This is a genomic window from Pantoea sp. FN0302 (assembly GCF_050113775.1).
GTDB lineage: Bacteria > Pseudomonadota > Gammaproteobacteria > Enterobacterales > Enterobacteriaceae > Mixta > Mixta alhagi.
In genome coordinates this window covers 1,497,675-1,611,935 of the sequence record NZ_JBNJSM010000001.1, presented here as the reverse complement: position 1 = coordinate 1,611,935, position 114,261 = coordinate 1,497,675, and the positions used below count along the sequence as shown (strand labels likewise).

Here is a 114,261-nt window from a genome sequence, read left to right as displayed (position 1 = left end):
TACTGCTCCGGGGCCATCAGTACCGCTTCCTCAACGATCTGGTTCATCCGCCTTGCGGTGGCTTCCTCGTTATCGGTCGGCACATCTTTCACGTCAGGCAAGACGATCAGCTCATAACCTTTACCGTGCGGCAGACGACGCGGCAGGAAAGGGATCACGGCGGGTTTCGCGGTGCGGATCAGCATATAGCTGCCTTTAGTCGAGGCGGCATCCGGCACAGCGAAAAAGGGAACAAAGACGCTGCTTTTGGGGCCGTAATCATGATCGGGCGCATACCAGATGATCTCGCCCGCCTTCAGCGCACGGATCATGCCTTTGAGATCTTTACGATCGATCATGCTCTTGTTTGAGCGCATCCGGCCCCAGGTTTGCAGCCAGTCGATCAGCGGGTTGTCATTCGGCCGATAAACGCCGATGCCGGGGTTCAGCAAGCCGAACATGCGTGCGCCCAGCTCCAGGGAAAGAAAATGCATCCCGATCAGCAGAATACCTTTCTGCTCGCGCTTTGCCTGCTGAATATGCTCATCACCGATACCGGTAAACCATTTCCGCACCCGCCAGTCCGGCCAGAACCAGGCGATGCCGGTCTCCAGAAAACCCATGCCGACCGACTCAAAATTGCGCTTCAGCAGCGCATCGCGCTCGGCGGGCGGCATTTGAGGAAAGCAGAGCTCAATGTTACGTTGGGCGATCGCCGCGCGTCGTTTCATCACGCGCATCGAAAGACGACCTAAACCACAACCGAGATGGTAAAGCACCGGGTAGGGCAACAACACCACCAAATAAAGCAGGCCAATACCAAGCCAGAGGAACCAGTAACGCGGATGAAGCAGATCGCGTGAAAATTGAGGCAACTGAGTCATGTTCTTCCAGTTATTCGTTGCGGCGGGTAAAAAACGCCGCAGTGTCCAATTTGAAGGGTGTATTGTGCCACTTTTTTACTTATTGCTGAAACCAGGATGTCCGGCAGCGCATTCACTGCGCTGCCGGAAAGCATTTAAAGATTAAACAACCCTTTCACTTCGTGCGGCTCGCAGCGCCAGTATTGAGGCGGCGCCTGCACTTTTTCGCCCAGTTCGGCGGCGGCGTGCCACGGCCAGCGTGGATCGTAAAGCATGGCGCGGGCCAGGGCGACAGCATCGGCTTCACCGTTGACCAGCACCGCTTCCGCCTGCTGCGGTTCGGTAATCAATCCTACGGCAATCACCGGCATGGTGGTCAGGGCTGCTTTAATTCCTGCGGCGAAAGGCACCTGATAGTTCGGGCCAACGCTGATCTGCTGCTGGGGCGACAGACCGCCGCTGGAAACATGAATATAGTCACAGCCGGCAGCTTCCAGCGCCTTGCTCAGCGCAATGGATTGCGCTTCATCCCAGCCGCCTTCTACCCAGTCAGAGGCGGAAATACGCACACCAACCGCCTTATCACGCGGGAAGACACGGCGCACCTCATCAAAAATTTCCAGCACCAGGCGCATGCGATTTTCCAGTGAACCGCCATATTCATCGTCACGCTGGTTGGATAAAGGTGAAAGGAACTGATGCAGCAGATAACCATGCGCGGCATGGATTTCTACCAGCTCAAAGCCCAGCCGATCGGCGCGAATGGCACTGTCGATAAAGGCCTGTTTGATCTCGTCGATGCGGGCTTTTGTCAGCGCCAGTGGGGTGCCGTCTTTTTCGCTGTAGGGCAGTGCTGAAGGGGCGGAGGTTTGCCAGCCGCCCTGCTGCGGCGTTAAAAAGCCGCCGCCGCGCCAGGGAACGTCGCAGGAGGCTTTGCGCCCGGCGTGGCCCAGCTGGATCCCCAGCGGCATGGTTGCATAGCGTTTTACATCATTGATGGTTTCCGCCAACGCCTGCTCCGTTTCATCATTCCAGAGGCCGAGATCCTGCGGCGTAATGCGCCCGGCGGGTTCAATGGCGGTGGCTTCGATAATCAGCAGTCCGGCGCCGGAGAGGGATAAATGTCCCAGATGAATGCGATGCCAGGGTGTCGCTTTGCCCTGTTCTGCCGAATACTGACACATCGGCGCAATGATAATACGATTGCTGAGCGATAATTTGCCCAACTGCAGCGGCGTAAAAAGCTGACTCATGTTTTTCTCCATCTGTTATCACCTGAGTGATAGTAAGGTCGCTAATGGTATAACACGGCTTATCTCAATTGGCAGAGCGGTTAATTGTCAGTATGTGCGGTAAGGAGGGATCGTCAAATGTGGAAAAAATGCTGCAAAGCTTTGCTTCACTGTTAAATCAGGTATGATGTCGCCCGCAAAAAAGAGCTCACTACCGGGAAAGAACACCATGCCAGTGTTACATAACCTTGTTTCAAACAAAGAGCTGAAAGCGCGCATGCTGGCCGAAACCGAGCCGCGCACTACAGTCTCTTTTTATAAATATTTTCATATCGCCGATCCCAAAGCGTTTCGTGATGCGCTTTATCTTGCGCTGACCGAGCTGAAAGTTTTTGGACGTATCTACGTGGCCCATGAAGGGATCAACGCGCAGGTCAGCGTGCCGGCCAGCCTCTATGCGCGCATGCAGCAAACGCTATACGGCTTTGATCCGGCGCTGAATAATCTGCGCATGAATATCGCGCTGGATGATGACGGCAAATCGTTCTGGGTGCTGCGGCTGAAGGTGCGCGATCGCATCGTCGCTGACGGCATTGAGGATGAAAGTTTCGATGCCAGTCAGGTGGGTGCGTATCTGAAAGCGGATGAAGTCAACGCTATGCTGGATGATCCCGATGCGGTGTTTGTCGATATGCGCAACCACTATGAATATGAAGTGGGGCATTTTGACAAGGCGCTGGAAATTCCTGCCGATACTTTCCGCGATCAGCTGCCGATGGCGGTAGAGATGCTGCAGGATAAGAAAGACAAAAAGATTGTTATGTACTGCACCGGCGGGATCCGCTGTGAAAAAGCCAGCGCCTGGATGCTGCATAACGGTTTCGAACAGGTTTATCACGTTGAAGGCGGCATTATTGAATATGCGCGCCGTGCGCGCGAGCAGGGCCTGCCGGTGCGTTTCAAAGGCAAAAACTTTGTCTTTGACGAACGCATGGGCGAACGCATTTCAGATGATGTGATTGCTCATTGCCATCAGTGCGGCGCGCCGTGCGATACGCACGTTAACTGCGTGAACGATGGTTGCCATCTGCTGTTTATTCAGTGCCCATCCTGCGCCGAGAAGTTTCAGCATTGCTGCAGCCCGATGTGCATGGAAGAAGCGGCCTTGCCGCCAGAAGAGCAGCGCGCTCGTCGCGCCGGACGTGAAACCAGCAACAAGATCTTTAATAAATCGCGCGGCCTGTTAACTGCCACGCTGACGATCCCGGCACCGACCGATAACAAATAACCGCTGCCTGGAAGAAGGGAAAACACTCTCGATCAGGGAAATTGCAAAAAAATGCTCGGGGGAGATCGTAAAGGTTTAATATGCGCCCGCGCCATCCCAGGCCGCGGGACGCTTACTCTTCTGCCGAGACACCCCCGCGCCTTGAGTTTAGCGTTAGCCTGTTAGAGTCTGTATGGCCTACTTCTGGCGCACGCCTTCCACGGAGATGATCAGCTCAACCTCCTGCGAGGCCGGACCAAGGTCTTTAGTGATATTAAAATCCTTCAGTGCCAGTTTGCCTTCCGCCTCAAAGCCAGCCCGGTAGCCGCCCCAGGGATCGTCGCCCTGGCCCAGCAGTTTCGCTTCCAGCGTAATCGGTTTGGTTACGCCGTTCAGCGTCAGATTGCCGGTAATATCCAGTTCGTCGCCATCCTTTTTCACGCCGGTAGAAACAAAGGTTGCCTGCGGGAATTTGCTGACGTTGAGAAAATCGGCGCTGCGCAGATGCTTATCGCGTTCAGCATGGTTGGTATCAACGCTGCTGGTATTAATCGTTACGTTTACTTTATCAGCCGCAGGGTTTTTCTCATCAAAGGTAAAGCCGCCGTCAAAATCCTTAAAGGTGCCGTACAGCCAGCTGTAGCCTAAGTGCTTAATGCGGAACTGAATAAAGGCGTGCTGCCCCTCTTTATCAATTTTATATTCCGCCGCGGTGGCAGCCTGAGCACCCAGCAGCAGCGTAGCTGCGGTCAGCGCGCAAAGCGTTTTTTTCAACATATTATTTCTCCGTTTTAACAGATGAAGTGATGCGGTAGCCCAGCATGCGTTTCAGGGTAATATCGCGATCGATAAAGTGATGCTTTAATGCAGCCAGTCCGTGCAGCAGTGATATAACCACTACCAGCCAGGCCAGCCACAGGTGAATATCGCCCGCCAGATCGGCCTGCGCGCCGTAGCCGCTAAAGGTAGCCGGAACAGGCAACACGCCGAAGACGTCGATGGGTTTGCCTTCTGCAGTTGATATCAGATAGCCGCTGATAAAAATGGCAAACAGCAATAAATAGAGCAACAGGTGGACCGCTACGGCGGAATAGCGCACCAGCGGAGAGTAGCTGGCGAGCGGAGCAGGGGGCGGAGAAACAAAGCGCCAGATCACCCGTAAAATCATGACGGCAAACAGCACCATGCCGATGCTTTTATGCAGTTCCGGCGCCTTATGATACCAGGTGTCGTAGTAGCCCAGCGAAACCATCCACAAACCCAGCGCGAACATGCCGTACACGGCCAGTGCCACCAGCCAGTGGAGCAATAAGCTAAAATGACCATATCCGTCGCCGCTATTTTTCCATGCCATTGCCATATCTCTGCTCAATGTTTTGACATGAGACTGTACAAGCTGAGACAGAAAATCAACAAAAAAGCGCTGACTACTCTGCCTTTTTAATTTTTTTCAAATTAATTGATTGTTTAAAGGTGGTTATTATCAGTTTTATCGCCTGAAAAGGCGGTGGCCTTAGCAAAATGATTTTTTCAGCGAGAGATTGGGGAAGCATTCTGGCACTAAAACAAGCATAACGTTAGCAAAATAATGTGTAAGCCAGCCTGTCGGTCAGCCAGGTAATAGCCATGAAAAAAGGCGTCTGTTAAGAATAATAATTTCAATAAATTTGAATCAAATATCGACTTTTGTTGGTATTTAGTCAGTTTTTGTCAATGCGGCGACTGCGTTTAGCAGGTGCCTGTGCGCAGCATGGAGATAAAAATTAACTTTTTTATAATATCTGGTCGGTAACCCGGTTTTGCCGTTTTTATACGGCGCTGAGCTGAAAATCCCTTCTGTTTTTATGGTCATATCCATTCTGTTTTTATGGTCATAAAAACTATTATCTGGCGAAAGGATGAGATCCCGTACCAACTTAAGCACTACTGGTAGTCTAATATTTCATCAAATTTGCATTTTGCCTTTACAATCGATAAAGTAAATCTGTGTCAATAAACGTGATGCAGCTCTCATTCTTTTGAGTGTATTCATGCTGCGTTATAGCTTTCCTTACCATCAGCCGCTGCTGGCTATGAAAGCTATGGTGCTGCCTACCGTCATCGCGTAATCCGTGAGGAAACGATATGAACGTCGCTACAGGCTCATCTAAAAAACATTTCTGGCAGAAAAAAAGCCAACAAGAACTTACCGTCGATGATATTACCATTGTCGATAATGCCATGCTGAAACGCGCTGTGGGCGCAGCCGCGCTCGGCAACGCCATGGAGTGGTTTGACTTTGGCGTATACAGCTATCTGGCTGTTACCATTGGTAAAGTGTTCTTCCCCGGCGGCAGTCCGGCCGCACAGCTGATTGCCACCTTTGGCGCTTTCGCCGCCGCTTTTCTGGTGCGTCCCATTGGCGGGCTCTTTTTCGGCCCGCTGGGCGATCGTATTGGTCGGCAAAAAGTCCTGGCCATCACCATGATCATGATGGCAATCGGAACCTTTTGTATTGGACTGATCCCCGGCTATAACAGCATCGGTATTGCTGCACCGTTACTGCTGCTGCTGGCGCGACTGGTGCAAGGTTTTTCCACCGGCGGTGAATATGGCGGCGCGGCGACCTTTATTGCTGAATACTCAACCGACAAACGTCGCGGCTTTATGGGAAGCTGGCTGGAATTCGGCACGCTGGGCGGGTATCTGTTGGGCGCGGGGCTGGTCACCGCGCTGACGGCGCTGCTCTCTGCCGATCAGCTACTTATCTGGGGCTGGCGTATTCCTTTCTTCATTGCTGCACCGCTGGGACTGTTTGGCCTTTATATTCGTCTGAAGCTGGAAGAGACACCGGCGTTTCAGAAGCATGTGGAAAAACAGGAAGCGCTGGAACACAGCAAACCACGGCTAACCCTGTGGCAAATGCTGCGTAAATATCGGGCACAGATGCTGAAATGTATTGGTCTGGTACTGCTGTTTAATGTCTCCAACTATATGCTGACCTCTTATATGCCCAGCTATCTCACCGGCGTGCTGGGTCTGAGCGAGCTAAGCGGCCTGATGCTGGTGCTGGTGGTAATGTTTGTTATGATGCCGCTCACGCTGTTCTGGGGGCACTGGAACGATCGCCTGGGACGTCGTCCGGTGATTGCGCTGGGCGCGGTGGGGCTGCTGGTATTCTCCATTCCCTGCCTGATGCTGGTGGCGACCGGCAACCTGGTATTTGTTTTCATTGGCCTGATGATCCTTGGCGTGCTGCATAGCTGCTTTAGCGGCACCATGCCTTCGGCGCTGCCAGCGCTGTTTGCCACCGATGTGCGCTATAGTGCGCTGGCTATCGGTTTTAATATTTCCGTATCGCTGTTTGGCGGCACCACGCCGCTGATGACCGCCTGGCTGGTGGATAAATTCCAGAATCTGCTGATGCCAGCTTATTACCTGATGGGAGCGGGGGTTATCGGCTTGATTACCGTATTCTTTATGCGCGAAACGGCGCGTAAGCCGCTGCATGGTTCAGCGCCGGCGGTGGGTTCAGAAGCGGAAGCGGTAAAACTGGTGAAAAAACTCAAGCTGCGTCGCCAAAAAGAGAACAGGGCGATGCAATAATTAGCGGCAAAGCCGAACGGAGAATATTAAACAATCAAAGCGATAATAATTATCGCAGAAATAATAAGGCACAATTTCATTGTGCCTTTACTGTTTTATTTAAAACGGGACAAAGAAAACGGCGATAAATCAAATTCACATGATTTATTGCTGGCAAAGGCGCTGGCTATTTCACCTAATACGCTGGCGAATTTAAAACCGTGGCCGCTGAGCCCGGTTATTATCATGCGATTATTATCTTCCGGCAGCGTATCGATAATAAAATCCTCGTCGGGAGAATTATCATAAGCGCAGGCGGCACCGTGCAAACAAACCCCTACGCCTGGCAGGAAGCGGCGGAGGAAATTAAAAACCTCGTTGCCATCGCTGGCATAAGCGCCAAAAGGTTTGCGATCCTGTGCGCTCTGCATTGGCTGACCACCATCATGTCGGCCTATTTTTAGCTCGTTATTATCTGCGGGAAAGCCGTAATACTGGCTGCCATCGGCCATTTCCACGGTGAAGCCGGGAAACTTATTATTTTCGCTGTAGCGCCCGTCGGCCTGATACCAGGCAAACACTTTGCGTACTGGCGTAACCGGTACATCAGGACAGAACTGCTTAACGGCGGTGCCGACGCTGAGTAACAGTTTGCGGCCATAGTAGTCGCCGTCAGCCGTGGTCACGCGCTGCAGCTCATCTTCGCGGGCGAGGGCGGATACCGCACAGTTAAACAGCTGAGCGCAGCCCGCTTCGCGCGCCAGGCGAATCCAGCTGCGAATCGCCACCTCTGATTTCAGATAGCCGGAGCGCGGTTCAAAAACGCCCGTGTAGCCTTCCGGTATCGCAATATCTGGCCAGCGTTGGCGTATCTGCTCTGGCGATAATACTTCAATCTCCAGCTGAAACTGGCGCGCGCTTTCTATCACGTTGTTAATAAACGGCGAGCCGGCAGGAGAAAGGTTAATGATGCCGCTGCGGTGCATAATCCGTTCACCGCTCTGCTGCTCCAGCTCATCCCACAATTGCTGAGCGCGCAAAACCAGTGGAACATAGCGAGCGCCCTCGCCATAGGCGTGACGAATCAGACGCGTCGCGCCGTGGTGGCTGCCTTCCTGATGGGGCGGGTGCGCGCTGTCAATCATCAGCACCTTGAGCCCGGCACGCGTCGCGTACCAGCCTGCAGCGGCCCCGACGGAACCACTGCCAATAACGATAAGATCATAAACCATTAGCCAACTTCTCCTGATGCTGCGAAGGCTTAGCAGCATAGCAAAAGCTTGCAGATAATAAAAAGGCACCCCGCAGGGTGCCTGGTTAACCAACGTTACTGGTTAATGCTTTTTGTAGTCTCGGGCAAGGATTTCGCTGGCTTCTATTTTAGCGATACCTGCTTCCAGAATGGAGATAAACTGTCTGGCAACGTCCGTAGTCAGCCAGTAAGTCGGCCCTACGTCGGCTTCATCAGGCTGTTGCTCATTAGATGAAAGCGAATGCAGACGAATCATCATCGCATCATACGAGTCCACGGTACTGATATCCCATCCAACGAGGGGATGTGTCTGAATAATCTCTTTATTACTGTCCATTATAACCCCCTTATTACTCGTAGAACGAAGTGATTATTTGAGGTTTCAATGCGGCTTTTTTTCACAGAGCAGAGTGATTATAACAGTGTTACAGATTTAAGCGGCACGAAAAATGCTCGAATAGCGTAATTAATCTACGGCGAATAATATTTGAACAGAATTCTGATTATTCTTAGCAGGAAAAGAACTCCTGCATAATGCAGGAGTTTATAAAAATCAAAGAGTGGTGTCGGGTTGAATTTTAACCGGGGCGTGACGTTTTTCCAGCTCAGCCGCAAGACGAGCAAAATGCTGCTGCATTCCCTCATCATGATTTTGGTTTTGCGCTTCCAGCCGCAGGCTATGAATCAATAACTGATTAGATTTATCGTCCAGACAAAAGGCAAGATAGGAAAATGCGTTTTCCAACACGGTAAGACGACGCTGCTGTTCACCAATTAACGCCAGCAGTTCACCAAAGGTCATCGCCTCTTCAGGTTTATCAGCGGTCATGGTTAACACCTCCTGTAAGTCATGACGGACGCCAGAATATGTCATCGGCTTACAACAGTCTATAACCGCGTTGGAAGGGCGGCGAGGTGGTAAAGATAAAAAAAAGCCGGATGGCGATATCCGGCAAACAACGGCACAAAAAGAAAGTTAGTCAGTGATAAACCAGTCGTCGGCGCTCTCCCAGGTTTCCTGCAGGATCTCGGTCACACGATCTTTGGCATCTTTACCACTGCCCATCACGGTCAGGTTATTGGCGCTGGCGTAGCGCACCGAAATATGGTTGGTCATTTCCGGAAATTCTTTATCGATTCGTTTTGACAGTTCCTGCGTCAGCGCATCGATAGCGCCGGCAGGGAGCTGAGTGGTTTTCGCTATGGTTACTTCAACACGCATATCTGCCTCCGCTGTGAGTACTGGCTATTTATACAGTCAACACGGTAGCAAAGCAACGAAAAGCGAGCAGGACGTCGATGAAAAAATGCAGGGAATCACAGAAGCGGCTGATGGCGAAACATCAGCCGCAGGGGATCATCAGGCAATGCGCCAGTTCAGGGTTTCACCGGCGAGGAAAGGCACCAGCGTATCGCCCGCCGCCGCAATGCTTTCGTCGACAGTCCAGGGTTCACGCACCAGGCGAATCGTTCCTTCATTCAGCGGCAGACCGTAAAAGTTCGGGCCGTTTTCCGAACAGAAGGCTTCAAAATGCTGTAGCGCATCCATCTCTTCAAAAACCGTAGCGTAAGCGGGCAGCGCGGTCGGCGCATTAAACACCCCGGCGCAGCCACAGCTGGCCTCTTTGCGATGACGTAAATGCGGTGCGGTATCGGTGCCGAGGAAGAAGCGACGATTACCGCTGGCGATGACCTTGCGCAGCGCCTCCTGATGGACATTGCGCTTCAGGATCGGCAGGCAATAGAGATGCGGGCGCACGCCGCCCACCAGCATATGGTTACGGTTAAACATCAAATGCTGTGGCGTGATTGTCGCAGCCAGCAGGTCATTGCCCGCCTCGACATACTGTGCGGCTTCTTTGGTGGTGATATGTTCAAACACCACTTTCAGTTCAGGGTAGCGCTGACGCAGCGGCTCCATAACCGTTTCGATAAAGCGCGCCTCGCGATCGAAAATATCGATATGCGCATCGGTCACTTCGCCATGAATAAGCAGCGGCATGCCGATGCGTTGCATACGCTCCAGCACCGTGGCGATAGCGTCAATACTGGTTACGCCATGACTGGAGTTGGTGGTGGCGTGAGCGGGATAAAGCTTGGCTGCGGTAAATACGCCAGCCTTAAAGCCTTTTTCCACCTCATCAGGCTGAAGCGAATCGGTAAGGTAGCAGGTCATTAACGGCTGGAAAGCATGTCCTTCCGGCAACGCGGCCAGAATACGTGCGCGATAGGCGCTTGCCGCCTCCACGCTGGTGACGGGCGGCACCAGATTAGGCATCACAATGGCACGGCCGCACACGGCGCTGGTAAAAGGCAATACGGCGCGCAGCATCTCATCGTCACGCAGATGGATATGCCAGTCGTCAGGGCGGCGAATGATCAGTTGCTGAGGTTGTGCAGTCATGAATTAGGCTCCGGCGGTGGGAAATCAAGGCAGTTTTTAGCCGGGTATCAAGCATAAGGATAAAGGCAACCGATTGCACTTGCTTTATGTCGGCCGCGCGAAAAAAGTCTGGAGAAACAGGAGAAGTGGTGCAAATAGCGCCAGCGCGTCCGCTGTCTTGCGGCAGGAATGCAGCCCATCACGCCCGGATAGCCTGGAATTGCAAAGCGATTAAAGGTAAATAGCCCGCGCCGCAAAAAACAGCGCGGGCGGCCGTGGTCAGTCGATAAAAGGGATCACCAGCTCACCCGGTTTTACCTCAATTCCTTTCGCCAGTTTTTTTGCCATCGCTTCCGCTTTGCTGCGATTTTCGCTCAGAAGATAAGCCGGTTCGCGATCGAAATAGCTTTTCAGCGACTGGTTAAGATAGGGGGTGAGGGTATGCAGGATCGGCTGCATTTTTTCCGGCTGCACGTTGGCCTCCACGATCTCCAGATCCTTCAGAAAAATCGCGCCTTTCTGTTTATCAAAGAATGGCTGAGCCTTCATCTTCAGCTGCATATCCGCCTGCTGCGGCCCCAGCAGCGAAGTGATATTCACTTTCGCATTGCCGGAAAGCGTCACCTTACCGGCTTCCTCGCGGCCAATCTGGCTGCTGAGGTTATTCAGCACGATATGGGCGTTAACCAGTCCGGACACGCCAATGTCTTTCTGATAATTATTATGTTTCTGCAGAGCCTGATTGATCTCCTGCTCGGAAATTGTGTACTGGGTAAGCTGATTACAGGCGGTCAACAGACCGGCCAGCACAAGGGCGCAGAGCGCCAAAAACGCCTTGTTCATGACAATCCTCGAAAGTAATGCGGAGAAAGTCTCCTTTTCAGGAGGCTAAGCTTGCCGCAATCACCCTCGTGAGTCACCAGGAAAACAGGAAAAGAAAGGTAAAACGCGGGAAGAAGGGCAGCAGGCGGCGAAACGCCGCCCTTAAAAAATTAACCCGCAACCGAACTCAACAAATTGACCTGCGTCTGCTTGGCCATATTATCGCGATACTCCGCAACCCGGCTGGGCCAGTTAATACCCGCTATTAGCGTCAGCGAACGCAGCAGAGGAAACAGATTAATATCATCCAGGCTCAGTTCGCCGTTAACGGCGTTCGGCTTCACGATCAGCTTATCGAGATCGCGCATATCGTTAGAGATCTTCTTGATCAGCCCGTTTGCATGCTGTTTTAATTCAGCAAAGTCGCCAATATTGGCTTCCTTTTTATTTTTGAAATAGCTGCGTGCCTGCGGCGTGGCGAACTCGGCAAACGCGCCTTCAGCAACGCGCGGCAGTAGCAGCTTATTCACATAGCTGCCCACGTTGCGCAGCCAGTCGTTAATAGCGGGATTGGTTTTACCGGTCAGTAGCGGTTCGCCATCCAGCTGATCGACATAGCGCACAATATCAAGGCTCTCCGGCATGCAGCTGCCATCCTCTTTTTGCAGAATCGGCGCCATTTTCTGACCAATCAAACGGGTTGGTGTCTCCTCATCATCGTTAAGCATTATCACCAGTTCTACCGGCAGATTTTTCAGACCAAAAATCATGCGTGCTTTAACGCAAAACGGACAATGATCGTAAATATAGAGTTTCACCGCATCTCTCCTTACTCATATTGCCAACAGCAGGCTGCCGTCAGCAATTATTTGAATATGCTTAAAAAGTATGGAAGAGATCCCCGGGAAGGGCAAACCGCAGCGGCATGTTAGCCGCCACGCAATATGGCGGGCGCTGCGGCGCGCGGCTGAAATTGCCACCACAGCGCCAGCAGGGTAATTGCGCCGGTGCAGCCCAGCATCAGCCACGGCAGCTCCGGTAAATCCAGCTCGCGTCCGGTATCAAACATCCAGCCGCCGCCGGTATAACCCAGCGCGCCGCCCAGCGCCAGACCCAGGCGACTAAAGCCAAGATAGCTGCCGCGCGCCCGTGAACTGGCCAGCTCCGCGCTCAGGGTTTCACGCGCCGGCTCGGCAATAATTGCCCCGATATAGAACAGGCAGATCAAAATAAACAGCTGCTGTAAGGAATCGGTCAGGCCAATCGGCAGCAGGCTCAGCGTCATCAGCAACAGGCCTGCCATTAAACGGTGCTCCAGACGAAAGCGCTTTTCGCTCCAGCGGGCAATCGGATAAAGCAGCGACAGCGACAGCGCAGCCTCAATGGCATACATCCATTTGACCGCACTGGCGGTTCCGGCAATCTGGTTTACCATAATCGGCAGCATCAGCATGACCTGAACCGCCAGAATGTAATAGCCGGTTAAGGTCAGCACATAGGTGCAAAAACGGCGATCTTTCAGCACCCGTCCCAGCCCTTCGCGCAGCGGGGTAGGCACGGTAGAAATACGCCAGGCTGGCAGCAGCAGCGCGTTAAACAGCGCGGCCAGTACAAAAACCAGCGCGCCCACCCAGCAAACCAGGCGGAAATCCCACGCCAGCAGCCAGCTGCCAATCAGCGCGCCCAGCACTGCGCCAGCGCTGTCCTGCATCATCAACAGCGAAAAGAAACGGCCACGCGCCTCGGGACGAATCAGCTTCACCACCAGCGCGGTACGCGGCGGATCGAACAGCGTGCCGCCAATGCCGGAAAGCAGACAGGAAAACCACAATACCCACGGCTCGTGTGCCACCGCCATTGCAGCAAAACCAGCCGCACGCAGCAACATGCCGCTGATAATCATCGGCTTGGCACCGAAGCGATCGGCAATCGCGCCGCCAAATACGCCCAGTCCCTGCTGCACCAGCTGGCGCAAACCCAGCGCGATCCCGACGATCATCGCCGCCCAGCCCAGCTGATCAACGAAGCGGATTGAGATCAACGGGAATACCACAAAGAATCCCAGCACCACCAGCATGTTATCTACCAACAGAAAAACCCGACCAAGACGTCGGGCGCGCGCAACTCCAGCCATGCTGTTTCCTTAGCGATGCTAAATATAATTACTTTTTAGGGATATTATTTTGCGCGTTAACTGTTTAATTTAACAGCGAGTGCAGAATGATATTTTTTTATCGATCTTTGGCAAAATGTGCTGTAATTTCAGCGGAGTAATGATGCCTGCCGCGGCATTATCGCCACGCAGTTTTACCGGCGCTAATCGGGGCCGGGCAGCGGCGTCGCTGTTGATAATCGGGCTGCGTTGATTTTTAGCGCGACAGGCATCAATAAATTTTGTTTATCAGCCATGGCTTTCAGGAGAAGAGATGTTTGGCTACCGTTCCGCCGCACCGAAAGTGCGTCTGACCACCGCTCGGTTGGTGGTCCGCCTTGTTCATGAACGCGATGCATGGCGACTGGCTGATTATTACACGGAAAACCGTGCTTTCCTTAAACCCTGGGAGCCGGTCCGTGATGAGAGCCACTGCTATCCTTCTGGCTGGCAGGCGCGTCTTGGGTTGATTACCGATATGCATAAGCAGGGCAGCGCCTTCTATTTTATCGTGATGGATCCTGAAGAGAAGGAAGTGCGCGGCGTGGCTAACTTTAGCAACGTGTTGCGCGGCTCGTTTCACGCCTGCTATCTCGGTTATTCGCTTGGTGAAAAATGGCAGGGACAGGGCATGATGTTCGAAGCGCTGCAGACGGCGATTCGCTATATGCAGCGACAGCAGCGGATGCATCGTATTATGGCGAACTACATGCCGCACAACCAGCGCAGCGGCAACCTGCTGGCGCGGCTCGGGTTTGAGAAAGAAGGCTATGCGAAAGATTACCTGCTTATTAATGGCCGCTGGCAAGATCATGTGCTGACCGCGCTCACCAGTCAGGAGTGGACGCCGGAGCGGCGTGGCTAAGCGTCGATTTTTCACTTTATGCACCGCCAGAGACCGCGGCGCGGGAGTCTGTGATGACAGTAAAGATTGGAGTGGTGGGATTAGGCGGTATTGCGCAAAAAGCCTGGCTGCCGGTGCTGGCGCATGCCGACAGCTGGACGCTGATGGGTGGTTTTTCGCCTAACCAACAGAAAGCGCAGCTAATTTGCGACAGCTGGCGGATGCGCTGCTATTCACAGCTTGACGCGCTGGCCGCCGACTGTGATGCGGTATTTGTTCACAGCAGCACCGCCAGTCATTATCAGGTGGTGCGAACGCTGCTGGAGCAGGGCGTGGATGTTTGCGTGGATAAACCGCTGGCGGAAACCCTGAGCGAGGCTGAGGCGCTGGTGGAGCTGGCGCATAAACGCGGGCGCAAGCTGATGGTGGGCTTTAACCGACGTTTTGCCCCGCGCTATCAGCAGCTTAAAGCGGCCTTACAGCAGCCCGCCTCCATCCGCATGGAGAAACATCGCAGCGACAGCGTCGGGCCGCACGATCTGCGTTTTACGCTGCTGGATGATTATCTACACGTGGTGGATACCGCACTGTGGCTGGTGGAAGGGAAAGTCACCTTGCGTCACGGCTATATTCAGACCACCGAGGCGGGAGAGATGCTCTACGGCGAGCATCATTTTAGCGTGGGCAATGCGCAGATCACCACCAGTATGCACCGGCGTGCCGGGACGCAGCGCGAATCGGTCTCGGCAATTGCTGATGGCGGCGTCTGGCAGCTGGATGAGATGCGCGAATGGCGATATGAGCACAATGGTCAAACGCTAACAGAAGCGGTTCCCGCCTGGCAAACCACTCAGGTTCAACGCGGTTTCGATGGCGCGGCCCGCCACTTTATTGCCTGCGTGCAAAATCAGACAATGCCGGAAACCAGCGGCGAGCAGGCGCTGAAAGCCCAGCGTATCGTGGAAAAAATCTGGCGTGACCTTGAGCGGGAATAACCTGCAGTAACAATCCTTTGTGGTTATTTCGCTGCGTATCGGTAGACTAACCGCCGGATCGACCGCTGTCGGTCCGCTATTGTCTGTTAACCGGATTGAATATTCAGGATGCGCAGTTAACCATGAATTTGTTGAAATCCCTGGCAGCGGTCAGCTCAATGACGCTGTTTTCCCGCGTGCTGGGCTTTGCCCGTGATGCGATCGTGGCAAGAGTATTCGGCGCCGGGATGGCTACCGATGCCTTTTTCGTCGCCTTTAAACTTCCCAACTTGCTGCGCCGTATTTTTGCTGAAGGCGCGTTTTCTCAGGCTTTTGTGCCGATCCTGGCGGAATATAAAAGCAAGCAGGGGGAAGAGGCGACGCGTGTTTTCGTCGCATATATCTCAGGCCTGTTAACGCTGGCGCTGGCGTTAATCACCTTTCTGGGCATGCTTGCCGCCCCCTGGGTGATTATGATCACCGCGCCAGGCTTTGCCGATACTGCCGATAAGTTTGCGCTGACCAGTAGCCTGCTGCGCATCACTTTTCCCTATATTTTCCTGATTTCGCTCGCTTCGCTGGTGGGGGCGATTCTGAATACCTGGAACCGTTTTTCGGTACCGGCCTTTGCGCCCACGCTGTTAAATATCAGTATGATCGGCTTCGCGCTGTTTGGCGCGCCCCATTTTAACCCGCCGGTGCTGGCGCTGGCCTGGGCGGTGGTGGTCGGCGGCGTGCTTCAGCTTGGCTATCAGCTGCCGCACCTGAAGAAAATTGGCATGCTGGTACTGCCACGTCTGAACTTCAAAGATGCGGGCGTCTGGCGCGTGCTGCGCCAAATGGGCCCGGCTATTCTCGGGGTTTCCGTTAGCCAGATCTCGCTGATTATCAATACAATTTTTGCCTCCTTTCTGGTCTCTGGCTCTGTCTCCTGGATGTACTATGCCGACCGTCTGATGGAGTTTCCTTCTGGCGTACTGGGCGTGGCGTTAGGCACGATTTTACTGCCGTCGCTGTCGCGCAGCTTCGCCAGCGGCAATCAGGCGGAATATTCGCGTCTGATGGACTGGGGGCTGCGTCTCTGTTTTCTGCTGGCACTGCCGAGCGCGGTAGCGCTGGGGATCCTTTCCGGCCCGCTCACCGTGGCGCTGTTTCAGTATGGGAAGTTTTCCGCTTTTGACGCCGCCATGACGCAGCGGGCGCTGATCGCCTATTCGGTCGGACTGATGGGGCTGATCGTGGTTAAGGTGCTGGCGCCCGGTTTTTACTCCCGTCAGGACATTAAGACGCCTGTCAAAATCGCTATCGTGACGCTGATTATGACGCAGCTGATGAACCTGGCCTTTATCGGGCCGCTGAAACATGCCGGGCTGGCGCTCTCGATTGGGCTGGGAGCCTGTCTGAACGGTGCGCTGCTTTACTGGCAACTGCGTAAGCAGCAAATTTTTCAGCCGCAGCCGGGCTGGACAGGATTTTTACTGCGTCTGATTCTGGCGGTAGTGGTGATGGCGGGTGTGCTGACTGGCATGATGATGGTGATGCCTGCCTGGGATATGGGCGGTATGTCGTATCGGCTAGCCCGTCTGGCAGCGATCTGCGCTGTGGGCGGCGGCGCTTATTTTGTGGTGCTGGGCCTGTTAGGATTCCGACCGAAAGACTTCGCACGCCGCTCGGTAGCCTGATAACAGACAGACGAAACCCGCCGGCAGCAAATCCGGTGGGTTAAGTAGGGTGGTCTTAAACCCGCCGGCAGCAAATCCGGCGGGTTAAGTGCGGTGGTCTTAAACCCGCCGCGAGTTAAAGCCGCCTGACGTCGCCTGACCATCCGGACCGTAAAAGGCCTGAGTCTGATGCGGTTTTAGCAGTGCCAACGCCTTATCGTTATAGTCCATCTGCTTATTTAACAGCATCCCATTATGGGTATTGTTGTCGCGTAGCTGACGGGTGCGCTGCTCAATCGCCTGCCAGCGACGAGCCAGCTCCGGCTGAGCGCGATAGGGCGCCTGAATACGGTACTGCTTTTCTGATTCCCGCCGGATACCGTCAAGATAGTTCAGCGTGGTCAGCAGTGAACTTTTATCCTCGGTAATACGCTGTAGCAGGCTGCTGTTAATGAGGCCGGCAGAGAGCTGCTCGTTTTCTTCCTTCATTATTGTGCTCAGCGAACCAAGCACTTCCTGCATTTTATCCAGCGCGGTAATCAGGCTATTCATAGCGGTTATTTATCCTGTAAATAAGATTTCGCTTCCTGAATCAGGGCATCGGCGATTTTGCCGGTATCCATTTTCAGTTCGCCATTGCGAATGGCGGTTTTCAGTTGCTCAACGCGGGCAGTATTAATATCTTTTCCGTCCGAGGTCATCAGCTGAGACTGTGCGCCGCTCAGGCTAACCTGCGCTGCGCTGGCTGGCGTTGCCGGGCTGGAGGTCTGACGAGCCTTTGCAGCGCCGCTGTTATCATTGGTTTCACGTGGCTGAACAGTGCTGACAGGCTGCGTAGCTTTAGTTTTGTCGATGCTCATAATCTGGCTCCAGTAGGTTCAGGCGTTAGGGCAGCCTGAGAGGCAAAGAGTACAATGTATGTTGATCCCACTATCGGCAACTCAACACTCATCTTTAGCAGTTTATAGAGATATAAGAATATTCCCATCCGCACTCACGTTGCCACTCACTATTTGCCCATTTCCCATGCGCACCCGAACCCGTTGCATCGCCGTGGCGTTATTCAGCGCACGTCCTTCGCTACTAATGTTAAAACCGTCGCCCTGAGCGATAACGATCACCGGCTGGCCGGCCTTCACACGCCAGGCCTGGCGCACCATTGAGAGCGTTAACGGCTGACCCGGTGAAATATCGCGGACGCTTATGGCTTCTGTTATTTGTTGAGGATCCAGCACCGCCCGTGCGGGCAGGGTATCAAGCCGGCCCTGCTTGATCCTGAAATCATCGGGCGTTAACGCGGTGCCGCGTGGGATTTGGCGACTGGCGACCACATAGTCGCCGGTTACCTGTACATCTACCTGCAGAAAACGCCGCTCCCGGTCACAGGTCGCCGCCACGCTCATGTTTCCCCACAAGCGGCTGTTGCCCGGCAGGCTAAGCTGCGGCGCGGCGCATGTGGGCCATTGCTGTTGCGGAGTGCGTACCACTACATTCATTCCGGCGGCATGCAGCGGATCGCGCGTTTTAAAGAACTGGTTAAGCTGAGCGCTAAGATCGTCTGCCCGTACCGGCATTACCAGTAAGGTCAGCATCGCACCCAGCCACCACGTCACTATCCGCATCATGTTTATCCCCGTCCTGACTCATGGGGCTGATTCTACCCGTGCGCGCAACTTTTCAAGGCAAAAAATAGCGATGCTTTTTAGCGCTATTCCAGCGATAGCTTTTGCAGCGCCCGATTATGCTGACAACTCAAAATTTCACTTCCGGAGGAAAGCATGCTCGACAAACTGGATGCAGCTCTGCAATTCGGCACCGAAGCGCTCAATCTGCGGGCTCAGCGTCAGGAAATCCTGGCATCCAACATCGCTAACGCTGATACGCCAGGCTACCAGGCCCGCGATATCGATTTTGCCAGCGAGCTTAACCGCGCGCTGGAGAAAGGGCGGGCGCAGGGCTCTGGCCTGTCGCTGGCGGTGACGTCGGCACGCCACATTCCTGCGCAAACCGCGACGCCGCCATCAATGGACCTGCTGTATCGCATTCCCGATCAGCCGTCGATGGATGGCAACACGGTCGATATGGACCGTGAGCGTACGCAGTTTGCAGATAACAGCCTGAAATACCAAACCGACCTCACGCTTATCAGTAGCCAGATTAAAGGCATGATGAACGTGCTGCAGGGACAATAACCGATGGCACTGCTTAATATTTTTGATATCGCCGGTTCGGCGATGGCTGCACAGTCACAGCGTTTAAACGTGGCCGCCAGTAACCTGGCTAACGCCGACAGCGTTACCGGTCCTGACGGTCAGCCTTATGTCGCTAAACAGGTGGTATTCCAGGTGGATGCCGCTCCGGGACAGGCTACCGGCGGCGTGCGCGTTGCGCAGGTCGTGGAAGATCAAAGTCCGGCGAAGCTGGTATTCGATCCGGGCAATCCGCTGGCGGACGCCAAGGGCTACGTCAAGATGCCTAATGTCGACGTGGTCAGCGAGACGGTAAACAGCATGGCGGCGTCGCGCAGCTATCAGGCGAACGTTGAAGTGCTGAACACCGTCAAGTCAATGATGATGAAAACCCTGACCATTGGTCAATAACGGAGAATAACCATGGGCTTAGCCGTTGGCGTAAATGAAAGGATCGATCCCAGTGTATTGACCAGTACCACTGGCGCATCGGGCAGCAGCAGCGCAACCGATCTACAGAGTAACTTTTTGACATTGCTGGTGGCGCAGTTAAAAAACCAGGATCCCACCAATCCAATGGAAAACAACGAACTGACCACGCAGCTGGCGCAGATCAATACCGTGAGCGGTATTGAGAAACTGAACACCACGCTGGGTTCGATTTCTGGTCAGCTCAACAGCAACCAGTCAGTACAGGCTTCTACCCTGATCGGCCATGGCGTTATGGTGCCGGGCAGCCAGATCCTGACCGGGAAAGGCGAGACCACGCCGTTTGGCGTAGAACTGACGCGTGCGTCAACCTCCACGACCGCCACCATTACCGACGGCAGCGGCAAAGTGATGCGTACGATCGATCTTGGCGGCCTGACCGCTGGCGTTCATACCTTTGCGTGGAATGGCACCTTAACGGATGGCACCACTGCACCGGATGGCAAATATAACGTCACCATTGCCGCCAGCAACGGGACGGAGCAACTGGTGGCGCAGCCACTGAATTACGCCTTAGTGAACGGTGTGACCACCGATTCCAGCGGGGCAATACTCGACCTCGGGACGATGGGCACTTCCACGCTCGATAAAATTCGTCAGATTCTCTGATTCGACACTCATTTATTCAGGAGTAACACATGGGCTTTTCACAAGCGGTCAGCGGTTTAAACGCGGCCTCCAGTAACCTCGACGTTATCGGCAACAACATTTCCAACTCTGCGACTGCGGGCTTTAAATCCAGCACCGTCTCTTTTGCCGACATGTATGCCGGTTCCAAAGTGGGCATGGGTGTAAAAGTTGCGGGCGTGATTCAGGACTTTAACGACGGCACTACCACCACCACCAGCCGTGGTCTTGATGTGGCTATCAGCCAGCAGGGCTTTTTCCGCATGGCGAATGACAGCGGCGCAATTTACTACAGCCGTAACGGCCAGTTCACGCTGGATGAGAACCGCAACATCGTCAACATGCAGGGCATGAAGCTGACCGGCTATCCGGTAGCGGGCACCCCGCCGACCGTGCAGACCGGCGCTAACCCGGTAGCGCTCAGCGTACCGACCACGCAGATGACCGCACGCGCAACCACCACGGGTTCGCTGGTTGCAAACCTGAATTCATCTGACGGCACTAAAGTTGATGCGAATTTCGATAGCACCGACGCTACCAGCTACAACGCCAAGTCTTCAATGACCACCTTTGATTCACTGGGTAACACGCACATCATCGATCTGTACTTCGTGAAAACGGCGGATAACAGCTGGAGCGTACACCCGATCGACTCCAGCAGCGGCACCACTACTGCGCCGTTTACTATGAGCTTTAACGCCAACGGCGTGTTGACCTCAGCTACCGACCAGACCATCTCTATGGGCGCCCTGAACGGCTCTAACGCACAGACCTTTGCGCTGGACCTTACCGGTAGCATGCAGCAGAACACCGGCGCTAATACCTTCGGTAACCCGACGCAGGATGGTTACAAGCCGGGCGACCTGGTGAGCTACCAGATTAATGGAGACGGCACGGTAGTAGGTAACTACTCCAACGAAAAAACGCAGGTACTGGGACAGATCGTTCTGGCGAACTTCGCTAACGCCGAAGGCCTGAAATCTGAAGGCAACAACGTCTGGTCCTCCACAGCCTCTTCTGGTCAGCCGCTGGTAGGCCTGGCAGGCACCGGTAACCTCGGTACCCTGACTGCAGGCGCACTGGAGTCTTCTAACGTCGATCTGAGTAAAGAGCTGGTAAACATGATTGTGGCGCAGCGTAACTATCAGTCGAACGCGCAGACCATCAAAACACAGGATCAGATCCTTAACACGCTGGTTAACCTGCGTTAATACGGCTGACGGGAGAGCGCTATGGATCACGCTATTTATACCGCCATGGGCGCGGCAAGCCAGACGCTCAATATGCAGGCGGTTACGGCCAGCAACCTGGCCAACGCCTCAACGCCGGGCTTTCGTGCCCAGCTTCATGCGCTGCGCGCGGTGCCGGTAGAAGGCTTAACGCTGCCGACGCGTACGCTGGTTACCGCCTCGACGCCAGGCTCCGATATGACGCCGGGTACGCTCAATTATACGCAGCGCTCGCTTGACGTTGCGGTACAGCAAAATGGCTGGCTGGCGGTACAAACGGCAGATGGCACTGAAGCTTATACCCGCAACGGCAATATGCAGATTAGCCCCACCGGCGAGTTGACCATTCAGGGTCGCCCGGTGATGGGTGACGGCGGCCCGATAGCGGTGCCGCAGGCGGCAGAAATCACGATTGCGGCTGACGGTACCATTACCGCGTTGAATCCGGGCGATGAGCCCAACGCGACGGTACAGCTGGGGCGTTTAAAGCTGGTGAAGGCGACGGGGCAGGAAGTGATACGTGGTGATGACGGACTGTTTCGTCTGAATGCGACGGCACAGGCCCAGCGCGGCGCGGTACTGCAAAACGACCCGACGGTGCAGGTGATGCCCGGGGTGCTGGAAGGCAGTAACGTAAACCCGGTCGAAACCATGGTTGACATGATTGCCAACGCCCGCCGCTTCGAGATGCAGATGAAAGTCATCTCCAGCGTCGATGAAAACGAACAACGCGCCAACCAGCTGCTCAATATGACCAGCTAAGGCAAGAGGAAAACAGCATGATCAGTTCCTTATGGATCGCCAAAACCGGTCTTGACGCCCAGCAAACCAATATGGACGTCATTTCCAACAACCTGGCAAACGTCAGCACCAACGGCTTTAAACGTTCACGTGCGGTATTTGAAGATTTGATGTATCAGACCATGCGTCAGCCGGGCGCTCAGTCTTCTGAGCAAACCACGCTGCCGTCTGGCCTGCAGATCGGTACCGGTGTACGTCCGGTTTCCACCGAACGTCTGCACACCCAGGGCAACCTGTCTAAAACCGACAACTCGAAAGATGTGGCGATTAACGGACAGGGCTTTTTCCAGGTGCAGATGCCGGATGGCACCGCAGCGTATACCCGTGACGGCTCGTTCCAGGTCGATCAGAACGGCCAGCTGGTAACCAATGCGGGTTTCCCGGTACAGCCCGGCATCACCATTCCCGCTAACTCCCTGAGCATCACTATCGGGCGTGACGGCGTGGTGAGCGTGACCCAGCAGGGTCAGGCGCAGCCGGTACAGGTGGGGCAGCTGACGCTGAGCACCTTTATGAATGATACCGGCCTCGAAAGCATGGGTGAAAACCTCTACAAGGAAACTCAGGCTTCCGGCGCACCTACCGACAGCACGCCTGGCCTGAACGGCGCCGGCCTGCTGTATCAGGGTTATGTTGAAACCTCTAACGTCAACGTGGCGGAAGAGCTGGTCAGCATGATCCAGACGCAACGCGCTTATGAAATCAACAGTAAAGCTATTACTACCTCCGATCAGATGTTGCAGAAACTGACGCAGGTATAAGGGCAGTAAGCGCGCTTAGTCGCGGACTGGCGGAGTTTCGGCTCCGCCAAATTAAATAATGCAATGAAAGGTATATACGTCGTGGCGAAGCAATTCACTTTAAAGCCTGGACATTGGGTTATCGCAGCGATGCTGATGACTCTTAACGGTTGCGCCCTTGTTCCCCGTACACCGCTGGTCACCGGCCCGACAACGGCTCAGCCGATGCCCGCTTCGCCGCCCGTGGTTAACGGCTCTATTTTCCAGGGGGTGATGCCGATGAACTACGGCTATCAGCCTCTGTTTGAGGATCGTCGTCCGCGCAATATCGGCGACACCCTGACTATCGTATTGCAGGAAAACGTCAGCGCCAGCAAAAGCTCTTCAGCTAACGCCAGCCGCGACGGCAGCGCCAGCCTTGGCCTCACCGCTGTGCCGCGCGCCCTTGAAGGCCTGCTGGGCGGCGATAAAACCACAATGAGCGGCGCAGGGAAAAATGATTTTGCCGGGAAAGGAGGTGCTTCGGCCAATAACACCTTTACCGGTACGATTACCGTTACCGTGAATCAGGTACTGCCCAACGGCAACCTGAATGTGGTCGGTGAGAAACAGATTGAGATTAACCAGGGCACCGAATTTATTCGCTTCTCTGGCGTGGTCAACCCGCGCACCATCAGCGGCAACAATAGCGTGGTCTCCACGCAGGTGGCAGATGCCCGTATCGAATATGTCGGTAACGGTTATATCAATGAAGCGCAGAACATGGGTTGGCTGCAGCGCTTCTTCCTGAACATCTCACCGATGTAAGAGGCTTTTATGTCACAGTTACGCATTATTCATATGGCGCTCTCTCTGCTGCTGCTGAGCATCAGCACGCTGGCAAGCGCCGATCGCATCCGCGATCTCACCACGATCCAGGGCGTTCGTGACAACCAGCTGATCGGCTATGGTCTGGTGGTTGGGCTGGATGGCACCGGTGACCAGACGGCGCAAACGCCGTTTACTACCCAGTCGCTGAACAACATGCTGTCACAGCTGGGCATTACCGTACCCGCCGGCACCAATATGCAGCTGAAAAACGTGGCGGCGGTCATGGTGACTGCCAACCTGCCAGCCTTTGGTCGTCAGGGACAGCAGATCGACGTGGTGGTTTCCTCGCTGGGTAACGCCAAAAGCCTGCGCGGCGGCACGCTGATTATGACGCCGCTGAAAGGCGTCGATAACCAGGTTTACGCGCTGGCGCAGGGGAATATCCTGGTTGGCGGTGCAGGCGCAGCGGCGGGCGGTGCCAGCGTTCAGGTTAACCAACTCAACGGCGGACGTATTACCGGCGGCGCGACCATTGAACGCGAAATGCAGAGCAACTTCGGGACGCAGGGCACCATCAATCTGCAGCTGAACGAAGAAGATTTCAGCATGGCGCAGCGCATCAGCGATGCCATTAACGGACGCGGCTACGGCTCGGCACAGGCGCTGGATGCCCGTACCGTTCAGGTACGCATGCCAATGAACAACAGTTCCCAGGTGCGTCTGCTGGCGGATATTCAGAATATCGATGTTTCCGTACCGATTCAGGATGCAAAAGTGATCATCAACTCGCGCACCGGTTCGGTGGTGATGAACCGCGAAGTGACGCTCAGCTCGTGTGCGGTAGCGCAGGGCAACCTGTCGGTAACGATCAATCAGCAGCAAAACGTTAACCAGCCGGATACGCCGCTGGCCGGCGGTCAAACCGTGGTCACGCCGCAAACCCAGATCGATATGCGTCAGGAAGGCGGCGCGCTGCAGCGTGTTAACGCCAGCGCCAACCTGAATAGCGTGGTGCGTGCGCTGAACGCGCTTGGTGCAACGCCGATGGACCTGATGTCGATCCTTCAGTCAATGCAGAGCGCCGGCTGTCTGCGCGCCAAACTGGAAATTATCTGATGAATGATACGCAATCTGTAATGAGCGCGGCTTATGACAGCCAGGCGCTTAATAGTCTGAAACGTCAGGCAGGCAACGATCCGCAAGGACAGGCGTTGCAGGTGGCGAAGCAGGTAGAGGGCATGTTTGTACAGATGATGCTGAAGAGCATGCGACAGGCGCTGCCGCAGGACGGTCTGCTCAGCACCGAACAGACACGCATGTTCACCTCTATGTACGACCAGCAGATTGCGCAGGAGATGGGGAATAAAGGGCTGGGGCTGGCAGACGTTATCGTAAAACAGATGATGCCAGCCCAGGCACCGGACGAGCGTGCGGGCACCGTACCGATGCCGCTCGATCGTTCAGTGGTTATTAATACGTTGCTGCCGCGCCAGATGGAGCAGATGCAGACGCAGATGGCGCAAATGGTGCAGCGCGCCATGCCAAAACTGCCGCAGCCCACGGCTGTCGCGCCGCTGAGCGGCGACAGCAGCGACTTTATTGCCAAACTCACGCAGCCGGCGCAGCTTGCCAGCCAGCAGACCGGCATTCCCCATCAGCTGATCCTTGCCCAGGCGGCGCTGGAATCGGGCTGGGGGAAACGCCAGATCCTGACCGAAGATGGCAAGCCGAGCTACAACCTGTTCGGCATTAAGGCCACCGGCAGCTGGCAAGGCAAGACCACGGAAATCACCACCACCGAATATGAAAACGGCGTGGCGAAAAAAGTGAAGGCGGCGTTCCGCGTCTATGACTCCTATATCGATGCATTAGCGGACTACGCCAATCTGCTGAGTAAGAATTCGCGCTATGCCAAAGTCACGACGGCAAAGACGGCGGAAGAGGGCGCGCATGCGCTGCAGGCTGCGGGCTACGCGACCGATCCGAAATATGCCAAAAAACTGGTCGGTATGATTCAGCAGTTCAAAGACCTGGGTGAAAAAGTCGCTAAAGCGTACGGCAATGAGCTAGGCGATCTGTTCTGATTTTTTACTCAAGTTTCACTTAAGCACGCCGATAACCAAAACAGGCCAGAAAGCGTCCCGTTACGCTTGCGGCACCCGATTCGTTGAATGCCGCCCGGTGCGTACCGGCGCAAAAAGGAACCGACATGTCCAGCTTAATTAACTCCGCAATGAGCGGGCTGAGCGCGGCGCAGGCTGCGCTGAATACCACCAGCAGCAACATCAGCAATTATAATGTGGCGGGTTATTCACGTCAGACGGCGGTACTGAACTCGCTGCCCAGTACCCTGAACGGCGGCAACTATTACGGTAATGGCGTAACAATCAGCAGCGTTCACCGCGAATATGATGAGTTTATTACCGGGCAGCTGCGCAGCGCCTCGGCGCAAAACAGCGGTATAACTACCCAGTACAATCAGATCTCTAACATCGATGACTTGCTCTCTTCATCATCGAACAGCCTCTCTACCACGCTCTCGGATTTTTTTACCAACGTTCAGAACGTGGTGAGCAACGCGAATGACCCTTCAGCGCGTCAGACCCTGCTGGGCAAGGCGGAAGGTCTGGTTAACCAGTTTAAGGTTACCGATCAATATCTGCGGAATATGGATGCCAGCATTAACACCAGCATCTCCTCTTCCGTGGAGCAGATTAACAGCTATGCCAGCCAGATTGCTGGCCTGAATACCCAGATTGGCAAACTGCAGGCGGCAGGTGCCGGTGCCGATCCTAACACTTTGTTGGATCAGCGTGACGCGCTGGTCAATAAACTGAACGACCTGGTAGGCGTAAGCGTCTCGAAACAGGATGGCAGCTATATCGTTTCTATGTCTAACGGCCTGGCGCTGGTTAACGGCGCGGATACGCGTCAGCTGGTGGCCATGACCGCCAGCAACGATCCGACCCGCACCACCATTGGCTATGTGGATAAAACCGCCGGCAACGTCGAGATCCCTGAAAGCCTGGTAAGCACTGGCTCATTAGGCGGTCTGCTGAAGTTCCGTACCGAAGATCTCGATTCGGCGCGCAATAAACTGAATCAGCTGGCGCTGAACTTCGCCGATAACTTTAACACGCAGCATAAAGCGGGCTTCGACAGTGAAGGCAACGCCGGTACTGATTTCTTTGCAATCGGCGGCCCGACCGTGGTCGGCAACAGCAAAAACGCTTCCGGCGTCACGCTGACCGCCAGCTGGAGCGACACCAGCAAAGCGCAGGCAACAGATTATAAAGTGAGCTGGGACGGCAGCAACTGGAACGTTAAGCGTCTCTCTGACAATACCAGCGTCAGCGCGTCACTGGACGCTAACGGCCAGCTTAATTTCGACGGTTTGCAGGTTACGCCGTCCGGCACGCCTGCTGCCAATGACAACTTTATCGTCAAGCCGGTCAGCAATGCGATTGTGAATATGGATGTCGTAGTCACCAATGAGGCACAGGTTGCCGCCGCAGGCGCTGCGGGTGGTAAAAGCGATAACCGTAATGCGCAGAAGCTGCTGGACCTGCAGAGCAAAAACCTGGTCAACGGCAACGCCACGCTGGCTCAGGGCTATGCCAGCCTGGTGAGTGATATTGGTAACAAAACCAATACGCTGAAAACCACCAGCGAGACGCAGACCAACGTGGTGAATCAGCTCACCAGCCGTCAGCAGTCGGTATCAGGCGTTAACCTTGATGAAGAGTACGTGAACCTGCAGCGCTATCAGCAATATTACATGGCGAATGCGCAGGTTCTGCAGACAGCATCAGCAATTTTCGATGCCTTAATCAGCATCCGTGGCTAATTGAATTGATGAAGGAATAACCACCATGCGACTCAGTACCAGCATGATGTATGACCAGCAGACTCGTGGCGTAACCAATGCCCAGTCAAGCTGGCTGAAAGCGGGCGAGCAGCTCTCTACCGGCAAGCGGGTCATTAACCCGTCGGACGATCCGCTGGCCGCCGCGCAAGCGGTCGTGCTTTCCCAGGCGCAGGCCGAGAACAAGCAGTACAAGCTGGCGCGTGATTTCGCGACGCAAAGCGTGTCGCTGGAAACCAGCGTGCTGGATGACGCCACTGCGGCGGTGCAGAGCGCCCAGTCACTGGTGATCTTAGCGGGCAACGGTGCGCTTTCTGACGATGATCGTGAATCTTATGCTACCCAGCTGGAGGGCGTACGCGCTCAGTTGCTCAATCTGGCGAACAGCACCGACGGCAATGGGCGCTATATTTTTGCTGGCTATAACAGCGGCAGCGCGCCCTTTACTGAAGATGCCAGTGGCAGCATTGTTTACAACGGCGGCACCGATGCGATCACGCAGAAAGTGGATGCCAGCCGTACCATGACCACCAGTCATACCGGTGCGCAGGTGTTTATGTCCATCACCAGCAATGCGGTAAAAGAGCCGGACGGTTCACAAGGCGAAAGCAATATTTTCGCCACGCTGGATACCGCTATCAACGCCCTGAAACAGCCGATTCAGAATACGGATGATGCAACACGAGCAGTAGCTAAAGAGGCGTTGGATAAGACCATGCGCGGCCTGGGCAACTCGTTGAACAACATTCTAAAAGTACAGTCTGAGCTGGGTACACAGTTGAGCGAGCTGGAAAAACTGGATAGCCTGGGCGACGATCGCAGCACGCTGCAGGAAGTAAGAATGAGCGCACTGGTAAACGTGGATTATACCAGCGCAATTTCAAAATATACCATGCAGCAGCAGGCGCTACAGGCTTCTTATAAGACCTTCAGCGATATGTCACAGATGTCTCTGTTTCAGATGAATAGATAAAACTTTAGTTTTGGGCGTGCTTAAACCGGGCGCGTTCGTTTTTACCCGTCACCGATGGCTTATCGTCGCTGACGGGTTTTTTTTGCTCTGAAAACGGTGAGCCTGATTTAACAATAATGGGCGGAATGCAGTGAAGCGGGGCGAAGCAGGGCAGCCAGCTGCGGATAACCAGACGGTAGCAGTTAGGTCGGCAGCAGCAGCAGGCAGTCTGACGGTAGCCTTGGATAAACAGGTAGCAGCAGCGGATAGCTAACGGTAGTGGAACCAGAGGCCAGCAGCGGGCTGACGCCCGGCATGGAACAGGATTGCGTCTGCCTAAGCCATAAAAAACCCCGGCCTGAGCCGGGGTTGAGAGAGGCTTATTTAGCGCAATCAGGGCTTGGTGGCCGGAGCCGTTGCCTGATGTGTCGCGCTGTGGCCACCGGCTGCGCCTTTGCCTTCAAACTGGAAGGGCGGACGTACCCAGTCACTATGACGCGGCGCTTCTGGCTGCCATGCCGGAGCCGGTGCTTTCGTCATCGGCGCGCTGGCATGGTATTTACCGGCCAGCAAGGACTGACTGGCTGCAGGCGCTTGATCACGAGCCGGAACCGGCGCATGCGGTTCGCGAACCGGTAATACCTCTTCCGGCTCGATTGCTGGCGCATTCAGCACCTGCTCGACCTGGGCCGCCGTATCAGCGCTAACGTCGCTGGCGCTGGCCTGCTGCTCATCCGTTACGGACGGCGTGGCTTCAACGTTCTGCTGCGCGCTTTCAACCGGCACCGATGCTGCCTGAGCGACTTCTGCTGCTGCGGTTTCCACCGGCGCAGCTTCTGGCTCAGCGGCTTCTGCTGACGCGTTAACCACGTCGTCTGCCGGCTGCGCCTGAGCGGCAACCTGAGCGGCACGTGCTTCAGCAGCGGCCGGAATCACAGAAGGCTCTTCATTTACCGGCACTTCAATAGCTGAAGTGTCATGCGTATCAACCGGTGTTATCGGCGCATCAAACTGCTGCGGCGCTTCATGTACTGCATCCTGCGCCGTTTGCTGTTCAGCTTCTGTCGGCTGAGCGGAAGAGGTCTCAACGGCGGCTTCGCTAGCGGCAACTGGCAAAGCAACGGCGGCAGCGGTTTCAACGCGGCTGTAGTCCGGCGTTTCATGCTGCACATCAGCTGCCTGAACGGTCTCCTGGCTGGCCTGCGCGACCGGATAGCGAACCCAAACTTTACCTGAAGCCATTTCCGGCGAGGCAGCAGCACAGGCGATAGGCATCGGAGACTGCGTTGGATAACGCTCATCGCGGTAACGGCGACGGCGCTGACCGCTGACGCGCAGATGACGCGGAGAGCGGCGTGAGCGGCGCGGCATATTGCCGTTATCGCGGTTCTCCTGCTCTTCCTGCTGATCTTCAGGCTGCGTCTGCGCTTCTGGTGCGGCGGCTTCGAACTGTGGCGTCTCTGCTGGAGCCGCTTTCACTTCATCAACGGCAGGCTGCGTTTCCGACACTGTTTCAGCGCTGACCACGCGCACTTTCTGCGCCAGCTGACGCGGCTTACGACGCGGCATGACCTGCACGCGCTCTTCCGCCGGGTTTTCTTCGCTCTCTTCAACGACGCTGGCTACCGGCTGCTGCTCTTGCTGAGCGGCGGCTTTGGCGGCTTCCTGCTGCTGACGACGCTCTTCCTGACGGCGACGCTGACGTTCGGCACGCTGCTCACGACGCTGCTGCTGCTGCTCTTCACGTTGCGCGCGTGCTTCGTCAGTCAGTGTGTTTTGCGTCTCTTCACGCACTTCAGCATTGGCCTGCTGGCGTTTGTTGTTACGACGCGGTTCTTCACGGGTTTCACGATTATCGCGCGCCTGCTGCGGGGCGTTTTCCCCGTTGCGGTCACGGTTACGATCGCGGCGGTTATTGTTGTTGTTGCGGCGGTTGTTGCCCTGACGGCGTTCACGCTGCTGGGTTGGTTCAGACTCATCATCAGCAGCTTTATCCTGCTGCGGCTGCTCGGCTGTGGCTGGCGCAGCCGGCTCAGAGGCAAACAGCTTTTTCAGGCCGCCAAACAGGCGTCCGATAATACCGGTCGACGCAGCAGGCTCCGCTGCGGCCTGCTGCGGCGCGGCGGGCTGAGCAGGTTTATTGCTTTCAACGGCGGTTTCCTGCGGGGCAGGCGGTGCATCAGGCATCACAAAGGCGGCCAGTGCAGGCTGCTCAGGACGACGACGTTCAGCCTGCTCATTTTCAGAGGGCAGCGCCATCTCAGCTTCATGCAGTTTCGGCAGGTGATAGCTGAGCGTTTGTGTCTCTTCACCGCTGCGTACGCGCAGTACCGAGTAGTGCGGCGTCTGCATCTGATCGTTCGGAACGATAATCGCACGCACGCCGCCCTGACGTTTTTCAATGGCGTTAACGGCGTCGCGTTTTTCGTTCAGCAGATAAGAGGCGATCGGCACCGGTACAATGGCGTGCACTTCTTTGGTGTTCTCTTTCAGCGCTTCTTCTTCAATCAGACGCAGAATAGAGAGCGACAGCGATTCGTTATCACGAACGGTGCCGGTTCCGCTACAGCGCGGGCAAACATGATGGCTCGATTCGCCCAGCGATGGGCTAAGACGCTGACGCGACATCTCCAGCAGGCCGAAGCGGGAGATATGACTGATCTGGATACGGGCGCGATCCTGACGAACGGACTCGCGCAGACGGTTTTCTACCGCACGCTGATGGCGCACCGGCGTCATATCGATAAAGTCGATAACGATCAGGCCGCCAAGGTCGCGCAGGCGCAGCTGACGCGCAATTTCGTCGGCAGCTTCAAGATTGGTGTTAAACGCTGTCTCTTCGATATCGCCGCCGCGCGTGGCGCGTGCTGAGTTGATATCGATCGCGGTCAGCGCTTCAGTGCTGTCGATCACAATCGAGCCGCCGGAAGGCAGACGCACTTCACGCTGGAAGGCCGATTCGATCTGGGATTCAATCTGGTAATGGCTGAACAGCGGAATCTCACCAGTATACAGTTTGATTTTGCTGCTGAAATCAGGACGACCAAGGGCGGCGATATGCTGACGCGCCAGATCGAGGACTTTCGGGTTATCAATCAGGATTTCGCCGATGTCAGGGCGCAGGTAGTCGCGGAAGGCGCGAACAATCACATTGCTTTCCTGATGGATCAGGAAGGGTGCCGGACGATTTTCCGCCGCTTTTTTGATCGCTTCCCAGTGCTTCAGACGGAAGCTCAGATCCCACTGCAGCGCTTCGGCTGATTTGCCCACGCCTGCGGTACGCACGATTAAGCCCATGCCGTCCGGCAGCTCAAGCGACGAAAGCGCTTCTTTCAGCTCGGTGCGGTCATCGCCTTCAATACGGCGTGAAATGCCGCCTGCGCGTGGGTTATTCGGCATCAGCACCAGATAGCTGCCTGCCAGGCTGATAAAGGTAGTCAGAGCCGCGCCTTTGTTGCCGCGCTCTTCTTTATCGATCTGAACAATGACTTCCTGACCTTCGCGCAATACGTCTTTGATATTGGGGCGGCCATGAGCGTTGTAACTGGCAGGGAAATATTCGCGGGAAATCTCTTTAAGCGGAAGGAAACCGTGTCGTTCAGCGCCGTAATCAACAAATGCTGCTTCCAGACTTGGCTCAATGCGGGTGATCTTGCCTTTATAGATATTCGCCTTTTTCTGTTCGTGTCCGGGGCTTTCAATATCCAGGTCGTACAGACGTTGTCCATCTACTAAGGCGACACGCAACTCCTCCTGTTGAGTTGCGTTTATTAACATTCTTTTCATCGTAACGTACTCGTTATTCTTACGTGAGTGACTAAGCTGCGGGCTAAGTAACACTGGACGAAGAATAACCGACGGCCCCGTGTCTTATCGCTTCATCGTCAACCTCACGGTTGTCGGTCGCTCAAGGGGCGCAAAAATCTCGGTAGCCTGTTTTTATAAGGAAAAACAGCGCTCGGATGAGGGAACCGCCACTGAATTTACCAGAGAGAGTCAATCCCGTCTTATCGTCCAGGCTGCAACCCGCAGCCCGCTAAATGCCTGATTTCACAATACGTCTTACGCCATTGCTGCGTGTATGTGCTATCCGGCAAAATTTCTTAATTCGCTATTTATGGTTTCCTGACGGTAGGCGCTCAGGAGACCGGGCCATTATTCCATTGCTAACCTTGTTATAGCAAGGTGACTTTTCATTACTGATAAACTTTCTTGCAGCATTACGCATTCATTTTGCAGGCTTTTTCACCAGCACTGTGGAAAAGTATGAAACAGACCGCAAAATTGGCGGTACGTTGTCAGTTAAGCACAGAAAAAGAAGTGGCGCTATTATCCGCCACTCATTAGAATCGCCGCCCATGAATATGAATACGCCATCGGTACAAATCGTCGCCATTTCCGCTGAAGAAGCGGGACAGCGCATCGACAATTTTTTGCGCACGCAGCTTAAAGGCGTGCCGAAAAGCATGATTTATCGCATTTTGCGTAAGGGCGAAGTGCGCGTGAATAAAAAACGCATTAAGCCTGAATATAAACTGCAGGCCGGGGATGAGGTTCGCATTCCGCCGGTACGCGTGGCAGAGCGCGAGGAAGCCGCTATTTCGCCGAAGCTTGAGCGCGTAGCCAGCCTGAAGGATGCGATTCTTTATGAAGATGAATACATTCTGATACTGAATAAACCATCCGGTACGGCGGTGCATGGCGGCAGCGGCTTAAGCTTCGGCGTGATCGAAGGGCTGCGCGCGCTGCGCCCGGAAGCTCGCTTCCTTGAACTTGTGCATCGTCTTGACCGCGATACTTCTGGCGTGCTGCTGGTGGCGAAAAGGCGCTCCGCGCTGCGTTCGCTGCATGAGCAGCTGCGTGAAAAAGGCATGCAGAAGGATTATCTGGCATTGGTGCGCGGGCAGTGGCCTTCGCATATAAAAACGGTGCAGGCGCCGCTGCTGAAAAATATTCTGCAGAGCGGTGAACGTATTGTCCGCGTGAGCAGCGAAGGGAAACCCTCTGAGACGCGCTTTAAGGTAGAGGAGCGCTATACGTTCGCTACGCTGGTGAAAGCCAGTCCGGTAACCGGCCGTACGCATCAGATTCGTGTTCATACCCTGCATGCCGGTCACCCCATCGCCTTTGACGATCGCTATGGCGAGCGGGAGTTTGATAAGCAGTTAAGCGCTACCGGCCTGCGTCGTCTGTTCCTGCATGCAGCGGCGCTCAGCTTTAATCATCCCCACAGCGGCGACAGAATGCGCATTGAAGCGCCGCTGGATGATGAACTGAAACAATGCCTGGCGGTGTTGCGTAAACCGTCGTAACGTCTTTATATAAGAAAACCTGATGCGGCGCGTCGCATCAGGCTATCGCATTCGCTGTTTAGCGCCCCGTGGTTAAAGGATTGATCCCCACCTCACGCAGCATATCGCACAGTGCGATCAGCGGCAGTCCCACCAGCGTATTAGGATCGCGTCCTTCCAGCCGATCGAATAATGTAATACCTAACCCTTCGCTTTTAAAACTGCCGGCACACTGTAACGGCTGCTCAATGGCCACATAAGCATGAATTTCTGCTTCGCTTAATGAGCGGAAACCGACATGGAATGTTTCATAAAGAGAGAGCAGGTGCTTCTTCTCAGCGCAATAAAGCGCCAGTCCGGTATAAAAGGTAATAACTTTTCCGCTGGCGGCGCGTAACTGCGCGCGTGCATTTTCTACCGTATGCGGCTTGCCGGTTATTTTGCCTTCCAGTACGCAAACCTGATCGGAGCCAATAATCCAGCCGTGCGGATAATGCGCCGCCAGCGCCTGGGCCTTGGCCTGCGCCAGCCGTTCTACCAGCTGCGGCGCCTTTTCATCCGGCAGCGGCGTCTCATCCACCTCCGGCGCAGCGGTAATAAAAGAGAGGCCGAGTTTATTTAACAGCGCCTGACGAAAGGGAGAGGTTGAAGCTAAAATCAGCTGTGTCATATTTTTTCAGTTAAAATATAGCGAATCGGATGCAGACATTTTAAACTGTCCGCCGCATTGGATGCGAATACCAAGTGAAAGATGCTGTTAAACAGCCTTTTTCTTTGACTCTCTGTCGTTACAAAGTTAATATGCGCGCCCTATGCAAAAGGTAAAATTACCCCTGACAATCGATCCGGTTCGCGCCGCTCAAAAACGCCTTGATTATGCGGGCGTCTATACGCCTCAACAGGTGGAGCGCGTAGCCGATACCGTTGTTAGTGTGGACAGTGATGTACAATGCGTTATGTCGTTTGCCGTTGATAACCAGCGTCTGGCTGTTCTGAAAGGAACCGCTGACGTTAGCGTCACGCTGAGCTGCCAGCGCTGCAACAAGCCATTTGCACATCAGGTTCACGTAACGTATTGCTTCAGTCCCGTCGCAGATGATGCGCAGGCTGATGCGTTGCCGGAAGCCTACGAGCCGATCGAAGTCAACGACTTCGGTGAGATCGATCTGCTGGCGGTGGTTGAAGATGAAATTATCCTCGCCCTGCCTGTAGTTCCGGTGCATGATTCTGAACACTGTGAAGTGTCCGACGCGGACATGGTCTTTGGCAAACTGCCTGAAGAGGCGGAGAAACCAAACCCATTCGCCGTATTAGCCAGTTTAAAGCGTAAGTAATAGGAGTAAGGTCCATGGCCGTACAACAGAATAAACCAACCCGTTCCAAACGTGGCATGCGTCGTTCTCACGATGCGCTGACCACTTCCACTCTGTCCGTAGATAAAGTTTCTGGCGAAACTCATCTGCGTCACCACATCACTGCGGATGGCTACTACCGCGGTCGCAAGGTCATCGTTAAGTAATACTTGCGGCAACGCAAGGCGATACTTTGACACGTTTGACCCTGGCCATCGATGCTATGGGCGGGGACTTCGGTCCCTGCGTGACAGTGCCTGCAGCTTTGCAGGCACTGGCCTTACATTCGCAATTACAGCTTCTTCTGATCGGCGATCCCGCCGCTATCACGCCATTACTTGCTAAAGCTGATTCCGCTGTACAACGGCGTCTGCAGGTTATCCCTGCCGAATCGGTTATCGCCAGTGATGCCAAACCTTCTCAGGCTATCCGCCACAGTCGCGGTAGCTCTATGCGCATCGCGCTTGAGTTGGTCAAAGAGGGAAAGGCGCAGGCTTGCATTAGCGCCGGGAATACCGGTGCCTTAATGGGGCTGGCAAAACTGTTATTAAAACCGCTGGACGGCATTGAGCGCCCGGCGTTAACTACCGTGTTGCCGAATCAGCCAGGCGGTAACACGGTAGTGCTGGATTTAGGCGCTAACGTTGAATCTGACAGTGCCATGCTGGTGCAGTTTGCCATTATGGGTGCGGTGATGGCGGAAGAAGTCTTAGCCATTGAAAAACCGCGTGTGGCATTGCTGAATATCGGCCAGGAAGAAACCAAAGGGCTGAATTCGATTCGTGAAGCGGCGGAGCAGCTCAGGGCATCGCCGCAAATTAATTATATCGGCTACCTTGAAGGCAACGATCTGCTGACAGGCAAAACTGATGTGCTGGTTTGCGACGGTTTCGTGGGCAATGTCACGCTGAAAACCCTGGAAGGCGTGGTAAGGATGTTTCTTTCGCTGTTGAAATCATCTGGCGAAGGCAAAAAACGGGCGTGGTGGATGAAACTGCTGGAGCGCTGGATTAAAAAACGGCTGGCTAAGCGTTTCGGTCATTTAAACCCCGACCAGTACAATGGCGCCTGTCTGTTAGGATTGCGAGGCTTGGTTATCAAGAGCCACGGTGCAGCAAATCAACGTGCTTTTGCCGCAGCAATTGAACAGGCAGAGCAGGCGGTGCGGCGGCAAGTCCCGGAGCGGATTGCCGCGCGCCTAAAGGCTGTATTAGCCAGGAGTGATTGAGCGGACATGTATACCAAAATTATCGGTACGGGCAGCTATCTGCCTGCTCAGGTGCGGACTAACGCCGATCTGGAAAAAATGGTGGATACGTCGGATGAGTGGATTGTCACTCGTACCGGCATTCGTGAGCGACGTATTGCCGCGCCTGATGAAACCGTTGCGACGATGGGGTTTCAGGCCGCTGAGCGCGCGCTGGAAATGGCTGGCGTTAGTAAAGACGATATCGGACTGATTATCGTTGCCACCACGTCAGGCAGCCATGCATTCCCCAGCTCAGCCTGTATGATCCAGAATATGCTGGAGATCAAAGACTGCGCGGCTTTCGATCTGGCCGCCGCCTGTGCCGGCTTTACCTATGGGCTGAGCGTTGCCGACCAATACATTAAAAACGGCGCGGTAAAACATGCGCTGGTGATTGGCGCGGATGTGCTGGCGCGCACGCTCGATCCCAACGATCGCGGCACCATTATTCTGTTTGGCGATGGCGCAGGCGCCGTCGTGCTTTCCGCCAGCGAAGAACCTGGCATTATTTCTACTCATCTGCATGCCGATGGCCGTTACGGTCAGTTGCTGACGCTGCCTTATCATAACCGTGCGCAGCAGGATCAACCGGCTTATCTCACCATGTCCGGTAATGAAGTGTTCAAAGTCGCGGTAACCGAACTGGCGCATATCGTTGATGAGACGCTGGCGGCCAATAACCTTGAACGCGCTGAAATCGACTGGCTGGTGCCGCATCAGGCTAACCTGCGGATTATTAATGCCACCGCGAAAAAGCTGGGTATGGGCATGGATAAAGTTGTCGTTACGCTTGACCGTCATGGCAATACTTCTGCTGCTTCCGTACCGGCTGCGCTGGATGAAGCGGTGCGCGATGGACGTATTAAGCCGGGCCAGTTGGTTCTGCTGGAGGCCTTTGGTGGTGGATTCACCTGGGGCTCGGCTCTGGTTCGTTTTTAATCGAAGGAACAAAAGATGACGCAATTTGCAATGGTTTTCCCAGGTCAGGGTTCGCAAACCGTTGGCATGCTGGCTGAGCTGGCAGCGGACAACCCGATTGTCGAAGCAACCTTTAAAGAGGCTTCCGACGCGTTGGGTTACGATCTTTGGCAACTGACGCAGCAGGGGCCAGCGGAAGAATTAAACAAAACCTGGCAAACGCAGCCTGCGCTGCTGGCTGCCTCGGTTGCGCTGTTTCGCCTGTGGCAGCAGAAGGGCGGTAAAACGCCTGCGATGATGGCTGGTCACAGTCTGGGCGAATATTCTGCGCTGGTATGCGCAGGTGTGCTGGATTTTGCCGAAGCGATCAAACTGGTTGAGCTGCGTGGGAAACTGATGCAGGAAGCGGTACCGGCCGGTACCGGCGCGATGCAGGCGATTATCGGCCTTGATGATGCCGCTATCCAGCAGGCCTGTGAAGAGGCTGCGCAGGGAGAAGTGGTATCGCCGGTAAACTTTAACTCGCCGGGCCAGGTTGTGATTGCTGGACACAAAGACGCGGTTGAACGTGCGGGCGCAGCCTGTAAAGCTGCTGGCGCGAAACGTGCGCTGCCGCTGCCGGTAAGTGTGCCGTCTCACTGTGCGCTGATGAAGCCTGCCGCAGATAAACTGGCGGTTGCGCTGGAAAATATGACTTTTAACGCGCCAGCCTTACCGGTAGTTAATAATGTTGATGTAAAATGCGAAACCTCGCCAGAAGCGATTCGCAGCGCGCTGGTACGTCAGCTCTACAGCCCGGTACGCTGGACGGAATGCGTAGAATTTATGGCGGCGCAGGGCGTGACCTCGCTGCTGGAAGTCGGTCCGGGTAAAGTCCTGACGGGCCTGACGAAACGTATTGTTGACACCCTGACAGCCTCGGCGGTAAATGATCCCGCCAGCCTGGCAGCGGCGCTTGAACAATAACAGAGGATAAAAATGAGCTTCGAAGGAAAAATTGCCCTGGTAACCGGTGCCAGTCGTGGTATTGGTCGCGCTATTGCGGAAACGCTGGTGGAACGCGGTGCGAAAGTGATCGGCACGGCAACCAGCCAGAGCGGCGCAGATGCGATCAGCGCTTACCTGGGAGAGAGCGGTAAAGGCTTTCTGCTGAACGTTACCGATCCCGCGTCAATTGAAAGCGTACTGGAAAATATCCGTGCCGAATTTGGCGAGGTGGATATTTTAGTCAATAATGCTGGCATTACGCGTGATAATCTCCTGATGCGCATGAAGGATGAAGAGTGGCAATCCATTGTGGATACCAATCTGACCTCCGTTTTCCGCTTATCTAAAGCGGTAATGCGTGCCATGATGAAAAAACGTGTGGGCCGTATCATTACCATCGGTTCCGTTGTTGGTACCATGGGTAATGCAGGCCAGGCAAACTACGCGGCAGCAAAAGCGGGTTTGATCGGCTTCAGCAAGTCACTGGCGCGCGAAGTTGCGTCACGTGGTATTACCGTTAACGTCGTGGCTCCTGGTTTCATTGAAACCGACATGACGCGTGCGTTGAGCGAAGATCAGCGCGCTGGCATCCTGGCCGAAGTTCCTGCAGGTCGTCTTGGCGACGCGCAGGAAATCGCCAATGCCGTTGCATTTTTAGCCTCTGACGAGGCAGCGTACATCACTGGTGAGACGCTGCATGTCAATGGCGGAATGTACATGGTCTGATAATTACGAAAATTATTTGCGTTAATTGCGGTAATAGCCGCAAAATAGCGTGAAATCGTGGTTGGACCAGCCGGGATTGAGTTGCATCTTTTCCAACTTTTTATACACTACGAAAACCATCGCGAAAGCGAGTTTTGATAGGAAATTTAATAGTATGAGCACTATCGAAGAACGCGTTAAGAAAATCATCTCCGAGCAGCTTGGCGTTAAGCAGGAAGAAGTCACCAACGAAAAATCTTTCGTTGAAGATCTTGGCGCTGATTCTCTTGATACCGTTGAGCTGGTAATGGCTCTGGAAGAAGAGTTTGATACTGAGATTCCGGACGAAGAAGCTGAGAAGATCACTACCGTTCAGGCTGCCATTGATTACATCAATAGCCATCAGGCCTAATGAACTACCATCAGGCGGTCACTCGACCGCCTGAGTTTTTATCCGTCCCACATAGTGTCAATCTTTCCCTCCCTGGAGGACGAACGTGTCTAAGCGTCGTGTAGTTGTGACCGGTCTTGGCATGTTGTCTCCTGTCGGCAATACCGTAGAGTCAACCTGGAGTGCTCTCCTTGCCGGGCAGAGTGGCATCAGCCTGATCGACCATTTCGATACTAGTGCCTACGCAACGCGTTTTGCTGGCTTAGTAAAGGATTTTAACTGTGAAGAGATCATCTCGCGCAAAGAACAGCGCAAGATGGATGCCTTCATTCAATATGGAATTGTCGCTGGCGTACAGGCCATGCAGGATTCCGGCCTGGTTGTTACCGAAGAAAACGCGACTCGCATCGGCGCTGCTATCGGTTCAGGCATTGGCGGGTTAGGGCTGATTGAGGAAAACCACGCGTCGCTGGTAAAAGGCGGCCCGCGTAAAATCAGTCCGTTCTTTGTGCCTTCTACCATCGTTAATATGGTGGCCGGTCACCTGACCATTATGTATGGTCTGCGTGGGCCAAGCATTTCCGTTGCGACCGCCTGTACAACAGGCGTGCATAACATCGGCCATGCGGCTCGTATGATTGCCTACGGCGACGCGGATGCGATGCTGGCTGGCGGTGCGGAAAAAGCCAGTACGCCTTTGGGCGTAGGCGGCTTTGGCGCGGCGCGCGCACTCTCCACGCGTAACGATAATCCGCAGGCGGCCAGCCGTCCGTGGGATAAAGATCGCGATGGTTTTGTGTTGGGTGATGGCGCAGGCATTATCATGCTGGAAGAGTATGAGCATGCTAAAAAGCGCGGCGCGAAAATCTATGCCGAGCTGGTTGGCTTTGGTATGAGCAGCGATGCTTACCATATGACTTCTCCGCCGGAAGATGGTGCTGGTGCTGCACTGGCGATGATCAATGCGCTGAAAGATGCGCAGCTGACGCCAGAGCAGGTTGGCTACGTTAACGCTCACGGAACCTCAACGCCGGCTGGCGATAAGGCCGAAGCGCAGGCGGTTAAGTCAGTGTTTGGCGCAGCGGCCTCCAGCGTGATGGTCAGCTCGACCAAGTCAATGACGGGTCACCTGCTGGGTGCAGCAGGCGCGGTAGAATCTATTTACTCGATTCTTGCGCTACGCGACCAGGCGATTCCACCGACCATTAACCTTGATAACCCGGATGAAGGCTGCGATCTCGATTTCGTTCCTCATACCGCACGTCAGGTTAAGGGGCTGGAATATGCGCTGTGTAACTCCTTCGGTTTCGGCGGTACCAACGGATCGCTGATCTTCCGTCGCGTTTAACGATATCATTGCTATTTAAGGCCCGCTTTGCGGGCCTTTTTTACATCTGGACTATTCTGAACGGCTCAGGGCTGTAACCTGAGCGTCATAGCGGTAAGCTTAAGTTGGCAGCTTCAGCAAACGAGTGAGCAAATGATTTGGATTAACGGCGAGCAGCAGCAGCAGATAGCGGTCAGCGATCGCGCCTTACACTACGGCGATGGCTGTTTTACCACCGCGCGTCTGCAACAGGGCAAAATAGCCTGGCTGGAGGCACATCTTCAGCGCCTGCAGGAAGCGGCTTCTGTACTAATGATCCGCGACGTTGACTGGCCTGGGTTAAAACAGGAGATGGAGATCGCTGCAGCCAGCTGGCAGCAGGACGACGGCGTTCTGAAGGTCATTCTGTCACGTGGCTCAGGCGGGCGAGGCTATAGCGGTACCGGATGCCATCAACCGGTACGTATCATTATGCTGTTTGCCGCGCCGGGACATTATGCCGCACTGAGTGAAAGCGGCGTTCGCCTGATGACCAGCCCGGTGCGCCTTGGCATTAACCCTCAGCTTGCCGGAATCAAACATCTTAACCGGCTGGAGCAGGTGCTGATCCGCACACAGCTTGAGCAGAGCGGTGCTGATGAGGCGCTGGTGCTTGACACTGAGGGCAAGCTGGTGGAATGCTGTGCGGCTAATTTATTCTGGCGCAAAAGAAATCAGCTCTATACGCCCGCTGTTAGCGGCGCAGGCGTTGACGGGATTATGCGTCGGCGCATCATTGCGCTGGCGCGGCAGCACGGTTATGTCTGTCAGGTGGTGCGGGAAGAGCCGCAGACGCTGGCGGATGCGGATGAGGTTTTTATCTCCAACGCTCTGATGCCGTTACTGCCAGTAAGGCAGATTGATAGCTGGCACTATCAATCCCGTACGCTTTATCAACGACTGCTGCCAGATTGTTAATATTGGATTAATCATGACCCGAGAAATAAAAATTTTGGCTGCTGTGGCGCTGCTGTTAGCTGCCGCTGCTGCTGTTTGTTACTGGCAGGTGCGTCAGTTTGCTGCGTCGCCATTAACCATTAGCCAGGAAAAAATATTCAAGCTGCCGGCCGGTACGGGCCGCCTTGCTCTTGAAGCGCAGCTGGAAAGCCAGCATATCATTACGCCGTCACCGTGGTTTGGTGTGCTGCTGAAGCTGGAGCCGGAACTGGCAAAATTCAAGGCGGGCACCTATCGCCTGGACGCTGGCATGAATGTGCGTCAGCTGCTGGCGCTGTTGGCCAGCGGCAAAGAGGCGCAGTTCCCGGTACGCTTTACCGAAGGCACACGTCTGCAGGATGTTCTGCAGGCGTTACGTAGCTCGCCCTGGATCAAACATACGTTGAAAGATGACCGGCCAGAAACGGTCGCAGCGGCGCTGGGGCTGAAAGAGGGTGAAAACCTGGAGGGCTGGCTCTGGCCGGATACCTGGCTCTATACCGCCAATACCAGCGACGTCGCGTTACTGAAACGCGCGCATCAGCGCATGAAAGAGGAAGTGGCGAAAATCTGGCAGAACCGTATGCCTGATTTGCCTTATAAAACGCCCAATGAGTTAGTGACCATGGCCTCTATCATTGAAAAAGAGACGGCGGTCAGCAATGAACGAACAAAGGTCGCCTCGGTATTTATTAACCGCCTGCGGGTGGGTATGCGTTTGCAAACCGATCCCACGGTGATTTACGGGATGGGCGAGAAGTATAATGGCACCCTGACGCGTAAAGATCTGGAGGCGCCGACGGCTTATAACACCTATACCATCAACGGCCTGCCGCCGGGACCCATCGCCTTGCCGGGTAAAGCCTCGCTTGAAGCCGCTGCCCATCCGGTAAAAAGCAATTATCTCTATTTTGTCGCCGACGGTAAGGGCGGGCATACCTTTACCACCAACCTGGCCAGCCATAATCGGGCCGTGCAGGCATGGCGCACGACCATGAAGGAAAAAAATGAACGCTAAGTTTATTGTGATTGAAGGGCTGGAGGGTGCCGGGAAAACCACCGCACGCGACTGCATTGTTGAACAGCTGCACGAGCAGGGCATTACCGATATCGTCTTTACCCGTGAGCCGGGCGGTACCCCGCTGGCAGAGCAGCTGCGCGATCTTATTAAGCAGGGGCTGGAAGGAGAAAAGATAACCGATAAAGCCGAACTGCTGATGCTGTATGCCGCCCGTGTACAGCTGGTGGAGACGGTAATCAAACCAGCGCTGGCGCGTGGTGCATGGGTGGTGGGCGATCGCCACGATCTCTCTTCACAGGCGTATCAGGGCGGCGGACGCGGTATCGACCAACAGTTGATGCAGACGCTGCGCGATGCGGTGCTGGGCGACTTTCGTCCTCACTTAACGCTCTACCTGGATGTTACGCCGGAAATCGGTTTACAGCGTGCACGCGCACGCGGCGAACTCGATCGTATTGAACAGGAGTCGCTGAATTTCTTTATGCGCACCCGTGAGCGTTATCAGGCCCTGGCAGCCTGCGATGATTCCATTAAAACCATTGATGCCAGCCAGTCGCTGGAACAAGTGACAACGTCACTTAAAGCTGTTCTGCAAGCCTGGCTGGCGGAGCAAAAATAATGAACTGGTATCCGTGGCTTAATCCTGTTTATCGTCAGCTTATAGCTCAGCATCAGGCTGGGCGGGCGCACCATGCTGTGCTGGTACAGGCATTGCCGGGTATGGGCGACGCTGCGCTAATCTGGGCAGTAAGCCGCTGGCTGTTATGCCAACGACGCGATGGACAAAAAAGCTGCGGTCACTGTCACGGTTGCCAGTTAATGATGGCGGGTACCCATCCTGACTGGCATCCACTGACGGCGGAAAAAGGGAAAAGCGCGTTGGGGATTGATGCAGTACGCGATGTGAACGAGACGCTGTATCACCATGCTCAGCAGGGCGGCGCAAAAGTAGTGTGGCTACCCGATGCCGGACAGCTCACTGAGGCAGCCGCTAACGCCCTGTTGAAAACGCTGGAAGAGCCGCCGCAGAACAGCTGGTTTTTTTTGAGCAGTGCAGAGCCGTCAAGGCTGTTGCCTACGCTACGCAGCCGTTGTCTGAAGCTGCATCTGGCACCGCCTGACGAGGCGCACAGCCTTGCGTGGTTACAAAAGCAAAATGCGGGTTCTCATGAAGCTATGCTAACTGCGCTCCGCCTCAGCAGCGGCGCACCTGCTGCCGCGCTGGCGCTGCTTGATAAGCAAAGCTGGGAACAGCGTCAGACGCTGTGCGCTACGCTGGCCAGCGCTCTGACAGGCGATGTGCTTACGCTGTTGCCGCAGCTCAATCATGATAATGTCGCCGAAAGAATTAGCTGGCTGGCTTCACTGCTGACAGATGCGCTGAAATGGCAACACAGCGGCGACCAGTTTATCGCCAATGTCGATCAACCCGCGCTGATTACTCAGCTGGCACAGCGTCTACCGGCCGCCGCGCTGGATAAAAGCCTGCGTCAATGGCTGCTGTGTCGGGAACGCCTGATGCATATTGTTGCGGTCAACCGGGAATTATTGCTAACCGAACAGTTATTAAACTGGGAAACCTTACTCAGACCAGCGGCGACATCGCTGGCTGATTAATCAAGAGAGTTGTTATGTTTTTAGTTGATTCACACTGCCATCTTGATGGTCTGAATTATGAGACATTGCATAAAGACGTGGATGATGTGCTGGTGAAAGCTGCCGCGCGCGATGTCAAATTTATGCTGGCGGTTGCTACCACGTTGCCAGGGTTCAAAGCCATGGCGCAACTGCTGGGTGACCGCCCGAATGTTGCCTGGTCCTGCGGCGTACATCCTTTGAATCAGCAAGAGGAATGGGATTTCGCTGAGCTGGCGCAGCTGGCTGACGATCCTCGCGTTATTGCCATGGGCGAAACCGGGCTGGATTACCACTATCAGCCGGAAACCAGGGCGCGTCAGCAGGCTTCTTTCCGTGAGCATATTCGCGTGGGCCGCCAACTGAACAAACCCGTTATCGTACATACACGCGATGCGCGGGAAGATACGCTGGCGATTCTGCGGGAAGAAGGGGCAGAGGAGTGTAGTGGCGTACTGCACTGCTTTACCGAGGATCGTGAAACCGCAGCTAAGCTACTGGATATGGGCTTTTACATCTCGTTTTCCGGCATCGTTACCTTTCGCAATGCAGAAGCGTTACGCGAAGCTGCACGCTATGTTCCGCTGGATCGCTTGCTGGTGGAGACCGATTCACCCTATCTTGCGCCCGTGCCGCATCGCGGAAAAGAGAACCAGCCTGCCTTTACCCGCGATGTAGCGGAGTATATGGCCGTGCTTAAAGGGGTTGATTTAGAAACGCTGGCTCAGGCCACTACGCAAAACTTTTCTGACCTGTTTCATGTTCCGCTTTCACGGTTGACCGATACGCCTGCATGACTTTTTTTAGAGCTCGTAATTAATCCGTTAAGATCGTAAAGTGCAGCGCCAAAAACGCTGCACAGACGATTTTTCCTGTACAAAAGTTGGCAAAACAATAAAAAATATCCTAAATGTTAGCCGCCTGATGGGCGAAACGTGACAGGTATCAAACAAAACTGAACAGATTTATTTTACTCTTCGTAATAAATCCAGAGAGCCTTAACAAGCTCCAAAGGCAGAAGATCCTCCCTCTTTTGCCACGCGTACCACGCGATTAAAAGCACTCATACTCAGGAGTTCCACAATATGTTTAAGAACGCATTTGCAAACCTGCAAAAGGTCGGTAAATCGCTCATGCTACCGGTGTCGGTTCTGCCGATCGCCGGTATTTTATTGGGTGTCGGTTCGGCAAACTTTTCCTGGTTGCCTGCCGTAGTTTCACATGTGATGGCGGAAGCGGGCGGCTCGGTGTTCGCTAACATGCCGTTGATCTTTGCTATTGGTGTGGCATTAGGCTTTACCAATAACGACGGCGTTTCGGCGCTGGCGGCTGTGGTTGCTTACGGCATCATGGTGAAAACCATGGCGGTTGTCGCACCGCTGGTGCTGCATTTACCGGCAGAAGAAATTGCCGCTAAACACCTGGCGGATACCGGGGTACTGGGCGGCATCATTGCCGGTTCTATCGCCGCCTACATGTTTAACCGCTTCTACCGCATCAAACTGCCTGAATATCTGGGCTTCTTTGCCGGTAAACGTTTCGTACCGATTATTTCTGGTATGGCGGCGATTATCCTGGGCGTTATCCTTTCCTTTATCTGGCCGCCAATTGGCAGCGCGATTCAGGAATTCTCCCAGTGGGCGGCCTATCAGAACCCGGTTGTGGCCTTTGGTCTGTACGGTTTGATTGAGCGTTCTCTGGTGCCGTTTGGCCTGCATCATATCTGGAACGTTCCTTTCCAGATGCAGATTGGTGAATTCACCAACGCCGCAGGACAGGTCTTCCATGGTGATATTCCTCGCTATATGGCAGGCGACCCGACTGCGGGCAAACTTTCTGGCGGCTTCCTGTTCAAAATGTATGGTCTGCCGGCAGCCGCTATCGCTATCTGGCACTCTGCAAAACCAGAGAACCGTGCGAAAGTGGGCGGTATCATGATCTCCGCAGCGCTGACCTCGTTCCTGACCGGTATCACCGAGCCGATCGAGTTCTCGTTCATGTTCGTGGCACCGATTCTCTATGCAATCCACGCTATTCTGGCAGGCCTGGCCTTCCCGATCTGTATCCTGCTTGGCATGCGTGACGGCACCAGCTTCTCGCACGGTCTGATCGACTTTATCGTGCTGAGCGGCAACAGCAGCAAAATCTGGCTGTTCCCGATTGTGGGTATCATCTACGGTCTGGTTTACTACACCATTTTCCGCGTGCTGATCGCCAGGTTGAACCTGAAAACGCCGGGCCGTGAAGAAACCACGACTGAGCAGTCAACCGGTACAGCCAACGAAATGGCGGCAAACCTGGTTACCGCGTTCGGTGGTAAAGAGAACATCACGAACCTGGATGCCTGTATTACCCGTCTGCGCGTGAGCGTGGCCGACGTATCCAAAGTGGACCAGGCTGGCCTGAAAAAACTGGGCGCTGCCGGTGTGGTAGTGGCAGGTTCTGGCGTACAGGCTATCTTCGGCACTAAGTCGGATAACCTGAAAACCGAGATGGATGACTATATTCGCAACAGTTAATCACTGATGCGCACAGCAAAGGCGAGCTTCGGCTCGCCTTTTTACGTTTAAGGACTATGGCGGGCTTTATCGCGGCCTGTCAGATCGAAGCTGCTGCATATCCGCCCGCTATCAGAAACAGGATGAAGAATTTTTAATATCCCAGCCCATGCGGCTTTCCGCACCTTTAATTCCAGCAGCGGTCTGCTCCCAGTACTGGAACTTCACCTTGTCTGCCTGAAACGCATACGCGGCCTCAGAGATATGATCTAAATTCGCATCGATGACAATCACGTTTTCCAGCGTCAGCCGGCAGGACTCAATCATGCCGTTGCCCGCTTTACAGAACGAAAGCTGGATTGCCTTTATGCGGTTGCCATTAGACGCAAACAGCAGCACCGCTGCGGTCGCTTTATCTATAGGGCAGTGAACCGTCAGATTTTTATAGCGCGATGCAGCTGGCCCGGCGACGTTGCCGTTTCTGTGAACGCCCCAGGAGTAACTTTTTACATCGATCCAGCCCTGATGAGCGGCATCCTGCGATTCACCGGTTAAGCCTGCTATTTTAAGAAATACGCTTTCCATATGATTCCTTATTTTCCTGAGTGCTACGTTGCGTCTGTGAATGTGTCTTCCATACAAAGGCTTTGTATGGGACAGGCAGTTGCAATGATTTTTAATTAAAATTCATTTTTACAATTTCGCCTTTGTCATTTATGCGGTGATAACCCGCATAGGTTGTAAAGAAAAGCCCGGTATTTTTACTGTAGTCAACGGTAAAAGTCTTATTCTTTTCGATGCATTTTTTTTGGGGTTTCATGTCGGTAAAGCACAGCCTTTCATCTTCATCGGGTTCCATGTAACCATCGCCGAATAACCAGAAGGTGATGCTGAAATTTTCGGTGAATGCGGGGGCTGGTATGCCGTAGCGGCTTTTGAGCATCTCTTTGTTTTCCTGCCACCAGGCTATTTTCCCGCTTACGGTCAAAGGGAAATGATCAACCAGTACGTCGCTAAATCCGCTGCTTCTGTTATGAACTGCTATGATTTTCACTGGACGAAGAGTGCGCCAGAGAAAAAAACATAATAATGTAATGATGATGTATATTGCCCATTGCACCTTTTTACCTGACACTTTCATTACGTATCCCATTGATATTTATTGTAGCGTCCATCTCGGTTATAAAAGGTCGAAAGCCGAAGCGGTTGTATCGCTGCAGTACAAACCAGATGCGAAAGAATCGGAAAAGATTAAATTTATCATTTAAAATATCGTTGGCGTCCAGACCAAAATGATCCTGTACTTTATAATTAACTTGAGCACGATAGTGGTTACTGTGGATATAAAGGGATTTAATAGTGATGTAGGTCGCCCAGGTGTCATGTACGGTAATTCCCAGACCGTTAATAGTATCCTGAATTCTGTCAAACTTAGGCAGCTTACCGGAAAGTATGGCTTCTTTTAACTTCTCTCTGTTTGACGTTGGGAAAAAACCTTTATCCCAGTCTATGTTTCGGTTAAGAATATTTTGTAATAGCATGCGCGTGCTGTTTTCCTCTGAAAAATCATTAATAATCTGCAATTTCAGTGCGCTATCCAGTGACAAACTGCTGAACGGCGCACCTTCACCCTGCTGCATATGGGTAATCATCTCTTCGATAAGATATTTGTAAGGGCCATAAATGGCAAAAGCCTGCGACAGATGGCGCATTTCATCAAAAAGAATAGCGGCGCACTCGGCAACGGAATGTTTTGCGCCTGCGCCCCGGGAGCCATAAAATCGCGAATGCGGCTGCCTGAGCGGGGTAATTTCCGTCAGGGTATATGGATCAATGCGGGTGGAAACATCATGCAGGTGAAAATCATTTTTTAACTGCGATTCGGTAAGATCGCCGTAGCGCATATCTTCGGCGCTATAGTCGTCCATTCTTTTTTGTGTTTCAAATATCCGGCAGGGAAAGCGTAAAGCAGTCACTGGCAACTCCTTGTATGATCTTTTTTCCATATGTCACTTTGTCAATACCAACCCACCGCGAAAACCGGATAAAAGCGGCTTCGGCTCGTTTTTTTATGGCTGTGATTAATGGCTGAGCCACCATTCACCATCAGAAACAAGATGAGGAGTTTTTAATATCCCAGCCCATGCGGCTTTCCGCACCTTTAATTCCAGCAGCGGTCTGCTCCCAGTACTGGAACTTCACCTTGTCTGCCTGAAATTCATACATGACCCGATTAATGTTTTCGAAATTAACCTCAGAGATAATAACATTTTCCAGGGTTACCCGGCACGATTCGATCATTCCGTCACCCGCTTTACAGAGCGAAAGCTGTACCTTTTTAATCAGGTTGCCGTTTGAGGCAAATAATAGTGCGCCTGAGGTAGCTTTATCGATATAACAGTGGGCTGCCAGATTACGATAGCAGGCTTTTCCTGGCCCTCTGCCTTCGTTTCTTCTTACTCCCCAGGAATAGCTCTTTACATCAATCCAGCCCTGATGAGCGGCATCCTTTGCCTCACCGCTAATACCGTCTATTTTTAAAAATATGCTTTCCATACATTTCCTTTGCTGTTATGCCCGGTTCACGCTCCTGGGCTCCATGAGGTATCTCGCCTTTGTTAGCGGCGGCTCTTGTTACACGGGGTCTGATACTTTCTGCAAGTGCGAACTTTTGCGCTTTACTGGAAAAAAAGAGAGTAATAAATTTCATTTAATGGGAAGGTCGCTTTACTATCTTTCCGCTATCGGTTAACTGGTAATAACCTTCGTTTGCCAGGAAATAGAGGCCGCTATTGCCGCCATCGCTAACCGTGAATGCTTTATCCTTTTCTATACAGTTTTTTTCTGTTTTCATCTCTCTGAAGCAGAGCCTGTCATACTTCCCTTCTTCCATATAGCCGTCGCCGAAGTACCAAAAAACGATGCTATAGCTGCCGTAAGAGGATATTTTTGGAATGCCGTAACGCTGCTTAAGAATATCTCTGTTTTCCAGCCACCAGCTTATCTTTCCCCGCGCGGTGACAGGGAAATTGTCTACCAGCACAGAGTTAAAACTTCCGTCATGATGAACCGCAATAATATTTACCGGGCGTAGGTTAAGCCAGAGTATATAACTCAAAATTACTGCTGTAATAGCTAATATTGGCCAAATGATTTTTTTGTTTTTTATCACTTTTTTACCTCTCCGTTGATTTCAATTGTAGCGTTAAGATGGGTTATAAAAGGTTTGAAACCAAAGCGATGATATCGCTGCAGCACAAACCAGATGCGGAAAAAGCGAAGCAGGTTAAACTTCGTTTTTAAGATATCGTGAGCATCAAGACCAAAATGGTCCTGTATTTTATAATTCACCGCAGCCTGGTAATAGCCACCATTAACATGAATAGATTCAACAGTGATATGTGTGGCCCAGGTATCATGTATGGTTATACCCATACCGTTAATATTGTCCTGAAACCGATCGAATTTTGGTAGTTTACTCATTAGAATGGCATTTTTTAAATCTTCTGCTTTTTCTGCGGGGTAATAGCCCTTATTCAGTGTTATATATTCGCTAAATGCTTTTTGCAATCGCAGACGTGTACTGTTTTCTGAAGACTCGTCATTAATTATATGCATCCTCAGCGCACTATCCAGATAGTGACTGCTGAACGGCGCACCTTCACCCTGCTGCATATGGGTAATCATCTCTTCGATAAGATATTTGTAAGGGCCATAAATGGCAAAAGCCTGCGACAGATGGCGCATTTCATCAAAAAGAATAGCGGCGCACTCGGCAACGGAATGTTTTTCGCCTGCGCCCCGGGAGCCATAAAATCGTGAATGCGGCTGCCTGAGCGGGGTAATTTCCGTCAGGGTGTACGGATCAATGCGGGTGGAAACATCATGCAGGTGAAAATCATTTTTTAACTGCGATTCGGTAAGATCGCCGTAGCGCATATCTTCGGCGCTATAGTCGTCCATTCTTTTTTGTGTTTCAAATATTCGGCAGGGAAACGGTAATGCAGACATAGTGATACCTTCCTTGTGTCACGCTCCTGAGTCACAAAATGATAATATGCCTCAACAGAAGCTGTGTAAATAATGAACAGCGTTACTGATAAGCGTAACGTTGGTTTTTTCAGGCGAGAGCAGGGCAGGCTGCGCTGGCTGTGAATGCGGCAGCGTTAGGCGGGAAAGGGAAAAGTAGCGAAGAGCGACCCCGTACGGGGCCGCTGGTTAATCAGGAATTTAAAGATAAACGCGCAGATATTCTGTCAGGCAGAGCAGGGCCATCGCCTGACCATAGGGCATAGAGGTCAACGGTATCTGGCGGTAATAATCGAGATCGCTGCCCATTGCGGTGCCGAAAGAGACCTGCGTCAGCTCGCCATCGCTGTTGATATGCTGCATCACGCCTTTTACCGCCTGTTCCGCCATTGGCAGATAGTCACGCGACAGATAACGCTTACGCACTGCCTTTAATATGCCGTAGGCGAAGCCAGCAGTGGCGGACGCTTCCAGATAGCTGTCACGATCGTCCAGCAGGGTATGCCACAGGCCGCTTTCATGCTGCCACTGGCGCAGCGCCGCCGCCTGGCTTTCCAGTACCTGCTGCAGGAAACGGCGCGTGGCGTGCTGTTCCGGCCATGCCATCAGTTCAATAAACTCCGGGATGACGATGGTGAGCCAGCTATTACCACGCGCCCAGCGCGCTTTGGCAAAATTGTGGCGGCCTTCAAAGGTCCAGCCGTGGAACCACAGGCCAGTTTCGCGATCCATCAGATATTGCACATGCAATAAAAATTGATAGCTTGCTTCCTCAACATATTCCGGGCGGTTGAGCAGCTTGCCGATCTTCGCCAGCGGCAACACACTCATCATCAGCGTATCGTCCCACAGCTGCTGATGATTCTCATTGTTATAAACAATATGCTGCAGGCCGCCCTGTTCCGTACGCGGCATTTCATACATCACCCATTCAGCCCAACGCTCCAGCACCGGCAGCAGCGCAGGATTGCGCGTCTCTTCATAGCGATAAGCGAGGGTTAACAGCGGGCAAACGGTATTGACGTTTTTGGTTGGCGTGCCTTCTGCCAGCCGCTCACGGAACCAGTCATCAATAATCGCCAGCGTTTTTGTGTCGCCCGTTTGCTGATAGTAGTGATACATACCATACAGCCCGATGCCGTGTGTCCATTCCCAGCCGGCCCAGCCTTTGGTATCGATCACCCGGCCATCGTCCAGACGCAACAGAAACTCGCCGCTCTGATCAGTGATTGCCACCAGGTTGTCGGTTAGCTTTTCAATCAGCGTTACCAGTTCGGGACGCGGCACCAGAAATTCAGGCTGACGCAGCAGAGCGCTATGCTTTACAGGAAATACCGTCATCATTCAGATCCTATCGTTTTAACGTATGTGGTTGCACCACGCCCACAGCCTGAGCAGGCCGTAGCGGCGGTGCCGGGGATTTATGGCGATTAAGAAAGCCTATGTTGTTGTTGCCCCAAAGGTTTTCATAAGGCATTCCGGCCAGCGTTTCCACCGTCGCACGCGCTGCAGGCGTCAGGCTCTCTGGCACCGGACGTCCTGCCTGGCGCATTTTTTGGGTCTCTTCTCGCAGTACTGAATGTGTCTGCAGATTCAGGCGAAAGCGCAGAGAGATAAAGAAGCCGATCGCCAGTACGCACAGCGTACCCACGCTCAGAATCAACAGAATGGTGTGCTGAACGTTATCGCTCTGATTAGCCTGACCGGAAACGAAGCCGGAAAGCTGTAAGACAATCCCCACCAGCATCACCGCGCCAGCCTGCGAAGCCTTACGTGTTAACGTCATGATGCCGGCGAAAATCCCTTCGCGACGCTGGCCGGTGATCACCTCGTCAACATCCGCGATGTAGGTGTAGATATTCCACGGCACATAGTTGATGCCACCGCGACCCAGGCCCGCCAGCGCAGAGATCAGCACCAGCAGCGTCATGTTATCGTTCATGCCGGTATACCAGAGCCCCGCATAAGAGAGGGCGCTCAGACCAAACAGCGTCACAACCAGACGATAGGAAGGGGCGGGTCCAAGGCGAATACAGAGCGGGATCATGCCCATCACAGCGATAAATTGCAGAATGGCCATCGTTCCCATCAGGTTGGAAGCGATCTGCGCGCTCTGCATCAGCACGAAAACCACATACCAGGTAAAGACTGCATTAAACACATCCTGTGCAATATAGCCGCCGAGGTACATGCCCAGATGCTGGCGGAAAATACGGATGCGAAGGGTAGAGGCCAGTTCGACATACAGAAGCTTCAGGCTTTGTGCCAGCGTCAGCTGCTGTTTTTCCGCCTCAGCGCGGCGTGACTCTTCAGAGAAATCTTCTGGTGCGCGTTCCCAGGTGAAAAACCACACCAGCGTCAGCACAATGGCGCAAATCACCGAAAATACCAGGCTGGCATAAAAGAAGGAGACGGCGTTATCTTTGCCGAAGTGATTGATCAGCACGCCCGGCAGGAAAGCGGCCAGAATAGCGGAAAGCTGCGCCAGTGCGATACGTGCGCCGGAAAACTTGGTTTTCTTTTTGAAATCGTCGGTCATTTCCGGAACCAGCGTTTCATAAGGCACCAGAATCATGGTGTAGACAATATCAAACAGCAGATAGGTCAGCAGGTAGTAGAGGTAACTCATATCGCCGACCCACATCAGGCTATAGCTGAATACGCAGGGAATGCCGAGCAGAATAAAGAATTTGCGGCGTCCAAAGCGCTTGCCGAGTCGGGTAGAGCCAAAGTTATCGGTAAGGAAGCCCATCAGCGGGCTGACCACTGCATCCAGCACGCGCGCCATAGCAAAGATAAAGGTTGCTTCAATCGGCGTCAGGCCACAGAAAGTGGTATAGAAATAGAGCAGCCACGCTGCTGTCAGGGCTGTAGTGCCGGCACCCAGGAAGTCGCCCGATCCATAAGCCAGGTAATGCCGTAAACCAATTTTACGCACTGGCATTGTTAATCTCCTCGTCATAACCATTAAAAAACGCACGGATTCCGACAGCTCAGACGGATTACCCCAGAAGGTAGAATGGCGGGAGAGGGCAAACCTTCGCGTTTTGGTTAAGAAAAGGCATTGAGTGGCAAAAAAACAAAGGAAAACCTGCCCTGCCTCTAATTTATAAAACGGTGTTTTATTTTTGTCAGGAGAAGCCTGTGAGAATGCGAAAGGCCGCACAAAAAATCGGCCCGCCTGTCAGGTCTGTACAAAAAAGTGGCACTACGGCAGGTGAAACAAAAGAAAAACAGCAGGAAGGTTGAAAGAAAACGAAATTCTCGCTCATACTCCATGCTTACGTCTCTGCTAAGGATATGCATCATGGCTGAAGAAACTATTTTCAGTAAAATTATTCGTCGTGAAATTCCGGCCGATATTGTTTATCAGGATGAACTGGTAACGGCTTTTCGGGATATTTCTCCCAAAGCGCCAACCCATGTATTGATTGTGCCGAATATTTTAATCCCGACCGCTAACAATGTCAGCGAAGCACATGAGCAGGCCATGGGACGTATGTTCACCGTGGCGGCAAAAATCGCTAAAAAGGAAGGCATTGCTGAGGATGGTTACCGACTGATTGTTAACTGCAATCGTCATGGCGGCCAGGAAGTTTATCATATCCATATGCACCTGGTCGGTGGTTGCCCACTGGGGCCGATGCTAAGCCTTTAATTAACGTGCGGAACGCCATCATGCGCGCTTTACTAACCAGCTTGTCGCTGGTACTGACGCTAACTGCCTGTAGCAGCGATAAACCGGTGATTGATACGTCACAATCGCTGATTATGGAATCGTCCGTGCTCTCGGCGGGAATTTTGCCCAGCAAGCCCACCCTTTCTGAGCAGGCCGGACAACAGCGGGCGGTAAGCACGCTGGAGAATCAGCAAGATACGCCGGTTACCGTGTACTATCGTTTCTACTGGTATGATGATAAAGGCCTGGAAATCCAGCCTTTTGAAGCGCCCCGCACGCTGGTAGTTCCTGCAAATCAGCGGGTTGAAATCAGTTCGCAGATGGGCAATCTGATGGCCAGTAAAGTTCGTCTCTATGTTTATTTGTAAGGGGAAATACTGTGTTCAGGCGTTTAAAACTCTCCGGCGTCATGCTGCTGGCATTCGTTTTGGCGGGCTGTATTAATAATCAACAGCAACAACCACCGGCACCGGTGGAACCCGTGCAGCCATCGACGCCGCCGGTTGTGGTCCAGCCGCCGCCGATTACCAGTCCGCAGCCGGGCGAAACGGTGCCGCAGCCGCCGAAGCTAAAAACCATAAACTGGGATGCCAGCGTACAGCCGCTGGTGGCGCAGATGCTACAGGCCCAGGGCATCACATCCGGCAGCGTATTGCTGGTGGATCGGATCAAGAACAGCACTAATGGCAGCCTGCAAACCGCGAAAGCAACAGCGGCGCTGCAAAATGCCCTGGCAAGCAATAATACCTTTACGCTGGTTACCCAGCAGCAGCTGATGCAGGCAAGGCAAACGCTGGGGCTATCGCCTGAAGACAGCCTGAATTCACGTAGCAAAGCGATCGGCCTGGCGCGCTACGTTGGCGCGCAGTATGTGCTTTACAGTAATGCGCGGGGCGACATAAAAGCGCCTGAACTGCAGATGCAGCTGATGCTGGTGCAAACCGGTGAAATCATCTGGTCAGGAAATGGCAGCGTCCAGCATTGATACCGCCCTGCAGGCGCTGATTGAACGCCTCCAACCGGTAGCTTCGTCTGCCGGTTATTTTTATCCGCTAAACGGCCTTACCGGGCTATCCGGAAAAGTGGTATGCGGCCAGCAATGCTGGCTGGCGCGCCGAATCCCACATCAGCCGATCCCTTTTATCTCTCGCCGACGTGAATGGCATCTGCTACGGGGTTTAACCGCCAGCGGACTGGCGCCCCATGCGCTGGCGATCGATCGGCGCTGGCTGCTGCTGGAGTGGCTGCCGGGCGAGACGCTGGCGGAAGGGGAATTTCTGGCTCGTCAGCCTGAACTGGTTACGCTGTTAACACGGTTGCATCATCAGCCGCTTAGCGGTTATCGGCTACAGCTGCTGCCATTATTACACCACTATTGGCAGCAGTGCCGTCAACGCAATCCGCGCTGGCTGCGACGACTACGTCAGCTGGCGCGTCAGGGAGAACCGCTGCCGCTGCGGCTGGGACTGCTGCATATGGATATCCATCCGGGCAACCTGCTGGCCCATCCCGACGGCTTGCGGCTGATTGACTGGGAGTATGCCGCCGATGGCGATATAGCGCTGGAACTGGCTGCTATCATCAGCGGCAACGGGCTGAACGCTGCGCAACGCGCGACGCTTCTGGCTGATTATGCCTGCAGTAATCGTCTGGATCTCAGGGCGCTTAAGCGGCAGGTCAGGCTTTGGCAGCCCTGGCTACATCTGTTGATGGCCAGCTGGTATCAGCTGCGCTGGGAGCAGAGTGGCGATTCGGCGCTGCATCAACGGGCCATTGCCGCCTGGCGACAAATTTAGCGCGCTGTTTCTGCATTCCGGCTATGATGTGCGCCAGTTTTTACAGGAGGAATCATCATGTCGATACCCGGTCCGGTAATGTTGGACGTGGCAAGCTATGAGCTGGACGCCGAAGAGCGTGAAATTCTGGCGCACCCGCTGGTGGGCGGGCTGATTTTATTCGCGCGTAACTATCACGATCCCGCTCAACTGAGTGAACTGGTGCGTCAGATCCGCACCACATCTCATGCGCGGCTGGTGGTCGCGGTCGATCAGGAAGGCGGGCGGGTGCAGCGCTTTCGTGACGGCTTTACCAACCTACCGGCCATGCAGTCCTTTGCCGCGCTGAACAGCCCGGAGCAGGCGGACACGCTGGCACAGGAGGCGGGCTGGCTAATGGCGGCAGAGATGATGGCAATGGATATCGATATCAGCTTTGCGCCGGTACTGGATATTGGACATGTCAGCGCCGCGATTGGTGACCGCGCTTTCCATGAAGATCCCGCTATTGCGTTGCGTGTGGCGCGCTGTTTTATTGCGGGTATGCACGAAGCTGGCATGAAAACCACCGGCAAACACTTTCCCGGTCATGGCGCCGTCACCGCTGACTCACATAAAGAGACGCCGCGCGATGAGCGCGATAAGGCCACTATCCGCCAGCACGACATGGCCATTTTTCAGCAGTTGATTGATGAGAACGCGCTGGACGCGATTATGCCGGCGCACGTTATCTACGCGCAGGTAGACCCGCGCCCGGCCAGCGGCTCTTCATACTGGCTGAAGCAGGTACTGCGTACTGAACTGGGCTTTAACGGCATTATCTTCTCTGACGATTTATCGATGGAGGGAGCGGCGATTATGGGCAGCTACGCGGAGCGCGCGCGCGCCTCGCTGGATGCTGGCTGCGATATGATTCTGGTGTGCAACGATCGTAAAGGCGCGGTTAGCGTGCTGGATAACCTGCCGCCGATCAAAGCAGAGCAGGTTAGCCGCCTGTATCATCGTGGAACATTTAACCGCCAGCAGTTGCTTGATTCTGCGCGTTGGCAGCGCGCCAGCCAACAGCTGAGCGCATTACAGGCGCGCTGGCTGGAGCACAAGGCGTCGGGTAACTAACAGGAAACCCGGCAGGCTAAGTAACGGTGAGGATAGCCATGATTATTTATCTGCACGGTTTCGATTCCACTAGTCCGGGTAACCATGAAAAAGTTTTGCAGCTGCAGTTTATCGATCCTGATGTGCGGCTGCTGAGCTACAGCACACGCCATCCGAAACATGATATGCAGCATCTGCTGAAAGAGACCGATAAGATGCTGATGCTGAATGTCGATGAACGGCCACTGATTTGCGGCGTCGGTCTGGGAGCCTTCTGGGCTGAGCGCATTGGTTTTTTATGTGATATTCGCCAGGTGATGGTTAACCCTAATCTTTGGCCGCAGGAAAACATGGCGGGCAAAATCGATCGGCCGGAAGAGTATCTTGATATTGCTACCAAGTGCGTAAGTAATTTCCGCGAGAAAAACCGCGACCGCTGCCTGACGCTGCTTTCGCGCCACGACGGTATCCTTGACAACCAACGCACGGCAGAGGCGCTGCAACCCTGGTATGAAATTGTCTGGGATGAAAAGCAGCCGCATAAATTCCCCAGCCTTTCTCCCCACTTACAGCGTATTAAAGCGTTTAAAACTCTCGGCTAATGCCTGTTTAGCGGGATGATTGCCCGACAATCGCCCGCTTTTTTTATGGGCAATAATCCGACTTATTGCAGTAAAATTGATCTGTATCAAATTTGGTATGACCAACTTACCCCGCCATGTTATTCTGACTCCAGCTCGCGATTTAACATCGCAACCCTATGTTAACTAAGGTTTTTGTTAACCTTTGGTTAACTTTTGGTTTACATTTTAAGGGGGTCATTTTGACTACACCGTTGAAAAAAATTGTTATCGTTGGTGGGGGAGCCGGTGGTCTGGAGCTGGCAACGCAGCTGGGGCACAAGCTGGGTCGCCGTCAGAAAGCGGAAATTACGCTGGTCGATCGCAACCATAGTCATTTATGGAAACCGCTGCTGCATGAAGTGGCAACCGGATCGCTGGATGAAGGTATCGATGCGCTCAGCTACCTGGCCCATGCGCGTAATCACCACTTCCAGTTCCAGCTGGGGTCGCTCACCGATATCGATCGGGAAAACAAGCGGCTGCAGCTGGCGGAAATTCGTGATGCGCAGGGCGAAGTGCTGGTCCCGGCGCGTGAAGTGCCGTACGACACGCTGGTTATGGCGCTGGGCAGCACCTCGAATGATTTCGGTACGCCGGGCGTGAAAGATCACTGCATCTTCCTCGATAACCCGCATCAGGCGCAGCGTTTCCATAATGAAATGCTTAACCTGTTCCTGAAGTATTCCGCCAATGCCGACCGGCAGGGGAAAATCAATATTGCGATTGTTGGCGGCGGCGCAACGGGCGTTGAGCTTTCCGCTGAGCTGCATAACGCAGTTAAACAGCTGCACAGTTACGGTTACAAAGGGCTGGATAATCAAGTGCTGAACGTTACGCTGGTCGAAGCGGGCGAACGCATTCTGCCAGCGCTGCCGGCACGCATTTCTGCAGCGGCGCATCAGGAACTGACCAAACTGGGTGTGCAAGTGCTGACGCAAACCATGGTCACCAGCGCGGATAAACATGGCCTGCATACCAAAAGCGGCGACTTTATCGAAGCGGATCTGATGGTCTGGGCAGCGGGCATCAAAGCGCCAGATTTTATGAAAGATATCGGCGGACTGGAAACCAACCGTATTAATCAGCTGGTGGTGAAAGAGACGCTGCAAACCACGCTGGATGACGATATCTACGCCATCGGCGACTGCGCCTCCTGCGCGCTGCCGTCCGGCGGATTTGTGCCGCCGCGTGCGCAGTCGGCACATCAGATGGCTTCGAAGGCGCTGGAAAATATCCTGGCGCAAATGCGTCAGCAGCCGCTGAAGCCTTATGTTTATAAAGATCACGGCTCGCTGGTTTCGCTCTCCCGGTTCAGTACTGTAGGCAGCCTGATGGGTAACCTGATGCGTGGTTCAATGATGGTGGAAGGACGTATCGCGCGTTTCGTCTACATCTCGCTTTATCGTATGCACCAGATTGCGCTGCACGGCTACTTTAAAACCGGTCTGATGATGCTGGTGGGCAGCATCAACCGGGTGATCCGTCCACGCCTGAAGCTGCATTAATTTCCCGCAGCTAAGGCAGCCTGTGCTTCAACACGGGCTGCCTCTTTCCTGATACTCTCTGCGTTAAATAAAAAATGCGCTTAGCTCGCTGGCAACGGCCTGCGGCTGCTCTTCCGGTAAAAAATGGCCGCAGTGCGGCACCAAAATTCCGGTAACCTCTTCGGCAAAAGCGCGCAGCGGCGTAGCCATATCAGGAATCGAGCCAAATTCAGCGCTGACAGCCAGCATCGGTACTTACTCCGCCAGCAAACGCGTGTCGTAACCGGTAAGGCTACGATCGCTGCGCTGGTCTGACGAAGCGGAGCCGTGGATATGATATTTGCTCCGCGATTGTCCATAGTGAATTCCTCTGTTTTCTGGCTTACCGACATAGCAAAGATTGATTTAGAAAATTTTGTTTCCTCAACGGGACAGAAATTTCCCGGGCCCGTAAATCACGAACCGGGCGGGCGTGAAATATTTATGTGACCGGCGTGGCGTTAAAGTAAAAAAGGGAGGGGCAACATTGTTATGGGCAACGCGCTGGTGGCTAAGAACTCTCTGAAAAGCCTTTGTTTATCCGGCTTTAGCGCTTTTCCTCCCTTTATCTGATTGCTGGTTTTCGTCTGCATCTGCACAATTTTTATCAATTACCACGGCGAGTCGCGCACGCCGAGTAGGGCTTACTGCCAGGGAACCGGCAGCAGCAGGATTGCGCGGTAACATAGTCAGGAGGTTTTCCTGTGAATAAATCAATGATAGCGGGTATGGGTATTGGTGTGGTTGCTGCTCTGGGCGTGGCTGCCGTTGCCAGTATGAATGTGTTTAATCCGGCTCCCCAATACGCACAGGTTATTTCCGCAACGCCCATCAAAGAAACGATCAGGAACCCACGGCAGGAGTGCCGTAACGTGACGCTTACCCATCGTCGGGCGGTACAGGATGAGAATCGTATCGCTGGCTCAGTACTGGGCGCGGTGGCTGGCGGGGTACTGGGTCACCAGTTTGGCGGCGGGCGCGGTAAGGATGTGGCAACAGTAGCGGGCGCGCTGGCAGGCGGCTATGCCGGTAATCAGGTTCAGGGCAGTCTGCAGGATCGTGATACTTACACCACCACTGAACAGCGTTGCAAAACGGTCTACGATAAGCAGGATAAAATGCTGGGCTATGACGTCACCTATAAAATTGGCGATCAGCAGGGAAAAATCCGTATGGAAAACGATCCCGGCACCCGCATTCCGCTGGATCGGAACGGGCAGCTCATCCTTAACAGCAACGGCAATCAGGCATAAGCTCTGACAGCATTTCGGCTGGGTACGGGCAACAACCAGAGCTGACAGGCCACACCTGCATAACGAGCCTCATTATTGTGATGAGGCTCGTTTTCAGTTTTATCGCTGAGTTGGTATCATCAACTTACCTGCTTCCGATAACGGTTCTTTTCGCCAACAGACATGCTGTATTCGCGCTAACCTCCGCTTTATTTAATTGAAAGAATAATATGATGCCGTTACGAAATTTGCGGACAGAGGTAAAGGAACATACGGGAGAGTATATGGCACTTATTTATTGATGCTGATTAATTAAACAGGGTGATTATAATTAAAAATAATCAGTATTATATTATTGATATTTGCCTTAAGGTAATTTAAAACTCCGCGCGCTGCCTGATAATTAAAATAGATATAATTTATATTTTCCTGTACCCCAATCTAAATAGCATTATTTCGCGTACCCAGAAGTTCTGTTTATAAACATTTAATAAACAGCCTGCATAAATAAAGCGTATTTTCTATTTTCTGTTTTTATCAGGGTGCATAATAGCGTTTCATACCTATTTGTTTACTCTTTACGCCGCCGGAATTAATATGCAGGGCCAGAAAAAAATACGCGTATCAGCGCCATCTGTCGCTGCGCTTGTTACTTTGTTTGTTGGCGTCGTTCAGGCCGCGCCGGGTGACGAACAAATACAGCATCAGCAAGAACAGCAAAAAGCCCGCCAACAACAATTGATGCCGCAAGCGCCTGATATTCGCCTTTCTAAGCCCATACTCGTGCCTTCGCGCCTGGTTTTCCCGGACGAAACGCCTTGTTTTACCATTAAACAGGTTACGCTCTCTGGAAAAGAAACGTTACCTCACTGGGTTCCCCTGCAACGGCTTGCCGATCGGGCGACTGGCCACTGCCTGGGTGTGCAGGGCATCAATCAGCTGATGGGGACGTTGCAAAACCGACTAATCAACCACGGCTGGGTGACAACGCGTGTACTGGCGCCGCAGCAGGATTTGCGCGCTGGGGAGCTTAAGTTGCTGATAGTGGCTGGTAAAGTGCGCGACGTGACGCTAACGTCATCTTCTGCGCAGTATGCCAGTCTTTACCCCACCATGCCGGCGCACGCTGGCGCGCTGCTCGATTTGCGGGATATTGAACAGGGGTTGGAAAATTTGCAGCGTCTGCCGAGCGTGGAGGCGCATATGACGTTACGCCCTGGCGCCAAAGCGGGTGAAAGCGACATTATCATTGAACGTAAACAGCAGCGATTCTGGCGCCTGGGGTTCTGGCTGGATGATTCTGGTACGGAAAACACAGGGCGCTATCAGAGCGGCGTAATGCTGGCGCTGGATAATCCCACCTCGTTAAGCGATTTACTCTATTTCACCGCCAGCCGTGACCTGAGATTCGCTGGCAGGAAAAGCAGCAAAAATCTTTCTGGTCATTACTCGGTGCCGTTCGGCTATTGGCAATTCGGGATAACCGCCAGTGACTACGATTACCATCAGACAGTAGCCGGATACAACAATCTGGATGTGCTGTATGCCGGCAAAAGCCGCTTGCTGGATCTGCAGGTCAGTCGGGTACTGCACCGTAATGCCACTTCCAAAACGACCGCCAGCTACGATGTACTGGTTAAAGCGTCGCAAAATTTCATTAATAACACTGAAATCGCCAGCCAACAGCGTCGTACAAGCGCATGGCGGTTGGGGCTGACGCATCGGCACTACCTTGGCCCGGCGACGCTGGACGCGGGGGTGAGCTATCAGCGTGGAACTCGTTGGTTTGGCGCGCTACCTGCGTGGGAAGAAAGCTATGAGGATGATACCTGGGCCACCGCGCTCTCGAAAATCCTTACCTGGCAGGCGGCACTGACCACGCCCTTTTCGCTGGGCAACCAAAATTTCAGTTACAACATCCAATATCGTCGTCAGATGAGCAATACGCCATTAACGCCGCAGGATGAATTTGCCATTGGCAACCGATGGACGGTACGCGGATTCGACGGTGAAAGAACCCTGAGCGCCAGCCGGGGTTGGACGCTACAAAACACGCTGGCCTGGCAAACGCCGGTTCCGGCACAGGAGTTTTATCTGGGAGCAGACTATGGCGAGGTTGGCGGCAACCGTGCCACGCAGGGCGGATTGCCCGGCGGCCATCTGGCGGGTGGCGTAGCAGGCTTACGCGGCGGGATCGCACCGGCCAACATCAGCTATGACTTTTTTGCCGGTATCCCCCTCTCTAAGCCAGAGGGATTTAAAACCAATCCGGTTACATACGGCTTTAGCCTGAACTGGAATTATTGAAAACCTGCTCTCCGGGGATCGTGTCTGACAATGGACTGTGCGTATTATGAATAAACTTTGCTATCGCATTATTTTTAATAAAGTTCGTGGGATGTTGATGGTGGTGCCTGACATCGCCCGCGGAGGTTATACCCGCTTTGCCCGCAGCCGTCAGCGCAGAATGCCAGAAGTGCAGGTGCGCATTAACCCGCTCTGTTACGCTCTGTGGTTTGCAGCAGGCGTGGTCAGCCTGCCCACGCAGGCCAATATTGTCGCGGATAGCCGTGCGCCCGGAAATCAGCAGCCCACGGTTGTGTCAACGGCCAATGGCCTGCCGCAGATCAATATCCAGACGCCGAACAGTCACGGCGTTTCGCGCAACCAATACAGCCAGCTTGATGTCGATAAGCGCGGCGCTATTCTCAATAACAGCCATAAAAATGTCCAAACCAAACTGGGCGGCATGGTTGCGGCCAACCCCTGGCTGGCAAAGCAGGAAGCCAGCGTCATTCTCAATGAAGTGAACAGCCGTAACCCAAGCCAGCTTAACGGTTTTATTGAGGTCGCCGGGAAACGTGCGGCGGTAGTGATCGCTAATCCCTCTGGTATTACCTGCAACGGCTGCGGCTTTATCAATGCCAGCCGCAATACTTTGACCACCGGGCAGCCGGTAATGGAAAACGGGCAGTTGAAGGGCTTCGACGTCAACGGCGGTCGCATCAATATTGAAGGGAAAGGCTTACGAGATACGGCAGCAGACTATACCCAGATTATTGCGCAGTCGGTGACGGTGAATGCTAAATTGCATGCCGGCGAGCTGAACGTCGTAACCGGTCGAAATGAGGTGTCGGCAGAGGGGCGCGTGACCCGCGTAAAAGCGTCTGATGCCACCAGCCAGCCTGCTTATGCGCTTGATGTGGCAGCGCTTGGCGGCATGTACGCCAACAAGATTACCCTGACCGGCACTGAGCAGGGCGTTGGGGTTCGCAACGCAGGGGAACTGGGTGCAAGTGTAGGCGAGCTTCGCCTGACCCTTGATGGCAAGCTGGAGAACAGCGGCACGCTGCACAGCCATGACGCGCTGCATATCGCCAGCCAGGACGATCAACACAACAGCGGAAAGATAGGCTCACAGCAGGATGTCACGTTAACTTCAGAAGGGACACTGCATAACAGCGGGACGATTATTGCTGCAGGAAATAACAGACTCACAGCACAGGGTATTAAGAGTAGCAGCGAAGGAACCTTGGCGGCAGGCGTTGACAACAGCGGCGCTCTGACGCAGCCGGGAAATCTGGTGCTCACCAGTCAGGGAGAGCTGCAAGCGCAGGGGCAAAACCTGGCGCGTGATGGGATTTTGGTTCAGGGAGCCAGGGTCGATCTGAGCGGAAGCCAGACAACAGCGGGAAATATTGCGCTGACTTCTACGCAGGGAGATATCACCACCTCGGCTGCCACGCTAACGGGGAAAAATCTTCGCGTGCAGGCGGCTACCCAACTGACCAATAAGAAAGGCAAGATCGCTTCGGACAGCCTCAGCGTTACGGCAAAAAATATTGATAACGAGGGCGGCCTGCTGCGCCAGCAAAATCGTGAGACGCTGATCCTGAATACCGGATCATTGCTTAACAATCAGGGAACGATCGTTAACGAAGGTGATACGCACCTTCAGGCGCAAGACATTGAAAACCGCAGCGGGTTGATCGCCGGCAACGGGCATGCCCTCACGCTTGATGCAGAGCGCTTAAATAACCAGCAGGGCAGTATACAGCTGGCGGGCAACGGGAGATTAACGGTTAACGCTGGTCAGCTTGAGGGCGCGCAGGGCAACCTATTATCGGCTGGCGCAATGACCATAAAAGGCGACCATCTCGATTTATCCCACGGGCAGACACAGGCGGAGTCGCTAACCTTGACCGGGAAGACGCTTGATCACCATCAGGGTCTGCTCAGTCAGCGGGGCACAGGAGAGATGGTTCTTGCGCTTTCCGACGCAGTGGATAACCAAAATGGACGTATTGAAAGCGGCGGCAGCCTGAATGTGACGTCAGGCAACCTGAATAACCGCCGTGGCACGCTGCTGGCGGCGGACAAAGGCGATCTGCAACTGCATGCCCGCCGCGATCTGAACAATGCTCAGGGCAAGCTGCTGGCGGGCAATAACCTGCAACTATCCGCCGCCACGCTGCAAAACCAGCAAGGTCTGGTTGCCGCAACACACGGAGAGGCCCGTCTGACGACCCAGGAGAAGATTGATAATACCCAGGGACGTATTGAGGCTGCGCGGCAGTTGACGGCTCAGAGTCAGGGCCTGAATAACCGTGACGGTATATTGCTGGGCGGCGATCTGGCCGTGAATACACAGCAGGGCGAGTTAACTAACGCCCGCGGTAAGCTGGTGGCGCAACAGAACCTGAATTTCACAGGTGGTAAGGTAGATAACACCGCAGGCCTTATTCAGTCCGGTAAGGATTTGCTGATAGATACCCAGGGTCAGATGCTGGTCAACGCGGAGAGCGGCAAGGCGGGCATTCTGAGCGGCGGCACGCTCTCCGTCACCAGCGGTGCTATTGATAACCGTCGTGGCTTGATCGCTGCGTCCGATGCTGCACATCTCACCAGTGGCAATCTAACGAATACCGATGGCACGGTGCTTTCAGAACAGGCGCTTACCCTTGATACCGGTGCGCTAAATAACCAGCGCGGCCTGCTACAGTCGGCAGAAAAATTGACGCTCGATACCCGTGGTGAGACGCTGAACAATACGGATAGCGGCGATCGGGGCGGTATTGTGGCGCGGGGGGATGTGCGCCTGAAAACCGGTCAGATTGAAGGCAGTAAAGGGGTCATCCAGGGACGAAATGTTGTTATCGATACGCAACAGCATGCGTTTAATCATCAGGAAGGGGTGCTCAGCTCGCAAGGGGGCTTACAGCTGGACAGCGGCAGGTTTAATAACCAGGCCGGACGTATTCAGGCTGAGGGGGAGATGCAGCTTAATACCCACGGCGAGGCCCTGATTAATCAACAAAGCGGGCCGGAAGGCGGCATTATTGCGGGCGGTGATGTCATCCTGACTAGCGGCGAACTGAATAATGATGCGGGCATGCTGGCCTCAGCGGGGGATATGCAGCTGAACAGCGGTACGCTGGCCAATAGCGACGGCATCCTGGCTGCAGATAAGGCGCTGACGTTGGTGACCGACCGCCTGGATAACGGGCGTGGTTTGCTGCAGGCGGGGGGCCAGCTCTCTCTTGATACGCAAGGCGCGAAGTTGATCAATACCGATAGCGGCGATACCGGCGGTATTATAGCCGGTGGCGATCTACAGCTATCGACTGGACAAATCAGCGGCGACCGTGGCGCAATCTTTGGGCAGAACGTCATTATCGATACCCATCAACAGGCTTTTGATAACCAGCAGGGAAAACTGGGTGCTCAGGGCATCCTGCAACTGAATAGCGGTACGCTGAATAATCGCGCAGGAGAAATTGCCTCTGCTCAGGAGCTCCAGTTGGATACGCATGGCAATCTCCTGGCCAATCGGAATGGACGGCTGATCGGCGGTGACAGGCTGATAATCCATGCGGGAGAAATCGATAATCAAAATGGTCGGCTTACCGGTCAGCGCGCGGCCGACATTATCGGGGGTAACGTTAACAACCGTGCGGGTACGCTGGCTAGCGGCACCGGATCGCTGACGCTGACGGTGGGCGAGATGCAAAACCAGGGCGGGCTGCTGCAGGCGGGAAGCGATCTGACGCTTGATACGCAAGGTCACACGCTGATCAATACCCAGAGCGGTGACCAGCGCGGCATTGTCGCGCTGAATAATCTTGATTTGCACAGCGCGGACATTAACAATCAGGGCGGTTTTATCGCAGCCGGAAACCGGGCCATACTGACAGCGGATAAATTGAATAATGTCCTGGGGCAGGTGGCGGGCAACGGTGGGCTGACCTTTAACGGTCAGGCTGTGGATAACACTGACGGTAAACTGCAGTCGGCGGGTGATGTTGCGATCGATACCGCGGGGCAAAGGCTCGTTAATCAGCGTGGCCTGATTGCCGCATCGGGAGATGCCCATATCGGGAGCGGATTGCTGGATAACCAACAGGGGCAGATTCAGAGTGGAAAAGATCTGACGCTGAACCCCGGCGCGAACCGGCTGCTCAACCAGGGCGGCAGGCTGCTTTCTGCGGACACGCTGACACTGACGGCGGGTCAGCTTGATAACCAGTCGGGGCAAGTACAAAGTATCGGTACAGGACGCCTTGTTCTTGCTCAGCAGCTTGATAATAGCGGTGGATTCATACATGGCGGTCAGGGGCTGGATATCATCACGCCCTGGCTAATAAACCGTGACACGGGGCTGGACGGTAAAGGCATTGAGGGAGCAGCGCTGACGCTACAGACGAATAAGCTGGACAACAGCCAGGGCGCACTGCGGGCAGCCGATCAACTGGAACTGACCGTGCAGCAGGAGCTGGAAAACGTCAATGGTCTTATCTCATCCGCAGCGAGGCTAATCGTTCAGGACGCAGCTCAAGGCCAGACGCTGAAGATCAACAACCGCCAGGGAACGTTGATTGTTGATAAAGAGGGGCAGATCAGAGCCGCTTCTCTGAGCGGAGATGGACAGGTACTGTCAAAGGGCAACCTGGGTATAACCCTCAACGGGGACTTCCATAATGTGGCTGACGTGAAAGCCAACGGTACGCTGCAACTCACGGCGAAAGGTGACGTGACCAACGAGAGCACCATCGGCGCTCAGCAGGCGCTTTTTCTCAGTGCACGCAACATCGACAACAGAGCGACGGGCGAGATCAGCGCCCAGGACACGCACGTAAAAGCTGCTAACAACCTGAACAATACCGGACTGATCGATGGCGCGCTGACACATCTGGTGGCAAACGTACTGAATAATACCGGCACGGGACGTATTTATGGCGATCATATCGCCATGGCGGTCAGCATACTGAATAACCTCAGTGAAAATGGCAAAGCGGCCGTTATCGCCGCGCGCGAGCGTTTTGATATCGCTGCCGGCACCATCAACAATCGTCATCACGCCCTTATTTACAGTGCGGGAGATATGCAGTTCGGCAGGCAACTGGATAACCATTATCACGCCACCGGACAGGGAGAGCAGCTTAATAACGCTGGCGCGACTATCGAGGCGGGACGGAATGCCTCTATCGCGATGGCGGAGGTAAACAATTCCAACAACCAGCTGACGACCACAACGGTAACAACCGAGAACGCCCGGCATCACGAGGCGGCATTAAAAGGGCACGCCGATCGTTTTGACTGGGGAAAAGTGGATACCAGCCATAAAAACAAGTATGGAGTTCACAAAGCCATTATGCCGGACGGTACCAGCGGCAGTGAATTCTATGAATACAGCTACCAGCGTGTTGTCCAGGAAACTCAGGTCAAAGAGAGCGATCCGGGCAAAATTCTGTCGGGCGGGAATATGTTCTTTACCGCCGATCGTCTGGCTAACCATGACAGTCAAATTCTGGCTGGAGCCACGCTGGGTGGTCAGATAGGCGAACTGGATAATCAGGCCACTAAAGGAACGCGCGTCACAACCGATAACGGAACCGTAAGACGTTGGTATGCCAAAAAAAAGAAAAGGAAATTAGGCGGTACCAAAACTTCGCAGGGCAAAAGCACCAGCAACTATCGCCCGGCGGCAGTTACGCAAACTATCGATCTTAATACCCTGTCATGGCAGGCGAATACCACCGCGCAGGGTACGGGTTACCAGACCGGTAACCGGCAACAACAGGGGGTGGCTACTCAGGCTGGCGCTGTCAGTGCGGTTAACATGCCGCAGACGGCAATGGCGGTAGCGTTGCCGACCCATAACGAACCGGCCACCTCACCGGTGATAAATTCGCCGCGTCACAGCAGCGCCGCCACGCTGGACAGCATCAAAGATCGCCCCCTGGTATTACCCGCGGGAGAGCAGTTTTCCCTGACGCTGCCAGCTACCGTGGCGGACGGGCAATCCATCAGGCCGGTTATCCGCACTATTTCACCGAACATCCACCTGCCAGATAACAGCCTGTTCGCACTACAGCCCGCCAGCGACAGCCACTATCTGGTGGAAACCGATCCGCGCTTTGTTAATCAGAAGACCTGGCTGGGCAGCGACTATATGCAGAACGCCCTGTCAGCGGACGGCAGCCAGACCCTCAAGCGGTTGGGGGACGGCTATTATGAACAGCGCCTGGTGCGGGATCAGATCGTTCAGCTTACCGGCAATCGCTATATCAGCGGCTATCACAGCGACGAGGAGCAATTCCGTGGACTGATGAATAACGGCGTGGCTTTTGGTGAAAGATATCAGCTTGAACCGGGCGTGGCGCTGACGCCTGCGCAGATGGCGCTGCTGACCAGCGACATCGTCTGGCTGGTTAATCACAAGGTGACGCTGCCGGACGGTACGCAGCAGACTGTGCTGGTGCCGCAGGTCTATGCGAAAGTGAAAGAGGGCGATCTGACCGGCGACGGCGCGTTGCTCGGCGGCGGCGACGTAGCTTTTGATGTTCAGCGGGATATGACCAACAGCGGCACCATTCACGGGCGTGAGGTGACGCAGCTCACTGCGCAGACGCTGGCTAACAGCGGCTATATCGGTGGCAATCAGGTCAGCCTCACCGCTCGCCAGGATATTATCAATACAGGTGGTACGATTGGCGGCGATAAGCGAGTTTCACTGCTGGCCGGACGCGATATTACCAGCCAGGCGACGCTGCGCGGTGAGGGTGCCGATCGCTGGATGGATCGCCCGGCGGGTATTTATGTACAGGCGCCGGACGGCGCGCTGACGCTGAGCGCGCTGAACAACATCACGCTTACGGCCAGTGACCTCGGCAATGCCGGGAAAAGCGGCACCACCCGGCTCGAGGCAGGTAATGATCTGACGCTGGACACCCTGACAACACGCCACAGCGAGAGCGATAGCTGGGGAAGCGACAACTATCGCCGCCTCACGCAGCAGACGGATGTGGGAACGCATATTACCACCGCCGGGGATCTGCAGCTCAGCGCCGGACGCGACATCCGTACCCACGCGGCTGACGTCATGGTGGACGGCGCGCTGAGTGCTGCTGCCGGGCGTGATATCGCGCTGAACACGGGCAACAGCGTGACCGACCTGACCGAACACAGTAAACAGAGCAGCAGCGGGCTGCTGTCGCGCAGCAGCCTGGAAACCCATGATGCACTGCGCGATCGTCAGGGGATCAGCACCACCTTCAGCGGGGAGAGCATACAGCTGCAGGCGGGGCGGGATATTGCCGTCACGGGCAGCAACGTCACGGGGACGCAGGATGTTGGTCTGGTGGCGGGGCGTGATCTGCATGTAACCACCGCCGCAGAATTCCGCGAGGAAAATCATCAGCGTGAGGAGAAAACATCGGGCCTGATGGGGACCGGTGGTATCGGCTTCACCATCGGAAAAGCATCGCAGAAAAGCACCACCGACGCGACCGGCACGTTCAGCAAAGGCAGTGCGGTCGGCAGCAGCGACGGCAGCGTGATCCTCAGCGCGAATAATCAACTTAAGGTACACGGCAGCGATGTTATCGCCGGTAAAGATCTGACGCTGAGTGGCAGCGATGTCGCGGTGAGCGCGGCGGAAAACAGCCACACGGCGCTGACAAAAACCGAACAGAAGCAGAGCGGGCTGACGCTGGCCCTCTCCGGCACGGTGGGTTCGGCGCTCAATTCCATGACACAAATGGCGCACGCCCTGCAGGAGAGTGGCGATGACCGCCTGAAGGCTCTGCAGGCGACAAAAATGGCGCTGACCGGCGTCCAGGGCTTACAGGCGTACCAGATAGATGGGGCCAGTACCGACGCGGCGAACGCCGGAAACAGCGCGGCGGGCCTGGCACCAGGAGATAAAGGCGCAGAGCAGGGCGCGACGGAGACGGTGGGCATCAGCCTCTCCTATGGCAGCCAGTCGTCGAAAAGCGAAACTCGCACGGAAAGCCACCAGGCGCAGGGCAGCACGCTGGGCGCGGGCGGCCACATGAAAATAACCGCCACGGGAGAAGACGCGAAGAGCCGGGGCGATATCCGCGTGCAGGGCAGCCAGCTGAAGGCGGGCGGTGATATGGCGCTGACGGCGAGGAATGATATGAGCCTGCTGTCGGCAGAGAACACGGAGCGCACCGACGGAAAAAACAGCAGCCAGGGCGGCAGTCTCGGTGTGGGTCTGACGGCGGGATCCGGCGGCTGGGGCATCAGCGTGTCGGCCAGCGTGAACGGCAGTCGGGGCCGGGAGAACGGCAACGGTGTGACCCATACAGAGAGCGTGCTGGAGGCGGGCGAGGCGCTGAGCCTGAAGGCCGGACGCGATACCACGCTGCGGGGTGCGCAGGTGCGTGGCGACAGCGTGAAGGTGGAGACCGGGCGCAATCTGACGCTGGCCTCAGAGCAGGACAGTGACCGTTACGACAGCAAACAGCGGAGCGCCAGCGCGGGCGGCAGCTTTACCTTTGGCTCAATGACCGTCTCGGCCAGCGTGAACCTGAGCCGTGACAACATGCACAGCCACTGGCAGAGCGTGGCGGAGCAGACGGGCGTCTTTGCCGGGAAAGGCGGCTTTGATATCCTCACCGGCCAGCACACGCAGCTGGACGGGGCGGTAATGGCCTCGACGGCAGACGGCAGCCTGAACAAACTGGACACCGGCACGCTGGGCTTCAGCGACATTCATAATCACGCAGACTATAAGACGCAGCATCAGAGCGTGGGCTTCAGCACCGGGGGCAGCATTGGCAGTCAGTTTGCCGGAAATCTGGCGAACGGGATGCTGGCGGGGCTGAACAGCAGCGGCCGCGCGGACTCGGTGACGAAAGCGGCGGTAGGTGAAGGCCGCCTCGTGATACGTGACCAGGCAAAGCAGCAGCAGGACGTGACGGCGCTGAGGCGTGACACGGCGGGAGCGAACCCGGGGCTGGAAAAAATCTTCAGTAAGGAGAAGGAACAGCGGCGACAGCAGCAGGCGCAGCTCATCGGGGAAATCGGCAGCCAGGCAGCGGATATCGCGAGGACGCAGGGCGAACTCGAAGGGCTGAAGGCGAAAACGGACCCGGCGGCGCTGGCGGCGGCGGGAGAAGCGCTGGCCGGGAAAGGCAACCTGAATCCTGCCGCCAGTGAGATAATGCAGCAGGCTTATAATACGGCGATGGCGCCTTACGGCACGGGAAGTGCGCTGCAACAGGGGATGCAGGCGGCGACGGCAGCGATACAGGGGCTGGCGGGGGGCAATATCGGTCAGGCTGTCAGCGGTGCGGCAGCGCCGTATCTGGCAGAGAAGATACATAAGCTGACGGAGGGCAATCAGGAAGCGAAAGCGATGGCCCATGCGGTTGTCGGGGCGGTAGCGTCGTATGCGTCAGGCAACAGCGCGCTGGCGGGAGCAGCGGGAGCGGTGAGCGGCGAGCTGATGGCGCAGGTGGTGATGAAGCAGCTGTATCCGGGTAAGGAAGTGGATGACCTGACGGAGACGGAAAAGCAGAAGATCAGCGCGCTGGGTACGCTGGCGGCGGGCCTTGCCGGCGGCCTGGCTGGTGACAGTAGCGGTAACGCGGTGGCCGGTGCGCAGGCCGGGAAGAACGCGGTTGAGAATAATGCGCTGGGCAGTGTGCTGGCAGCGGCAAATAAACAGAAACCCGGAACCGTAGCTAATTACGAATCGGGAACACAGGCAGCAATAAAAGAAGCCTGTAGTGGCGGAACCCCAATATCCTGTGAAACGGCGATGGCTGCGGTAGGAAGTGCAATAGCCTGGCCGCTGTTGCCGGGAGCCGCCGCGACGACCAGTCTGATAGGCGCCGGTGCGAATGCGGGAGTGGGCTTGCTGATAAATGGTGAGGTTAACCCAAACGATGTCATCCTGGGGTACTGGACAGGTGCATTTACGGCGGGAACCGGGCTGTGGGGGACGATGGGTGTGAATGCAGCCAGTGGAGCCACATCCAGTTACCTGAAGGGAGATGACCCGCTGAAAGGTGGGGTGATGAGTGGTGCAGCTTCGGGGCTGGGTTATGGTGCCGGTAAAGTGCTTCAGGGTCAGCTTGATAAGGTGCTTAATCCAAACTGGAAGAGCTGGGAGTGGGTTGATGTTGGTATGGGGGTATCTAAGCCTATGCCATTAGATCCGGTGCCGGGAGTTGTCGGAAATATGGGTAGTTCTGCCTCTACAGAATATATAAATGATCGAACAGGAAAATATTTGAATGATAAATCAGGAGATAAGAAATGAAATCTTCTGAACATCAAAAGATCTTGATGCTTTTAATATATATGGTGCTTGGTAGTGCTGCTAGTGTTTTTATAACTATATTATCTATGTCGTTACTAGTGGATATATATCTATATATGACAGAAGAAATAAATTTTGATTTATATGTATATGATTTTGTTAAAATTTTAAAAGTGAGTTTTTTCTGTGGTTTTATAGGGGGCGGCGGCTGTTGGACACTCTATTATCGAAATTATAGAAAAAATAGATAATAGTTGTTGAGAATAATGCGCTGTCCGGCCTGGAAGGCTTTGGCACCGGTTTCCTGAATAATGTTCAGGCTCAGGGATCGCTGATGACTAATACCAATCTTATTGATGAAACTGGCAAAGTGCTCAATCCGGCGACACCTGAAGAAATTAAATATGCCTCTGATAAGCTGGTGAAAGGTGATTTGCCTGCCGGACAGAATGCTGCAACCGGTTTATTAACGGCATGGGGTGCAGGTGCAACTACAGTTGTGGCACCTGTTCTTTTGCCTGCTACAGCAACGGCGGGAAGTGTTATCGGCGCGGGTGCAATTGGTGGTTCAGCGAACATATTTAATCAGCTGAATGGTGACGGGCCATTCAGTGCCACAGATGCACTTATAGCCACAGGTATAAGTGGATTAACGCAGGGTAAAGGGTTCTGGTTCACTGAAGTGGCAAGTATTACTGGAGCGTATGCGGGGGCTAAAATACAGGGAAAAGATGCGCTTCCGGCTGTGATCGGCGCGGGTTTTGGTACGGCTATAGGTTCTGCTGGCGGTAAATCAGTAGAAATTGGAAACAAATACTATCCTCTAGTATCAGATAAAACAGCTGGCATGGTGGGAGCTATTGGTGGTTCGATCGCCAGTGAAATAACCGGCAGTAAAACTGAAAGCAAGCTGAAAGAAGCAGGGGATAATAAATGAAACAGAGTAATTATGGATTAACAACGCTGTTGATCTTATTATTATCCTTCGTCACTATTATGACCTTAGTCGTTTTATCTGGATGCCTGTGTGCTTCCTTTTTGGTCTATTTGAAAAGTGGAGCTTTCATTTTTGGTTGGCAAGATGACGTGCTTTTCTCAATAAAAAAGGGGTTGATAACAGGCATACCTGTTGGTACAGGCATATGGATATTGTCTAAGCTTAAAGAAAATAAAACATCACATTTAGACTGATGTTGAGAATAACTTCCTGCTCCCTGCCGCGCCGGTTGTCCCCGTTGCGCCGCCTGCTGGCGGTAATGGTGAGGTGAAACCGGGCAACGGATGCAACGGGGCATCAGTCTGCGTGATGACCAAACCGGACGGCAGCGTTGAGGAGACGCCGCCGATTACCGACGGACCGTCCATCGTGGAAGCGCGCGATGAGGCCGCAAAAGCACGCGATCCGAACGTGGCGAAGGAGCTGGGCGGTGCCGGATCGGGAACGCCGGGCGGCTGGGAGCCGCAGGACGAGGAGAATGGGCGGAAGAGCACATCGTCAGATGCTTCTAACAATATTGGAAAGTGGTCTGTTGATGAATTATCTAATGGAGCGAAGCATATTGATCCAGCTTCGAAAAAAGGTGACTTAACACTGGCTGGCAGGGCACTTCAAAAACATGGTAGCCGCCCTGGAAGTGCTTTCCCATCAGCTAAAGGCAACCCATCATCAATAAATGAGCAAGGACAGAAAATAGTCGATAGAATCTTAAACGATCCTAATAAGACCATCATTCAAAGCAATACAGGGCGTTATGGTCAAGTAACAGATATATTCTCATCCAATGGGCAAGGGCTTCGCTATGATGCCCAAGGAAAATTGATAGGGTTTTTGGAGCCACCAAAATGAAAAATAAACTTCATGCGCAGCTAGCAAGCTTGTCAGATAGAGAAAATGTTGTTTACGAAATCTATTTGGATACAGATCAAGTTGCAGAAATATCTAATGAGCCGGATGAAGAAATGCGGATCGAAATTTTTAATTGTCCAAACGCTCAAGGTTGGAACTTTGACTTTAATGAGTTCACTAACTTACTTGAACAAGCCAATAAAAATCTGAAATAATTAAAATCCCGCCCTTTACCGGCGGGATTTTACTTTAAACCAGTCCGCTACTCCTCACCGGCCAGCCGGATGATCAACTGGCCCGGCCCGGCGATCACCTCGATCTTCTGCCCGGTCTCAAAACCCAGCGTCGTCATCCAGCGGCCCTTGAGAGTAATGGACGGCGATGCTTCAAACTTCCGCTGATCCCGGATATAGCCCACGGTGTAACGGCAGGTTGTGGGTGTGCGGGTCTCTGGCTTATGATGTTGCGCAGCCATATCAACTACTCCTGTTAGTTGGTTGTGGTCAGCGGGCTGGGGTGTTCCAGCACCTCAGTTCCGCGTCTGTTAACTACTCTGTTTTACCTGTCACGTTATCCAGCATCTCCGTCACAAACTTCTGCTTCGTCATCGGCATCGGCCGGATCGCGTCGATCTGTTGCTCCAGTCGTGATGCCGGGCCACGCTTCGATGTTCTTCTGACAGGCAGGCCCAGCAGTTCATCCAGCGACAGGTTCAGGATCTGTGCCAGCAGGCAGCAGAGCGCGGGCGGCAGCTTTACCTTTGGCTCAATGACCGTCTCGGCCAGCGTGAACCTGAGCCGTGACAACATGCACAGCCGCTGGCAGAGCGTGGCGGCGCAGACGGGCGTCTTTGCCGGGAAAGGCGGCTTTGATATCCTCACCGGCCAGCACACGCAGCTGGACGGGGCGGTGATGGCCTCGACGGCAGACGGCAGCCTGAACAAACTGGACACCGGCACGCTGGGCTTCAGCGACATTCATAATCACGCAGACTATAAGACGCAGCATCAGAGCGTGGGCCTCAGCACCGGGGGCAGCATTGGCAGTCAGTTTGCCGGAAATCTGGCGAACGGGATGCTGGCGGGGCTGAACAGCAGCGGCCGCGCGGACTCGGTGACGAAAGCGGCGGTAGGTGAAGGCCGCCTCGTGATACGTGACCAGGCAAAGCAGCAGCAGGACGTGACGGCGCTGAGGCGTGACACGGCGGGAGCGAACCCGGGGCTGGAAAAAATCTTCAGTAAGGAGAAGGAACAGCGGCGACAGCAGCAGGCGCAGCTCATCGGGGAAATCGGCAGCCAGGCAGCGGATATCGCGAGGACGCAGGGCGATATCAACGGACTGGAAGAAGCGAAGAAAAAGCATCCCGGCCTGAGCGCGGAAGAGCTGCGTAAGACCGACACCTACAAAGCCGAAATGGCGAAGTACGGTACGGGAAGCGCCATCCAGCAGGGTATTCAGGCAGCGACAGCGGCGGTGCAGGGGCTTGCGGGCGGAAATATCGCCCAGGCGGTGAGCGGCGCGGCAGCACCGTATCTGGCAGAAGTCATCAAACAGTACGCGCCGGATGAAGCCAGTCGGGTAATGGCACATGCTGCGGTAGCCGGGGTGATAGCAGCAGCGCAGGGTAACTCAGCGGCGGCAGGTGCAGCGGGTGCTGCGACCACGGCGGCAATGGGCGAAGCCATCAAAACCGCGCTGTACGGTGATGTGCCGGTCAGCCAGCTGAGCGAGGAGCAGAAACAGACGCTGGTCGCGCTGGGAACGGTCGCAGCGGGTCTTGCGGGCGGCCTGGCAGGAGACAGCGCGGCGGATGCCGTAGCCGGGGCGCAGGCAGGCCAGAACGAAATCAGCAATAATATGGTTGGCATGGGCATGTTGCAGCAGATGCTGGCGCAGGAGACGCTGAATTCGGCGGCAATGGCCGAAGCGGGCAAAGGCGGCGCGAACGAGCAGGCGGCGCTGGCGCTGACGAAAGCCGTGAAGGAAGGACTGAGCGCAAGCTGCCTGGCAAATGATGCCTGTGTGCTGATGGCGGTGGTTGCGGCTCAGAGCCATCAACACGCGAATGGAGCAGGCAGTAAAACCGAAACCGTGCCGGTGAATGACGATCTGACAGGCGGGAAACTGGTTAGTCCGGCTCAGGATGAGAATAAAGGCACAACGCTGATCACGCCGGATCAGTCAGGCGATCAGAAAGCGGAGAATACCGGGAATACGGAAGGTGTGCCGGATACGGGCGGAAATACCACAGTAACACCGATCCCGGATGGGCCGAATAAGGATGATTTGGCTTATTTGGCAGAAGGTAGAGATAACAGACTACCTATCCCTGAACCTACCGTTGCAAGCAATGGATTAAAAGTTGAATCAAATACTAAACATACTCCTGGCGCTCAGGGTTTTAGGCCCAATGCAGGTGTTGAACCAAAAAATTCCTTAGAGTTATTTGGAAATTCAGTATCAATTGATGGGAATAAAGCTCGTTATAGTATGGGGGCCGATGGTTCTATTCATCGTTATTTTCCTGATAACACGGGAACCTATCATTGGTCTGGAAGTACTGGTGATTCAAAAAATCCGATGCAGTTAGATAATAAAACCAAAGCCCAATTACGCAAGCAAGAAGGTTGGAAAATTAAATGATAATTGGTGATCCTTATCAAATTGCTATACAAGTGGAGCAGGTAGATGTTTTATGCTCTCCTAGCGGAATTTTTAATTTTATTATTAATGATTTATTAATTCCTGGGAAAGGAGTGACAGTCGATCTTTATATTGTGATATCTTCATTGAAAGAAAGCTTGGAAGCAGGACTTAAAGAAATCAATGAAGATATTGGTAATATGTCTATAGGGAAAATGGATTTTTCTGAAGGAACACCTGAAAAGTTAATACCATTAAATGTTGCGGAATTATATGATTACGGATGTAATTTTTGGTTAGGATTTGACGGGAATGAAGATCGTCTAATCTATACCTTAGATTTCGAAAATAGTTTTGCCGAGAATCGTTACCCAAGAGGGACGATAGAGAAATTGATCAGGGCATTGCCTTTGGCAGACACGTTAATTATGGAAAAAATTAACGATATTATAATTACAAAAATAAATTAACCTGCATATGCAGTAATTTAAATCCCGGCCAGATGGCCGGGATTCTACTTTAATCCTTTCAGCTACTTCCTGTCGGCCAGCCGGATGATCAACTGGCCCGGCCCGGCGATGACCTTGATCAGATATTTGATAAGGAGCAGGAGCAGGAGCGGCTGAAGGAGGCGCAGCTCATCGGGGAAATCGGCAGCCAGGCAGCGGATATCGCGAGGACGCAGGGCGAACTCGAAGGGCTGAAGGCGAAAACGGACCCGGCGGCGCTGGCGGCGGCGGGAGAAGCGCTGGCCGGGAAAGGCAACCTGAATCCTGCCGCCAGTGAGATAATGCAGCAGGCTTATAATACGGCGATGGCGCCTTACGGCACGAGAAGTGCGCTGCAACAGGGGATGCAGGCGGCCACAGCGGCGGTGCAGGGACTGGCGGGCGGTAATATGGCGCAAGCGATAAGCGGTGCGGCCGCGCCGTATCTGGCAGAGCAGATACATAAGCTGACGGAGGGCAATCAGGAGGCGAAGGCGATGGCCCATGCGGTTGTCGGGGCGGTAGCGTCGTATGCGTCAGGCAACAGCGCGCTGGCGGGAGCAGCGGGAGCGGTGAGCGGCGAGCTGATGGCGCGGGTGGTGATGAAGCAGCTGTATCCGGGTAAGGAAGTGGATGACCTGACGGAGACGGAAAAGCAGAAGATCAGCGCGCTGGGCACGCTGGCGGCGGGCCTTGCCGGCGGCCTGGCTGGTGACAGCACGGCAGCGGCAATCACCGGTGCGCAGGCCGGGAAGAACGCGGTTGAGAATAACTTCCTGCTCCCTGCCGCGCCGGTTGTCCCCGTTGCGCCGCCTGCTGGCGGTAATGGTGAGGTGAATCCGGGCAACGGATGCAACGGTGCGTCAGTCTGCGTGATGACGAAACCGGACGGCAGCGTTGAGGAAACGCCGCCCTTTACAGACGGCCCGTCCATCGTGGAAGCGCGCGATGAGGCCGCAAAAGCACGCGATCCGAACGTGGCGAAAGAGCTGAGTGAGGCGGAGAAGGCGGAGCTGGGCGGTGCCGGATCGGGAACGCCGGGCGGCTGGGAACCACAGGATGAAGAGAATGCGCGGGATAAGGGAAACAATCAAAACAATAACTTTGATCGTTTCAATAAAGATGATCTTATTTCTTCAGCCAATGAACCAATTAACGAATAAGGTTTATCAGCGGCAGCCAGAGCATGGGAAAAACATGCTGGTAGGCCTGGAGGGGTTTTTGAACCATTAAAAGGAAACCCAACTCAAAAAAGCGAAGCAGCAAATCAGTTTGTAAATGAGGTTTTAAATAACAAAAATACTATAAAAACGGACCTTTCCAGAGGCGGAGTAGAATACAGGCTTCCTGATGGTAGAGGAGTTCGCTACAACTCAGATGGTTCTTTTTCTGGTTTCTTAGATCCTAAAAAGCCGAGATAAAAATATGAATGATGATTTTGAAATAACTTTTTTCAGTGATTCCAGCTATGAAGAAATTACAGCAGAAATCTCTTACAAGGGGCAGATACTTTGTCAACTAAACAAGGACAAAGGCCCTGATAATATTGAGATCGAGTTTTTCTCAGATGCCAGAATATTAGCTGAAAAAAACGCGATGAAATTTAATCTAAGTAGTTTTTTACATATATTAACGGAAGCAACAGAAGAACTGAAAATATCTTAACCATATAAAATCCCAACCCTCTCGGTTGGGATTTTACTATATGTACCAGATAGTTAACCGCCCTCAGCCAGCCGGATGATCAGCTGCCCCGGCCCGGCGATCGCCTCGATCGTCTGCCCGGTTTCAAACCCCAGCGCCGCCATCCATCGGCCCTTCAGGGTGATGGAGGGCGATGCCTCAAACTTCCGTTGATTCCGGATATAGCCCACGGTGTAATGGCGGGTTGTGGGTGCCTCTGGCTTATGATGTTGCGCAGCCATAATCAACGTATCGGCTGAGCCGTGACGTGGAGAAGGCGAATCCGGGGCTGGAGCAAATCTTCGACCGGGAGAAAGAGCAGCAGCGGCTGAAGGAAGCGCAGCTCATCGGTGAAATCGGCAGCCAGGCGGCAGATATCGCGCGGACGCAGGAGAAAATCGCGGCGACGAAGCAGGCGAATGAAAGGCTGGCGTCAGCGACAGAGGCGGAGAGGGGGGCGGCGAAAGCGGCGTGGGAGAAAGCCCATCCGGGCAGGACGGCGACGGCTGAATATATCAGCGGCCAGCTGTATCAGGACTACTATACTCAGGCGTACAGAGAAAACGGGCAGAGCACGGGCGGCAGGGTGCAGCAGGCGATACAGGCGGTAACGGCGGCGATGCAGGGGCTGGCGGGCGGCAACCTGGCGCAGGCGGTAAGCGGCGAGCTGATGGCGCAGGTGGTGATGAAGCAGCTGTATCCGGGTAAGGAAGTCGGTGAGCTGACGGAAACGGAGAAGCAGACGATAAGCGCGCTGGGTACGCTGGCGGCGGGGCTGGCGGGCGGGAATACCGCCAGTGCGGTGGCCGGGGCGCAGACCGGGAAGAATGCGGTTGAGAATAATGCGCTGGGCGCGGCAGCCGGTTCAGATCTGGGGTTCTGGTTAGGGAAAACACCGGACGCAACAGCAGAGGATAAAGCGAAAGTGGCTGGCGATATAGCGAAGGGTAATGCGCTGGGCGCGGCAGCCGGTTCAGATCTGGGGTTCTGGTTAGGGAAAACACCTGATGCAACAACAGAGGATAAAGCGAAAGTGGCGGGCGATATAGCGAAGGGTAATGCGATTGTATCAGCAGGAGTAGCCAGTACAGTAGGGGTTGGTGCCTTAACGGCAGAACAGGCTGCGATGTGGGCGTTAGGAGCCGGATCGAATATGGGGATACAATATGCAACCACCGGGGAGGTCAATCCGGTTAACTCTGTTATCGCTGGCTGGGTTAACGTCATCACTATGGGGCAGGGCTGGAAAGGTACGGTTGCCTGGAATTCTGCGGGCGGAGCTTTTGAGCAATGCCATAAACAAAGACGATCCCCTCACAGGGGCAATTACAAATGGCGCAGGGGCTTTGGCTGGATATGGAATTGGTAATTATGTGGCGAAACCTATTGTAAATACAGCCAGTAAGTTGATTACCGGGGGCTGGAATCCTAAATTTAATCCTGATTTACTGAAATATACTGAAGTCAAAGGGCAGTTAGGTATCTCCAAAGAAATGGTACCGAGTAAGATTCCTGAGGCGATAGGAAACGTCACAGGTTCCTTAAGTTCCGAATATGGCAGTGCTGAGGCTCAGAAGATTATTGATAAGGTCAGCAAATGAACCCCCCGCTTGATGTTTTAAAAAGAGAACTTATTGTAAGTTTTTGTATATTTTTTTACTTGCATATTATCTGTAATTATCGCTGGATTATTGGTACAACTGTTTTTTGTCACGATTTTGTGGGTTTTAACAGACGAGTTTGGATTAACATGGAATGATTTTTTACAAGGAGTAAAGATCGGTGGTGTTGGAGGGGGATATTGGGATTAGGTATAGTGTTATTACGCCTATTTAAAGTTAAAGGTTTTTAAATTTTACTGAAATGATCCCAGCCTTTGTGGCTGGGATTGATGTTGACAATAATCATCTTAATGGTCTGGATGGCTTTGGCACAGGTTTCTGGAACAATGTCCAGGTTCAGGGGCGCTGGGTAACTGGATTGATGACAAAGATCCACTGTCTGGTGCGCTTATAAATGGCACCGGTTCAGGTATTGGCTACGGCATTGGTAAAGGACTCTCATGGGGTGTTAATGCTGGAGCAAATTGGTGGAAAGGTGGCTGAGATCCGAAGTTTAATCCTGTTCTGCAAAAATATGCTGAGATTAAAGGTGATTTTGGTATCTCAAAAGAAGTAACACCGAGTAACATTCCAGGCAGTTTTGGTGACATAGGAGCATCTTTCTCTTCCGAGTATGGCGGGAAAAAACTTGAACCAATCATTGAGGACAAATTGAAATGAAACCCTTCAATGAGAAAATATCAAACCTGCTGATTCTATTTGTCGCCTGTATACTGGGGGTTACTGTTAATTCCCTGTGTATAGCCTTGTCTACAGACGTTTTAGTTTTGATCCTAACAGGATCTTTCGATTTGAAAAAAGCCGGTATATTCAAAACCATTAAAAATGGTTGTGTGATTGGTACTTTCACTGGTGTGGTTTTTGTTATTGCCAGATTATTTAAACTAAAAAGGTTTTAGAACGAAGATAAGGTAAAACTTCATCCTCAATAGTTGGGGTTGTCGTTGAGAATAAATCGCTGTCCGGTCTGGACAGGTTCGATACCACAGGCGGCAATAAAAGAAGCCTGTAGCGTCGAAACACCAATATCAGTGAAATAACTATAGCTACGATGCGAACACATTGCCCGGCGGAGTTCTGTCTGAAGCGATGGTGATTTCTGAAGTTATTAGTAGTGGCGTCAGATAAAGTTGATTAATCTGCGTGAGATAATACAAAAAATGATACCAAAATATGGTCAGGACCTGGAGATTTTAGATGATCCACGCAGGGGATTAGGTAAAGAGAAAGTGGCGTGCGACATGGTAATAGATTTATGGAATAACATACTCTCATTACCGAAAAGCCAGGCTGCTGGCATTATTCGCATGGTGATGGCTGCCGAAAGCGACTAATTAAGGCAATAGCTATAACCTGCCCTCAGCGGCTTGCTATCTACCTGTTTGCTTTAGCGCGAGCCAACGTTTAACGGGGCCATTTTGGCCCCGTTAAACGTTATTTTCCACTCAGCTCGCTAGCGTATGCGCTTGCATCTGCTCCATTAACTCCCGGATCCATGCCATCCGCAGTTTACGCTCGGCTAATTCACGGGTAAATTTCAGGCGGGTTGGCCCTTCCAGCCGCCACTGCTGCGGATCTTTTTGCAGCAGGCCAATCAACCAGGTGGGATCGACGCAGTTTTTCTCGGCAAATTCGATAAAACCACCTTTTTCGCTGGCCTCGATGCGTTTGACGCCCAGCTGCCGTGCCTCCAGCCGTAGCGCGGCAATATCCAGCAGGTGGCGAGCCGCATCGGGAAGGTTGCCAAAGCGATCGATCAACTCCACCTTCAGATCGTCCAGCTCGCGGCGATCGCCAGCGCTGGCGATACGCTTGTAAAAAGAGAGCCGGGTACTGACATCAGGAATAAAATCATCAGGCAGCAGCGCTGGCATACGCAGTTCGATATCGGTCTGATTGCTGGTTAGATCTTCCAGCGAAGGCTCGCGACCCTCTTTCAACGCATCCACGGCATTTTCCAGCAGCTCCATATAGAGGGAGAAGCCGATAGTTTCCATCTGGCCGCTCTGATCCTCCCCCAGCAGCTCGCCTGCGCCACGGATTTCTAAATCGTGGGTGGCCAGCGCGAAGCCTGCGCCCAGATCCTCCAGCGAGGCGATCGCCTCCAGGCGTTTATGCGCATCGGTAGTCATCGCTTTCGGCGGCGGCGTCAGCAGCCATGCATAGGCCTGGTGATGTGAACGGCCTACGCGTCCGCGTAGCTGGTGCAGCTGCGCCAGGCCAAAGTGATCGGCGCGCTCAATGATAATGGTATTGGCGGTAGGGATATCGATACCGGTTTCGATAATGGTGGTACAGACCAGTACGTTAAAGCGTTGATGATGGAAATCATTCATCACCCGCTCCAGATCGCGCTCGCGCATCTGCCCGTGACCAATGGCGATGCGCGCTTCCGGCACTAAATCTGCCAGCCGCTGGGCCGCTTTTTCGATATTTTCCACATCGTTATACAGGTAATAAACCTGGCCGCCGCGCAGCACTTCGCGCAGGATCGCCTCGCGCACCACCAGGCTGTCATATTCCCGAACAAATGTTTTCACCGCCAGGCGACGCGCGGGCGGCGTAGCGATAATCGACAAATCGCGCATGCCGCTCATCGCCATATTCAGCGTTCGCGGGATCGGCGTGGCGGTTAATGTCAGAATATCGACATCTGCACGCATCGCTTTAATACGCTCTTTATGGCGTACGCCGAAGCGGTGTTCCTCATCGACTATCAGCAGCCCCAGATCGTGCCACTTCAAATCGCTCATCAGCAGCTTATGGGTGCCGATTAAAATATCTATTTTACCGTCGCTGGCCTGCTCCAGTATCTGCGCCTGTTCTTTGGCGCTGCGGAAGCGGGAAAGCATTTCGATGCGCACCGGCCAGTTTGCGAAACGGTCGCGGAAATTATCATAGTGCTGCTGGGCAAGCAGGGTAGTCGGCACCAGCACCGCCACCTGTTTGTTATTCTCTACCGCCAGAAACGCCGCGCGCATCGCCACTTCGGTTTTACCAAAGCCCACATCACCGCACACCAGACGATCCATCGCCAGCGGCTGACACATATCGCTCAATACAGCATGGATCGCCTGGGCCTGGTCCGGCGTGGTTTCAAATGGGAAGCTGTCGCAGAACATTTGGTACTGCTCACGATCGTATTTAAAGGCGTAGCCCGCCTTAGCGGCGCGCTGTGCATAAATATCTAATAGCTCTGCCGCCACATCGCGCACTTTCTCTGCCGCCTTCTGACGTGCCCGTGACCAGGCATCGCTGCCCAGCTTATGCAGCGGCGCATTTTCATCAGCACCGCCAGCGTAACGGCTGATCAGATGCAGCGAAGAGACCGGCACGTACAGCTTGGCGTCATTGGCGTAGGCCAGCATCAGGTACTCCGCCTTGATGCCGCCCGCTTCCAGCGTGGTCATGCCGATATAGCGCCCTACGCCATGCTCCAGATGTACCACCGGCTGGCCGGGATGCAGCTCTGCCAGGTTGCGGATCAGCACATCGGGATTAATGGTGCGGCGGGTATCCTGACGACGACGCGTCACGCGCTCACCCAGCAAATCGCCTTCGCAGATCAGGGCGCGCTGGCGCAGATTATCAACAAAGCCGCGCTCGCTGGCGCCGATGATCAGATAACGGCCCGGGGCAACGGCTTCGCTCAGGCGCTGAATCACCTTCGGCTGTAGCTTGATGCGTGCCAGCAGCTCCTGTAACGCCTCGCGGCGACCTTCGCTTTCCACCGAGAAGATCACCGCACCATCGAACGCCTCAAGGAAATGGCGCAGGTTATCCAGCGGCGCTTTGGCCTGAGGCTCTATCGCCAGCGGCGGCAGCGGCTGATAATCCAGGTTGGTGTTGGCCGCTTTATCGGGCAACGCCTCGCTGCTCATACGAATGCGCGGCCACTGTTTTAATTCTGCAAACAGGCCATCAGTACGCAACCACAGCGATTCCGGCGGCAGTAATGGGCGCATCGGGTCTACGCGGCGGTTTTCAAAACGCGCCATGATATCCTGCCAGAAGCGTTCCGCGCTGGCTTCCAGATCGCCGGTGCTGACCACCAGCGTATCGCGCGGCAGATAGCTGAACAGCGGCACCAGCGGCTGTTCAAAAAACAGCGGCTGCCAGTATTCGATCCCGGCGGGCAGGGTGCCTTTGCTCACCTGCTGATAGATATGTTCCGGCTCGCGGCGCACATCGAAATGTTCCCGCCACTGGCTGCGGAACAGCTCAATGGCGGCTTTATCAGTGGGAAACTCATGGGCGGGCAGCAGGTTAATTGCCTCCACCTCTTCCAGCGTGCGCTGGCTGTCGACGTCAAACAGCCGCAGGCTGTCGATTTCATTATCGAAAAAGTCGATGCGATAAGGCTGTTCGCTGCCCATGGGGAACAGATCGAGCAGCGCGCCGCGCGTGGCATATTCGCCATGCTCCATGACCTGATCGACATGACGATAGCCCGCCTGTTCCAGCTGATCGCGCAGCCGGTCGCGTGACAGCAGCTGTCCTTTATGCATCACCAGCGCATGACCGTGCAGGAAATCGTGCGGGCAGTAACGCTGCATCAATGTGGTCACCGGCAGGATCAGCACGCCGCGTTCCAGCGTCGGCAGGCGATAAAGCGTCGACAGACGTGCAGAGATAATATCCTGATGTGGAGAGAAGCTGTCGAAGGGCAGAGTTTCCCAGTCGGCCAGGCTCAAAACCGGCTGGTGGGTAAACTGTTGAATTTCATCCTGCAGGCGCAGCGAGGTTTGCATATCAGGCGCAATCAGCATCACCAGCCCCGGGTGACGCTCGGCGATTTCCGCACATTCAACGGCGCAGGCGGCGCCGGTTAGCTGTCCCAGCTGGCGTTGATCGTTTGCCGCAGCGGGCAGGGCATAGCGAATCTGTTCAGGCATAGTCGTTTCGACGTTCTCTCTGTTTATTTCAGGGGCATAATCATTCCACAGAACGCGGCGGGGATCATCTGCTGCGGCAGGCTTTTTGCCAGGCGGGCGCTCTTCAGCCTTAACGTTAACTGGCGGTGTTGCGCTTTAGCGCGCGCGAGGCGAGAAATCATTCACATCATTCACAACGTGACGATCGCTATTTGCCCACTCCAGCTCTTTCTCCGCATGCAGACTCCAGGTGCCGTCATCCCATTGAACATGATAGCTGGCGGGAAAATTTCCCTGTGCGAAAACCGTAACCACCTGACCGCGAATTTCACCAGACTGATGTTTGACAATATTGCCTTTTAGATACTTACTCATAAGCGGCTCCGGTGCCAGCGGCACGGCTAATTAGTTACATTAACCCTTTAAATAGCAAGGGCAAGTATAGTGCAGATTAGCGCAGGGTAATCTTCAGCGTAGGAGGCTTTTTTGTGCAACAGAGCGCAGCGGAAAAATTCTGATGCATCTTTACCATTAACTCGGACGGGTAAAGGTTCCATAAAACAAGCGGCTCCTTTATCATCCTGACTACTTTTGCTTTTTGCTACGCATAAGACGGATCTCATGTATCAACCTGTCGCGTTATTTATCGGTTTGCGCTATATGCGCGGACGTGCCTCAGACCGCTTTGGTCGGTTTGTTTCCTGGCTTTCCACTATCGGCATCACCTTAGGCGTGCTGGCGCTGGTTACCGTTCTGTCGGTAATGAACGGTTTTGAGCGCGAGCTGGAAGGCAATATTCTTGGCCTGATGCCGCAGGCGCTGATCACCAGCGACAAAGGCTCAATCAACCCGCAGCAACAGCCCGCCAGCAGCCTGAATTTACAGGGCGTACAGCGTATCGCGCCATTAACCACTGGCGATGTCGTGCTGCAAAGCGCGCGTAGCGTGGCGGTGGGCGTGATGCTCGGCGTGCAGCCTGATGAGAACGATCCTCTGACGCCTTATCTGGTTAATGCACAGCAGCAGGCGCTGCAGCCGGGGCAGTACAACGTGATCCTGGGCGAGCAACTGGCTGCACAGCTGGGCGTGAAGCGCGGCGAGCAGCTGCGTCTGATGGTGCCGTCCGCCAGCCAGTTTACCCCGATGGGCCGCCTGCCCAGCCAGCGCCTGTTTAATGTAATCGGCACCTTTGCCGCCAACAGCGAAGTTGACGGCTATCAGATGCTGGTAAACCAGCAGGACGCCTCGCGGTTAATGCGTTATCCGGCGGGCAATATTACCGGCTGGCGGTTGTGGCTGGATAAACCGCTGGAAGTGGACAGCGTCAGTCAGCAGCCGCTGGCGGCGGGCCTGGTATGGAAAGACTGGCGCGATCGCAAAGGCGATCTGTTCCAGGCGGTGCGCATGGAAAAAAACATGATGGGGCTGCTGCTGAGCCTGATTATCGCCGTAGCGGCGTTTAACATCATTACCTCGCTCGGCCTGCTGATCATGGAGAAGCAGGGCGAAGTGGCGATCCTGCAAACCCAGGGGCTGACGCGGCGGCAGATTATGCTGGTGTTTATGGTGCAGGGTGCCAGCGCCGGCATTATCGGCGCGCTGCTCGGCACGCTGCTGGGCGTGCTGCTGGCCAGTCAGCTTAATAATTTGATGCCGGTTATCGGTATGTTTCTTGATGGCGCGGCATTGCCGGTGGATATCTCTTTCTGGCAGGTGATTGCCATTGCGCTGACGGCGATGGCGCTGGCGCTGTTGTCGACGCTTTATCCATCCTGGCGCGCTGCCGCCGTACAACCTGCTGAGGCTTTACGCTATGAGTGATTTGAATCTGTTACAGTGTAACCAACTGTGCAAACGCTATCAGGAAGGGAGCGTGCAGACAGACGTGTTACGCGACGTCAGTTTCACCATGCGGCCCGGCGAAATGATGGCCATTGTCGGCAGCTCCGGCTCCGGCAAAAGTACGCTGCTGCATCTGCTGGGTGGTCTGGATGCGCCTACCTCCGGCGATGTGCTGTTCAACGGCCGCGCGCTTAGCAGTATGTCTTCGGCGCAAAAAGCTGAGCTGCGTAACCGCGAGCTGGGCTTTATCTATCAGTTTCACCATCTTCTGCCCGATTTTACCGCGCTGGAAAACGTGGCGATGCCGCTGCTGATTGGCAAAAAAAGCAAGCAGGAGGCGCAGGATCGTGCGCTGGAAATGCTGCGTGCGGTGGGCCTGGAAAAGCGTGCAGCGCATCGTCCTGCTGAACTTTCCGGCGGTGAACGTCAGCGCGTGGCCATTGCGCGTGCGTTGGTCAACAACCCGCGCCTGGTGATGGCCGATGAGCCGACCGGCAACCTGGATGCCCGTAATGCCGATGCGATCTTCGATCTGCTGGGCGAGCTGAACGTGCGTCAGGGCACCGCTTTTCTGGTGGTGACGCACGATCTGCACCTGGCGAAACGGCTGCCCGCGCAGCGCGAAATGCGTGACGGTCAGCTCAGCGAGCAGGTCACGCTGGCAGGAGCGCTGTAATGGCTTCATTATCCTTACTGTTAGCGACGCGCTTCAGCAGCGGACGGCGGCGTGGGGGCATGGTTTCGCTGATTTCGGTGATCTCCACGCTGGGCATTGCGCTGGGTGTGGCAGTGTTAATCGTTGGCCTGAGCGCGATGAATGGCTTTGAACGCGAGCTGAATAATCGCATTCTGGCGGTGGTGCCGCACGGTGAAATCGAACCGGTTAACGACCCGCTTTCCGGCTGGCAGTCGCTGTTGCCGCGTATGGAGCAGGTGCCGGGCATCGCCGCCGCCGCGCCGTACATCAACTTTACCGGTCTGATTGAAAGCGGTGCGAAGCTACAGGCGATTCAGGTGAAAGGGGTCGACCCCGCGCAGGAAAAGCGCCTGAGCGCGCTACCGCAGTTTGTGCAGAATAATGCCTGGGCCAGCTTTAGCGCCGGTAAACAGCAAATCATCATCGGCAGCGGTGCGGCGAAATCGTTAGGTGTCAGGCAGGGCGACTGGCTGACGGTGATGATCCCCAACAGCGACGGGCAAAATAAGCTGCTGCAGCCCAAGCGTATCCGCTTACAGGTCAGCGGCATCCTGCAGCTCAGCGGGATGCTCGATCATAGCCTGGCGCTGGTGCCGCTGGCCGATGCGCAAAAATATCTCGATATGACGGACAAGGTAACCGGCATTGCGCTGAAAATGAACGATCCTTTTAACGCCGTTAAGCTGGTGCGTGATGCGGGCGAGGTAACGAAGGCCTACGTTTATATCCGCAGCTGGATCGGCACCTACGGTTATATGTATCGTGATATTCAGATGATCCGCGCCATTATGTATCTGGCGATGGTGCTGGTGATTGGCGTTGCCTGCTTTAATATTGTTTCCACGCTGGTAATGGCGGTGAAAGATAAAAGCAGCGATATCGCCGTGCTGCGCACGCTGGGGGCGAAGGATGGTCTGATCCGCGCGATCTTTGTCTGGTACGGGCTGCGTGCCGGTTTGTTGGGCAGCGTAAGCGGCGCGGTGGCAGGCGTGCTGGCCGCGCTGTACCTGACGCCGCTGATGCGCGGAATTGAACATCTGACCGGACATCATTTTCTCTCCGGCGATATCTACTTTATTGATTTCCTGCCTTCAGAACTGCACTGGCTGGATGTGGCTTCGGTGCTGGCGACCGCTATCGTTTTGAGCCTGGTGGCCAGCTGGTATCCGGCGCGGCGTGCCAGCCGTATCGATCCGGCACGCGTGTTAAGCGGGCAGTAGGTTTATCGTGGCGGATAAAGCGATGTTTTACGGTTTCGATATGGGCGGCAGCAAAATCGCCCTCGGCGTTTACGATGCGCAGCGCCAGCTGGTATGGAGCAAGCGCGTCCCGACGCCGCGTGACGACTACGCGCAGCTGCTGGAGAGTTTTACCCGCCTGACGGCGGAGGCGGATGCCATTACCGGCCAGCGCGGCAGCGTTGGCGTAGGCGTGCCGGGCCTGCCCAATCCCGACGATGGCACGCTCTTCACCGCCAACGTGCCGGCGGCGCAGGGGCAACGCCTTGGCCGCGATCTCAGCGAGCGGCTGGGACGTGAAGTGCGCATCGATAACGACGCTAACTGTTTCGCGCTCTCCGAGGCCTGGGATGAGGCGTTTCGCGCTTATCCGGTCGTGCTGGGGCTGATCCTCGGCACCGGCGTCGGCGGCGGGCTGGTGGTTGACGGCAAGCCGGTCTCAGGACGCAGCTTTATCACCGGTGAAGCGGGGCATATGCGCCTGCCGGTGGATGCGCTGGCGCTGCTGGGACAGGATATTCCGCTGCGACAGTGCGGCTGCGGTAAACGCGGCTGCATTGAAACCTTGCTTTCCGGTCAGGGTTTCTCCTGGCTGTTTCACCACTTTTATCAGCAGACGCTCAGTGCGCCCGTGATTATTGAACGCTATTATCAGGGCGATCCACAGGCGCAGGCGCATACCGAGCGCTTTCGTGCGCTGCTGGCGGTTTGTCTCGGCAATCTGCTTACCCTGCTCGATCCGCATTTAGTGGTGCTGGGTGGCGGATTGTCTAATTTCGCAGCGCTCTATGACGGGCTGGCAGAACAGGTGCAGCCGCACCTGCTGCCGCGGGCGAAGCCGCCGCGCTTTGCACAGGCGCGTCATGGCGATGCGGGCGGAATGCGCGGTGCCGCATTCCTGCATCTCAGGTAATTAAGGAGTTTTTATGCGCACACCCCGTCGGCGTTTACGTATTGCGCGCTTTCGTAAAACCAGGCGCAAGATGCATCAGCGTTTCCGGCAGCGTATTTTTGAACGGGATCGTAACGCTGAGCTGGCGGCACATCCGCAGCCTCGGGTGGTGGTGTTGACCGGTGCAGGCATTTCCGCCGAATCGGGCATTCGTACTTTTCGCGCCGATGATGGCCTCTGGGAAGAGCATCGTATTGAAGATGTCGCTACGCCGGAGGGCTTCAGGCGCGATCCGGCGCTGGTGCAGGCATTTTACAATGCGCGCCGCCGCCAGCTGCAGCAGCCGGAAATCCAGCCTAATGCCGCGCATCTGGCGCTGGCGGAGCTGGAATCGGTGCTGGGTGACAACTTCCTGCTGGTTACGCAGAATATTGATAACCTGCACGAGCGCGCCGGTAGCCAGCGCGTGCTGCATATGCACGGCGAGCTGCTTAAGGTGCGCTGTGAAATGAGCGGGCAGGTGCTGGAGTGGACCGGTGATTTAAGCGCCGATGATCGTTGCCACTGCTGTCAGTTTCCTGCCCGTCTGCGCCCGCACGTAGTCTGGTTTGGTGAAATGCCGCTGGGAATGGATGACATCTATCAGGCGCTCTCTGAGGCGGACTATTTTCTGGCGATCGGCACCTCCGGTCATGTCTATCCGGCCGCAGGTTTCGTACATGAAGCGAAACAGCAGGGCGTCCATACCGTTGAGCTAAATCTGGAGCCGAGCCAGGTGGGTAATCAGTTTGCTGAAAAGCACTACGGGCTGGCGAGCGAAGTGGTGCCTGCCTGGGTAGAGAAGTTTCAGAAAGGGCTTTATCGGCTGGTATGACCCTGCCTCAGGCCGTTGTCAGTAGCTGATTTCAGCGGCAGGGTGATGCGGCCTGATAACTATTCAGGGCATGCGGGGGCTTCTCCCGCATGCCCTTTTACTTTTGCATGCCAGCTGGGTGTTCCGCCAGCTGTTGTTAACGTCCCGCCTTCAGCTTTTGGAACAGCATCTCATACTGGACGCTGGCGTCGCCAACGTCATCCTGCCACTCGCCATTTTTGATCACCTCTGCAGACGGATAGAGTGACGGATCGTTAGCCACGCTGGCCGGTAGCAGCTTTTTCGCCGCCAGGTTCGGTGTCGGATAACCGATGGTTTCCGCCACCTGCGCGGCAACATCCGGACGCAGCAGGAAGTTAATCAGCTTCAGTGCGCCTTCTTTGTTTTTCGCATTTGCCGGTATCGCCAGGCTATCCATCCAGAAAATGCCGCCTTCTTTCGGCCAGACCACTTCCAGCGGGGTGCCTGCCTGACGTGCGACATAAGCCGAACCGTTCCAGATCATGCCCAGATTTACTTCGCCTTCCATAAAGGGATTGCCGGGATTATCGGAATTAAATGCCAGCACATTTGGCATCAGCTTTTTCAGCTCTTCATATGCGGCATTGATCTCTTTAGCATCGCGGGTATTACCGGAATAACCCAGCTTACGCAGCGCCACCTGGAAAACTTCACGCGCATCGTCGGTTAACAGCAGGCTCTGCTTATATTCCGGCTTCCACAGATCGGCCCAGCCGGTAACGCTTTTTGCATCCATCGCATCGGTATTAATGCCGATGGCCGTTGCGCCCCAAATGTACGGGATCGAATAATCATTGTTGGGATCGAACGGCTTGTTCAGCAGGCTCGGATCGAGATTGCTGAAATTGCTCAGCTTGCTTTTGTCGATTTTCTGGATCATGCCTTCGTTGCGCATTTTCGCCACAAAATAGGTGGAAGGCACCACCAGGTCATACGCGCCATCTTTATAAGTTTTCAGCTTGGCGTACATGCTTTCATTGGATTCGTAGGTGGAATAGATCACCTTAATGCCGGTCTCTTTGGTGAACTGCTCCAGCAGCCCCGGCGGGACATATTCAGTCCAGTTATAGAAATAAAGCGTTTTGCCGTCATCAGCGGCCTGCGCGCTCTGTAAGCCCAGCGCCAGCGCCCCAGCCGCCAGCCAGTAACCCCATTTCTTCATGACTTTTCCTCTTATTTTGTTTTATCACGCAGCAACAGCTGACTCGCGGCGACCAGCAGCAGCGACAGCACCATCAGGATGGTCGCCAGTGCGTTCACCTCCGGCGAAACGCCGACTTTTACCATTGAGTAAATTTTCAGCGGCAGGATCTCAAAGCCTGGCCCGGTCACAAACGAGGAGACCACCACGTCATCCATCGACAGGGTAAAGCTCAGCAGCCAGCCTGCGGCAACGGCAGGCATCGCCAGCGGCAGAATAATTTTACGCAGGATGGTTGCTTCGCTGGCCCCCAAATCGCGTGCCGCCTCCAGCATCCTGACATCGAAGCCTTTCAGGCGTGAGTAGACGGTAATCACCACAAACGGCAGGCAAAAGGTAATATGCGAAACCAGCAGCGACCAGAAGCCCAGCGAAATCCCCAGCAGCATAAACAGAACCAGCAGGGAGATCGCCATAACAATATCGGGCGACATCATCACCACAAACAGCATACCGCTGACAAACGGCTTGCCGCGAAAGCGGTAGCGGTAGAGCGCCACCGCCGTCAGCGCGCCGATCAGCGTGGCGAAACTGGCTGAGAGCACGCCCATGATCAGCGAATGCTGCGCCGCCTGGATCAGGCTATCGTTGTTCATTAACAATGCATACCACTGGGTGCTGAAGCCCTGCCAGTTAATGCCGAAACGCGAGGCGTTGAAAGAGTTAACGATCAGGATAACGATCGGAATATACAGCCAGGCATAAATAAGAAACATAAAGCCGCTGCGTAATGTTTTAACCATTATTCCAGCTCCACTTTCTTGTTCAGCATGCGCGCTGCACGCCAGTAGAACAGCAGCATCAGGCCCATCACCAGCGTCAAAACAATGCTGGTGGCCGCGCCAAACGGCCAGTCGCGAATATTCAGGAACTGACTCTTAATCACGTTGCCGATCAGCAGGTTTTTCGCGCCGCCCATCAGGTCAGCGACAAAAAACAGCCCCATCGCCGGCAGCAACACCAGCAGACAACCCGCAACAATGCCCGGCATCGTCAGCGGTAAAATAATGCGCCAAAATGTTTGCAGCTTGCTGGCACCGAGATCGCGCGCCGCCTCCAGACAGGGCTTATCCAGCTTTTCCAGGCTGGAGTAGAGAGGCATCACCATAAACGGCAGCAGGATATAGACCAGCCCCAGCACCACCGCTTCGGAGGTATACATAATGCGAAAAGGCTTATCAATTAGCCCCAGCCATAGCAGAAACTCATTGAGCCAGCCACGCGTGCTGAGAAAAATTTTCAGGCCATAAATGCGGATCAGCGAGTTGGTCCAGAATGGCACAATCAGCAGAAACAACATCACCGGGCGGATACGCGCCGGCAGCTTTGTCAGGCACCAGGCGAAAGGATAGCCGAGCAGCAAACAGCAAAGCGTGGCGATCAACGCCATATTGAGCGAATGCAGCAGTACCGAGGCGTAAAGCGGATCGAGCAGCCGGGTATAGTTATCGAAGGTCAGCGCCAGGCGGACAAAACTGGCGTCATCACGCGTCAGAAAACTGGTGGCGATAATCATCAGGTTGGGCAAAAACACAAACAGCACCAGCCAGCCGACGATCAGCGTGATAATGGTTTTCTGAAAGCGGTTACGCATCATTTTCATCAGGCAGCACCACCTCCCAGCTTTCAACCCAGGTAATCGCCATCTTTTGATTCAGTGAATGGTCAAAATCGGGATCGTCCTCGTTAAAGAATTCGCTGACGGTCACCAGCTTGCCGTTTTCCAGCTCAACGGTGGATTCCAGCGTCATGCCTTTGTAATTGCGTTCGCGCACAAAGCCCACCAGGCCTTCTGCACCTTCGTTATCACTAATTTCTTCAACGCGCAGATCTTCCGGACGCAGCAGGACATGAAGATGCTGACCGGCAACCACCGGAAAGGGCACCAGAATATCGCATTCGCGCCCTTCAACGCGGGCGCGGACGCGCTGATTATCCAGCGGCGCAATAACCACCGCGTCGAACACGTTGATCTCGCCGATAAAACGCGCCACAAACAGGTTAGCGGGTTCTTCATAAATCTCACGCGGCGAGCCGTCCTGCTCAATACGTCCGTCGCGCAGCACCACGATGCGATCCGACATGCTGAGCGCCTCTTCCTGATCGTGGGTAACGAACACAAAGGTAATGCCCAGCTTACGCTGCAACGCTTTCAGTTCATTCTGCATCTGTTTGCGCAGCTTGTAATCCAGCGCCGACAGCGATTCATCCAGCAGCAGGACTTTAGGACGATTCACTACCGCGCGCGCAATGGCAACGCGCTGCTGCTGGCCGCCGCTGAGCTGGTGCGGACGGCGATCGGCAAAACTGTCCAGCTGCACCATCGCCAGCGCCTCGTTAACGCGCGCAGTAATTTCTGCCGCTGGCGTTTTTTGCATGCGCAGGCCAAAAGCGACATTCTCAAACACCGACATATGCGGAAACAGAGCATAGCTCTGGAAAACGGTATTAACGTGGCGGTGTTCGGCGGGCGTGGCGGTAATGGTTTCACCGTCGAGAACGATCTCCCCGCTGTCGGTCTCTTCCAGGCCCGCGATCAGGCGCAGAATAGTGGTTTTACCGCAGCCTGAAGGGCCCAGCAAGGTAATAAACTCGCCGTGGTGTATGGTCAGGTTAAAGTCGGCAATAATTTCTTTGCCGTCAAAAGCTTTACTGATGCCAGAAAGCGTAACCAGCGCCGTTTGCGCGCGTGTTTGCGTCATTTTAGTCACTCAGCCCGAAGTTATCGGCAGTCAGGGCTGCCTGTATGTGTGTAGAGCCGGTCGCTACGGTCAACCAGCCAACAAAGTCAGGGGCGCGATGATACCCTAAAAACGCGCTAATTCCATGCTTGCAGGCCAATAACCGCTATTTACCTGGATAAAAAAGCGATTTACCTTTTTGCACACTACGCTTTAACACTATGACCTGACGCAATATGTTGGCAACGCAGGCTTTCCATAATAGCTCACTGCCATTGAGAGAGAAGAAAGATGACAACGCTACTCGACCGGTTTTTACACTATGTTTCGTTTGATACGCAGTCGCGTCCGCATGCGCGCCAGGTTCCCAGCACGGAAGGGCAGTGGCAGCTGGCCAGGGAACTGCAGAAAGAGCTAACCGAGCTGGGGCTGAAAGATGTAACCCTCAGCGAGCACTGCTGCGTGATGGCGACCTTACCGGCAAATGTGGATTATCCCACGCCGGTGATCGGCTTTATTTCTCACGTTGATACCTCGCCCGATTTCAGCGGCAAGCATGTTAACCCGCAAATTGTTGAGAACTATCGCGGCGGGGATATTGCCCTTGGCATCGGTGAAGAGATCCTGTCTCCGGTGATGTTCCCGATACTGCATCAGCTGACCGGCCATACGCTGATCACAACCGACGGTAAAACCCTGCTTGGCGCAGATGATAAGGCGGGCGTGGCGGAGATCATGACTGCGGTGGCGCAGCTGGCGCAGGGAGATATTCCGCATGGCGAGATTCGCATCGCCTTTACGCCAGATGAAGAGGTTGGGCGCGGCACCGAACATTTTGATGTCGCCGCCTTTGGCGCGGACTGGGCTTATACCGTTGATGGCAGCGGGCTGGGCGAGTTCCAGTTTGAAAACTTTAATGCCGCCTCGGTGACGGTAAAAATCGTTGGCAATAATGTCCATCCTGGTACGGCAAAGGGCGTAATGGTAAATGCGCTGGATCTGGCGATGCGCTTTCATGCCGAGGTCCCGGCCACTGAGAAACCGCAGTTTACCAGCGGCTATGAAGGGTTTTACCATCTGCATGGCGTTAAAGGCAGCGTAGAGCGTGCAGAGCTAAGCTATATCGTGCGCGATTTCGATCGTGACAGCTTTGAAGCGCGTAAGCAGAAGCTGATTGATATTGCCCGACGTGTCGGTAAAGGGCTGAATCCCGACTGCTATATCGACGTAACGGTAGAAGACAGCTATTACAATATGCGGGAGATCGTCGAGGCGCATCCACACAGCATTGAGCTGGCGTTGCAGGCGATGCGCAACTGCGGGGTAGAACCCGATGTGAAGCCGATTCGCGGCGGCACCGACGGGGCCTGGCTCTCTTTTAAAGGCTTGCCCTGCCCAAATATTTTTACCGGCGGCTATAACTATCATGGCAAGCATGAGTTTGCCTCGTTAGATATTATGCAAAAAACGGTAGAGGTGATTGTCGGTATCGCCCGACTGGCAGCTGAGAAAAAATAATAAAAAGGCGGCTGGATCTCTCCAGCCGCCGCAGGCGTTGCTCACCGGCAGATGCCGGCGCTGTTTTTCGCAGAGTCAGTTACCCTTCGTTGAAATACCAGTAACCGTTATTGACCAGTCCGGCCAGCTGCGCCAGAAATGCCGGATCGTCCAGCGCGTCGGCAAAATCCTGCAGGCCCAGCGTCTGTTTGGCCGCCAGCGCATTTAAGGCTGCAGGCCAGGCGGATTCCAGCTGCTCGCCGTTAATAAACACCGCGTCGCCGATTTTCAGCACCCGCAGCCCGCCAAGACGTGACAGCTTATCGCCCTGCTGCAGGGCATCATAAATTTCATCGGGCTGATAGGGCGGCTCCGGCGGCGCAATATCCAGCTCATGACGCGACTGTGAAATAAATTCGCCAAACCACTGACGGAACTGCTCCGGCTGATCGATAACCTCCATCATGAGCTGACGGATGCCGTCGATCTCCTGCGGCAGGATCTCTGCCGGGCAGTCACGCGGCACGATCTCCGGATCGTTGTAGCGGCGGCTGCCCAGCTCGCGAGCCAGTACAAAATCAGCGAAGCCGCTGATCAGCTCGCGTCCGCTCGGCGCACGGAATCCCACGGAGTAGTTCAGCGCATTTTCCAGCGAGTAGCCTTCATGCGGGAATCCCGGCGGAATATAGAGGATATCGCCCGGTTCCATCTCTTCATCGATAATGGCGTCAAACGGTTCAACCTGTAGCAGGTCAGGATGGGGGCAGTGCTGCTTCAGCGGCACCTTTTCGCCAACGCGCCAGCGACGGCGGCCGGTGCCCTGAATAATAAACACGTCATACTGATCCAGATGCGGGCCAACGCCGCCGCCGGGCACCGAAAAGGAGATCATCAGATCGTCGATACGCCAGTCCGGTAAAAAGCGGAACGGGCGCATCAGCGCAGCGGCAGGCTCATGCCAGTGGTTAACCGCCTGAACCAGCAACGACCAGTTATGTTCACCCAGATGATCGTAACTTTCGAACGGGCCGTGGCTCACCTGCCATTTACCGTCCTGCTGACTTACCAGGCGACTGTCTACTTCGTTCTCCATCGCCAGTCCCGCCAGCTCATCCGGAGAGATAGGATCGATAAAGTTTTTAAAGCCGCGTTTCAGGATGACCGGGCGTTTTTGCCAATAATTTTGTAAAAAATCGGTCCAGTTAAGATCGAGCTGATAATCCATAAGGTTTTCCAGTACAGGCGAGAAAGGATAGCAAGTATATACTTGTTATCCTTGAGGTTGCATGTGCGTTGGCGCGCTTTGTTCACTCCGCTAACTTACCTGGCCGGAGAGCGCTGCGCTGCGGCCTTTATGCAACATGAATTATCCAGAGTATAACAGCGGCGACGCGGTTCTACTCAAGGTTATGTTCGACTTCCTGTCGCCGGAAAATCACTTTCATGCGCGCGCCGCCCAGCGCACTGGCTCCGGCTTCAATATCGCCTGCGTACTGCTCCAGAATATCGCGCGCTACCGCCAGCCCTAATCCCTGTCCCGGACGCAGCGTGTCCGCACGCTGGCCGCGCAGAAAGATCATCTCACGTTTGCTTTCCGGAATGCCCGGGCCATCATCTTCCACAATCAGCTGAAGGGTGGAGTCGGTCTGGCGCGCGCTGATTTCCACAAACTCCAGGCAATATTTACAGGCGTTATCCAGCACGTTGCCCATCACTTCCATAAAATCATTCTGATCGCCGACAAAGGTGATTTCCGGGGAAATATCCAGCGTCAGCGAGACGCCTTTACGCTGATAGACTTTATTCAGCGCTGAACAGAGGCTGTCGAGTTGCGCAGAAACCGAATGCAGTTCGCGTTTTAAGGGGTTGTGATCTGCCTGCATGCTGGCGCGATGCAGATAGTAACCAATCTGCTGCGAGATGCGGCTGATCTGCTCCAGCATAATTGGCTCAGCCTGCTCAACAGAGAAGTTTTTACCGCTGCGCAGTGAGCGTAGCGTGCTTTGCAGCACTGCCAGCGGCGTCTTCAGGCTATGGGTCAAATCGGAGAGCGTGGTGCGGTAGCGCGTATAGCGCTGGCGTTCATTGTCCAGCAGCAGATTCAGGTTGCGCACCAGGCTGCGTAACTCCTGCGGCGGATTGGGATCCAGCGCGTCACGCTGGCTGCTCTCCAGCTCGCGAATTTGGCTGGCCAGCGTGCCGATAGGACGCAGGCTCCAGTGCGCTGCCAGCCACAGCAGCGGGATCACCAGCAGCAGGTTAACCAACAGCACATAGCTGAACCATGACCAGACCACGTCGGAGTGTTGCAATTCCTGCGGAATCGAGTCGACCACCACGACTGTCAGCGCGGGCAGGCTGGTGGTGGCGTCATAACGATTTATCGCCACCGAGTGGGTAAAGGTGCCGTCGCCGTTATCATCATAGGCGTGCAGCTTGATTTTGGCCGCCTGATCATCGCCCAGCGCTTTGTCACTGGTCTGATTGCTGGTATCGATTTCGTAAAAGTCGGGCTTTTTCAGCCAGTCAGGACGGATTTTACGGCGAATTTCCGGCACGTCACGCTGCTGCCACAGCAGTCTGCCGCGCTCGTCGTAAATAAAAACCAGCGTAGGCGAGTTTAGCGTCATCTGCTTCGGCTGGGCTATGGTTAGCTGGTTATTCTTCCATTGCGCGAGGGTGTAAAACAGATTGCTTTCACCGCGCATAACGCGATAGGTGGTTTTGTCAAAGCTGACGATATAGCCAACAACCGCAACCATGCCATAGGAAAGAGAGAGGATCAGCACCACGGCAGCCGTCGCCAGCAGAAAGCGGGCGCGGAGCGAAAAAGGGCGTTTGCCCTGTAGGATTTTCATTGATGGTTAAATATCGAAGCGGTAGCCCTGACCGCGAACCGTAGTGATCACTTCCTGCGGATAAGCCGCCTGTATTTTTTTACGCAGCCGACCCATTAGCACATCAATCGTGTGGCTTTCGCGCAGCTCTGCATCGGGGTAGAGCTGCAACATCAGCGAATCTTTACTGACCACCTTGCCTACGTTACGGATCAGCGTTTCGATAATGGTGTATTCAAAGGCGGTTAGTTTGATTGACTGATCGTTTACCGTCAGTTCACGGCGTGAGAGATCGATATGAAAAGGGGCGAGGTTGATAATTTGCGAGGCCAGCCCGCTGTTGCGCCGCATCAGCGCCTGCATGCGCGCCACAACTTCCTCAATATGGAAAGGCTTGGTGACATAATCATCCGCCCCGGCCTCCAGCGCTTCTACTTTCGCCTGCCAGCCTTCGCGCGCGGTCAGTACCAGGATCGGTTGTTTAACCTCCTGAGCGCGCCAGCGACGGATTAACGTCATCCCATCTTCATCGGGCAGCCCCAAATCAACCAGCGTAATATCGGGTGAATGTTCAGCCAGAAAATAATCTGCCTCTTTTGCATCTTCAGCCGCATCGACCTGATGGCCCATTTCACGCAGCTGCACAGAGAGGTGATGGCGCAGTAAACCGTTATCCTCTACAACCAAAACGCGCATATGCCTTTCCTTTACAGATAATCTTGAGTTGAGTATAGAGGGGCACGGATAAACCGAGGGTTAACACAGAGCAATCCCGGACGCCAGGCGTCCGGGAAAAGGCTTTACTTCAGATCGTCGACCATCTGCACAGCGCGACCCAGGTAGTTTGCCGGGGTCATCTGCTTCAGACGGGTTTTCTCTTCTTCCGGCAGCGCCAGGCTGTCAATAAACGTCTGCATGCCAGCCGCGTCCACGCGTTTGCCGCGCGTCAGCTCTTTCAGCTTTTCATACGGCTTTTCAATGCCGTAACGACGCATAACGGTCTGAATCGGCTCCGCCAGCACTTCCCAGTTCTGGTCCAGCTCCGCCAGCAGGCGATCGCGGTTAACTTCCAGCTTGGAGATGCCTTTCAGCGTCGCCTGATAGGCGATAAGCGCATAACCCACACCCACGCCCAGATTACGCAGCACGGTGGAATCGGTCAGATCGCGCTGCCAGCGGGAAACCGGCAGCTTGGTCGCCAGATGCTGCATAACGGCATTCGCCAGACCGAGGTTGCCTTCTGAGTTTTCAAAATCGATCGGGTTAACTTTATGCGGCATTGTCGAGGAGCCAATTTCGCCAGCGATGGTTTTCTGTTTGAAGTGATTCAGCGCGATATAACCCCAGATATCGCGATCGAAATCGATCAGGATGGTGTTGAAGCGCGCAATACAGTCAAACAGTTCAGCAATATAGTCGTGCGGCTCGATCTGGGTGGTGTAGGGGTTCCAGCTGATGCCCAGCGAGGTGACGAAAGATTCGCTCAGCTGATGCCAGTCAACTTCCGGATAGGCTGCCAGATGAGCATTATAGTTTCCGACCGCGCCGTTGATTTTGCCCAGAATCTCTACCTGCTCCAGCTGACGCAGCTGACGCGTCATACGGTAAGTGACGTTCGCCATCTCTTTGCCCAACGTCGAGGGGGTTGCAGGCTGGCCGTGAGTACGTGATAGCAGCGGAATATCGCGATACTGATGCGCCAGATCTTTTACCGCATCAATCAGCTGCGTCCAGTAAGGCAGAATCACTTCGCGGCGGGCCGTTTCCAGCATCAGCGCATGAGAGAGGTTATTGATATCCTCAGAGGTACAGGCAAAGTGGATAAATTCGGAAACGGCATGCAGCGCCGGTACATCGGCCACTTTCTCTTTCAGGAAATACTCAACCGCTTTAACGTCGTGGTTAGTGGTGCGTTCAATGGTTTTGATGCGCGCAGCATCATTTTCATTAAAATTGGCCACAATCGCATCAAGGTAAGCGTTTGCGTCAGCGTCAAAAGCAGGAACTTCCTTGATCTCTGCAGTCGCGGCCAGTTTTTGTAACCAGCGAACTTCAACCGCAACGCGGAATTTCAGCAGGCCGAACTCGCTGAAAATGCCACGCAGTGGGCTGACTTTGTCGCCGTAACGACCATCGACAGGTGAGACGGCGGTCAGAGAGGATAATTCCATCAGAGCAACTCCTGGATCGTTAACTAAAGGTCTGGTGCATTCGGCCCGATCAGGCCGAAGGCATACCGGCTAAAATACGTTTCGCCTCACGGATAAGGCGGTTTCGGTAAAACATTAACTGCAGGCGGCCACCGCCAACCTGATGCCAGAGCACAGCGGAACGAATACCCGCCAGCAGGGCGGCGCGCACTTTGTTCTGTACCTGAGAATTTTGTAGCACCGCAGGTGACCCTGTCACCTGAATGCGTGGCCCGAGCGGACTAATCACATCCACATAAATTCCGGCCATGGCGGCGATAATGGTTTCGGAGTCGATATCGTAATGGCTCAGCTGGCGATCAAGCTGGGCAATGCGCTGGGCCAGCGTATCTAGGGCAGATTTATTGGCGCTAAGCTTACGCTCCAGCACCATCATACTTAGGGTATAACGCGTCAGTTCCGCTCCCAGCCCCTGACGGCTGGGGTTACTCAGCACCGCCAGCAGCGTTTCAAGACCAAAACGCAGCTGGGCTTCATCGTTACCGTAAACCGCCAGAGTGGAAGAGGGATTAAGATCGAGCAGGCTGCTCAGAGAGGTTTTTAACACCTGCGCATCGCACTGGCCCTGATGGGCCAGCTGCTGTGCCAGGTGCGCGGACTGGCAGATCCCTGCCAGCGCCAGCGTGATGTCATAATAATTTTTAGCCACGGTTACTCCTGTATACACATCGTAAGCCGCACGCGATTTATGCCGGCACCAGCGGTAAACGCTGTTCGATAATACCGCCGCCAAGGCAAATTTCGCCCAGGTAAAATACCGCGGACTGGCCTGGCGTCACAGCGGCCACCGGCTGCTCGAAGCGCACCTCAATGCGATCATCATCCAGCGGGGTGATAACGCAGGGAATATCTTCCTGACGGTAACGGGTTTTCACTACGCATTGCAACGGCTCACGCAGCGCCTGGCGATCGACCCAGTGCAGCTGTTGCGCAATCAATCCAACCGACATCAGACGCGGATGGTCGGCGCCCTGAGCGACGATCAGGCGATTACTGGCGACATCTTTGTCCACCACATACCAGGGATCGTCATTGCTCTCTTTCATGCCGCCAATGCCCAGCCCTTTCCGCTGTCCAAGCGTATGGTACATCAGACCCTGATGTTCGCCCACCGTCTGGCCATCAACGGTAACGATAGCGCCTGGCTGAGCAGGCAGATAGCGCCCAAGGAAATCGCGAAATTTACGCTCGCCGATAAAGCAGATACCGGTTGAATCTTTTTTCTTCGCGGTCACCAGCTCCAGCTGTTCAGCAATGCGGCGCACTTCCGGCTTCGACAGTTCGCCGACCGGGAACAGGCTCTGTGCAATTTGCTGGTGGCTGAGCGTATAGAGAAAGTAGCTTTGATCTTTGTTGCCGTCGAGACCGCGCAGCAGCTGGCTTTGACCATTGCTGTCCTGGCGGCGCACGTAATGACCGGTAGCAATATAGTCTGCGCCGAGATCTTCCGCCGCGAACTCAAGGAACGCTTTAAATTTGATCTCTTTGTTGCACAGAATATCGGGGTTAGGCGTACGGCCCGCCTTGTATTCTTCCAGGAAATGCTCGAAGACGTTATCCCAGTATTCGGCTGCGAAGTTAACCTTATGCAGCTTCATGCCAAGTTTGTCGCAAACGGCCTGGGCGTCGGCCAGATCATCCGCAGCGGTACAATACTCTTCGCCGTCGTCCTCTTCCCAGTTTTTCATAAATAACCCTTCCACCTGATAACCCTGCTGCTGCAGTAACCAGGCGGAAACGGAAGAATCGACGCCGCCGGACATTCCGACGATCACTTTTTTCTGGCTGTTGTCAGACATGACACACTCACGACAAGGAACAAAAACAGGCGGCGTATTCTAGCACGCGTGCGTCAGCGACGCATCCCCGACGCGGACGTTGCCTGAGCGGAAAGCCATTATCGATAAAACTGCACCATCGACAGCGGATAACGAACGCCGCTCTGCCAGATGCGTACGCTTTCCGCTACCAGCGGCGAACGCAGATGGTTAGCGGTTAAAATCTGCTGCGGCGGCAGCCACCAGCAACGGTCGATATCACTGTCCTGCGGATGGGTTTCCAGACGTTCCGGTAGATCGAGGGCAAACAGAAAACGGATAAAAGGCGTTTTATCCGGCGCGGTCCACTGTTGCACGCCGAGAAAACTGTTCATCTCCGCCTGAATGCCGGTTTCCTCATAAAGTTCACGGCTGGCAGCCTGCAGCAGGCTTTCCTCTGCTTCCAGATGACCGGCTGGCTGATTCCAGGTTGCTTTACCGTTAATGGTTTCTTCTACCACCAGCAGTTCGTCTTCCGCCTGCACAATGCAGGCCACGGTAACGTGCGGTTTGTACATAGGCTGCTCCGGTTAAAAACGATCGGTAATGTCACGCCATTCGCCAGGCGCGAGATCATCCAGCGTTAACGATGCCATACCATAACGAATCAGACGCAAAACAGGAAAGCCAACGTGTGCAGCCATGCGGCGAACCTGGCGGTTACGTCCTTCATAAAGGGTTATTTTAAGCCAGCTGACGGGAATCGATTTACGTTCACGAATGGGCGGCTGACGCGGCCAGAGCCAGGCGGGTTCATCGACGCTTTCTACTTCGGCGGGCAGGGTGGGGCCATCTTTCAGAATAATGCCACTGCGCAGCGCCTGCAGCGCGCTTTCATCCGGCTCGCCTTCAACCTGAACGTAATAAATTTTTCCGGTACGTTTGCCCGGCTGGGTCAGCTTTGCCTGTAGCGCGCCATCGTTGGTCAGCACCATCAGGCCTTCGCTGTCGCGGTCCAGGCGGCCTGCCGCATAAACGCCGCTAACCGGAACAAAATCTTTTAGGGTGGAACGTCCCGCCTCATCGGTAAACTGCGGCAGAACATCATAAGGTTTGTTAAAAACGATCACACGTCGCGGCCCCTTGTGCTGCGGCTTTGCAGGAGCAGGGCGGCTGAATCGTTTAACTCGGTGATTATTAACAACTGTTTTACGCATAAGCTTTGCACTTGACTTGAATGAGCGCATTATAACGCGAAATTGAGATGATTGGCGCGACGGCAATATTCAAGTAGTATTGACGCGCATCTTACAAATCATTAACAAAAAAGCGCTCGAAGGAGAGGTTAATGGAAAGCAAAGTAGTTGTTCCGGCGGAAGGTCAGAAAATCACTCTCGACGATCAGGGAAAACTGGTTGTTCCCGCTAATCCGATCATCCCTTATATCGAGGGTGATGGCATTGGCGTAGACGTTTCTCCCGTCATGATCAAAGTGGTTGATGCCGCTGTGAAAAAAGCCTACAACGGCGAGCGAAAAATTTCCTGGATGGAAATTTACACCGGTGAGAAATCAACTCAGGTGTATGGTCAGGATGTCTGGCTGCCGGAGGAAACCCTTGACCTGATTAAGGATTACCGCGTTGCCATCAAAGGTCCGTTAACCACGCCGGTTGGCGGCGGTATTCGCTCTCTGAACGTTGCGCTGCGTCAGCAGCTGGACCTGTATATCTGTCTGCGTCCGGTTCGTTACTATCAGGGCACTCCAAGCCCGGTTAAGCGTCCGCAGGATACGGATATGGTGATCTTCCGTGAAAACAGTGAAGACATCTATGCCGGTATCGAGTGGAAAGCGGGCACGCCGGAAGCGGATAAAGTCATCAAGTTCCTGCAGGATGAGATGGGTGTAACCAAAATCCGTTTCCCGGAGCAGTGCGGCATCGGCGTGAAGCCTTGCTCTGAAGAAGGCACTAAACGTCTGGTGCGTGCGGCGATTGAATATGCCATTACCAACGATCGTGATTCTGTGACGCTGGTACATAAAGGCAACATCATGAAATTCACCGAAGGTGCCTTTAAAGATTGGGGCTACCAGCTGGCGCGTGAAGAGTTCGGCGGTGAGCTGATCGATGGCGGCCCGTGGGTGAAAATCAAGAACCCGAACAGCGGCAAAGAGATCGTGATCAAAGACGTGATCGCTGACGCCTTCCTGCAGCAGATCCTGCTGCGTCCGGCTGAATATGATGTTATCGCCTGTATGAACCTGAACGGTGACTACATTTCTGACGCCCTGGCGGCGCAGGTTGGCGGTATCGGTATCGCTCCGGGCGCAAACATCGGTGACGAGTGCGCGCTGTTTGAAGCTACCCACGGTACCGCGCCGAAATATGCGGGCCAGGATAAAGTAAACCCGGGTTCCGTGATCCTTTCCGCTGAGATGATGTTACGCCACATGCAGTGGTTCGAAGCCGCAGACCTGATTGTTAAAGGCATGGAAGGCGCGATCGCTGCCAAAACCGTGACCTATGACTTCGAACGTCTGATGGAAGGCGCTAAACTGCTGAAATGCTCAGAGTTTGGCGACGCGATTATCAACAATATGTAATCGCTGATTAACAAAATATAGCCAACATGGATTGTTAAATTTATGTTGGCTTTTTTGTTTGTGCTGCTTTATTGAATGTTCTTTGCTGAAACAATGAGCATGAATTTATTTTCAATGAAATATTCATGCAGTGTTTTCACCGGCCTTCCGAGGATATAGGGGATATCATTCTGAATCATTGACATATATGACATCCTGCTATCCAGCATCTGTGTCACGAAATCAATGTTTGCACTGGCATACCGGTTAGCAGCACTTTTTTCCAGTCCGATGCGGCCTCGTCTGCCGGGCGAAGGGCATCACTGCCTTTAAAGGCTCTCCTGGCAGCCATCAGCCCGTAAGCCGCCAGAAAAGCCGCCCCGCCAAAGCGCAGCACCTGAAGCGCCGCTGGCCATGCCTGAACCAGCTTTCCCGTACCGGCCACACCGGCCATGATGAGCACAATATCACTGAGAGAGAAAGCCACGACGACAAGGGCAACATACCGCTGCTGCAGTCCCTGACGCAGCGCAAAGGCGTTCTGCACGCCGATAGCCATGATAAGACTCAGCCCGGTCATAGAACCGGCCGGTATTGCGGACAGGTACATAATTGATCTCTGGTGTTACGCTAAAAGGGAGCCGTCCCGGCACGCGCCGGGAAGCAAAAGTTATTTCGCATCAGACGACGCGTTGCTGATGAGAACGGTCTGACAGCGCGCGCCGGGCATCATTTTTTCAAGGCCGTCTGTCAGCATTCTGCCGGCCGCATACAGCTCTTCCAGCGGCATTTCCGGCAGGCTCTCAAGGACGAACCACATGCTGCTGTCTGCCACGCTCAGCCGGGTCCGGACGCCCTGCCGCCAGTTCCATCGGCGACAGGTCACGCCGGTATCATCGCGCCAGACAACTTCTCCCACTTCCGGTGACTCGCTTCCCGGCTGACCGTCCTTCATGGTGTCAAAAATTTCGGTTCCGTCAGCTACAACCAACTGCGGTATCCCGACGTAAGCCGCAAAGTTTTCACCGCCAACCGGAACGGCATATCGGATGCTGACGGCGTTATACAAATCCACCACCGGATCGAGAGCGGCCATCGTGCCATCCTTTATGACGCGCTTTCTCAAAGCTTCTGCCGAACAGGGCGTGCGCCTGGGTTTTGCACCGAAGGCCCGGAAAACGTCTGCCCATGCGCTGAGGTGCGCCTCTGCCCAGGCAGGCTGCCCTGCCAGAACGGCCTTGCAGGCTTCCTCAAGCGCGACGTCACCAACCCGTTTATCAGCCACGGGGGCCGCCTCTACGTTGATACTGAGCGCACGAAAACCTGGTGCGATACGGTAAATTTCCGGACTGATTGACGGTAACACGGCTGACATATGATAATCCTGTAATGACTGATTTATTACATGATAATGACCGATGACCAATAAAGTCAATATAACGACCGATACCGATGCGGCCAGGGTAAACGAGGCCGTTTCCGCGCACATAAAGCTTTACCGCAGCCAGAATAAAATGTCACTTGATGAGCTTTCCCGCCGTTCAGGCGTCAGTAAGGGAATGCTGGTAGAGATAGAAGGATGCCGGGCCAACCCCAGCATTGCGCTGCTCTGCCGCCTTGCGTCTGCGATGAACGTATCCGTGGCTGACTTTGTCAAGGTCGCCGGGAGGCCCGCCGTTCACCTTATCGGAGCCAGTGAAATTCCTGTGCTCTGGAAAGGAGAAAAGGGAGGCAGCGCGCGTCTGCTTGCGGGCACGAGCGGGCCGGACATGATTGAGCTATGGGAGTGGGTGCTTTACCCCGGAGAAACTTTTGAGTCTCCCGGACATCCGGAAGGCACCAGTGAACTCCTTTATGTATCCAGCGGAACCCTGACGCTCGTCGTTAGCGACACCACTTACGTGATAAGTTCCGGGGGGGCAGCCGTTGCAAGAACAGACGCACCGCATGCCTATATGAACAGTGGCACGGAGGTAACCATGTTTACCATGACGGTGCATGAGAAAGGCCGCTAAAAAGATCGCTTTGTGCTCTTCTGTGAGCCAGAACCGTAAGATACAGTCTGGTCCGGATTCCCGGGCCAGACCCTCACCGGTCAGACCGGTACGCAAATCTCCGCTTTCATGAACGTAACTGCCTTTCCTTCAATAACGACCCTGTCTTCTTTCAGCTCACAAATCAGATGTCCCCCTCTGAGGGATGCCTGCCAGGCAGACAGTTTGTTTTTACCCAGTTTTTCTGCCCAGTAAGGTACCAGGGTGGCATGTATTGAGCCGGTCACCGGATCTTCCGGAATGCCTGCACCCGGCGCAAAGTATCGTGAGACAAAATCGTACTGACTACCCGAACCCTGACCTGTCACGACCACACCGATAGGCCCCAGCCCGGCAAGCACGTGTAAATCTGGCTGACACGCCCTGACCGCGTCTTCCCCGCTCAGCACCACAAAGATGTTTTCAAAATTACGGAACCAGAATTGGGCCTGATCGTTGAACACCGGACTGATGATTTCCGGAAGCTGGGCCATTTCTTCGGGAGGTATGCACGGTAAATCGAGCAGATAGCCGTCCTCTTTCACCTCAACTCTCAACTGCCCGACGCGGGCTGAAAATGAGAGCGGTCCTGTTATGCCATATTCCGTTACCAGAACGTGGGCGGTCGCAAGCGTGGCATGACCGCAAAAATCCACTTCCACCGTTGGGGTGAACCACCGCAGGTCCCAGCCGTTATCGGCGCGTTTTACGAAAGCCGTCTCAGCCAGGTTATTTTCTGCTGCAATGGACTGCATCGTGCTGTCCGGCAGCCAGTCATTAAGCACCAGAACGGCAGCAGGATTACCGCCAAATACCCGATCGGAAAAAGCATCAACCTGAAACATCTTAAGGAACATCGTAATTACTCTCTCGTTATGTTTTAACCGTATGAATCAGGGTTATCCTATAACCCTTCAACTTAAGAAAACATGCAGTTGATTCTCTGAGCCGTTATACCGTACAGCGCGCCAGCTATGCCTGCTTCTGACATACCGCTGATTGTCTTTCCCCGAATTGGGTTCGCTTCCTGCCAGTTGTGTAAACACCTCACAAGCGGGCGCACTGAGAAAAGGGCTGGCAGACGCCTGCCAGCCCTGAGAGAGTCACGATGCCAGCTTCATCATGATGAGACCGGCCACGATTATCACCGCCGCCAGTATGCGCATCGGGGTGGCCGGCTCGCCCAAGAAGTACAGTCCGGCCAGAAATGATCCCACTGCACCTATCCCGGTCCATATTGTGTAAGCCGTCCCCAGCGGTAGTGAACGCATTGCGGTCGCCAGCAGGGCAAAGCTGGCTATCATGCCGACAATGGTCACGACCGCGTAAAGCGGCCGGGTAAAGCCATGAGACAGCTTCATTGAATATGCCCATACCACTTCAAGTACACCTGCTGCAGCCAGCATTAACCAGGCCATAGTTACTTCTCCTTTTTACCGTCGGGTCGTCCCGTAAAAGGCCTTCAGTGTGGTCGGGTCGTCCCGCCACGGCCGGAAATTCACCGGAAGTTTTTACGACGCCCTGCTGGCTCAGGGCGACTGCACTGCGTGCCGACGCGGGGTCAGTAAACTGCAGAAAAAAAGATTGTGTTAGCGGCGGCTAAGCCGCGATGACCGCATTGCCAGATCCGCGCAGTGCGCTGGCCAGATCCTGTGCCAGTGCTTCCGCCTGACCATCACCAAGCACGCCGGGCGTCAGGCGTATGGCGTGGCGTGGCGCCGTCAGGTAAAACCCGGCGCCCGACCGGATAAGCCAGCCACGCTCTTTCATCAGGCTGATAAGCGCGACGGGATCGTTGCGAAGCGGAAGCCAGACGTTAAGGCCGTCATATTCCCGGCCTCGCAGGCCGATGTCCGCTATGCGCGAAAAGCGGACATCCTGGGTATCACTCCCAGACGCTATTGAGAGTCCGGCTTTTAACAATTTTTTGAAAAGAAGTGCGTATAATTGGCATTGAATGGGTTTTCTTTTCGTAGAAAAATAATCATATAGCCTTAACGATAGCCATGACGAAACCATCCCATCCCTTTTCACCAACGGTTTGAATAGCTGTGGCGTCAAGTCGCTTATCTTCAGAGATCATCTGTACAAATTCTCGCAGGCCTTTCACGTTAGGATCATCACTATCAGAATCGATCACACTGCCGCCGCGCACCGTGTTATCACCCACGATAACAGCACCTTTGTGCGATAGCCTGATTGCCCATTCCAGATAATTTGGATTATTCACTTTATCGGCATCGATAAAAATCAGGTCAAAGGGGGCTTCAAGTGTGGGTAAGACATCAAGTGCAGCACCTGTGTGCAACGTAACGCGTTCAGTCAGCCCCGCATTGCTTATATTCTGGCGGGCAACCTTTGCATTATGCTCACTGAACTCAATGGTGGTCACGCTCCCATGTTGGGGCATAGCTTTGGTCATCCAGATGGTGCTGTAACCTCCAAGCGTGCCTATTTCAAGAACACGGACAGCACGTGACATTTGAATGAATAAGGACAGCATTTTTCCCTGTAAAGCAGACACATCATGGGTTGGTAATCCCTGCTTTACGTTATTAGTAAGAGCGTAACTTAACTCAGGTTCTTCTGGAGCGAGCTTTTCAGAAAACCAGGCATCTACCTGTGCCCATTTATCAGAATCTCGCGAGGGATAGTCAGGGATTCGCATATGAAATCTATTCTCCTTAAAAGACCATATGAGAGCTTACAAGCCTTTTGTTACAGCTGTTGAGATATCCATTCTCGCCTGAAGGTCAAACTTAGCAACGTCCTTTTATGGCACAGAGCTGGCTGATACTGGACAAGGTGCGCTTTAGGCGTAAGCGGACGTCTGCCTTGCAAAAAATATCCTCACTCATCCTTATGTAGCGTGCGTATGGCAAGGTCCGTTATAGCGTAAAGTGAACATTAACTTCATACGGATATAATCATTGAGTCGAGAGCGATCTAAAGATTAATGGTTCAAATTACAGACGTGCTTACATTTCAAGTGCAGCAAGAATTACGGGTTCCATTTTCTTCGGGGTAGAGAACGGTGCAAAACGCTTGAGGGGTTTGCCGTCGCGTCCGATCAGAAACTTAGTAAAGTTCCATTTGATTCGTCCTCCCAGTACGCCGGGCAATTCGTCTTTCAGGTAACGGAACACCGGGTGCGTTAAAGTGCCGTTGACCTCCACTTTCTCGAACACCGGGAAAGTCACACCATAATTGATGTGGCAGGTCTGCGCGATTTCGTCAGCACCGCCGGGTTCCTGTTTACCGAACTGGTTGCAGGGGAAACCAAGCACTACCAGACCCTGGGCGGCATACTTCTTGTAAAGCGATTCAAGGCCTGCGTATTGTGGCGTAAATCCACAATGGCTGGCGGTATTGACCACGAGAACCAGCTTGCCAGCGTAGTCGGCCATAGGGATGAGCTGGCCATTCAGACTAGTGGCAGTAAGCTGATGAAAAGTGCTCATATCAAAATCCTCAGAATTATTCATATTGCAGATTCATTGTGTAAGGCAGGACAATTGTCTGTCGACAGAATTGCACATTTTTCACGTCCGATCCTGGCACAAATGTTTCTCATATGGCCGTTCAGCCAGAGAGCGCTGCTCGTGAAACTTAGACGGCGTGCCGTTTATTCAGGCCAGGCCATATTTATCTCAAATCTGACTAAATCCTGATGTTATAGTTTTATCAGCGGCTGGATCGCCCCGTTTAGCCTTGGGTGAGGCGCTGGTGCCAGCTGTGGCGCAATCAACTATGGTTTAACGTGCTGATGGTAAGTAAACATCTAAAAAAGGTTGTGTTGAACACACTGATATTAATAATTGCTTTGTTTGTCTTAGACTATTTTACCGTTAATGATTTCATGTCGTTTAAAAATGTATGTAGAGTAATTCTCACGGGTACGCTGGTAGGGTTAATTAACTATAAGTTTTTCAGGAATTAAAACTACGTACGGCGAGAGTTATTTCTCATTAGAAAAGCTCGCTTTGGTGAGCCTATTTCGTATTGGTGCTCTGACGCATAATTATACATTGACTGAAGTTTAATCAGGCCGGGCCACCCACTACAGGCAGCGTTACAGCAGCAACTGTAACCCACTGAGGATGGGTATCGTCTGCATTTATTGGATTAATTTCGTCCGTTGATTACTCAATAGCTTTCAGCACATTTGCTGGCAATGGCTGTTTTGACATCACAATGGCCGATGCGCTTATGATTTCCGGCAGGAGCTTTCTGCCTACCGTTCCTGGTAAGGAACTTATGAGCCAGGAACAAGATAAAAAGTGTCAGAGAACAGAGCTTTCTCTCCCGAAACACCGCGAGCCGGTGAAATGCAATCTTTCTGATACCAGACGACCTCATCAACCTTAACCTGTGCCGAGCACTTCTCGCACTGGATAGTGGCAACGGCTTCATTACTGAAAGATTTTGCCGATGAAGTGAAGCGATCGCCTCCGCACTCTGTGCATACCAATTGTATTACTGACATCGTCTCTGACCCTGTTTACGTGGAAGCTAATTAAGAATATTCCTAATTCAACCGATTGGCGATAGAGTGACCAGTTAATTTTTCGTAAAAGTGCAAACTAACTGTAAAAAACTTCGGACGTAAATGTGGATGTGGATGACAAACAGGGTTGAGGACATAGCACAGGGCACTTGACCTACCTGAGCACGCCCGTCTGCTTTTTAAGATAAAACCTATCGATTTGATAGGTGAAATTTTAGGGCCAATATTTATTTTTTGACTACGTTTTTATTACAAAAATAAATATGGAAAAAAGAGATGGCGAAGTTTTACTACCTTGAGAAACTGTCACAGCAAACTATCAAATATCAGATCCACTCTGAAGGATGCACATTACTGCCAGCATGGGGTAAACGGGATTTTTTGGGCACGTTTTACCACGAACGGGATGCCATAAAAGTGTCCCGGTTGCGGCATCTTGCAACCGCCCCCTGTTCGCAATGCTTCGAAAATCCGAGAAAATATCAAATAAAACTCTAACCGCCTTCGGGCGGTTTTTTGTAGCTGATTTTATGTGCGCTAAGCACCTACAAGCCCCATGCCGCTGGTACCGCCAGCGATCAGTATGCGTTTTCCCGGAAACCTGCCCACCGAACTTAATACACCTGGCCTTAGTAATGTCGCCGTTTTCTGCTTAGACATCCT

The 114,261-nt window shown here is 54.1% G+C and carries 109 protein-coding genes and 4 pseudogenes (2 of these 113 running past the window's edge); 61 read left to right on the top strand and 52 right to left on the bottom strand.

Going from position 1 to position 114,261, the window contains the following annotated elements; genetic code table 11:
* Together ACQE32_RS07550 and ACQE32_RS07545 are read right to left on the bottom strand one after the other, a co-directional pair.
* Positions 1 to 863: the 5' portion of a Kdo(2)-lipid IV(A) acyltransferase gene (locus ACQE32_RS07550; RefSeq protein ID WP_426974314.1), read on the bottom strand. It extends 58 nt beyond the left edge of the window; the window shows 863 of its 921 coding nt (coding positions 1-863); it begins with the start codon at positions 861 to 863; its stop codon lies beyond the left edge, outside the window.
* Positions 864 to 997: 134 nt separating this feature from the next.
* Positions 998 to 2,095 carry an NADH:flavin oxidoreductase/NADH oxidase gene (locus ACQE32_RS07545; protein ID WP_427021581.1) on the bottom strand — a complete coding sequence of 366 codons (1,098 nt, stop codon included), beginning with the start codon at positions 2,093 to 2,095 and terminating at the stop codon, positions 998 to 1,000.
* Positions 2,096 to 2,303: 208 nt separating this feature from the next.
* On the opposite strand from ACQE32_RS07545, the gene ACQE32_RS07540 reads away from it, so the two are divergent.
* Complete coding sequence (locus ACQE32_RS07540; protein WP_426974316.1) at positions 2,304 to 3,362, top strand: rhodanese-related sulfurtransferase; 1,059 nt, start codon at positions 2,304 to 2,306, stop codon at positions 3,360 to 3,362.
* A 177-nt stretch (positions 3,363 to 3,539) separates the two neighbouring features.
* On the opposite strand, the gene ACQE32_RS07535 is transcribed toward ACQE32_RS07540, so the two are convergent.
* On the bottom strand, positions 3,540 to 4,115 hold the full coding sequence (locus ACQE32_RS07535; protein ID WP_157130254.1) for a YceI family protein: 576 nt from the start codon (positions 4,113 to 4,115) through the stop codon (positions 3,540 to 3,542).
* A gap of 4 nt (positions 4,116 to 4,119) precedes the next feature.
* The gene (locus ACQE32_RS07530) at positions 4,120 to 4,695 is read right to left on the bottom strand and encodes a cytochrome b (protein WP_426974317.1); all 576 of its coding nucleotides are present in this window, start codon (positions 4,693 to 4,695) and stop codon (positions 4,120 to 4,122) included.
* A gap of 770 nt (positions 4,696 to 5,465) precedes the next feature.
* Between ACQE32_RS07530 and proP the strand changes: the two genes are divergently transcribed.
* Positions 5,466 to 6,926: a glycine betaine/L-proline transporter ProP gene (gene proP, locus ACQE32_RS07525; protein WP_426974318.1), complete on the top strand. Its 1,461-nt coding sequence runs from the start codon at positions 5,466 to 5,468 to the stop codon at positions 6,924 to 6,926.
* A gap of 95 nt (positions 6,927 to 7,021) precedes the next feature.
* Here proP and solA read toward each other — a convergent pair whose 3' ends face one another.
* The 8 genes from solA to mdtH all read right to left on the bottom strand — a co-directional run bounded on the left by solA (position 7,022) and on the right by mdtH (position 13,496).
* Positions 7,022 to 8,137 (bottom strand): N-methyl-L-tryptophan oxidase, encoded by a 1,116-nt coding sequence (gene solA / locus ACQE32_RS07520; RefSeq protein WP_427021580.1) that lies wholly within the window; start codon positions 8,135 to 8,137, stop codon positions 7,022 to 7,024.
* A 102-nt stretch (positions 8,138 to 8,239) separates the two neighbouring features.
* On the bottom strand, positions 8,240 to 8,494 hold the full coding sequence (bssS, locus tag ACQE32_RS07515) for a biofilm formation regulator BssS (protein WP_084970930.1): 255 nt from the start codon (positions 8,492 to 8,494) through the stop codon (positions 8,240 to 8,242).
* A 216-nt stretch (positions 8,495 to 8,710) separates the two neighbouring features.
* Positions 8,711 to 8,986, bottom strand: a complete 276-nt coding sequence (locus ACQE32_RS07510) for a hypothetical protein (protein WP_085072136.1) — start codon at positions 8,984 to 8,986, stop codon at positions 8,711 to 8,713.
* Between the two features lie 147 nt (positions 8,987 to 9,133).
* Positions 9,134 to 9,379, bottom strand: coding sequence for a DNA damage-inducible protein I (dinI, locus tag ACQE32_RS07505; protein WP_426974321.1), 246 nt, complete (start codon positions 9,377 to 9,379; stop codon positions 9,134 to 9,136).
* Positions 9,380 to 9,517: 138 nt separating this feature from the next.
* Entirely contained in the window at positions 9,518 to 10,561 is a 1,044-nt protein-coding gene (gene pyrC / locus ACQE32_RS07500; protein WP_426974322.1) for a dihydroorotase, read from the bottom strand.
* A gap of 258 nt (positions 10,562 to 10,819) precedes the next feature.
* Positions 10,820 to 11,383: a lipoprotein gene (locus ACQE32_RS07495; protein WP_426974323.1), complete on the bottom strand. Its 564-nt coding sequence runs from the start codon at positions 11,381 to 11,383 to the stop codon at positions 10,820 to 10,822.
* A 149-nt stretch (positions 11,384 to 11,532) separates the two neighbouring features.
* Entirely contained in the window at positions 11,533 to 12,180 is a 648-nt protein-coding gene (gene grxB, locus ACQE32_RS07490; RefSeq protein WP_426974324.1) for a glutaredoxin 2, read from the bottom strand.
* A gap of 110 nt (positions 12,181 to 12,290) precedes the next feature.
* Positions 12,291 to 13,496, bottom strand: coding sequence for a multidrug efflux MFS transporter MdtH (gene mdtH / locus ACQE32_RS07485; RefSeq protein WP_426974325.1), 1,206 nt, complete (start codon positions 13,494 to 13,496; stop codon positions 12,291 to 12,293).
* Positions 13,497 to 13,788: 292 nt separating this feature from the next.
* Between mdtH and rimJ the strand changes: the two genes are divergently transcribed.
* From rimJ to murJ, 3 genes are all read left to right on the top strand, one after another.
* Positions 13,789 to 14,379, top strand: coding sequence for a ribosomal protein S5-alanine N-acetyltransferase (gene rimJ, locus ACQE32_RS07480; protein ID WP_426974326.1), 591 nt, complete (start codon positions 13,789 to 13,791; stop codon positions 14,377 to 14,379).
* 53 nt (positions 14,380 to 14,432) lie between these two features.
* Positions 14,433 to 15,353 (top strand): Gfo/Idh/MocA family protein, encoded by a 921-nt coding sequence (locus tag ACQE32_RS07475; RefSeq protein WP_426974327.1) that lies wholly within the window; start codon positions 14,433 to 14,435, stop codon positions 15,351 to 15,353.
* A 122-nt stretch (positions 15,354 to 15,475) separates the two neighbouring features.
* Positions 15,476 to 17,014: a murein biosynthesis integral membrane protein MurJ gene (gene murJ / locus ACQE32_RS07470; protein ID WP_426981148.1), complete on the top strand. Its 1,539-nt coding sequence runs from the start codon at positions 15,476 to 15,478 to the stop codon at positions 17,012 to 17,014.
* 99 nt (positions 17,015 to 17,113) lie between these two features.
* On the opposite strand, the gene flgN is transcribed toward murJ, so the two are convergent.
* From flgN to flgA, 3 genes are all read right to left on the bottom strand, one after another.
* Entirely contained in the window at positions 17,114 to 17,545 is a 432-nt protein-coding gene (flgN, locus tag ACQE32_RS07465) for a flagellar export chaperone FlgN (protein ID WP_085072127.1), read from the bottom strand.
* 5 nt (positions 17,546 to 17,550) lie between these two features.
* Positions 17,551 to 17,853, bottom strand: coding sequence for a flagellar biosynthesis anti-sigma factor FlgM (gene flgM / locus ACQE32_RS07460; RefSeq protein ID WP_426974329.1), 303 nt, complete (start codon positions 17,851 to 17,853; stop codon positions 17,551 to 17,553).
* 102 nt (positions 17,854 to 17,955) lie between these two features.
* Positions 17,956 to 18,615, bottom strand: coding sequence for a flagellar basal body P-ring formation chaperone FlgA (flgA, locus tag ACQE32_RS07455; RefSeq protein ID WP_427021756.1), 660 nt, complete (start codon positions 18,613 to 18,615; stop codon positions 17,956 to 17,958).
* A 156-nt stretch (positions 18,616 to 18,771) separates the two neighbouring features.
* Here flgA and flgB point away from each other — a divergent pair, with 156 nt between their 5' ends.
* The 11 genes from flgB to flgL all read left to right on the top strand — a co-directional run bounded on the left by flgB (position 18,772) and on the right by flgL (position 28,716).
* A complete protein-coding gene (gene flgB / locus ACQE32_RS07450; protein WP_085072125.1) occupies positions 18,772 to 19,185 on the top strand; it encodes a flagellar basal body rod protein FlgB in 414 nt (137 codons plus the stop codon).
* Between the two features lie 3 nt (positions 19,186 to 19,188).
* Positions 19,189 to 19,593: a flagellar basal body rod protein FlgC gene (flgC, locus tag ACQE32_RS07445; RefSeq protein WP_085072124.1), complete on the top strand. Its 405-nt coding sequence runs from the start codon at positions 19,189 to 19,191 to the stop codon at positions 19,591 to 19,593.
* A 12-nt stretch (positions 19,594 to 19,605) separates the two neighbouring features.
* Positions 19,606 to 20,280, top strand: a complete 675-nt coding sequence (gene flgD, locus ACQE32_RS07440) for a flagellar hook assembly protein FlgD (protein ID WP_426974331.1) — start codon at positions 19,606 to 19,608, stop codon at positions 20,278 to 20,280.
* A gap of 29 nt (positions 20,281 to 20,309) precedes the next feature.
* Positions 20,310 to 21,509 (top strand): flagellar hook protein FlgE, encoded by a 1,200-nt coding sequence (flgE, locus tag ACQE32_RS07435; protein WP_426974332.1) that lies wholly within the window; start codon positions 20,310 to 20,312, stop codon positions 21,507 to 21,509.
* A gap of 21 nt (positions 21,510 to 21,530) precedes the next feature.
* Positions 21,531 to 22,289, top strand: coding sequence for a flagellar basal body rod protein FlgF (locus ACQE32_RS07430; protein WP_426974333.1), 759 nt, complete (start codon positions 21,531 to 21,533; stop codon positions 22,287 to 22,289).
* Between the two features lie 17 nt (positions 22,290 to 22,306).
* Positions 22,307 to 23,089 (top strand): flagellar basal-body rod protein FlgG, encoded by a 783-nt coding sequence (gene flgG, locus ACQE32_RS07425; RefSeq protein ID WP_085072120.1) that lies wholly within the window; start codon positions 22,307 to 22,309, stop codon positions 23,087 to 23,089.
* An 81-nt stretch (positions 23,090 to 23,170) separates the two neighbouring features.
* Positions 23,171 to 23,875, top strand: coding sequence for a flagellar basal body L-ring protein FlgH (gene flgH, locus ACQE32_RS07420; RefSeq protein WP_426974334.1), 705 nt, complete (start codon positions 23,171 to 23,173; stop codon positions 23,873 to 23,875).
* A 9-nt stretch (positions 23,876 to 23,884) separates the two neighbouring features.
* On the top strand, positions 23,885 to 24,994 hold the full coding sequence (locus tag ACQE32_RS07415; RefSeq protein ID WP_426974335.1) for a flagellar basal body P-ring protein FlgI: 1,110 nt from the start codon (positions 23,885 to 23,887) through the stop codon (positions 24,992 to 24,994).
* Entirely contained in the window at positions 24,994 to 25,962 is a 969-nt protein-coding gene (gene flgJ, locus ACQE32_RS07410; protein ID WP_426974336.1) for a flagellar assembly peptidoglycan hydrolase FlgJ, read from the top strand. Before ACQE32_RS07415 ends, flgJ begins: the two co-directional genes overlap by 1 nt.
* Positions 25,963 to 26,087: 125 nt before the next feature.
* Positions 26,088 to 27,725, top strand: a complete 1,638-nt coding sequence (gene flgK, locus ACQE32_RS07405) for a flagellar hook-associated protein FlgK (RefSeq protein WP_427021579.1) — start codon at positions 26,088 to 26,090, stop codon at positions 27,723 to 27,725.
* A gap of 25 nt (positions 27,726 to 27,750) precedes the next feature.
* Positions 27,751 to 28,716, top strand: coding sequence for a flagellar hook-associated protein FlgL (flgL, locus tag ACQE32_RS07400; protein WP_426981152.1), 966 nt, complete (start codon positions 27,751 to 27,753; stop codon positions 28,714 to 28,716).
* Between the two features lie 372 nt (positions 28,717 to 29,088).
* On the opposite strand, the gene rne is transcribed toward flgL, so the two are convergent.
* Entirely contained in the window at positions 29,089 to 32,481 is a 3,393-nt protein-coding gene (rne, locus tag ACQE32_RS07395; RefSeq protein WP_426981153.1) for a ribonuclease E, read from the bottom strand.
* A gap of 572 nt (positions 32,482 to 33,053) precedes the next feature.
* Between rne and rluC the strand changes: the two genes are divergently transcribed.
* The gene (gene rluC, locus ACQE32_RS07390) at positions 33,054 to 34,007 is read left to right on the top strand and encodes a 23S rRNA pseudouridine(955/2504/2580) synthase RluC (RefSeq protein ID WP_426974340.1); all 954 of its coding nucleotides are present in this window, start codon (positions 33,054 to 33,056) and stop codon (positions 34,005 to 34,007) included.
* 58 nt (positions 34,008 to 34,065) lie between these two features.
* On the opposite strand, the gene ACQE32_RS07385 is transcribed toward rluC, so the two are convergent.
* Positions 34,066 to 34,656: a Maf family protein gene (locus ACQE32_RS07385; protein ID WP_426974341.1), complete on the bottom strand. Its 591-nt coding sequence runs from the start codon at positions 34,654 to 34,656 to the stop codon at positions 34,066 to 34,068.
* 142 nt (positions 34,657 to 34,798) lie between these two features.
* Here ACQE32_RS07385 and yceD point away from each other — a divergent pair, with 142 nt between their 5' ends.
* The 14 genes from yceD (at position 34,799) to ptsG (ending at position 47,065) form a co-directional block, all read left to right on the top strand.
* Entirely contained in the window at positions 34,799 to 35,320 is a 522-nt protein-coding gene (yceD, locus tag ACQE32_RS07380) for a 23S rRNA accumulation protein YceD (RefSeq protein WP_426974342.1), read from the top strand.
* A 14-nt stretch (positions 35,321 to 35,334) separates the two neighbouring features.
* Positions 35,335 to 35,505 (top strand): 50S ribosomal protein L32, encoded by a 171-nt coding sequence (gene rpmF, locus ACQE32_RS07375; protein ID WP_038626789.1) that lies wholly within the window; start codon positions 35,335 to 35,337, stop codon positions 35,503 to 35,505.
* Between the two features lie 26 nt (positions 35,506 to 35,531).
* Complete coding sequence (gene plsX, locus ACQE32_RS07370) at positions 35,532 to 36,566, top strand: phosphate acyltransferase PlsX (protein ID WP_426981154.1); 1,035 nt, start codon at positions 35,532 to 35,534, stop codon at positions 36,564 to 36,566.
* A gap of 6 nt (positions 36,567 to 36,572) precedes the next feature.
* Positions 36,573 to 37,526, top strand: coding sequence for a beta-ketoacyl-ACP synthase III (locus ACQE32_RS07365; protein WP_426974344.1), 954 nt, complete (start codon positions 36,573 to 36,575; stop codon positions 37,524 to 37,526).
* Positions 37,527 to 37,541: 15 nt separating this feature from the next.
* Positions 37,542 to 38,471: an ACP S-malonyltransferase gene (gene fabD / locus ACQE32_RS07360; protein ID WP_250652369.1), complete on the top strand. Its 930-nt coding sequence runs from the start codon at positions 37,542 to 37,544 to the stop codon at positions 38,469 to 38,471.
* Between the two features lie 12 nt (positions 38,472 to 38,483).
* Complete coding sequence (gene fabG / locus ACQE32_RS07355) at positions 38,484 to 39,218, top strand: 3-oxoacyl-ACP reductase FabG (protein ID WP_427021578.1); 735 nt, start codon at positions 38,484 to 38,486, stop codon at positions 39,216 to 39,218.
* Between the two features lie 154 nt (positions 39,219 to 39,372).
* Positions 39,373 to 39,609 carry an acyl carrier protein gene (acpP, locus tag ACQE32_RS07350; protein ID WP_085072106.1) on the top strand — a complete coding sequence of 79 codons (237 nt, stop codon included), beginning with the start codon at positions 39,373 to 39,375 and terminating at the stop codon, positions 39,607 to 39,609.
* 85 nt (positions 39,610 to 39,694) lie between these two features.
* A complete protein-coding gene (gene fabF, locus ACQE32_RS07345; RefSeq protein ID WP_250652371.1) occupies positions 39,695 to 40,936 on the top strand; it encodes a beta-ketoacyl-ACP synthase II in 1,242 nt (413 codons plus the stop codon).
* 132 nt (positions 40,937 to 41,068) lie between these two features.
* Entirely contained in the window at positions 41,069 to 41,872 is an 804-nt protein-coding gene (gene pabC / locus ACQE32_RS07340) for an aminodeoxychorismate lyase (RefSeq protein WP_426974345.1), read from the top strand.
* A gap of 13 nt (positions 41,873 to 41,885) precedes the next feature.
* Positions 41,886 to 42,908, top strand: coding sequence for an endolytic transglycosylase MltG (gene mltG / locus ACQE32_RS07335; RefSeq protein WP_427021577.1), 1,023 nt, complete (start codon positions 41,886 to 41,888; stop codon positions 42,906 to 42,908).
* Complete coding sequence (gene tmk, locus ACQE32_RS07330; protein ID WP_427021576.1) at positions 42,898 to 43,530, top strand: dTMP kinase; 633 nt, start codon at positions 42,898 to 42,900, stop codon at positions 43,528 to 43,530. Before mltG ends, tmk begins: the two co-directional genes overlap by 11 nt.
* Entirely contained in the window at positions 43,530 to 44,528 is a 999-nt protein-coding gene (gene holB, locus ACQE32_RS07325) for a DNA polymerase III subunit delta' (RefSeq protein ID WP_426981158.1), read from the top strand. Before tmk ends, holB begins: the two co-directional genes overlap by 1 nt.
* A 14-nt stretch (positions 44,529 to 44,542) precedes the next feature.
* Positions 44,543 to 45,343, top strand: a complete 801-nt coding sequence (locus ACQE32_RS07320; RefSeq protein WP_427021575.1) for a metal-dependent hydrolase — start codon at positions 44,543 to 44,545, stop codon at positions 45,341 to 45,343.
* Positions 45,344 to 45,631: 288 nt separating this feature from the next.
* Positions 45,632 to 47,065, top strand: a complete 1,434-nt coding sequence (gene ptsG, locus ACQE32_RS07315) for a PTS glucose transporter subunit IIBC (protein WP_426981160.1) — start codon at positions 45,632 to 45,634, stop codon at positions 47,063 to 47,065.
* A gap of 111 nt (positions 47,066 to 47,176) precedes the next feature.
* Here ptsG and ACQE32_RS07310 read toward each other — a convergent pair whose 3' ends face one another.
* The 8 genes from ACQE32_RS07310 to ACQE32_RS07275 all read right to left on the bottom strand — a co-directional run bounded on the left by ACQE32_RS07310 (position 47,177) and on the right by ACQE32_RS07275 (position 54,017).
* Positions 47,177 to 47,629, bottom strand: a complete 453-nt coding sequence (locus tag ACQE32_RS07310; protein WP_250652376.1) for an Hcp family type VI secretion system effector — start codon at positions 47,627 to 47,629, stop codon at positions 47,177 to 47,179.
* 91 nt (positions 47,630 to 47,720) lie between these two features.
* Positions 47,721 to 48,185: a DUF943 family protein gene (locus ACQE32_RS07305; protein ID WP_426974352.1), complete on the bottom strand. Its 465-nt coding sequence runs from the start codon at positions 48,183 to 48,185 to the stop codon at positions 47,721 to 47,723.
* Positions 48,169 to 49,050: a YPO3983 family protein gene (locus ACQE32_RS07300; protein ID WP_426974353.1), complete on the bottom strand. Its 882-nt coding sequence runs from the start codon at positions 49,048 to 49,050 to the stop codon at positions 48,169 to 48,171. The genes ACQE32_RS07305 and ACQE32_RS07300 overlap by 17 nt, the downstream gene beginning before the upstream one ends.
* A 100-nt stretch (positions 49,051 to 49,150) precedes the next feature.
* Positions 49,151 to 49,600, bottom strand: coding sequence for an Hcp family type VI secretion system effector (locus ACQE32_RS07295; protein ID WP_426981162.1), 450 nt, complete (start codon positions 49,598 to 49,600; stop codon positions 49,151 to 49,153).
* A 154-nt stretch (positions 49,601 to 49,754) separates the two neighbouring features.
* Positions 49,755 to 50,213, bottom strand: a complete 459-nt coding sequence (locus ACQE32_RS07290) for a DUF943 family protein (RefSeq protein ID WP_427021755.1) — start codon at positions 50,211 to 50,213, stop codon at positions 49,755 to 49,757.
* Positions 50,213 to 51,055, bottom strand: a complete 843-nt coding sequence (locus tag ACQE32_RS07285) for a DUF3289 family protein (protein WP_427021574.1) — start codon at positions 51,053 to 51,055, stop codon at positions 50,213 to 50,215. The genes ACQE32_RS07290 and ACQE32_RS07285 overlap by 1 nt, the downstream gene beginning before the upstream one ends.
* Positions 51,056 to 51,274: 219 nt before the next feature.
* Positions 51,275 to 52,414, bottom strand: a complete 1,140-nt coding sequence (locus ACQE32_RS07280) for a glycoside hydrolase family 88/105 protein (RefSeq protein WP_427021754.1) — start codon at positions 52,412 to 52,414, stop codon at positions 51,275 to 51,277.
* A gap of 10 nt (positions 52,415 to 52,424) precedes the next feature.
* Positions 52,425 to 54,017 carry an MFS transporter gene (locus ACQE32_RS07275; RefSeq protein WP_427021573.1) on the bottom strand — a complete coding sequence of 531 codons (1,593 nt, stop codon included), beginning with the start codon at positions 54,015 to 54,017 and terminating at the stop codon, positions 52,425 to 52,427.
* Between the two features lie 363 nt (positions 54,018 to 54,380).
* Between ACQE32_RS07275 and hinT the strand changes: the two genes are divergently transcribed.
* The 7 genes from hinT (at position 54,381) to ACQE32_RS07240 (ending at position 59,750) form a co-directional block, all read left to right on the top strand.
* Positions 54,381 to 54,731: a purine nucleoside phosphoramidase gene (gene hinT, locus ACQE32_RS07270; protein WP_085072095.1), complete on the top strand. Its 351-nt coding sequence runs from the start codon at positions 54,381 to 54,383 to the stop codon at positions 54,729 to 54,731.
* A gap of 20 nt (positions 54,732 to 54,751) precedes the next feature.
* Positions 54,752 to 55,120: a YcfL family protein gene (locus ACQE32_RS07265; protein WP_426981166.1), complete on the top strand. Its 369-nt coding sequence runs from the start codon at positions 54,752 to 54,754 to the stop codon at positions 55,118 to 55,120.
* Between the two features lie 41 nt (positions 55,121 to 55,161).
* Complete coding sequence (gene lpoB, locus ACQE32_RS07260) at positions 55,162 to 55,737, top strand: penicillin-binding protein activator LpoB (RefSeq protein WP_426981196.1); 576 nt, start codon at positions 55,162 to 55,164, stop codon at positions 55,735 to 55,737.
* Positions 55,718 to 56,548, top strand: a complete 831-nt coding sequence (gene thiK, locus ACQE32_RS07255; RefSeq protein WP_427021572.1) for a thiamine kinase — start codon at positions 55,718 to 55,720, stop codon at positions 56,546 to 56,548. Before lpoB ends, thiK begins: the two co-directional genes overlap by 20 nt.
* A 57-nt stretch (positions 56,549 to 56,605) precedes the next feature.
* Positions 56,606 to 57,643: a beta-N-acetylhexosaminidase gene (nagZ, locus tag ACQE32_RS07250; RefSeq protein WP_427021571.1), complete on the top strand. Its 1,038-nt coding sequence runs from the start codon at positions 56,606 to 56,608 to the stop codon at positions 57,641 to 57,643.
* Positions 57,644 to 57,681: 38 nt separating this feature from the next.
* A complete protein-coding gene (gene ycfP, locus ACQE32_RS07245; protein ID WP_426974361.1) occupies positions 57,682 to 58,224 on the top strand; it encodes an alpha/beta hydrolase YcfP in 543 nt (180 codons plus the stop codon).
* 221 nt (positions 58,225 to 58,445) lie between these two features.
* Positions 58,446 to 59,750 (top strand): NAD(P)/FAD-dependent oxidoreductase, encoded by a 1,305-nt coding sequence (locus ACQE32_RS07240; protein WP_426974362.1) that lies wholly within the window; start codon positions 58,446 to 58,448, stop codon positions 59,748 to 59,750.
* A gap of 63 nt (positions 59,751 to 59,813) precedes the next feature.
* Here the strand turns inward: ACQE32_RS07240 and ACQE32_RS07235 are convergent.
* Positions 59,814 to 59,984 (bottom strand): annotated as a pseudogene (locus ACQE32_RS07235) (alpha/beta fold hydrolase); the annotation flags it as partial.
* A gap of 488 nt (positions 59,985 to 60,472) precedes the next feature.
* On the opposite strand from ACQE32_RS07235, the gene ACQE32_RS07230 reads away from it, so the two are divergent.
* The 8 genes from ACQE32_RS07230 to ACQE32_RS07195 all read left to right on the top strand — a co-directional run bounded on the left by ACQE32_RS07230 (position 60,473) and on the right by ACQE32_RS07195 (position 75,635).
* Complete coding sequence (locus ACQE32_RS07230) at positions 60,473 to 61,021, top strand: glycine zipper 2TM domain-containing protein (protein ID WP_427021570.1); 549 nt, start codon at positions 60,473 to 60,475, stop codon at positions 61,019 to 61,021.
* 576 nt (positions 61,022 to 61,597) lie between these two features.
* Complete coding sequence (locus ACQE32_RS07225) at positions 61,598 to 63,307, top strand: ShlB/FhaC/HecB family hemolysin secretion/activation protein (protein WP_427021569.1); 1,710 nt, start codon at positions 61,598 to 61,600, stop codon at positions 63,305 to 63,307.
* A 46-nt stretch (positions 63,308 to 63,353) separates the two neighbouring features.
* Entirely contained in the window at positions 63,354 to 73,574 is a 10,221-nt protein-coding gene (locus tag ACQE32_RS07220; protein ID WP_427021568.1) for a hemagglutinin repeat-containing protein, read from the top strand.
* On the top strand, positions 73,571 to 73,825 hold the full coding sequence (locus tag ACQE32_RS07215; RefSeq protein WP_427021567.1) for a hypothetical protein: 255 nt from the start codon (positions 73,571 to 73,573) through the stop codon (positions 73,823 to 73,825). The genes ACQE32_RS07220 and ACQE32_RS07215 overlap by 4 nt, the downstream gene beginning before the upstream one ends.
* 83 nt (positions 73,826 to 73,908) lie before the next feature.
* On the top strand, positions 73,909 to 74,511 hold the full coding sequence (locus tag ACQE32_RS07210) for a hypothetical protein (RefSeq protein WP_426981172.1): 603 nt from the start codon (positions 73,909 to 73,911) through the stop codon (positions 74,509 to 74,511).
* A complete protein-coding gene (locus tag ACQE32_RS07205) occupies positions 74,508 to 74,765 on the top strand; it encodes an immunity protein (RefSeq protein ID WP_426981173.1) in 258 nt (85 codons plus the stop codon). The genes ACQE32_RS07210 and ACQE32_RS07205 overlap by 4 nt, the downstream gene beginning before the upstream one ends.
* A 112-nt stretch (positions 74,766 to 74,877) precedes the next feature.
* Complete coding sequence (locus ACQE32_RS07200) at positions 74,878 to 75,420, top strand: hypothetical protein (RefSeq protein ID WP_426981174.1); 543 nt, start codon at positions 74,878 to 74,880, stop codon at positions 75,418 to 75,420.
* Positions 75,417 to 75,635, top strand: a complete 219-nt coding sequence (locus ACQE32_RS07195) for a hypothetical protein (protein ID WP_426981175.1) — start codon at positions 75,417 to 75,419, stop codon at positions 75,633 to 75,635. The genes ACQE32_RS07200 and ACQE32_RS07195 overlap by 4 nt, the downstream gene beginning before the upstream one ends.
* 47 nt (positions 75,636 to 75,682) lie before the next feature.
* Here the strand turns inward: ACQE32_RS07195 and ACQE32_RS07190 are convergent, their stop codons facing one another.
* Together ACQE32_RS07190 and ACQE32_RS07185 are read right to left on the bottom strand one after the other, a co-directional pair.
* Complete coding sequence (locus tag ACQE32_RS07190) at positions 75,683 to 75,895, bottom strand: SymE family type I addiction module toxin (RefSeq protein ID WP_426981176.1); 213 nt, start codon at positions 75,893 to 75,895, stop codon at positions 75,683 to 75,685.
* A 73-nt stretch (positions 75,896 to 75,968) separates the two neighbouring features.
* Positions 75,969 to 76,163 (bottom strand): annotated as a pseudogene (locus ACQE32_RS07185) (transcriptional regulator); the annotation flags it as partial.
* 64 nt (positions 76,164 to 76,227) lie between these two features.
* Here ACQE32_RS07185 and ACQE32_RS07180 point away from each other — a divergent pair.
* Both ACQE32_RS07180 and ACQE32_RS07175 read left to right on the top strand, forming a co-directional pair.
* A complete protein-coding gene (locus ACQE32_RS07180; RefSeq protein ID WP_427021566.1) occupies positions 76,228 to 78,063 on the top strand; it encodes a VENN motif pre-toxin domain-containing protein in 1,836 nt (611 codons plus the stop codon).
* Entirely contained in the window at positions 78,060 to 78,533 is a 474-nt protein-coding gene (locus ACQE32_RS07175) for an Imm42 family immunity protein (protein ID WP_427021565.1), read from the top strand. The genes ACQE32_RS07180 and ACQE32_RS07175 overlap by 4 nt, the downstream gene beginning before the upstream one ends.
* A gap of 62 nt (positions 78,534 to 78,595) precedes the next feature.
* Here ACQE32_RS07175 and ACQE32_RS07170 read toward each other — a convergent pair whose 3' ends face one another.
* Positions 78,596 to 78,910 carry a hypothetical protein gene (locus tag ACQE32_RS07170; RefSeq protein ID WP_427021564.1) on the bottom strand — a complete coding sequence of 105 codons (315 nt, stop codon included), beginning with the start codon at positions 78,908 to 78,910 and terminating at the stop codon, positions 78,596 to 78,598.
* A gap of 6 nt (positions 78,911 to 78,916) precedes the next feature.
* On the opposite strand from ACQE32_RS07170, the gene ACQE32_RS07165 reads away from it, so the two are divergent.
* Positions 78,917 to 79,714, top strand: coding sequence for a VENN motif pre-toxin domain-containing protein (locus tag ACQE32_RS07165; protein WP_427021563.1), 798 nt, complete (start codon positions 78,917 to 78,919; stop codon positions 79,712 to 79,714).
* Positions 79,715 to 79,976: 262 nt separating this feature from the next.
* Entirely contained in the window at positions 79,977 to 80,216 is a 240-nt protein-coding gene (locus tag ACQE32_RS07160; protein WP_427021562.1) for a hypothetical protein, read from the top strand.
* Positions 80,217 to 80,269: 53 nt separating this feature from the next.
* On the opposite strand, the gene ACQE32_RS07155 is transcribed toward ACQE32_RS07160, so the two are convergent.
* Positions 80,270 to 80,476, bottom strand: a complete 207-nt coding sequence (locus tag ACQE32_RS07155; protein ID WP_427021561.1) for a SymE family type I addiction module toxin — start codon at positions 80,474 to 80,476, stop codon at positions 80,270 to 80,272.
* A gap of 332 nt (positions 80,477 to 80,808) precedes the next feature.
* Between ACQE32_RS07155 and ACQE32_RS07150 the strand changes: the two are divergent.
* From ACQE32_RS07150 to ACQE32_RS07140, 3 genes and pseudogenes are all read left to right on the top strand, one after another.
* Positions 80,809 to 81,835 (top strand): annotated as a pseudogene (locus tag ACQE32_RS07150) (VENN motif pre-toxin domain-containing protein); the annotation flags it as partial.
* 360 nt (positions 81,836 to 82,195) lie between these two features.
* Positions 82,196 to 82,516, top strand: a pseudogene (locus tag ACQE32_RS07145) (VENN motif pre-toxin domain-containing protein); the annotation flags it as partial.
* The gene (locus ACQE32_RS07140; protein WP_427021560.1) at positions 82,513 to 82,755 is read left to right on the top strand and encodes a hypothetical protein; all 243 of its coding nucleotides are present in this window, start codon (positions 82,513 to 82,515) and stop codon (positions 82,753 to 82,755) included. The pseudogene ACQE32_RS07145 and the gene ACQE32_RS07140, both read left to right, overlap by 4 nt.
* 546 nt (positions 82,756 to 83,301) lie before the next feature.
* On the opposite strand, the gene mfd is transcribed toward ACQE32_RS07140, so the two are convergent.
* Both mfd and ACQE32_RS07130 read right to left on the bottom strand, forming a co-directional pair.
* Positions 83,302 to 86,751: a transcription-repair coupling factor gene (mfd, locus tag ACQE32_RS07135; protein WP_426973008.1), complete on the bottom strand. Its 3,450-nt coding sequence runs from the start codon at positions 86,749 to 86,751 to the stop codon at positions 83,302 to 83,304.
* Between the two features lie 135 nt (positions 86,752 to 86,886).
* Positions 86,887 to 87,105 (bottom strand): hypothetical protein, encoded by a 219-nt coding sequence (locus ACQE32_RS07130; RefSeq protein WP_426973007.1) that lies wholly within the window; start codon positions 87,103 to 87,105, stop codon positions 86,887 to 86,889.
* A gap of 246 nt (positions 87,106 to 87,351) precedes the next feature.
* Here ACQE32_RS07130 and lolC point away from each other — a divergent pair, with 246 nt between their 5' ends.
* Genes lolC through cobB form a run of 5 tightly spaced genes read left to right on the top strand, consistent with a single transcriptional unit; the run spans position 87,352 to position 92,273 of the window.
* Positions 87,352 to 88,551 (top strand): lipoprotein-releasing ABC transporter permease subunit LolC, encoded by a 1,200-nt coding sequence (gene lolC, locus ACQE32_RS07125; protein WP_427021559.1) that lies wholly within the window; start codon positions 87,352 to 87,354, stop codon positions 88,549 to 88,551.
* Positions 88,544 to 89,248 (top strand): lipoprotein-releasing ABC transporter ATP-binding protein LolD, encoded by a 705-nt coding sequence (gene lolD, locus ACQE32_RS07120; protein ID WP_426973003.1) that lies wholly within the window; start codon positions 88,544 to 88,546, stop codon positions 89,246 to 89,248. The genes lolC and lolD overlap by 8 nt, the downstream gene beginning before the upstream one ends.
* Positions 89,248 to 90,489, top strand: a complete 1,242-nt coding sequence (gene lolE, locus ACQE32_RS07115) for a lipoprotein-releasing ABC transporter permease subunit LolE (protein ID WP_426973001.1) — start codon at positions 89,248 to 89,250, stop codon at positions 90,487 to 90,489. Before lolD ends, lolE begins: the two co-directional genes overlap by 1 nt.
* Positions 90,490 to 90,511: 22 nt before the next feature.
* A complete protein-coding gene (gene nagK / locus ACQE32_RS07110) occupies positions 90,512 to 91,420 on the top strand; it encodes an N-acetylglucosamine kinase (protein WP_426973090.1) in 909 nt (302 codons plus the stop codon).
* Positions 91,421 to 91,433: 13 nt separating this feature from the next.
* Entirely contained in the window at positions 91,434 to 92,273 is an 840-nt protein-coding gene (cobB, locus tag ACQE32_RS07105) for a Sir2 family NAD+-dependent deacetylase (protein WP_426972999.1), read from the top strand.
* Positions 92,274 to 92,409: 136 nt separating this feature from the next.
* Here the strand turns inward: cobB and potD are convergent, their stop codons facing one another.
* From potD to potA, 4 genes are read right to left on the bottom strand one after another with little or no spacing between them, the layout of a single operon-like run.
* On the bottom strand, positions 92,410 to 93,456 hold the full coding sequence (gene potD / locus ACQE32_RS07100) for a spermidine/putrescine ABC transporter substrate-binding protein PotD (protein WP_426972998.1): 1,047 nt from the start codon (positions 93,454 to 93,456) through the stop codon (positions 92,410 to 92,412).
* A gap of 11 nt (positions 93,457 to 93,467) precedes the next feature.
* Positions 93,468 to 94,238 carry a spermidine/putrescine ABC transporter permease PotC gene (potC, locus tag ACQE32_RS07095; RefSeq protein WP_426972996.1) on the bottom strand — a complete coding sequence of 257 codons (771 nt, stop codon included), beginning with the start codon at positions 94,236 to 94,238 and terminating at the stop codon, positions 93,468 to 93,470.
* Entirely contained in the window at positions 94,238 to 95,098 is an 861-nt protein-coding gene (gene potB / locus ACQE32_RS07090; RefSeq protein WP_085072077.1) for a spermidine/putrescine ABC transporter permease PotB, read from the bottom strand. The genes potC and potB overlap by 1 nt, the downstream gene beginning before the upstream one ends.
* Positions 95,082 to 96,197 (bottom strand): spermidine/putrescine ABC transporter ATP-binding protein PotA, encoded by a 1,116-nt coding sequence (gene potA, locus ACQE32_RS07085; RefSeq protein WP_426972994.1) that lies wholly within the window; start codon positions 96,195 to 96,197, stop codon positions 95,082 to 95,084. The genes potB and potA overlap by 17 nt, the downstream gene beginning before the upstream one ends.
* A gap of 270 nt (positions 96,198 to 96,467) precedes the next feature.
* Between potA and pepT the strand changes: the two genes are divergently transcribed.
* Positions 96,468 to 97,694: a peptidase T gene (pepT, locus tag ACQE32_RS07080; RefSeq protein WP_427021558.1), complete on the top strand. Its 1,227-nt coding sequence runs from the start codon at positions 96,468 to 96,470 to the stop codon at positions 97,692 to 97,694.
* 79 nt (positions 97,695 to 97,773) lie between these two features.
* Here the strand turns inward: pepT and ACQE32_RS07075 are convergent, their stop codons facing one another.
* The 8 genes from ACQE32_RS07075 to rluE all read right to left on the bottom strand — a co-directional run bounded on the left by ACQE32_RS07075 (position 97,774) and on the right by rluE (position 105,724).
* Complete coding sequence (locus ACQE32_RS07075) at positions 97,774 to 98,898, bottom strand: cupin domain-containing protein (protein ID WP_250652410.1); 1,125 nt, start codon at positions 98,896 to 98,898, stop codon at positions 97,774 to 97,776.
* Between the two features lie 172 nt (positions 98,899 to 99,070).
* A complete protein-coding gene (gene phoQ / locus ACQE32_RS07070) occupies positions 99,071 to 100,531 on the bottom strand; it encodes a two-component system sensor histidine kinase PhoQ (RefSeq protein WP_426972991.1) in 1,461 nt (486 codons plus the stop codon).
* 6 nt (positions 100,532 to 100,537) lie between these two features.
* Complete coding sequence (gene phoP / locus ACQE32_RS07065) at positions 100,538 to 101,206, bottom strand: two-component system response regulator PhoP (RefSeq protein WP_085072073.1); 669 nt, start codon at positions 101,204 to 101,206, stop codon at positions 100,538 to 100,540.
* 104 nt (positions 101,207 to 101,310) lie between these two features.
* On the bottom strand, positions 101,311 to 102,681 hold the full coding sequence (gene purB / locus ACQE32_RS07060) for an adenylosuccinate lyase (RefSeq protein ID WP_427021557.1): 1,371 nt from the start codon (positions 102,679 to 102,681) through the stop codon (positions 101,311 to 101,313).
* A 49-nt stretch (positions 102,682 to 102,730) separates the two neighbouring features.
* Positions 102,731 to 103,369: a high frequency lysogenization protein HflD gene (hflD, locus tag ACQE32_RS07055; protein WP_426981477.1), complete on the bottom strand. Its 639-nt coding sequence runs from the start codon at positions 103,367 to 103,369 to the stop codon at positions 102,731 to 102,733.
* Between the two features lie 37 nt (positions 103,370 to 103,406).
* Positions 103,407 to 104,519 (bottom strand): tRNA 2-thiouridine(34) synthase MnmA, encoded by a 1,113-nt coding sequence (mnmA, locus tag ACQE32_RS07050; RefSeq protein WP_250652413.1) that lies wholly within the window; start codon positions 104,517 to 104,519, stop codon positions 103,407 to 103,409.
* Between the two features lie 98 nt (positions 104,520 to 104,617).
* Entirely contained in the window at positions 104,618 to 105,055 is a 438-nt protein-coding gene (locus ACQE32_RS07045; protein ID WP_250652414.1) for an NUDIX domain-containing protein, read from the bottom strand.
* Positions 105,056 to 105,067: 12 nt separating this feature from the next.
* Positions 105,068 to 105,724, bottom strand: coding sequence for a 23S rRNA pseudouridine(2457) synthase RluE (gene rluE, locus ACQE32_RS07040; protein WP_426972988.1), 657 nt, complete (start codon positions 105,722 to 105,724; stop codon positions 105,068 to 105,070).
* A gap of 101 nt (positions 105,725 to 105,825) precedes the next feature.
* On the opposite strand from rluE, the gene icd reads away from it, so the two are divergent.
* Entirely contained in the window at positions 105,826 to 107,079 is a 1,254-nt protein-coding gene (icd, locus tag ACQE32_RS07035; protein WP_250652415.1) for an NADP-dependent isocitrate dehydrogenase, read from the top strand.
* A 214-nt stretch (positions 107,080 to 107,293) separates the two neighbouring features.
* Here icd and ACQE32_RS07030 read toward each other — a convergent pair whose 3' ends face one another.
* Both ACQE32_RS07030 and ACQE32_RS07025 read right to left on the bottom strand, forming a co-directional pair.
* Positions 107,294 to 107,668, bottom strand: coding sequence for a LysE/ArgO family amino acid transporter (locus ACQE32_RS07030; protein ID WP_427021556.1), 375 nt, complete (start codon positions 107,666 to 107,668; stop codon positions 107,294 to 107,296).
* Between the two features lie 60 nt (positions 107,669 to 107,728).
* On the bottom strand, positions 107,729 to 108,433 hold the full coding sequence (locus tag ACQE32_RS07025) for a B3/B4 domain-containing protein (RefSeq protein ID WP_427021555.1): 705 nt from the start codon (positions 108,431 to 108,433) through the stop codon (positions 107,729 to 107,731).
* A gap of 43 nt (positions 108,434 to 108,476) precedes the next feature.
* Here ACQE32_RS07025 and ACQE32_RS07020 point away from each other — a divergent pair, with 43 nt between their 5' ends.
* Positions 108,477 to 109,073 carry a helix-turn-helix domain-containing protein gene (locus ACQE32_RS07020; protein WP_427021554.1) on the top strand — a complete coding sequence of 199 codons (597 nt, stop codon included), beginning with the start codon at positions 108,477 to 108,479 and terminating at the stop codon, positions 109,071 to 109,073.
* An 80-nt stretch (positions 109,074 to 109,153) separates the two neighbouring features.
* On the opposite strand, the gene ACQE32_RS07015 is transcribed toward ACQE32_RS07020, so the two are convergent.
* The 6 genes from ACQE32_RS07015 to ACQE32_RS06990 all read right to left on the bottom strand — a co-directional run.
* Positions 109,154 to 109,936, bottom strand: coding sequence for a PhzF family phenazine biosynthesis protein (locus ACQE32_RS07015; protein ID WP_426972984.1), 783 nt, complete (start codon positions 109,934 to 109,936; stop codon positions 109,154 to 109,156).
* 258 nt (positions 109,937 to 110,194) lie between these two features.
* Positions 110,195 to 110,509 (bottom strand): DMT family transporter, encoded by a 315-nt coding sequence (locus tag ACQE32_RS07010; protein ID WP_427021553.1) that lies wholly within the window; start codon positions 110,507 to 110,509, stop codon positions 110,195 to 110,197.
* A 181-nt stretch (positions 110,510 to 110,690) separates the two neighbouring features.
* Positions 110,691 to 111,110 carry a hypothetical protein gene (locus tag ACQE32_RS07005; RefSeq protein WP_427021552.1) on the bottom strand — a complete coding sequence of 140 codons (420 nt, stop codon included), beginning with the start codon at positions 111,108 to 111,110 and terminating at the stop codon, positions 110,691 to 110,693.
* Positions 111,076 to 111,759, bottom strand: coding sequence for an O-methyltransferase (locus tag ACQE32_RS07000; RefSeq protein WP_427021551.1), 684 nt, complete (start codon positions 111,757 to 111,759; stop codon positions 111,076 to 111,078). Before ACQE32_RS07000 ends, ACQE32_RS07005 begins: the two co-directional genes overlap by 35 nt.
* 310 nt (positions 111,760 to 112,069) lie before the next feature.
* Positions 112,070 to 112,552 carry a glutathione peroxidase gene (locus tag ACQE32_RS06995; RefSeq protein ID WP_427021550.1) on the bottom strand — a complete coding sequence of 161 codons (483 nt, stop codon included), beginning with the start codon at positions 112,550 to 112,552 and terminating at the stop codon, positions 112,070 to 112,072.
* Between the two features lie 1,698 nt (positions 112,553 to 114,250).
* Positions 114,251 to 114,261, bottom strand: the 3' end of a protein-coding gene (locus ACQE32_RS06990) for a PLP-dependent aminotransferase family protein (protein ID WP_426981479.1). The gene runs 1,324 nt beyond the window's last position; only the last 11 of its 1,335 coding nucleotides appear in the window; the start codon falls outside the window, past its right edge; it ends in the stop codon at positions 114,251 to 114,253.

Excerpts from the sequence above, each read along its gene's own strand:
- ACQE32_RS07545 (WP_427021581.1), bottom strand. The coding sequence starts at position 2,095 with ATGAGTCAGCTTTTTACGCCGCTGCAGTTGGGCAAATTATCGCTCAGC.
- ACQE32_RS07540 (WP_426974316.1), top strand. The coding sequence starts at position 2,304 with ATGCCAGTGTTACATAACCTTGTTTCAAACAAAGAGCTGAAAGCGCGC.
- ACQE32_RS07530 (WP_426974317.1), bottom strand. The coding sequence starts at position 4,695 with ATGGCATGGAAAAATAGCGGCGACGGATATGGTCATTTTAGCTTATTG.
- proP (WP_426974318.1), top strand. The coding sequence starts at position 5,466 with ATGAACGTCGCTACAGGCTCATCTAAAAAACATTTCTGGCAGAAAAAA.
- solA (WP_427021580.1), bottom strand. The coding sequence starts at position 8,137 with ATGGTTTATGATCTTATCGTTATTGGCAGTGGTTCCGTCGGGGCCGCT.
- bssS (WP_084970930.1), bottom strand. The coding sequence starts at position 8,494 with ATGGACAGTAATAAAGAGATTATTCAGACACATCCCCTCGTTGGATGG.
- ACQE32_RS07510 (WP_085072136.1), bottom strand. The coding sequence starts at position 8,986 with ATGACCGCTGATAAACCTGAAGAGGCGATGACCTTTGGTGAACTGCTG.
- dinI (WP_426974321.1), bottom strand. The coding sequence starts at position 9,379 with ATGCGTGTTGAAGTAACCATAGCGAAAACCACTCAGCTCCCTGCCGGC.
- pyrC (WP_426974322.1), bottom strand. The coding sequence starts at position 10,561 with ATGACTGCACAACCTCAGCAACTGATCATTCGCCGCCCTGACGACTGG.
- ACQE32_RS07495 (WP_426974323.1), bottom strand. The coding sequence starts at position 11,383 with ATGAACAAGGCGTTTTTGGCGCTCTGCGCCCTTGTGCTGGCCGGTCTG.
- mdtH (WP_426974325.1), bottom strand. The coding sequence starts at position 13,496 with ATGGCTGGAGTTGCGCGCGCCCGACGTCTTGGTCGGGTTTTTCTGTTG.
- rimJ (WP_426974326.1), top strand. The coding sequence starts at position 13,789 with ATGTTTGGCTACCGTTCCGCCGCACCGAAAGTGCGTCTGACCACCGCT.
- ACQE32_RS07475 (WP_426974327.1), top strand. The coding sequence starts at position 14,433 with ATGACAGTAAAGATTGGAGTGGTGGGATTAGGCGGTATTGCGCAAAAA.
- murJ (WP_426981148.1), top strand. The coding sequence starts at position 15,476 with ATGAATTTGTTGAAATCCCTGGCAGCGGTCAGCTCAATGACGCTGTTT.
- flgN (WP_085072127.1), bottom strand. The coding sequence starts at position 17,545 with ATGAATAGCCTGATTACCGCGCTGGATAAAATGCAGGAAGTGCTTGGT.
- flgM (WP_426974329.1), bottom strand. The coding sequence starts at position 17,853 with ATGAGCATCGACAAAACTAAAGCTACGCAGCCTGTCAGCACTGTTCAG.
- flgA (WP_427021756.1), bottom strand. The coding sequence starts at position 18,615 with ATGCGGATAGTGACGTGGTGGCTGGGTGCGATGCTGACCTTACTGGTA.
- flgB (WP_085072125.1), top strand. The coding sequence starts at position 18,772 with ATGCTCGACAAACTGGATGCAGCTCTGCAATTCGGCACCGAAGCGCTC.
- flgC (WP_085072124.1), top strand. The coding sequence starts at position 19,189 with ATGGCACTGCTTAATATTTTTGATATCGCCGGTTCGGCGATGGCTGCA.
- flgD (WP_426974331.1), top strand. The coding sequence starts at position 19,606 with ATGGGCTTAGCCGTTGGCGTAAATGAAAGGATCGATCCCAGTGTATTG.
- flgE (WP_426974332.1), top strand. The coding sequence starts at position 20,310 with ATGGGCTTTTCACAAGCGGTCAGCGGTTTAAACGCGGCCTCCAGTAAC.
- ACQE32_RS07430 (WP_426974333.1), top strand. The coding sequence starts at position 21,531 with ATGGATCACGCTATTTATACCGCCATGGGCGCGGCAAGCCAGACGCTC.
- flgG (WP_085072120.1), top strand. The coding sequence starts at position 22,307 with ATGATCAGTTCCTTATGGATCGCCAAAACCGGTCTTGACGCCCAGCAA.
- ACQE32_RS07415 (WP_426974335.1), top strand. The coding sequence starts at position 23,885 with ATGTCACAGTTACGCATTATTCATATGGCGCTCTCTCTGCTGCTGCTG.
- flgJ (WP_426974336.1), top strand. The coding sequence starts at position 24,994 with ATGAATGATACGCAATCTGTAATGAGCGCGGCTTATGACAGCCAGGCG.
- flgK (WP_427021579.1), top strand. The coding sequence starts at position 26,088 with ATGTCCAGCTTAATTAACTCCGCAATGAGCGGGCTGAGCGCGGCGCAG.
- flgL (WP_426981152.1), top strand. The coding sequence starts at position 27,751 with ATGCGACTCAGTACCAGCATGATGTATGACCAGCAGACTCGTGGCGTA.
- rne (WP_426981153.1), bottom strand. The coding sequence starts at position 32,481 with ATGAAAAGAATGTTAATAAACGCAACTCAACAGGAGGAGTTGCGTGTC.
- rluC (WP_426974340.1), top strand. The coding sequence starts at position 33,054 with ATGAATATGAATACGCCATCGGTACAAATCGTCGCCATTTCCGCTGAA.
- ACQE32_RS07385 (WP_426974341.1), bottom strand. The coding sequence starts at position 34,656 with ATGACACAGCTGATTTTAGCTTCAACCTCTCCCTTTCGTCAGGCGCTG.
- yceD (WP_426974342.1), top strand. The coding sequence starts at position 34,799 with ATGCAAAAGGTAAAATTACCCCTGACAATCGATCCGGTTCGCGCCGCT.
- rpmF (WP_038626789.1), top strand. The coding sequence starts at position 35,335 with ATGGCCGTACAACAGAATAAACCAACCCGTTCCAAACGTGGCATGCGT.
- ACQE32_RS07365 (WP_426974344.1), top strand. The coding sequence starts at position 36,573 with ATGTATACCAAAATTATCGGTACGGGCAGCTATCTGCCTGCTCAGGTG.
- fabD (WP_250652369.1), top strand. The coding sequence starts at position 37,542 with ATGACGCAATTTGCAATGGTTTTCCCAGGTCAGGGTTCGCAAACCGTT.
- fabG (WP_427021578.1), top strand. The coding sequence starts at position 38,484 with ATGAGCTTCGAAGGAAAAATTGCCCTGGTAACCGGTGCCAGTCGTGGT.
- acpP (WP_085072106.1), top strand. The coding sequence starts at position 39,373 with ATGAGCACTATCGAAGAACGCGTTAAGAAAATCATCTCCGAGCAGCTT.
- pabC (WP_426974345.1), top strand. The coding sequence starts at position 41,069 with ATGATTTGGATTAACGGCGAGCAGCAGCAGCAGATAGCGGTCAGCGAT.
- mltG (WP_427021577.1), top strand. The coding sequence starts at position 41,886 with ATGACCCGAGAAATAAAAATTTTGGCTGCTGTGGCGCTGCTGTTAGCT.
- tmk (WP_427021576.1), top strand. The coding sequence starts at position 42,898 with ATGAACGCTAAGTTTATTGTGATTGAAGGGCTGGAGGGTGCCGGGAAA.
- holB (WP_426981158.1), top strand. The coding sequence starts at position 43,530 with ATGAACTGGTATCCGTGGCTTAATCCTGTTTATCGTCAGCTTATAGCT.
- ACQE32_RS07320 (WP_427021575.1), top strand. The coding sequence starts at position 44,543 with ATGTTTTTAGTTGATTCACACTGCCATCTTGATGGTCTGAATTATGAG.
- ptsG (WP_426981160.1), top strand. The coding sequence starts at position 45,632 with ATGTTTAAGAACGCATTTGCAAACCTGCAAAAGGTCGGTAAATCGCTC.
- ACQE32_RS07310 (WP_250652376.1), bottom strand. The coding sequence starts at position 47,629 with ATGGAAAGCGTATTTCTTAAAATAGCAGGCTTAACCGGTGAATCGCAG.
- ACQE32_RS07305 (WP_426974352.1), bottom strand. The coding sequence starts at position 48,185 with ATGAAAGTGTCAGGTAAAAAGGTGCAATGGGCAATATACATCATCATT.
- ACQE32_RS07300 (WP_426974353.1), bottom strand. The coding sequence starts at position 49,050 with ATGGAAAAAAGATCATACAAGGAGTTGCCAGTGACTGCTTTACGCTTT.
- ACQE32_RS07295 (WP_426981162.1), bottom strand. The coding sequence starts at position 49,600 with ATGGAAAGCATATTTTTAAAAATAGACGGTATTAGCGGTGAGGCAAAG.
- ACQE32_RS07285 (WP_427021574.1), bottom strand. The coding sequence starts at position 51,055 with ATGTCTGCATTACCGTTTCCCTGCCGAATATTTGAAACACAAAAAAGA.
- ACQE32_RS07280 (WP_427021754.1), bottom strand. The coding sequence starts at position 52,414 with ATGACGGTATTTCCTGTAAAGCATAGCGCTCTGCTGCGTCAGCCTGAA.
- ACQE32_RS07275 (WP_427021573.1), bottom strand. The coding sequence starts at position 54,017 with ATGCCAGTGCGTAAAATTGGTTTACGGCATTACCTGGCTTATGGATCG.
- hinT (WP_085072095.1), top strand. The coding sequence starts at position 54,381 with ATGGCTGAAGAAACTATTTTCAGTAAAATTATTCGTCGTGAAATTCCG.
- ACQE32_RS07265 (WP_426981166.1), top strand. The coding sequence starts at position 54,752 with ATGCGCGCTTTACTAACCAGCTTGTCGCTGGTACTGACGCTAACTGCC.
- lpoB (WP_426981196.1), top strand. The coding sequence starts at position 55,162 with ATGCTGCTGGCATTCGTTTTGGCGGGCTGTATTAATAATCAACAGCAA.
- thiK (WP_427021572.1), top strand. The coding sequence starts at position 55,718 with ATGGCAGCGTCCAGCATTGATACCGCCCTGCAGGCGCTGATTGAACGC.
- nagZ (WP_427021571.1), top strand. The coding sequence starts at position 56,606 with ATGTCGATACCCGGTCCGGTAATGTTGGACGTGGCAAGCTATGAGCTG.
- ycfP (WP_426974361.1), top strand. The coding sequence starts at position 57,682 with ATGATTATTTATCTGCACGGTTTCGATTCCACTAGTCCGGGTAACCAT.
- ACQE32_RS07225 (WP_427021569.1), top strand. The coding sequence starts at position 61,598 with ATGCAGGGCCAGAAAAAAATACGCGTATCAGCGCCATCTGTCGCTGCG.
- ACQE32_RS07220 (WP_427021568.1), top strand. The coding sequence starts at position 63,354 with ATGAATAAACTTTGCTATCGCATTATTTTTAATAAAGTTCGTGGGATG.
- ACQE32_RS07215 (WP_427021567.1), top strand. The coding sequence starts at position 73,571 with ATGAAATCTTCTGAACATCAAAAGATCTTGATGCTTTTAATATATATG.
- ACQE32_RS07210 (WP_426981172.1), top strand. The coding sequence starts at position 73,909 with ATGACTAATACCAATCTTATTGATGAAACTGGCAAAGTGCTCAATCCG.
- ACQE32_RS07205 (WP_426981173.1), top strand. The coding sequence starts at position 74,508 with ATGAAACAGAGTAATTATGGATTAACAACGCTGTTGATCTTATTATTA.
- ACQE32_RS07195 (WP_426981175.1), top strand. The coding sequence starts at position 75,417 with ATGAAAAATAAACTTCATGCGCAGCTAGCAAGCTTGTCAGATAGAGAA.
- ACQE32_RS07190 (WP_426981176.1), bottom strand. The coding sequence starts at position 75,895 with ATGGCTGCGCAACATCATAAGCCAGAGACCCGCACACCCACAACCTGC.
- ACQE32_RS07180 (WP_427021566.1), top strand. The coding sequence starts at position 76,228 with ATGCACAGCCGCTGGCAGAGCGTGGCGGCGCAGACGGGCGTCTTTGCC.
- ACQE32_RS07175 (WP_427021565.1), top strand. The coding sequence starts at position 78,060 with ATGATAATTGGTGATCCTTATCAAATTGCTATACAAGTGGAGCAGGTA.
- ACQE32_RS07165 (WP_427021563.1), top strand. The coding sequence starts at position 78,917 with ATGCAGGCGGCCACAGCGGCGGTGCAGGGACTGGCGGGCGGTAATATG.
- ACQE32_RS07160 (WP_427021562.1), top strand. The coding sequence starts at position 79,977 with ATGAATGATGATTTTGAAATAACTTTTTTCAGTGATTCCAGCTATGAA.
- ACQE32_RS07155 (WP_427021561.1), bottom strand. The coding sequence starts at position 80,476 with ATGGCTGCGCAACATCATAAGCCAGAGGCACCCACAACCCGCCATTAC.
- ACQE32_RS07140 (WP_427021560.1), top strand. The coding sequence starts at position 82,513 with ATGAAACCCTTCAATGAGAAAATATCAAACCTGCTGATTCTATTTGTC.
- mfd (WP_426973008.1), bottom strand. The coding sequence starts at position 86,751 with ATGCCTGAACAGATTCGCTATGCCCTGCCCGCTGCGGCAAACGATCAA.
- ACQE32_RS07130 (WP_426973007.1), bottom strand. The coding sequence starts at position 87,105 with ATGAGTAAGTATCTAAAAGGCAATATTGTCAAACATCAGTCTGGTGAA.
- lolC (WP_427021559.1), top strand. The coding sequence starts at position 87,352 with ATGTATCAACCTGTCGCGTTATTTATCGGTTTGCGCTATATGCGCGGA.
- lolD (WP_426973003.1), top strand. The coding sequence starts at position 88,544 with ATGAGTGATTTGAATCTGTTACAGTGTAACCAACTGTGCAAACGCTAT.
- lolE (WP_426973001.1), top strand. The coding sequence starts at position 89,248 with ATGGCTTCATTATCCTTACTGTTAGCGACGCGCTTCAGCAGCGGACGG.
- nagK (WP_426973090.1), top strand. The coding sequence starts at position 90,512 with ATGTTTTACGGTTTCGATATGGGCGGCAGCAAAATCGCCCTCGGCGTT.
- cobB (WP_426972999.1), top strand. The coding sequence starts at position 91,434 with ATGCGCACACCCCGTCGGCGTTTACGTATTGCGCGCTTTCGTAAAACC.
- potD (WP_426972998.1), bottom strand. The coding sequence starts at position 93,456 with ATGAAGAAATGGGGTTACTGGCTGGCGGCTGGGGCGCTGGCGCTGGGC.
- potC (WP_426972996.1), bottom strand. The coding sequence starts at position 94,238 with ATGGTTAAAACATTACGCAGCGGCTTTATGTTTCTTATTTATGCCTGG.
- potB (WP_085072077.1), bottom strand. The coding sequence starts at position 95,098 with ATGAAAATGATGCGTAACCGCTTTCAGAAAACCATTATCACGCTGATC.
- potA (WP_426972994.1), bottom strand. The coding sequence starts at position 96,197 with ATGACGCAAACACGCGCGCAAACGGCGCTGGTTACGCTTTCTGGCATC.
- pepT (WP_427021558.1), top strand. The coding sequence starts at position 96,468 with ATGACAACGCTACTCGACCGGTTTTTACACTATGTTTCGTTTGATACG.
- ACQE32_RS07075 (WP_250652410.1), bottom strand. The coding sequence starts at position 98,898 with ATGGATTATCAGCTCGATCTTAACTGGACCGATTTTTTACAAAATTAT.
- phoQ (WP_426972991.1), bottom strand. The coding sequence starts at position 100,531 with ATGAAAATCCTACAGGGCAAACGCCCTTTTTCGCTCCGCGCCCGCTTT.
- phoP (WP_085072073.1), bottom strand. The coding sequence starts at position 101,206 with ATGCGCGTTTTGGTTGTAGAGGATAACGGTTTACTGCGCCATCACCTC.
- purB (WP_427021557.1), bottom strand. The coding sequence starts at position 102,681 with ATGGAATTATCCTCTCTGACCGCCGTCTCACCTGTCGATGGTCGTTAC.
- mnmA (WP_250652413.1), bottom strand. The coding sequence starts at position 104,519 with ATGTCTGACAACAGCCAGAAAAAAGTGATCGTCGGAATGTCCGGCGGC.
- ACQE32_RS07045 (WP_250652414.1), bottom strand. The coding sequence starts at position 105,055 with ATGTACAAACCGCACGTTACCGTGGCCTGCATTGTGCAGGCGGAAGAC.
- rluE (WP_426972988.1), bottom strand. The coding sequence starts at position 105,724 with ATGCGCTCATTCAAGTCAAGTGCAAAGCTTATGCGTAAAACAGTTGTT.
- icd (WP_250652415.1), top strand. The coding sequence starts at position 105,826 with ATGGAAAGCAAAGTAGTTGTTCCGGCGGAAGGTCAGAAAATCACTCTC.
- ACQE32_RS07030 (WP_427021556.1), bottom strand. The coding sequence starts at position 107,668 with ATGTACCTGTCCGCAATACCGGCCGGTTCTATGACCGGGCTGAGTCTT.
- ACQE32_RS07025 (WP_427021555.1), bottom strand. The coding sequence starts at position 108,433 with ATGTCAGCCGTGTTACCGTCAATCAGTCCGGAAATTTACCGTATCGCA.
- ACQE32_RS07020 (WP_427021554.1), top strand. The coding sequence starts at position 108,477 with ATGACCAATAAAGTCAATATAACGACCGATACCGATGCGGCCAGGGTA.
- ACQE32_RS07015 (WP_426972984.1), bottom strand. The coding sequence starts at position 109,936 with ATGTTTCAGGTTGATGCTTTTTCCGATCGGGTATTTGGCGGTAATCCT.
- ACQE32_RS07010 (WP_427021553.1), bottom strand. The coding sequence starts at position 110,509 with ATGGCCTGGTTAATGCTGGCTGCAGCAGGTGTACTTGAAGTGGTATGG.
- ACQE32_RS07005 (WP_427021552.1), bottom strand. The coding sequence starts at position 111,110 with ATGGTTTCGTCATGGCTATCGTTAAGGCTATATGATTATTTTTCTACG.
- ACQE32_RS07000 (WP_427021551.1), bottom strand. The coding sequence starts at position 111,759 with ATGCGAATCCCTGACTATCCCTCGCGAGATTCTGATAAATGGGCACAG.
- ACQE32_RS06995 (WP_427021550.1), bottom strand. The coding sequence starts at position 112,552 with ATGAGCACTTTTCATCAGCTTACTGCCACTAGTCTGAATGGCCAGCTC.